The organism is Blastococcus sp. SYSU DS0552 (genome assembly GCF_054050815.1).
Genome location: NZ_JBJHAB010000002.1, coordinates 1 through 110,586 on the forward strand (window position 1 = coordinate 1; position 110,586 = coordinate 110,586).

Here is a 110,586-nt window from a genome sequence, read left to right on the forward strand (position 1 = left end):
ATATTATTATTGGATTTTGTTTTGTTGTCGGTCTTGGGTGTGGTGGGCATGGGGGGGCGGGCGCGGCCCGGCGCCGCCCCCCCCCCCCCCCCCCCCCCCCCCCCCCCCCGCACGCCCCGGCCCCGCCCGTGCCTTCCCCGGAGACCTGGATGTCCAAGCAGTTGCACCGGATCGCCCCCTTGATCCTGGTGCTCCTCGGTGTGGCCGCGATGCTGGGCGCCCGCAACCTGGGGCTCGGCGAGATGAGTGCGCCCGGCCCCGGCCTCTGGCCGTTCATCGTCGCGCTCCTGCTCACCCTCACCGGCGTGGTGCTGCTCTTCATCGACGACCCCGAGGACTACGAGCCGTGGACCGGGGGCACGCTCAAGATCGTCCTCGGGCTGGCCGGCCTCGCTGTGTTCGTCGTGCTGTTCCAGACCATCGGGTTCTTCGTCTCGGCCGTGCTCATGCTGCTCTTCTGGCTGCGGGTGTTCGCCCGGGAGCCGTGGCGCTGGGCCGTCCCCCTCGCGGTGATCGGAGCGCTGGTGTTCCACCTGCTGTTCGTCGAGGCGCTCGCCGTGCCGTTCCCCGACGGCATCGTCTTCGCACCGGTCGGGAGCTGAGCGATGGACGTCCTCGACGGCATCGGCCAGGGCTTCTCCGTCGCCCTGGACCCGGTGAACCTGCTCTACGTCTTTCTCGGCGTGCTGATCGGCACGGTCATCGGCGTGCTGCCGGGCCTCGGCCCGACGGCGACGATCGCGCTGCTGCTGCCCATCACCTACGAGATCGAGCCGGTCACCGCGGTCATCCTGCTGGCGGGCATCTACTACGGGTCGATGTACGGCGGCACGATCACCTCGGTTCTCCTGCAGCTGCCCGGTGAGGCCGCCTCGGTCGTCACCACCTTCGACGGCTACCAGATGGCCAAGCAGGGCCGGGCCGGGCCGGCCCTGGGCATCGCCGCGATCGGCTCGTGGATCGGTGGCACCGTCTCCGTCATCGGGCTGGTCCTGCTCGCGCCGCCGCTGGCCCAGCTCGCCGTCTCCTTCGGCTCCCAGGAGTACGTGGCCCTGACCGCGCTCGGCATCCTGCTGGTCACCTACCTGGGCACGCGGCACCCGGTGAAGAGCCTGTCCATGGCCGCGCTCGGCCTGCTGCTGGCCACGATCGGCCAGGACCTCGTCACCGGGACCACCCGCTTCACCTTCGGCGAGATCTCGCTCTTCGACGGGCTGGACTTCGTCGCGGTCGCGATGGGGCTCTTCGGCGTCGGCGAGATCCTCTACAACGTCGAGAAGACGGAGAAGGCCCAGTCCGTCATCGGCAAGGTCAAGAACATCTGGCCCAGCCGCAAGGACTTCCGCGACTCCTCCGGCGCGATCGCCCGCGGCTCGGTGCTGGGCTTCTTCATCGGGGTGCTGCCCGGCGGTGGCGGCGTCATCTCCTCGCTGGCCTCCTACGCGATGGAGAAGCGGCGGGCCAAGGACCCGACCCGGTTCGGCAAGGGCGCCATCGAGGGTGTCGCCGGCCCGGAGACGGCGAACAACGCCTCCTCCACCTCGGCGTTCATCCCGCTGCTCACCCTCGGCATCCCGCCCAACGTGGTGCTTGCGCTGATCTTCGGCGCGCTGCTCGTCCAGGGCATCACGCCGGGATCGCAGCTCATCACGAACAACCCCGACATCTTCTGGGGCGTCATCGCCTCGATGGCGATCGGCAACCTGATGCTGCTGATCCTCAACCTGCCGCTCGTCGGCTTCTTCGTGCAGCTGCTGCGGGTGCGCGCCGGCATCCTCGCCGCATTCGCTCTCATGGTCACGATGGCCGGCGTCTTCTCGGTCAACAACGACCCCTTCGACATGTGGGTCGTGCTGGTCTTCGGCGTCATCGGCTGGCTGATGAAGAAGACCGGGTTCGAGCCGGGCCCGCTGGTGCTGGCGTTCGTCCTCGGGTCGATCCTCGAGACGAACTTCCGCCGGTCCATGCTGCTCTCCGGCGGCGAGTGGTCGACCTTCTTCACCCGGCCGATGTCGGGCACCCTCTTCGCCCTGATGGCCCTGCTGATCATCTTCAGCACCGTCGCCGGCATCCGGCGCCGTCGGCGCAGCCGCCCGGCCACGCCGGGGGAGGAGGACCTCGCGGCGACCGGGACCACCGCCGAGACCGAGGGCAGCCCGGGCGCGGAGACCACCGACGACGCCGAGGGCGCCACGACGGGGGCGCCGCGGGACGGTGCCGGGGGCGCGGGCTCCACCGGGGCGACCGGCTCGACCGGGTCGACGGCGCAGGGCAGAGGGCCGGGGCCCGATCGTTCCTGACCGATCGCGGCGGGTACCGCCGTCAGCACCCGGTCGCCCAGCGCCGGCACCACCCCCGGGGGGGACAGTGATCGACAAGAGGGTCGGCTCGCTCGCGGCCGCCGTCGAGGGCATCGCCGACGGCGCGACCGTCCTCGTCGGCGGCTTCGGTGCCGCCGGTGTGCCGGTGGAGCTGGTGCACGCGCTCCTCGAACAGGGCGCGCGTGACCTGACCATCGTCACCAACAACGCAGGCAGCGGGGAGACCGACGTCGCCGCGCTCATCCGGGAACGCCGGGTGCGCAAGATCATCTGCTCGTACCCGCGGTCGGCCGGCTCGATCTGGTTCGAGGAGTTCTACCGGGCCGGCGACATCGAGCTGGAACTCGTCCCACAGGGCACGCTCAGCGAGCGGATGCGCGCGGCGGGCGCGGGGCTGGGCGGCTTCTTCACCCCCGCCGGCGCGGATTCGCTGCTGGCCCGCGGCAAGGAGGTCCGGATGATCGCCGGACGGCGGCAGGTCTTCGAGGAGCCGTTGCGGGGCGACGTCGCGCTGGTCAAGGCGCTGCGCGCCGACCGCTGGGGCAACCTCGTCTACAACAAGGCGGCCCGGAACTTCGGTCCGACCATGGCCACCGCGGCCGAGCTCACCGTCGTGCAGGTGCGGGAGTTCGTCGAGCTGGGGCAGCTGGACCCCGAGGCCGTCGTGACCCCGGGCATCTTCGTCGACCGGGTCGTGGAGGTGGGGGTGTGAGCATCTCCCCGCTGTCGCAGACCGAGATGGCCGCCCGGGTGGCCCGCGACATCCCCGACGGCTCCTACGTGAACCTGGGGATCGGCATGCCCACGCTCGTCGGCGACGTCGTCTCCGCCGGCAAGGAGATCGTCTTCCACAGCGAGAACGGCATCCTCGGCATGGGGCCGGCGCCGGCGCCCGGCGAGGAGGACTGGGAGCTGATCAACGCCGGCAAGGCGCCGGTCACGCTCGTCCCCGGCGGCTCCTACTTCCACCACACCGACTCGTTCATGATGATGCGCGGCGGCCACATCGACGTCACCGTGCTGGGCGCCTTCCAGGTCTCCGCGCAGGGCGACCTCGCCAACTGGGCCACCGACGACGCGCACCTCCCGCCCGCGGTCGGCGGGGCCATGGACCTCGCCGTCGGCGCCAAGCGGGTGCTGGTGCTGATGATGCACACCACGCCCGACGGCCGACCCAAGCTCCTGCCGGAGTGCACCTACCCGCTGACCGCCGCGCGCGTCGTGCACCGCGTCTACACCGAGCTCGCGGTCATCGACGTGGGGCCGGCCGGCCTCGTGGTGCGCGAGATGGTCGCCGGGCTCCCCCGCGAGGAGCTGCAGCGGCGCACCGCCGCCACCCTGCACTTCGCCGAGGAGGTCGGGGAGCTGCGGGTTTCCTGACCCCGGGCGCCCCCCGATCGGCTGACGCGGGGAGAACACTTCAAGCCCGTAGTGTTTCGCCCGTACGAGAACGGGCAGGACGCGATCATGCTCGCGCAGTGCACCGTCGTCGTGCCGACGATCGGGCGACCCTCGCTCGACGTCCTGCTCGACGCGCTGGCCGCCGCCCCCGGCCCGCGCCCGGCCGAGCTGGTCGTCGTCGACGACCGCCCCACCGGGGAGCCGCTGCACCCCGACCGCCCCGGCCTGCCGCCGGTCCGGGTCGTCCGCACCGGCGGCGGAGGCCCGGCCCGGGCCCGCAACCTCGGCTGGCGCACCGCCCGCACCGAGTGGATCGCCTTCCTCGACGACGACGTCGTGCCCGACCCCGACTGGTACCAGCGGCTCGAGGCCGATCTCGCCGACCTGCCGGCCGACGTCGCGGGCAGCCAGGGCCGGGTGCGGGTGCCCCTGCCGGAGCACCGGCGGCCCACCGACTGGGAGCGCGGCACCGCGGGGCTCGCCACCGCCAGCTGGATCACCGCCGACCTCGCCTACCGCCGCAGCGCCCTGGCCGCGGTGGGGGGCTTCGACGAGCGCTTCCCCCGTGCCTTCCGCGAGGACTCCGACCTCGCGCTGCGGGTCATGGACACCGGTGCCCGGCTCGTCCGCGGGCAGCGCTGGATCACCCACCCGGTCCGGCCCACCGACCGCTGGGTCAGCGTGCGCGTGCAGGCCGGGAACGCCGACGACGTCCTCATGCGGCGCCTGCACGGGCCCGGCTGGCGGGAGCGGGCCGACGCCGCGCTCGGTCGCCGGCCGCAGCACACGGCCGTCACCGCGGCGGCGCTGGCCGCGCTCGGCCTGGTCGCCGCCCGCCGGCCCCGGGCCGCCCTCGCCGCGGCCGCCGCCTGGGCGGCGGGCACCGCCGAGTTCGCCTGGCGGCGCATCGCCCCCGGCCCGCGGGACCGCGCCGAGGTCACCACCATGCTCGCCACCAGCGCGCTCATCCCGCCGCTGGCCACCTGGCACTGGATGCGCGGCGTCGTGCAGCACGTGGGTGTGCCGGCGTGGCGCGGGCTGCCCGACCTGGTGCTCTTCGACCGCGACGGCACCCTGGTGCACGACTTCCCCTACAACGGCGACCCGGAGTGGGTGCGGCCGGTGGACGGCGCGGCGGAGGCCCTCGATCGGTTGCGCGCCCGCGGCGTGCGGGTCGGCGTCGTGAGCAACCAGTCCGGCGTGGCCCGCGGGCTGATCACGCCCGACCAGGTGGACGCCTGCATGAAGCGGCTCGACGAGCTGCTCGGCCCCTTCGAGACGGTGCAGGTCTGCCCGCACGGGCCGGACGACGGCTGCGGCTGCCGGAAGCCGGCACCCGGCATGGTGCAGGCCGCCTGCGCCGAGCTGGGTGTGGAGCCGGCCCGGTGCGTGGTCATCGGCGACATCGGCGCCGACGTCGAGGCGGCGGCCGCGGCGGGCGCCCGCGGCATCCTGGTGCCGACCCCGGTCACCCGCGCCGAGGAGGTGGCGGCGGCGCGGCAGCGGGCGGCGACCCTGCCCGAGGCGGTCGACGACGTCCTGGCCGGGCGCTGGTGAGCCCCCCCCGCACCGTCCTGGTCGCCCGGCTCGACAACGCCGGTGACGTGCTCCTGCAGGGTCCGCTCGTCCGCGCCGTCGCGCACGGCGCCGACCGCGTCGTCTTCCTCGCCGGCCCGGCCGGTGCGGCAGCGGCGGAGCTGCTCCCGGGCGTCGACGAGGTGTGGACCTGGGCCTGCCCGTGGATCCTCGGTGATCCCCCACCGGTCGACGCCGACGACCTCGCCCGGCTCACCGACCGCGTCCGGGCGCTCGCCCCGGACGAGGCGGTGATCTCCACGTCGTTCCACCAGTCGCCGCTGCCGCTGGCGCTGGTGCTCCGCGCGGCCGGCGTCCCCCGCATCTCGGCGATCAGCGTGGACTACCCCGGCACGCTGCTCGACGTCCGCCACCGGGTCGACGACGACCTCCCCGAGCCCGAGCGGGCGCTGTCCCTCGCCCGGGCCGCGGGCTTCGAGCTGCCGGCCGGCGACGACGGCCGGCTCTCCGTGCGCCGGCCCCTGCCCCCGGTCGCGCACGCCCCCGGCTATGTCGTGCTCCACCCCGGGGCCTCGGTGCCGGCCCGCGCCTGGCCCGCGCCGCGCTGCGCCGAGGCGGTCGAGGCGCTCGCCGACGCCGGCCACCGGGTGCTGGTCACCGGCGGGCCGGGGGAGCGGGGGCTCACCGCATCCGTCGCCGGCACCCGCGGGGTCGACCTGGGCGGGGAGACCTCCCTGGCCGAGATGGCGGCGCTGCTCGACGGCGCCGCGGCGGTCGTCGTCGGCAACACCGGGCCGGCGCACCTCGCTGCCGCCGTCGGCACCCCGGTGGTCTCGCTGTTCGCCCCGGTCGTGCCCGCCGTCCGCTGGGCGCCCTACGGCGTGCCCAGCGTGCTGCTGGGCGACCAGGCGGCGCCCTGCCGCGACACCCGGGCCCGGGAGTGCCCGGTGCCCGGCCACCCCTGTCTGACCTCCGTGACCGCGTCCGACGTGGTCGCTGCCGTGGAGAAGCTGGTGAGTGCATGAAGGTCCTGGTCTGGCACGTGCACGGCTCGTGGACGACCGCGTTCGTCCAGGGCCGGCACGAGTACCTGATCCCGGTGACCCCGGGCCGCGACGGCGACGGCCTGGGCCGCGCCCGCACGTGGGACTGGCCGGCGGCGGCGCGGGAGGTCACCCCGGCGCAGCTGCGGGAGGAGCAGCCCGACGTCGTCGTGCTGCAGCGCAGGCGGGACCTCGAGCTGGTGCGCGAGTGGCTGGGGCGCGAGCCCGGCCGCGACCTGCCCGCGGTGTTCCTCGAGCACAACGCGCCCGGGCTGGAGCCCGGTGACGGACCGGTTCCGCACACCCGGCACCCGATGGCCGACCGCGGCGACATCCCGATCGCCCACGTCACCTCCTTCAACGAGCTCTTCTACGACAACGGCCGGGCGCCGACGACGGTGATCGAGCACGGCATCGTCGACCCGGGGGAGCGCTGGACCGGCGAGCTGGCCCGCGCCGCCGTCGTCACCAACGAGCCGGTGCGCCGCGGCCGCACCGTCGGCGCCGACCTGCTCCCCGGCCTCGCCGCGGTGGCGCCGGTCGACGTCTTCGGCATGGGCCTGGCCGGCCTGCACGAGACGTACGGCCTGGACCCCGAGCGGGTGGAGCTGTTCGACGACCCGCCGCAGGCGGCGATGCACGCGGAGCTGGCCCGCCGCCGGGTGTACGTGCACCCGGTGCGCTGGACCTCCCTCGGGCTCTCCCTGCTGGAGGCGATGCACCTGGGCATGCCGGTGGTCGCGCTGGCCACCACCGAGGTGGTCGAGGCCGTGCCCGCCGCGGCCGGGGTCATCTCCACCCGCCCCGAGCGGCTGTGGGCCGCCGTCCGGGAGTTCCTGCACGACGAGGACGCCGCCCGGCTGGCCGGCAAGGCCGCTCGCGCGGCGGCGCTCGAGCGCTACGGACTGGACCGCTTCCTGCGTGACTGGGACGCGCTCCTGGAGGAGGTGACCCGATGAGGATCGACCTGGTCAGCGAGCACGCCAGCCCGCTCGCCGCGATCGGCGGTGTCGACGCCGGCGGGCAGAACGTGCACGTCGCGGCGCTCGCCGCCGGGCTCGCGCAGCGCGGGCACGAGGTCACGGTGCACACCCGCCGCGACGACCCGGCGCTGCCCGAGCGGGTGACGACGGCGGACGGGTACGACGTCGTCCACGTCACCGCCGGCCCGGCCGAGGCGCTGCCCAAGGACGAGCTGCTCCCGCACATGCCGGCCTTCGCCCGGGTGCTGCGGCACGGCTGGGCGGCGCAGGCCCCCGACGTCGTGCACGCGCACTTCTGGATGAGCGGCCTGGCGTCGGTCGAGGCGTCGGCCAGCCTGCTCGCCCCGGTCCCGGTGCTGCAGACCTTCCACGCGCTCGGCTCGGTCAAGCGCCGTCACCAGGGCGACGCCGACACCTCCCCGGCCGAGCGGATCGATCTCGAGCGCGGGCTGTGTCGCGACGTCGCCCACGTGGTGGCCACCTGCTCCGACGAGGTGTTCGAGCTGCGGCGGCTCGGGCTGCCCAGCGACCGGGTCTCGATCGTGCCGTGCGGGGTGGACACCTCGGTGTTCACCCCCCGCGGCCCGGTGGCCCCGAAGGGCGAGCGGAAGCGGCTGCTGGTCCTCGGCCGGCTCGTCGAGCGCAAGGGCCAGGACGACGCCGTCCGGGCGCTGCGCGCGGTGCCCGACGCGGAGCTGGTCGTGGTCGGGGGCCCCGCGCCCGACGCCGTCGACGCCGATCCGGAGGTGCGCCGGCTGCGCGGCATCGCCGCCGAGGTGGGGGTGGCCGACCGGCTGGTCTTCGCCGGATCCGTGGCCCGCGCCGACGTCCCCGCCTGGGTGCGCTCGGCCGACGTCGTGCTCGCCGTCCCCTGGTACGAACCCTTCGGCATCACCCCGCTGGAGGCCATGGCCTGCGGGCGGCCCGTCGTCGCCACCGCCGTCGGCGGGCTGCAGGACACCGTCGCCGACGGCGTCACCGGCGACCTCGTGCCCCCGCGCGACCCCGAGCGGCTCGGCGAGGTGCTCGCCGCGCTGCTCGCCGACGACGACCGCCGCGCCGCCTACGGGGCCGCCGGGGTGAAGCGGGCCCGCGCCCGCTACCGCTGGGCCCGCGTCGTCGCCGACACCGAAACCGTCTACCGCCAGGTCCTCGCCCGGCGCCGTCCCGTGGAGGTCGCCCGATGAGCGCCAGCCCGCACTCGTTCCTCGAGAACGTCCTGGCGCAGGACTCGGCGCAAGTCCCGGCGCCGGACTCCTGCACCCACCTCACCGGCGCCGACCACGTCGCCTCGCTGCGGGAGGCGCTCCGCTCGCTGGACGCGCAGCTGCCGGTCCTCGACCGCTGGGGCCGGCTGCTCGCCGACGTGCTGTGCGGGGAGTCCCGCGGCCGGCTGCTCGCCGCGGGCAACGGCGGGAGCGCCGCGCAGGCCCAGCACCTCACCGCGGAGCTGGTGGGCCGCTATCGCGCCGACCGCCCGCCGTTCTCGGCGATCTGCCTCACCGCGGAGACGTCGTCGCTGACCGCCATCGCCAACGACTACCCGGCCGACGAGCTGTTCGCCCGCCAGGTGGAGGCCCACGGCCGCGCGGGCGACGTGCTGGTCCTGCTGTCGACGTCGGGCCGCTCGCCCAACGCGGTGGCCGCCGCACGCCGGGCCCGCGCGTGCGGCATCACCACGCTGGCGATCACCGGCCCGGCGCCCAACCCGCTGGCCGCGGCCGCCGACGAGGCGGTCTGCATCGACTCCCCGTGGACCGCCACCGTGCAGGAGTGCCACCTGGTCGCCCTGCACCTGGTCTGCGCGGCCTTCGACGCCGCCGTGCTCGCCGAGGCGCCGCGGGTTCCCGAGGGGCCCTCGTTCGAGGCGGCGAAGTGAGCGCCCGGCCGCTGGTCGTCGTCGGGGACGCGCTGCTCGACGTCGACCTCGTCGGCACCGCGTCGCGGCTGACCCCCGATGCCCCCGTGCCGGTGGTGGAGGAGATCGAGCGGCACGAGCGCCCCGGTGGCGCCGCGCTGGCGGCGGTCATCGCCGCGGCGTCGGGTGGGCGCGAGGTGGTGCTCGTGGCCCCGATGGACGCCGACGAGGACGCCGACCGGCTGCGCGCCCTGCTCGCCGGCCGGGTGCGCCTGATCGAGATCCCGGCCACCGGCGGCACCGCCGTCAAGCAGCGGGTGCGGGTCGGTGACCACTCCGTCGCCCGGCTGGACAGCGGCGCGCCGGTCGCGGTGCTCGGCGAGCTGCCGGCCGCGGCCGCCGCGGCGATCCGCGACGCCGCCGCCGTCCTCGTCGCCGACTACGGCCGGGGGACGACGGCCGACCCCGCCGTGCGCGCCGCGCTCGCCGAGGCCCGCGGCCCGGTGGTCTGGGACCCGCATCCCCGCGGCGCGGACCCGGTGCCCAACGCCCGGCTGGTCACGCCGAACGGCGCGGAGGCGGCCCGCGTCGCCGCCGACGCCGCCACCGGGACCGGGCTGGCCGCCGTGGGGGCCCGGGCCGAGGCGCTCATCCGGCAGTGGGGGGTCGGCGCGGTCGCCGTCACCCTGGGCGCCCGCGGCGCGCTGCTCTCCTACGGCTCCGGCGCCCCCATGGTGGTGCCCGCGGTCGCGGTCACCGGCGGGGACCCGTGCGGCGCCGGCGACTCCTTCGCCGCAGCGGCGGCGCTGGCCCTCGCCGACGGCGCCGTCACCGGCGAGGCCGTGGCCGCCGCGGTCGCCTTCGCCTCGGCGTTCGTCGCCCGCGGCGGGGCGACCGCCTGGGACGCCGACGAGCGGGTCGAGGCCGAGGTGGCCGCCGAGCCCGGCGCCGAGGCCGTCATCGCCCGGGTGCGGGCGGCCGGCGGCACCGTCGTCGCGACCGGCGGCTGCTTCGACCTGCTGCACCCCGGGCACGTCGCCACGCTGCGCGCCGCCCGCGGGCTGGGCGACTGCCTGGTGGTGTGCATCAACTCCGACGACTCTGTCCGCCGGCTCAAGGGGCCCACGCGGCCCCTGGTCACCGCCGCCGACCGCGCCCGCGTGCTCGAGGCGCTCGAGTTCGTCGACGCGGTGGTCGTCTTCGACGAGGACACCCCCACCCAGGTGCTCGACCGGTTGCGCCCCGACGTGTGGGCCAAGGGCGGCGACTACGCCGGTGCGGACCTGCCCGAGGCCGAGGTGCTGCGCACCTGGGGCGGCCAGGCCGTCGTCCTGCCCTACCTCGACGGCCACTCGACCACGGCCCTGGTCGAGCGCTCCCGCGTGTGAGGCCCGCCGTGCTGCCAGGCATAGGAAGCTTTACCTGTGGATCCGCCCCCGATTCCGCAGGCATGGCTTCCTATGCCCGGGTCCGGTGAGCGCCGCGCCGCCGGTCGCGGTCGTCCTGCGGCCGCTGGGGCTCGGTGACCTGCTGACCGGGGTGCCGGCGATCCGGGCGGTGCGGGCGGCCGTACCCGGGCACCGGCTGGTGCTCGCGACGACGTCGGCGCTGCGACCGCTGGCCGAGCTGATCGACGCCGTCGACGAGGTGCTGCCGGCGCGCGAGCTCGAACCGCTGGACTGGAGCGGGCCGCCGCCGGAGCTCGCCGTCGACCTGCACGGCAAGGGCCCGGCGTCGCACGTGGTCGTCGCCGACCTGCAGCCCCGGCGACTGCTCACCTTCGACAGCCCCGGTTACCCCGGGCCCACCTGGTACCCCGACGAGCACGAGGTCCGGCGCTGGTGCCGGCTGGTCGCCGAGGGGCTGGGTGTCGACGCCGACCTGGACGCGCTGGACATCGCGGTGCCCGCCGTCCCCCCGCCGGTCCGCGGCGCCGCGGTCGTGCACCCGGGGGCGGCGTTCCCGGGCCGGCGCTGGCCGCCCGAGCGCTTCGCCGCCGTCGCCCGCCACCTCGCCGACGCCGGCCACGACGTGCGGATCACCGGCGGCCCGGCGGAGACCGAGCTCGCCCGCTCGGTGGCCGCGGCGGCGGGGCTGCCGGACGCCGCGGTGCTGGCCGGCCGGACCACGTCGCTGGAGCTGGCCGCCGTGGTGGCGGCGGCCGACCTGGTCGTGTGCGGGGACACCGGCGTCGCCCACCTGGCCACCGCCTACCGGCGGCCGTCGGTGGTGCTCTTCGGCCCCGTCTCCCCGGCGCTGTGGGGTCCGCCGCCGCGGCCGCAGCACGTCGTGCTCTGGCACGGCGACGGCACCGGCGACCCCTGGGGCACCGACCTCGACCCCGCGCTGGCGACGATCACCGTGGAGGAAGTGGTCGATGCGCTGGACCGGTTGATGCCCGGTCAGGCCGAGTGGGCCCCGGAGGGGTCCGCGCAGGCCTGACGCAGCGGCTCAGCGTGCCGGGGACGGGACGTGGTTGGCGGTGTCGTCCGGAGGACGACGATGTCACGAGCGCTGGCGGAGGGCGTCGAAGAGCACGGTCTGCAGGTCGTTCTCATCGACCGCGGAGTACGCCGCGCCCCCCGTGGCCTCGGCGATCCGCTCGAGGGAGCTCAGGTCGGCGTCCGGCCCCAGGGCCACACCGATGACCTTGATCGGCCGCTGCGGATCCGCCTCGGCTTCGAGCGTGCTGAGCAGGTCCTCCAGGCTGATGCCCTCGGCGTCGTCCTCGTTCGTGCCGTCGGTGACCATGAGCACGCTGTTCACCGCGGTGGGGTCGTAGTTCTCCCGCGCCGACCGCACCGCCGCCAGGGTGGTGTCGTACAGCCCCGTCCCGCCCGGCGTGAGCCGCTCGGGGATGGTGTCCAGCTGCTCGTCGAGCACCTCGCGCTGGGTCCGGCCGTCGACGACGTCGTCCAGCTCGCGGGTGGGGACGAGCTCCGTCCAGTCCTGGTCGCCCTGCATCTCGTAGGCGAAGGCCCACAGCCCGAGGGCGTAGTCGTCGGGCACCAGGGAGAGCGTGCTCTTCGCGGCGTCGCGGGCGAGGGTCGCGCGGGTGCCGTCGCCGACCGGCGCCCGCATCGACGTCGACACGTCGAAGACCGTCAGCACCCGCGACGGGGCCGCGAGGCTGGACAGCCGGGTGAGCAGCGCCTGCACCTGCTGGGGGTCCAGCGGCAGCACCGGCGGGCTCGCCTCGGCGATGCCGCTGTCGGAACCGGCCCCGGGAGGCGCCGCGCCCTCGGGGCCGCGGAAGCCGGCGTCCCGGACGGTGGCCTGCGCGTCCTCGGACAGCAGCCGGTCGACCACGACGTCGACGGCCTGCTGCTCGGGCCCCGTCGGGGAGCCCACCCGGAGCACCGGGTAGTCGAGGACCGGCGAGCCCTCGGCGGGGTAGACGGCGGCCAGGGCGGAGTCCTCGGCGTCCTGGTGGTCGGCGTATACGACCTGCTCGCTCACCGGGACCAGCGGCGCGTCGGCGCCGCCCTCGCTCCCGGCGGTCAGCGCCTCGGCGGGGGAGAGGGCGGTGCTGCGCGCGGAGGCGAGCACCGCCTGCACCACGGCGTTGTCGGCGTCCGCGTCCGCGCCCAGGGCGGTGCGCACTGCGGCCAGCGCGGCCAGCCCCTCGGCGCTCGCGGCGAGGTCGGGCACGGCCAGCGGCCGGCCGGTGCCCAGGGCCTCGGCCCAGCCCGGGCCCGAGTCGGCCCAGCCGAGCTCGTCGACGACCGCCTCGCTGGTGGCCAGGACGACCGGGGAGACCGCCATGGAGCCGGCCGGGTCGAGGTCGCGGGAGGAGACCCGCGCCGCCCACAGCGACGAGTCGGGCACCCACACCTCCGGCAGCGCCTCCTCGTCGAGGACGCTCAGGTCGCCGGCGGTCTGCAGCGGTTCCCGGGCCGTCACCTCGGCGGTGATGCAGAGGGAGTCGTCGGGGGACTCCACCTCGCCGAGCAGGTCCCCGGCCACCTCGGACAGCTCCGGGGCCACGGTCACGCCCACGGTCACCTGCTCGTCGCAGCCGCGGCCCACGAGCCACCACACGAGTCCACCGGCGACCAGCACGAGTGCGACGCCTGCGGCGACGAGGACGGGAAGTAACGGACGGCGCGTGGCTGCGGGATCTGCGTGGCGGCCCATGCTCGCTCTCTGAGGTCGACTCGAGGTGGATGCGGCTCCACCTGAGCTCGCCTCTCCAGATTAGATGTGTCCCACGTCGCTCTGGGGTGACTCTCGTCGCACGTCCGATGACGGTGTGTCAGACCGCCTCGGCGGCGACGGCGTTCCGCTGGGCGGCGAACCAGTCGACGGTGCGCCGCAGCCCCTGCTCGGAGGTCACCTGCGGCCGCCAGCCCAGCAGCTGCTCGGCGCGGCTGGTGTCGGGGCGGCGGACCTTGGGGTCGTCGACGGGCAGGGGGATGTGGTCGATCGGGGAGTCCGAGCCGGTGAGCTGCACGATCCAGCGGGCCAGCGCCAGCATCGACAGCTCGTCGGGGTTGCCGATGTTCACCGGGCCCGGGTGCTCGGAGAACGCCAGCGCGAGGATGCCGGCGACGGTGTCGTCGACGTAGCAGATGGAGCGGGTCTGGGAGCCGTCGCCGGCCACGGTGAGCGGGCGGCCGTCCAGGGCCTGGTTGACGAAGGCGGGGATCGCCCGGCCGTCGTCGGCGCGCATCCGGGGCCCGTAGGTGTTGAAGATCCGCACGATGCCGGTGTCGGTGCCCTTCGACGTCCGGTAGGCAGTGGTCAGCGCTTCGCTGAACCGCTTGGCCTCGTCGTAGACCCCGCGCGGGCCGACCGGGTTGACGTTGCCCCAGTACTCCTCGGTCTGCGGGTGCTGCAGCGGGTCGCCGTAGACCTCGGAGGTGGAGGCCAGCACGTAGCGGGCGCCCTTGTCGTGGGCCAGGCCCAGGGTGTGCAGGGTGCCCAGGCTGCCGACCTTGAGGGTCTCGATCGGCATCTTCAGGTAGTCGATCGGGCTGGCCGGCGAGGCGAAGTGCAGTACCAGGTCCACCGGGCCGGGGACGTGCACGTAGTCGGTGACGTCGCAGCGGACCAGCCGGAACCCGGGGTGCTCCATCAGGTGTGCGACGTTCGCCGGGGAGCCGGTCAGGAAGTTGTCCAGGCAGACGACCTCCACCCCGCGCTCCAGGAGGTGCTCGCACAGGTGTGAGCCGAGGAACCCGGCACCGCCGGTGACCACCGCCCGCCGGATGGTGCGAGCCTCGCGTAGCCGTCCGTCCACCATGCCGCTGTCCTCCTGCGTTCTCGTGGGCGCGCCCGCCCGCGGACGCACCTGGCGGCGGACGTACCCGGAGATCAACTGCGCACACACTTCGAGTCCGAAGTGCTCTCTGGCGGTGGCGGCGTCTGCCGCCCGCCCCGCCGCGGGCCGGAACGCGGACGGGCCGCCGCCCTCCCGGAGGAGGACGGCGGCCCGCCGTGGAGCGAGGAGGTCTTAGTTCACTGCCTCTTCGTCCGGGATGGCGTTCGTCGGCGGGGTGGCCATCTCGCCGTCGTACTCCTCGATCGGGGCGTCACCGATGTCGGTCACCCGCACCGGCTGCACCTCCTCGGAGCCGTTGCCGACGATGCGCTCGATGGTCATGCCGCCGGTGCCCATGTGGCTGTCCTCGGAGTAGCGGAACGGCGCGAAGACCGGGCCCTCCCACTCGCCACCGGCCTGCTCGACCGCCTCGACCAGGCCCTCGCGGGTCGGGTTCTGGCCGGCCGCCTGCAGCGCCTGCGTCATCGTGTAGGCCTGCGCCATGCCGTAGATGCGGTAGTTGGTGAGCTCGCCCTCGCCACCGCACTCGTCCCAGATCCGCTGGAACTCCTGCACCCAGGGGTTGTCGGTCATGTCCACGGTCGGCAGGTAGCCGGTGGTGAGCGCGCCGTCGAGCAGGGCGGCGTCGGACACCTGGCCCTCGCTGAAGCGGTTCAGCAGGCCGCCGACCAGCGTCGGGTCCGAACCCACGTTGGAGTAGAACCACTGCGGGTCGTAGCCGAGCTGCAGCGCGGTCAGCTGCGAGAGCGCGGTGTAGCTGGGCACGTTGAAGCCGACGACGAAGTCGGCCCCGGCCGCCTGCAGCGCCGCGATCTGCGGGCCGACGTTGGTGTTGCCCGGCGTGTACCGCTCGGCCGCGACGATCTGGTCGTCGATGTACTGGCGGATGCCGGCCTCGCCGTCCTCGCCGAAGTCGTCGTCCTGGAGGAACAGGCCGACCTGCGCGTCGGGGAAGTTCTCGGCGATGTACTCGCCGATGATCTTGCCCTCGCTCATGTAGTCGGTCTGCCACCCGAACGACATCGGGTAGGTCTCCGGGTCGTCACCCCACATCAGCGAGCCCGAGGAGACGAACAGGTCGGGGACGCCCTCGTCGTTGAGGAAGTCCACGACCGCGCTGTGGGTGGGCGTGCCCAGACCGCTCATCATCGCGAAGATCTCGTCCTCCAGGACGAGCTCGTTCACGACCTGGCTGGTCTGGGTCGGGTTGTAGGCGTCGTCGCGGAAGATCCAGTCGATCTCCCGGCCGTAGACGCCGCCCTCCTCGTTGAGGCAGTTGAAGTAGGCGTCGACGCCGGTCGGGATCTCGCTGTAGCCGGGGGCGGCCACGCCGGTCAGCGGGTAGTGCGAGCCGATCTTGATCGAGGTCTCGGTGACGCCGGTGTCGGAGGCCTCGTTCTCGCCTCCGCCACCGCCGCCGGTGCCGCCACCGCTGTCATCGCTGCCGCCGCAGGCGGCGAGGGTGGAGACGACGGTCGCCGCGGCGATCGCCGTCATGAGACGTCGGGAGGATCTGGACAACAGTTCTCCTCTGGTGCGGCCCGGGCGTGGATGCCCGGGAGTCTGGGTGGGGTGGAGCAGTCGGGGTCGAGAGGTCGATCGGGTCGTGCTCACCCCCTGCTGGCGCCGTCGGCCTGGGCCTGGGCCATCGCCCGCTTGGCCTTGCGGGTCATCCAGCGGAGGCGGATGGTCCCCACGAACCCGGCCGGGACGAAGATCATCACGACGATGAGCACGACGCCGTAGACGAACGGCGCCAGCTGGGCCGCCTCGGTCTGGCTCAGGCCGAGGTCCCCGCCGAGGTTGGTGACGAACGGCGGCAGGAAGACCAGCAGGGCGGACCCGAGCAGGGCGCCGAGCAGGCTGCCCAGACCGCCGATCACGATCGCGGTGAGCAGCGCCAGCGACAGCACGATCGTGAAGCCGCTCGGCGCGGCGAGGCGGACCACGATGGCCAGCACGCCGCCGGCGAGCCCGGCCGCCGCGGCGCTGACGACGAACGCCAGCACCCGCCAGGCGCCGAGGTTGATGCCGGCCAGCTCCGCGGCCACCTCCTGGTCGCGCACCGCCCGCCAGGTGCGCCCGATGCGGCTGCGCATCAGGTTGGCGAGGAAGAAGTACGTGATCAGCAGGCAGATCGCGCCGACGTAGGCCAGCCACTTGGTGCTCGAGGCCGAGTTGCCCGACACCGTGCTGATGAAGCTGTCGAACCAGTCCGGCGCTTGCGGGGCGCGGACCCGCATGCCCTGCTCGCCACCGAAGATGTCGTGGAAGTAGATCGCCAGCCCGGGGAGCCCGACCGCCAGCGCCAGCGTCGCGCCGGCCAGGTACGGGCCGTGCAGCCGGGCTGCGGCCACCCCGACGAGCGCGCCGATCGCCGTGGCCACCACGACGGCGACCAGCAGGATCAGCGGCAGCGGGAGCGGCTCGTCGGCGTCGAGGAACAGCGCCGTGGTGTAGGCGCCGGCGGCCATGAGCGCGCCGTGCCCGAGCGAGATCTGGCCGTTGATGCCGGTGAGCACGGTCAGCCCGCCCGCGGCGATCGCGTAGTAGGTGAGCGTGGCCAGCTGCGAGTTGCGGTAGGGGCTGGTCATCTCCAGCAGCAGGACCGCGAGCACCGCCGCGCCGAGCAGCACGAGCAGGTGGCGCAGCAGCGTGGACTGCGGCAGGAAGGAGCGGCCGGTCTTCGCCGGGGCCGAGGGCGTGTCCCCGCCGGTGGTGGCCTCGACGGGCGCCTCCTCGGTGGCCTTGCCCGCCTTGCCGGGCGTGCCGCTCGTGGACGTGGAGCTCTGCAGGTCGCTCATCGTCATGCCCTCCGAGCCGTGCTGCTGCTGAACAGGCCACCAGGTCGCACGAGGAGGACGACGATGAGGATGACCAGGGCGGAGATGTTGACCAGCGCGCTGCCGCGGGGGGCGTAGCCGCTCACGTAGCTGAGCGCCAGGCCGAGGATCAGCCCGCCGACGATCGCGCCGACGGGGGAGTCGAGCCCGCCGATGATCGCGGCGACGAAGCCGAAGACGATCAGGGCGTCCATGTAGGCCGGCCAGACGAACGTGCCGCCGGCGATGAGCAGCCCGGAGAGCGAGCCGACGACCGCGGCCAGGCCCCACCCGAGGGTGAGCATGCCGCCCACCTTGACGCCGAGGAGCCGGGCGACCTCCTGGCTGAACGCCGAGGCGCGCATGGCCAGGCCGATGCGGGTGAAGCGGAAGAGAGCCACCAGCAGGCCCATGACCACCAGCACCGAGCTGATGACGTAGATGCTGGTGGGGGTCAGCGGGATGGTCGAGTCACCGATCTCCAGGCCGCGCACGCCGAACGGCGTGGGGAACGACTGGAACGACGAGCCGAAGATGATCGCGATCGCCGCCTGGATCGCGACGAAGAGGCCGAGGGTCACGATCACCGCGTTCAGCTCCGGGCCACCCTCGACGGGACGGATGATCACCCGCTCGACGATCGCGCCGAGCACGAAGCCGGAGGCGAGGGCGACGATCAGGGCGACCCAGTAGGACTGGCCGGCCTGGATCAGGGCCAGGGCGATGAAGGTCGTGGCGGCGGCCATCGAGCCCTGGGCGAAGTTGACGATGCGGGTCGAGCGCCAGATGAGCACCAGGGCGAGGGCGAAGGCCGCGTAGATCATGCCCTGGGTCAACCCGGTGAGGGTCACGTTCACGAACTGCTGCACGAAGTGTGCCTTCCTTGACCGGAGGGGGCGGGCGGGTCAGAAGCCGAGGTAGGCGTGCCGGAGGTCCTCGTCGGCCATCAGCGTGCGGGCGTCGTCGGTGACGACGACCTTGCCGAGGTTGAGGACGACGCCGACGTCGGCGACCGACAGGGCGCTGCGAGCGTTCTGCTCGACGAGCAGCACCGAGAGCCCCTCGGCGTCGACCAGCTGGCGGAGCAGCCCGAAGATCTGGGCGACGATCCGCGGGGCCAGGCCCAGGGAGGGCTCGTCGAGCAGCAGGACGCGGGGCTTGGCCAGCAGCGCGCGGCCGATGACCAGCATCTGCCGCTCACCGCCGGAGAGCGTGTGGGCGGCGTTGTTCTTGCGCTCGGCGATGCGGGGGAACAGGTCGTAGACCCGGTCGAACTCCTCCTTGCCGACCTTGCCGCGGAACAGCGCACCGACGCGCAGGTTCTCGTCGACGGTGAGCTCGGAGATGACGCCGCGGCCCTCGGGGACGTGCGCCATCCCCTTGGCGACCATCGACTCGACCGGGGCCTTGGTGATGTCCTCGCCGTCGAGGATCACGCGGCCGGAGACCGGCCGCACCAGGCCGCTGATGGTGCGCAGCAGCGTCGTCTTGCCGGCGCCGTTGGCACCGAGGACGGCGGTGATGCGCCCGGTCTCGGCGGCGAGGGAGACGCCGTCGAGGGCGCGGACCGGCCCGTACGCCGAGGTGAGCCCCTCGACCTCGAGCAGACGCGTGGCGGTGCCGGTGCCGCCGGTGGCCGACAGTGCGGTGCTGCCGTGGGTCTCAGGCATGGGGGCGTCCTCCGTCGGCGTGGTGGAGCTCGGCGGCGTCGTGCTCGGCGTCCACGGCGTCCCCGAGGTAGGCCTCGGTGACGGCGGGGTCGGCCTGCACCTCGGCCGGGGTGCCGGCGGCGATCTGCTTGCCGGAGTCGAGCACGGTGATCCGGTCGCAGACGCGCATGACGAGGTCCATGTGGTGCTCGACGAGGAGCACGCTCATCCGGCCGACGACCGAGCGGATGAGGTCGCCCAGCTCGTGCATCTCGTCCTCGGAGAGGCCGCTGGCGGGCTCGTCGAGCAGCAGCAGGTCGGGCTCGGCGACCAGCGCCCGGGCCAGGGCGACCCGCTTCTGCACCGGGTAGGGGAGCGAGCCGGGGTAGCGGCCGGCGTACTCGACGGCGTTGAGCTCGGCCAGCGCCCGCAGGGCCCGCTCGCGCAGCTGCCGCTCGTCCTTGTCCGACATCGGCAGGGCCAGCAGGGCCGAGAAGAACCCGGCACCGGCGTGGCGGTGGGCCCCGACCATCACGTTCTCCAGCACCGTCATGCCGGGGAACAGGCCCACGCCCTGCAGGGTGCGGGCGATGCCCAGGGAGGTCAGCTTGCTCGGCTTGAGCCGGCGCATCTCCTCACCGCGCCAGACGATCCGGCCCGACGTCGGGCGGACCAGGCCGCAGGCGACGTTGAACAAGGTCGTCTTGCCGGCGCCGTTGGGGCCGATGAGGCCGTGCACCTGGCCCGGCTCCACGGTCACGGAGACGTCGGTCAGGGCGAGCACGCCGCCGAAGGCGACGTTGATCCCGGTCATCTCGAGCCGGGCGGTGGGCGTCGTGTCCGGTGTTCGCTGGCTGCCAAGCGGCTGCGCCAAGGGGCCCACTGCTCCTTCGCATCGGTGAGGCACCACCCGGCTGTGGGTGGTGCCGGTCAGGTCGCGAGTACGTCCCGCTGAGACTGCCCGGCCGTGTCACCCGTCACAATGGGCGCACCGCACAGCGATCACAAGAGCGTGTTGTGCTGTGTGTCGACCTGTTGCCAGGTCGATACCGGGGCGCCATCGGCGGCCCGTGCGGCCTCGTCGAGGGCGGCCGATCCCGGCCTCGATTGGGTCACGACTCGGTTGCGCACCACACCTCGGCGCGTGTCGCCCTTCACAATGGGCGCAGCGCACATCCGCGGGCCTGTCGTGTTGTGCTGTCAGCGGTGCGTCCGGAGGAGGTGAGCGCGTGCAGCCCTTTCGCCCCGAGGTGGCGACGAGGCTCGCCGAGCTGACGCCGCGGCTGATGGAGCAGCTGGACGCGATGACCGACCGGATGGTCGACGTGCTGGTCCGCACCGAGCCCGCCTACCGCGAGCTGGTGGCGGAGTCCGAGCAGGACCTGCGCTCCTCGACGCGGTCGAACCTGGAGGGCGGGCTGCGGTCGCTGATGGCCGCGGCGTCGGGCACCGGCACCCCGCACCTGGCGTCGGCCCGGGCCGTGGGGCGCCGGCGGGCCGCCCAGGGGATCCCCCTGGAGGCGGTGCTCCGGGCCTACCGCCTCGGCGGGCAGGTGACGTGGGAGGCGCTGCTGGCGGTCTCCCGTGACGGGAGCGGGCAGCACGACACCCTCCTGCTCGAGGTCGCCGGGTCGGTGTGGCGCACCAACGACGCCGAGTGCGGCGCGCTGGCCGAGGGCTACCGCGAGGAGCAGCGGCGCCTGGAGGGGGTGGACGAGTCGGCCCGCCAGCAGGCGCTCGACGGGCTGCTGGACGGCCGGGGCAGCGACCCGGCGTTCGTGCGTTGCGCCGCCGAGATGCTGACCGTGCCGCTGGACGGGCGGCTCATGGCGGTCGTGGCGCTGCCGGGGCCCGACGGCGAGCCGGCGCTGCGCTCTCCCGGCGACACGCTGCTCAAGCGGGGGGTGCGCTCGGTCTGGGGCCTGCGCGGCGACGCGCAGGTGGGGCTCGTCGCGCTGGGCACCACCCGCCCCGGTGACCTGCTCGCCCTGCTGCGGGGGGCCGCGCACGGCCCCGTCGGGGTGTCCGACGTGGTGGAGGGGGCGGCGGCGGTCGGGGCGGCCTACCGCCTGGCCGAGACGGCCGTGCGGACCCTGCCGGCCGGGTCGAGCCGCGTGGTCAGCATCGACGACCGGCTGCCCGAGGCGCTGCTGAGCAACTCGCCCGAGATCAGGTCGCGGCTCGTGGGCCAGTCCCTCGGCGGGCTGCTGGAGCTGCCCGAGGACGAGCGCGCCGTGCTGCTGGACACGCTGGCGGCCTTCCTCGCCACCGACGGGTCACCCACGCGGGCCGCGGACGCCCTCTACTGCCACCGGAACACGGTCATGCACCGGCTGCGGCGCATCGAGTCGGTGACCGGCCGCAAGGTGACCGACCCCCGGTCCCGGCTGCTCTGGCAGCTGGCGCTGCTGGGCACCGAGCACGGGGAGCCGGCCCGCCGCTCCGCGTAGGAACGGGAGCCGTCTGCTCGACCGGTCACCCCGTGGCCTCGTCCAGAGGCTCACCGCGAGCCTGCGAGCGGTGAGGAGGACGGGGTCCTCTTACTGGAGGTAGCTCTCGACCTGCGGCTCCGGGCGGGGCTGGGCCTCGTCGGGGTCCTCGTCGTACTGCCGCTTGGCGCGGCGCTGCCGCAGCAGGTCCCAGCACTGGTCGAGGTCGGCCTCGAGCTTGCTCATGCGGGCCCGGGTGTCGTCGGTGTGCTCGCTGCTCTCGCGCAGCGCGTGCTCCTCGTCCACCAGGGCGTGGATGCGCTTCAAGATGTCCTGCTCGTCCATGCCCGGATCCGTGCCCGGGGACGCGGTCGCGAAACCGTGGCGGCCGTGTCCCCGTGCGCGGTCAGCCCTCGCCGGGCACCCAGCCCTCCACGAAGGCGGCCAGCCGGCGGTGCACCGCCCCGCCCGCGCGGCCGAGGGCGAGCAGCGCGGCCCGGTCCAGCGGCACGCGCACCGTGCGCCGGCCGCTCGTCCGGGTGGCGACGGCGTGCCCCGCGGCCACCAGCTCGGGCCAGGGGCGGGACAGCTGCTCCCGGACGCGCTCCAGCGCCGCTGCCGTGGGCCCGGCGTTGCCCTCGACCATCGCCGTCACCAAGCCCGGGTCGCTGCCGATCACCCGGGTGCCGTCGCGGAAGCTGCCGGCGGCGAGGGCCAGGGCGAGGGGACCGGCGCCGGCCGCCGCGGTGGCGAGGGCCGCGGCGAGCAGGTGCGGGACGTGGCTGATCGCGGCGACGGCGTCGTCGTGCTCGGCGGCGGTGACCGGCACGACCTCCGCGCCGACCGCGAGCGCCACCTCGGCCACCCACAGCCACCGCGGCAGCTCGGTGCCCGGCTCCAGGCAGAGCGCCCAGCGGGCCCCGGCGAACAGCTCCGGGTCGGTGGCCCCGTGCCCCGACCGCTCCGTGCCGCACATCGGGTGCCCGCCCACGAAGCGCCGGCCCAGGGTGGGCCCCAGCGCGTCGAGCACCGGCACCTTCACCGAGCCGAGGTCGGTCACCGTGGCATCGGGGTCGACCGTCAGGCCGTCCAGCGCGCTCGCCATCGCCGCCAGCGGCACGGCGAGGACGACCACGCCGGAGAGCTCCCGCGTGATGCGGACGCCGCGCGCGGCGGCGGCGTCCCGTGCGGCGGGGTCGACGTCCCAGCCGGACACGGGGCGGCCGGTGGCGACGAGCGCGGCGGCCAGCGAGCCGCCCAGCTGGCCGAGGCCGACGACGCCGACCGGGGGAGCGGGCATGGTCGGGACCGGGAACGACGGTGCCCCGCCGACGGGGGTGGCCCCGGGGCGGGCGGTATCGGCCATGATCAGAGGCTATGACGCCGACCCACCCGCTCCGTCGTCCCTGCACGCCATGACGCCCCGGTCGTTCCTGCTCACCCCCGAGCTGGCGGACTACGTGCGCGCCTCCTCCGACCCGGTGGACGAGGTGATGGCCGGCCTGATCCGGGAGACCGCGGAGATGGCCGAGCGCGGCGAGGCCCCGGCCACCATGCAGATCGCCCCCGAGCAGGGCGTGCTCATGCGGCTGCTCACCGCTGCGCTCGGCGTCCGGACGGCGATCGAGATCGGCACCTTCACCGGGTTCTCCGCGCTCTGCATCGCCCAGGGGCTGCCGGCGGACGGCTCCCTGCTGTGCCTGGACCACAGCGAGGAGTGGACGGCGGTGGCGCGGCGGCACTGGGCGCGGGCCGGGGTCGCCGACCGGATCGAGCTGCGCCTCGGCGATGCCCTGGCGACGCTGCGCGCGCTGCCGGCCGCGGAGACCTTCGACCTGGCGTTCGTCGATGCCGACAAGACCGGCTACGCCGCCTACGTCGAGGAGCTGCACCCGAGGATGACGCGCAACGGGGTGGTGCTCCTGGACAACACGCTGCGCGATGGGCGGGTGCTGGACCCGCAGGACGAGTCCGACCACGCGCTCGCCGAGCTCAACGCCGCGCTGGCCGCCGACCCCCGGTGGGAGACGGCGCTGCTGCCGCTCGCCGACGGCCTGACCGTGCTGCGGAAGCGATGAGCGAGGGCGCCGTGGCGGGACCGCCGAGCTACGCGGTCCGGGTGTCCCGCGTCGCCTCCCGGTGGGAGGTGGAGCTGCTCGCGGCCGACGCCGGTGACGAGCTGCCGGTGCTGGAGCGCGCGCTCGGCGAGCCGGGCACCGGGGGGTGGCCGCCGCCGTTCGTGCTGGTCGTCGACTCCCGGCTGTACTTCGTCGCGCTGCGGCACGGCCCCGGCGGCATGGTGCGGGCGCTGATCTCCGACGCCACGATGCTGGAGTGGGTGCTCGCCGCCGAGGTGGTGGAGCGCTACGGCATCGGCGTCGACACCGACGGCGCCTTCGACGACGACGAGACCGGCTGGCCCGGCGGCGACCTGGACCTGTTCGCCGACGACGGGCTGCCCGCCGAGGAGCTGCGACCGATCGTGACCGCCGACGACCTGTGGGCCGACGAGATGGTGGAGCGGATCGCCACCCGGTTGGGGTTCGCCGACGAGCTGGCCGCGGCGGTGCGGTCGTGACGGTGTCCGCGGTCGTCTTCGACCTGGGTGGGGTGCTCACCGAGAGCCCGATGGTCGCCTTCGCCGCCTACGAGCGGGAGGCGGGCCTGCCCGAGGGGCTGATCCGGCAGCTCAACTCGACCGACCCCGACACCAACGCCTGGGCGCGGTTCGAGCGCAACGAGCTGGACGTCGCCGGGTTCTGCGCCGCCTTCGAGGCCGAGGCCGCGGCGCTCGGCCACCGGATCGAGGCGGCGCGGGTGCTCGCGGCGCTGCAGGGGGAGCTCCGCCCGGCGATGGTCACCGCGGTGCGCCGGCTGCGCGCGGCGGGGCTGCCGCTGGCGCTGCTGTCGAACAACGTCGCGCCGATGGAGCGCACCGGTCGGCTGGGCGACCTGCTCGGGCTGTTCGACGCGATCGTGGAGTCCTCGGTCGAGGGCGTGCGCAAGCCCGAGCCGGAGATCTACCGGCGGGCGCTCGACCGGCTGTCGGAGGCGGTGGGGCGCCGCGTCGAGGCCACCGACTGCGCCTACCTGGACGATCTGGGCATCAACCTCAAGCCGGCCCGGGCCCTGGGCTTCTCGACCATCAAGGTGGTCGACCCCGACGCCGCGCTGGCCGAGCTGTCGCGGCTCGTGGGCTTCCCGCTGGAGGAGGCGTGACGGCGATCCGGCCACGGCCACAGGTGTTCCCGCGAAGCTTGTGCCCTGCCCACCCCTGTGGGCAGGGCACGAGCTTCCCGGATCCTCCCGCGGAGCGTCCGTGACCGGGCCGGAACCCTTCGACGCCGCGATGGGCCGGGCGCTGGAGCTGGCGGCCGCTGCCGAGAGCTGGGGGGACACGCCCATCGGCGCCGTCGTCCTCGGGCCGGACGGGGCGGTGCTCGCCGAGGCGGCGAACGAGCGGGAGAAGCTCGGCGACCCCACCGCGCACGCGGAGGTGCTGGCCCTGCGCGCCGCGGCGCGGGTGCACGGCGACGGCTGGCGGCTGTCGGGTTGCACCCTGGTGGTCACGCTGGAGCCGTGCACGATGTGCGCCGGGGCCAGCGTGCTGTCGCGGGTGGACCGGGTCGTCTACGGCGCGGAGGACCCGAAGGCGGGCGCCGCGGGGTCGCTCTGGGACGTCGTCCGCGACCGCCGGCTCAACCACCGGCCCGAGGTCACCGGCGGCGTGCGGGCGCAGGAGTGCGGCGCGCTGCTACGCGCCTTCTTCCGTCGTCAGCGGGGCCTGTAGTCTCTTCGGCGGTGGCGTGTCCGAGCGGCCGAAGGAGCACGCCTCGAAAGCGTGTGAGGTGCAAGCCTCCGTGGGTTCAAATCCCACCGCCACCGCCAGCTGACGACGGCGGCGCCCCGCGGGGCGCCGCCGTCGTGCTGTGTGAGCCACCTCCCACCGCTCCCAGGGAACTGGCAGCCGGGCCACAGGGCTCCTGATCCTTCCGCCTCCACTCTGTCGAAGCCGCCATTGCGGCATGCAACCTTTCGACACCGCGGAGCGACGAATGTTCTTCACCTACCTGCGGCGCGAGCTGCGCCAGCGCCGCCGGCAGTCCCTGCTCGTCGCGCTCGGGCTCGGCCTGGCGATCGCGCTGGTCATCACCGTCACCTCGGTGACCGCAGGCGTGGGCGACGCGCAGGACGAGGTCCTGGAGTCCGTCTACGGCGTCGGCACCGACATCACGGTGAGCACGCAGCCCCAGCGTCCTGACGCCGCCGCCGAGGGCGGTGGGGCGGCGGGCGGTCCGCCCACCTTCCAGTTCGACCAGGAGGGCACGGAGGCCGCCGGCGGCGGCCGCTCGTTCGACCAGGACCAGCTGCGGACCTCCGGCGCCACGATGGACGCCGCCGCGGTCGAGAGCGTGGCCAGCATCGACGGGGTGAGCGCCGTCGCGGGGACGCTGAGCATGACCAGCACCAGCTTCACGGGGGAGATCCCCGACTTCGGCAGCGGGCAGATGCCCGCCCCCGGCAGCGCGGACGACGGCTCGGCGACCGGCCCGGGCAGCGGTGGTTCCTTCAGCGTCACGAGCATCGACATCGAGGGCGTCGACCTCACCGCCGAGGCCGTCGGCCCGCTGAGCTCCACGACGCTGGACGAGGGCCGCGCGCTCACCGAGTCCGACGTCGGTATCCAGGTCGCCCTCGTGGACGCCACCTACGCGGCGGAGAACGACGTCGCCGTCGACGGGACGGTCGCTCTCGGGGGGACCGACTTCACCGTGGTGGGCATCGTCTCCTCCGCCTCGGCGTCGGCCACAACGGCGGCCGACGTCTTCGTGCCCCTGGACACCCTGCAGACGCTCGCCGAGCAGAGCGGTCAGGTGTCCACCCTCTACGTGCAGGCCACCTCGGCCGACGTGATCGACGAGGTGCGGACCGCGATCGAGACCGCCCTCCCCGATGCCACCGTCAGCACCGCCGACGACCTGGCCGGCGAGGTGTCCGGCTCGCTGTCCAGCGCCTCGGACCTCGCTCGCACGCTCGGCACCTGGCTGGCCGCCCTGGTCCTGCTCGCGGCCTTCGTGCTCGCGGTCCTCTTCACGCTCTCCGGTGTGAGCCGACGGGTCCGTGAGTTCGGCACGCTCAAGGCGCTGGGCTGGCGCAGCCGCCGCGTCGTCGGTCAGGTGATGGGGGAGTCGCTCGCCCAGGGACTGCTCGGCGGCGCCGTCGGTCTGGCGCTCGGCCTCGGCGCGGTCCTGGTGATCAACCTGGTCGCGCCGGAGCTCTCGGCCACGGTGGCCTCCTCCGGTGCCGGCGCGGGTGGCCGCCCGGGCGGCTTCGGCGGTCCTGGGCGCGAGGCGGCGGACGCCGCGTCGGCGGTCGCGGTGACTCTCTCCGCCCCGGTCACGGTGACCACCGTGCTCCTGGCCGTGGCGATCGCCGTCCTCGGTGGGCTGCTGGCGGGCGCGGTCGGTGGCTGGCGTGCCTCGCGCATGCGCCCGGCGGAGGCGTTGCGCAGTGTCGCCTGAGCCCGCTGCCCCGACCCTGCTCCTTCCCACTCCGCCGGACCCGGAGGTCCCGATGTACGTCCTGAGCCAGACCGCGAAGCGCTACACCACGAAGAACGGCACCGTCGACGCCCTGCGCGACGTCGATCTCGCGATCGGCGCCGGTGAGATGGTCGCCGTCCAGGGGCCGACGGGCGGGGGCAAGTCCACCCTCCTGCAGCTGCTGGGGGCGCTGGACCGGCCGACGTCCGGGTCGATCACCCTCGACGGGCAGGAGCTCTCGGCCCTGGACGAGGGCGGGCTCACCGCGCTGCGCGCACGCACCATCGGGTTCGTCTTCCAGGGCTTCAACCTGGTGCCGACGCTCACCGCGCAGCAGAACGTCGAGACCGGTCTCGTTCCGCTCGGCGTGCCCGCCCAGGAGCGGGCCGAGCGGGCGGCCAGGGCGCTGGCCGACGTCGGGCTGGACGACCGCGCCGGCCACCTGCCCTCGGAGCTCTCCGGCGGCCAGCAGCAGCGGGTCGCGCTCGCCCGGGCGTTGGCGAAGGAGCCGCGGGTGCTGCTCGCGGACGAGCCCACGGGCAACCTCGACGAGCAGACCCGGGACGAGATCATGGAGCTGATCGAGCACCACTGGCGGGAGCGCGGGCTGACCGTGGTGATCGTCACGCACGACTCGACGGTCGCCAAGCGGGCCCAGCGCCGGATCTGGATCAAGAAGGGCGCGGTGAGCGAGCGGACCTGACCCCCGCCGGGGCCGGGGCGGGCCGGGCCGACCCCGAGGGGGGTCAGAGCGGGACGTCGGAGTCGAGCACCAGCCGGCCGTCGTCGCCGACGGCGAAGGTGAGCCGGTGGCGCTCCCGGACACGTTCGCCGTCCGGGTAGCGGAACTCGAAATCGGCGACCGCGGTGGTCCCGCCCTCCTGCACCTCGACGTTCCTCACCCGCACGTCGCGGAAGTCGTCCCAGAAGTCCAGGTAACCCTGGTAGCTGATGCTGTTCCGCAGCGTGGGGCCGGTTCGCGCCCAGGCGGCCGCCGGATCGGTGACGACCAGCCGGTGGTACTCCCGCACGAAGTCGCGGACGTTCCGCTCGGACAGCGGATCGTCCCGGGGCCGGTCCTCGTCGTCGTCCTCGTCGTCCTCGTCCTCGTCGTCCTCGTCGGGGGGTGGGGAGGGCTGCGTCGGCTGCGTCGGCTCGGTCGTGGCCGTCGGCGACGGCTGCTCGCTGGTGGTCGCCGGTGCCGCTGAGGACGTCGCCGCGCCGCTCGCCGAGCCGGCCGGGTCCTCGTCGCCCGCCGTGGCGAGCCAGACCCCGAGGCCACCGAGCAGCACCGCGGCGAGGAGGCCGGCGGCCAGCCACGCCCCCCGCCGGCGGCGCCGGGGCGGTGCAGCCGTGGCGCCCGGTCGGTCGGTGGACGGGGGTGGGGCGGGTGTGCGTGCGGCCGCGGGGACGGGTGTGGGTGTGTGCGCAGCGGCGTCCGCGGCCGCCGCGCCGAACGCCGCCGTGCCGAACGCCCCCGCCGGGAAGACCGCCGTCCCGGCCGGGCCGGAGGACGGGCGCAGATCGGTCGGTGCGCGCAGCACCGTCGTCGGGTCGCCGTCGCGCCCGCCGGCCAGCGCGGCCAGCTCGTCGCGCACCTCGGTCATGGTCGGGCGGTCGGCCGGATGGGCGGCGAGCATCCGCTGCAGCGGCGCGGTCAGCGCACCGGCGCGGCGCGGGGGGAGGACCTGGCCGCCGGCGACCCGGTGCAGCATGGCGAGCGCGTTCTCCTCCATGCCGAACGGCGGCACGCCCTCCAGGCAGGTGTAGAGCGTGGCGCCGAGGGAGAAGACGTCGCTGGCCTCGGTCATCTCCCTGCCCTGGGCCACCTCGGGCGCCAGGAAGGCGGGCGTCCCGGTGATCTGCCCCGTTCGGGTGAGCATGACGTCGTCGCGGGCGTGCGAGATGCCGAAATCGGTGATCTTCACCAGCCCGGCGACGCGGTCCCCCCGGCCGATGAGCACGTTGGCGGGCTTCACGTCCCGGTGCACGATGCCGGCCGCGTGGGTGGCGGCCAGGGCGTCGGCGACCTGGGCGCCGATCTGCGCCACCTGGTCCTCGCGCAGCACCCCCTCTTCGCTGAGGACCGCGGCCAGGCTGCGCGAGGGCAGGTACTCCATCACCAGCCACGGCACGCCGTCCTCGAGGACGACGTCGTAGACGGAGATGGCGTGCGGATGGGTCAACCGTGCGGCGATCCGCCCCTCGCGCAGAGCCCGCTGGCGCTGGTCGTCGATCTGCCGCTCGCCGGCGCCCAGGGGGAAGACCACCTGCTTGACCGCGACCTGCCGGCCCAGCAGTTCGTCGCGGGCCAGCCACACGGTGCCCATCGCGCCGCCGCCGATCTGCGCCTCCAGGCGGTAGCGCCCGGCGACGAGGCGGCCGGGCGCGGTGCCGGGTGGGGTCATCGGTGGCGGGGCGCGCCCGGTCAGACCGTGGAGGGCACGCCGTACCGGCGTGCGTACTCCTCCTGCGCGCCCACGGGCAGGACGTCGTACAGCTCGCCCAGCTCCGTGTGCACGTCGGCGTCGAGGTCGTCGAAGATGCGCTGCCAGGTGGGCGGCTCGTCGTAGCTGCGGGTGAGCAGCAGCTCCCACGCCTGTGCCTGGCGGTCGCGCTTGCTCCGCTCGGCGGCGAACTCCGACAGGTAGCGGTCCTTCGCCGCCGTCTTCTCCGCCGCGGTGGCGCCGGCCGGCAGCGCCGCGGCGTCGCCGCCCTTGAGCACACCGACGATCGTCTCGACGACGTCCGGCCGGATCTCGTCGTGCTCGCCCATGTCCCGCGCCCTCCTCCTGTGCAGCCCGCAGGTGCGGGCCCTTCCCCGCCGACCACCCGGTCAACCGCTCTCCGGTGAGGATGCCGCACGCCGCCCCCAGGGGCCTCCCCGCGGTGTCCCGGCGAGCCGCCCGACGGCGCCCGGTACCATCGACGCCGTACCTGGAGGATTCGCCTAGTGGCCTATGGCGCTCGCTTGGAAAGCGGGTTGGGGGCAACCCCTCGGGAGTTCGAATCTCCCATCCTCCGCAGCAGGAACAGGCCCCGGTGTCCGCACCGGGGCCTGTCGCGTTCGGGGCGCGCGGCGGTGGCCGGCGACCGGTCCTCTACAGTGGTGGACGACCCCTCGCGTGGCGTCATCCTGTGAACCTCCCCAGGGCCGGAAGGCAGCAAGGATAAGCAGGCTCTGGCGGGTGCGCGGGGGGTCCTTCGCTATGCCGCCGGGGCCCCCCGGACCGCACCGCGGCCAGGTGCCCGCCCCCTGGTGCGCGCAGCCGCTGCCCATGTCCCGGTCGGGAGCCCTCCGCGTCCCGCGACCGGTCCACGGCCGTGGCCACCGGCGTGCGCCGCCGTGTCGGGGCCGGCACGTAACCTCGCCCCGTGGCTCTGGCGCTCTACCGCAAGTACCGCCCGGCGACCTTCGCCGAGGTGGTCGGGCAGGAGCACGTCACCGCGCCCCTGGTGAACGCGGTCGACGGCGGCCGGATCAACCACGCGTACCTGTTCAGCGGCCCGCGCGGGTGCGGCAAGACGTCGTCGGCGCGGATCCTGGCCCGCTCGCTCAACTGCGAGCAGGGGCCGACGTCCACGCCGTGCGGCGTGTGCGCCTCGTGCGTGGCGCTGGCGCCCGACGGGCCGGGCTCGCTGGACGTCATCGAGATCGACGCGGCCAGCCACGGTGGCGTCGACGACGCCCGCGACCTGCGCGAGCGGGCGTTCTTCGCGCCGGTGAGCAGCCGCTACAAGGTGTACATCGTCGACGAGGCGCACATGGTGACCACGCAGGGCTTCAACGCCCTGCTCAAGGTGGTCGAGGAGCCGCCGGAGTTCCTGGTCTTCGTCTTCGCGACGACGGAGCCGGAGAAGGTGCTGCCGACCATCCGGTCGCGCACCCACCACTACCCGTTCCGGCTGGTGCCGCCGACGACGCTGCGCACCCTGCTGGAGAAGACCTGCCAGGCCGAGGGCGTCACCGTCGAACCCACCGTCTTCCCGCTGGTGGTGCGGGCCGGCGGCGGCTCGGTCCGTGACTCGCTGTCGATCCTCGACCAGCTGCTGGCCGGGGCCGGGCCCGAGGGCGTCACCTACAAGGGCGCGGTCGGGCTGCTCGGCGTCACCGACGACGCGCTGCTCGACGAGACCATCGACGCGCTCGCCGCGCACGACGCCCCGGGGGTCTTCCGGGCCGTCGACCGGGTGGTCGAGGCCGGGCACGACCCCCGCCGCTTCGCCACCGACCTGCTCGACCGGCTGCGCGACCTGATCGTGCTCGACGCCGTGCCCGAGGCCGGGGGCAACGGGCTGCTCGACTGCCCGCCCGACCGGCTGGACCTGATGAACCAGCAGGCCCAGGCGCTGGGCTCGGCGACGCTGTCGCGGATGGCCGACACCGTCCACGAGGGCCTCACCGAGATGCGGGGGACGACGGCGCCGCGGCTGCTGCTGGAACTGGTCTGCGCGCGGATGCTGCTCCCGGCCACCGACGGATCGGCCGCCGCGACGCTGCAGCGCCTGGAGCGGCTCGAGCGCCGGATGTCCATCGCCGGCGAGCACGCCGGGCGGCCGAGGGAGGAGATCGGCTCCCGCGAGGGCGCGCCGGTCGAGGCGGCACCGGCCCCCGAGCCGGACCGGGCCGCCCCGTCCGGCCCGCGACGGGAGTTCGTCCGCAGGTCGCAGGCGCCGGCCGAGCCGGCCGCCCCGGCGCGGCCGGAGGTCCGGGCGGCGCCGCCCGCTGCCGAGCAGCGGCCCGCGCCGGCCGCTCCCGCGCCGGCCGCTCCCGCGCCGGCCGCGCAGCCGACCGCTCCGGCACCGGCTGCGCAGCCGGCCGCTCCGGCAGCGGCCGCCCGGCCGACCCCTGCCGCTCCGGCCGCGGACGGCTGGCCCGAGACCGCGCGACCGGGTGGGGGCGCCCGTCCGGCGGCTGCCGACGACTGGCCGGAGACCGCCCAGCCGGGTAGCCGTCCCCGCACCGCGCCGTCCGCGGCTCCGCCGTCCACGCCCCCGCCGTCCGCACCTCCGGCCGGCGGGGACCCCGCCCGTCGCCCGCGGGTGACGGCGGAGGAACCGGACATCCCGCTGCCGCCGGAGCCCACCGACGACGAGGACTGGCCGCACCCGGCCCAGCCCGGCGCCGTCCGGGCCGCGGCCGCCCGGGTGGAGCAGCCGCGTCCGCCGGCGTCCCCGCCGCGGGCCGCCGCCGAGTCCGCGCCCGCCCCCCGGGGCGGGGAGCCGACGCCGGTCGTGTCGGCCAACCCCGAGGAGCCGGCCGGCGACGGGGAGCTGACCACCACCGACGTCCGCCGGGTGTGGCCGGAGCTGCGCGCCGTGGTGAAGAAGCACAAGCGCACCACCGAGGCGCTGCTGCAGAGCGCCCAGGTGCACCAGCTCGCCAACGGCGTCCTCACGCTCTCGACCGCCTCGCCGGCCCTGGCCCGGCGGCTCGGCGACGACCTGAACAAGGACGTGGTGCGCGACGCGCTCAACGAGCTGCTCGGCGTCCGCTGGCGGGTGGACGTCGTCGTGGAGGGCGCCGGCCCCGCCGCCGGCGGGCCCCCCGTGGCGCCGGCGGCGGCCCGCGAGGCGGCACGGGCGGCGGAGGTGGCCGAGGCGCGGGAGCTCATGGCCGAGCGGGCGGCGGAGAGCTCCGCCGGCGGCGACCGCGAGCCCGAGCCCGTCGTCGACCAGGAGCAGGCGGCCCTGCAGCTCCTCCGCGCCCAGCTGGGCGCCCGACCGGTCGACAGCTGAGGAAGGCCCCCCTGCCCCGCCTCGCAGGCTCGCGACGGGTTCCGGCAGGGGGTCGACCAGCTCCTCGACGCAGGCGGCACGGGCGGCGCGCCGTCCCCTGTCGCACGCGCGGCCTACTCTCATGGCATGTTCCCCGGAGGCCAGCAGCCCGACCTGTCGCAGCTCATGAAGCAGGCGCAGCAGATGCAGCAGCAGCTCGCCGCCGCCCAGCAGGAGCTGGCGGCCACCGAGGTCACCGGCACCGCCGGCGGCGGCCTGGTCTCGGCGACGATGACCGGCGACGGCGACCTCACCGCGGTCACCATCGCGCCGGACGCCGTCGACCCCGACGACCTGGAGACCCTGCAGGACCTCGTCGTCGCGGCCGTCCGCGACGCCAAGCGCGCCGCCGACGAGCTGACCGCCAGCCGCATGGGGCCGCTGGCCGGCGGCCTGGGCGGCGGCATGGGGCTGCCCGGCCTCTGATCGGGCGCGCCCGCCCGATCCACTTCGCAGCAGAGGAGCACCGTGTACGAGGGTGCCGTCCAGGACCTGATCGACGAGCTCGGTCGCCTGCCCGGCGTCGGGCCCAAGAGCGCCCAGCGCATCGCCTTCCACCTGCTGTCGTCCGAGTCGGCCGACGTCAGCCGCCTGGTGGCCGCCCTGACCCGGGTGCAGGAGTCCGTCCGCTTCTGCGTGACCTGCTACAACGTCGCCGAGGCGGACCAGTGCCGCATCTGCCGCGACCCGCGCCGGTCCGACGACGTCCTGTGCGTGGTCGAGGAACCCAAGGACGTCGTCGCGATCGAGCGCACCCGCGAGTTCCGCGGCCGGTACCACGTGCTCGGCGGGGCGATCAGCCCGATCGACGGCGTCGGCCCGGACGACCTGCGGGTCAAGGAGCTCATGACGCGGCTGATGGACGGCGCGGTCACGGAGCTGATCATCGCCACCGACCCGAACCTCGAGGGCGAGGCGACCGCGGCCTACCTGGCGCGGCTGGTCGGCCCGATGGGGCTCGCCGTGTCGCGGCTGGCCAGCGGCCTGCCGGTGGGCGGTGACCTCGAGTACGCCGACGAGGTGACCCTCGGCCGGGCCTTCGAGGGACGCCGCCGCATCGACGCCTGAGGCCGGCGCCCGGGCCGGGCGACGGGCGGGCAGCCGGCGGGGGGCCGGCGGGTGAACGGCGGGAAAAGTCACGAGATGGTGTCGATGGGCGTCCGAGCCGCGCCGCCACCGACCCCGGCGTCCTAGGGTCGGGCTCCGCCTGGTGGACGTCCTGCACGTCCTCGGCTGCCCCGTCCGGAGCTCGTCCGGCCCGAGAGGGCCGAGAAGGCAGGTCTTCCGCGATGTCCCGTCGCTCCACCCGTGCGCTCGCCGCGTCAGCGGCAGCCCTCACGGCAGTCACGTTGTCGGCCTGCGCGTCCAGCGACCGGGAGGGCGGTGGAGGCGAGGGCAGCGGCGAGGAGCAGTCCGGCGGCACGCTCGTCTTCGGGGCCGCCGGCGACCCGGCGATGTTCGACCCCGCCTTCGCCAGCGACGGCGAGACCTTCCGCATCGCCCGCCAGATCCACGAGGGGCTGCTCACCAACGAGCCCGGCACGACCGAGCTCGTGCCGGCGCTCGCCGAGGACTGGGAGGTCAGCGAGGACGGCCTCGAGTACACCTTCAACCTGCGCGAGGACGTCCAGTTCCACGACGGGACGGACTTCAACGCCGAGGCGGTGTGCTTCAACTTCGACCGCTGGCACAACTTCGAGGGCCTGGCCCAGAGCCCGAGCGCCACGTACTACTACCAGGCGGTGTTCGGCGGCTTCGCCGACAGCGACAACCCCGGCATCTACGAGGGCTGCGAGGCGGTCGACGAGAACACCGCCGTCATCTCGTTCAACCAGGTGACCAGCAAGATCCCCGCCGCGCTCTCGCTGCCCGCCTTCTCCATCCAGAGCCCGACGGCCCTGCAGGAGTACGACGCCGACAACCTGTCCGGCAGCGAGGACGCGATCAGCTACACCGAGTACGCCCTCGAGCACCCGACCGGCACCGGCCCCTTCCGGTTCGAGAACTGGGACCGCGGCAACGGTGAGGTCACCATCGTCCGCAACGAGGACTACTGGGGCGAGCCGGCCCTGCTCGACCGGATCATCTTCCGCACCATCCCGGAGGGGAACACCCGCCGGCAGGAGCTGGAGTCCGGCGCGATCGACGGCTACGACTTCGTGGCCCCGGCGGACTACCAGCGCCTCGAGGACGCCGGCTTCCAGGTGCTGGTGCGCGATCCGTTCAACATCCTGTACCTCGGCATCAACCACGGGAACGTCGAGGGCACGCAGGCGAACCCGGCCCTGCAGGACATCCGGGTCCGCCAGGCGCTGGCCCACGCCATCGACCGCCAGACGATCGTGAACTCGCTGCTCCCCGAGGGCGCCGAGGTGGCCACGAACTTCATGCCGCCGACGGTCGACGGCTGGGCCGAGGACGTGCCGACCTACGAGTACGACCCCGAGCGGGCGCGCCAGCTGCTCGAGGAGGCCGGCGCCGTCGGCACGACGCTGCGGTTCTACTACCCGACCGACGTCAGCCGGCCGTACCTGCCGGACCCGGCGGCGATGTTCCAGGTCATCAGCGAGGACCTGCAGGAGGTCGGCTTCCAGGTGCAGCCCACCGCCCTCCAGTGGAACCCGGACTACCTGCAGGCGGTGCAGACCGGCCAGGCCGACGTCCACCTGCTCGGCTGGACCGGTGACTACAACGACGCCTACAACTTCATCGGCACCTTCTTCGCCGAGGACCAGAACAACCAGGCGTCCGCGGAGTTCGGCGCGTTCAGCGCTCCGGAGATCTTCGCCGCGCTGGCCGAGGCCGACTCCGAGCCCGACCCGGCGAACCGGACGGAGCTGTACCAGGAGGCCAACCGGCTGATCAAGGAGTTCCTGCCGGCGGTGCCGATCTCGCACTCGCCCCCGGCGCTCGTCGTCGCCGACGACGTCCAGGGCCTCGAGCCCAGCCCGCTGACGGCCGAGGACTTCTCGACGGTGTCGATCGACGACTGAGGAAGGAACCCCCTCGCCCCCACCGCGCGCAGGCTCGCGGCGGGCCCCCGCACGGGGGCCGCCGCGAGCCTGTCGGGCGGATCCGCTCAGTGAGAGGGTGACGCGAGCTCGTGCTCCGATTCATCGTCCGGCGGCTCCTCCAGCTGATCCCGATCCTGCTGGGCCTGTCGGTGCTGCTCTTCGCCTGGCTGCGCGCCCTCCCCGGGGGGCCGGCCCAGGCCGCGCTGGGGGAGCGCGCCACCCCGGAGGCGATCGCCCGGTACAACGAGCTGTTCGGGCTCGACGAGCCGATCTACGTCCAGTACTTCCGCTTCCTGGGGCGAGCGGTCACCCTCGACTTCGGCAACTCCACGCAGTACGGCCGGCCGGTCACCGAGGTGTTCCTCGAGCGGTTCCCCGGCACGATCGAGCTCACCGTCTTCGCGATGATCTTCGCCATCGGCGTGGGCATCCCGCTGGGCTACCTCGCGGCCCGCCGGTACGGGAGCTTCTTCGACTCCGCCTCCGTCATCGGCTCGCTGATCGGCGTGGCGATCCCGGTCTTCTTCCTCGCCTACCTGCTCCGGCTGCTGTTCGCCGTGGAGCTCGGCTGGCTGCCCGGGTCGGGGCGCCAGGACGTCCGGATGGACGCCACCCGGATCACCAACTTCTACGTCCTGGACGGGCTGATGACCCGGGAGTGGGACGCCGCCTGGGACGCCGTGCTGCACCTGGTCCTGCCGGCCATCGCCCTGGGCACCATCCCCCTGGCGATCATCGTGCGGATCACCCGGGCCTCCGTCCTCGACGTCGTCAACGAGGACTACGTGCGGACGGCGAACGCCAAGGGCCTGGCGACGGCGACCGTGCGCCGCCGGCACGTCGTCCGCAACGCCCTGCTGCCGGTGTCGACGACGATCGGGCTGCAGACCGGCCTGCTCCTGTCGGGCGCAGTGCTGACCGAGACGGTCTTCGCCTTCGGCGGGGTGGGCCTCACCCTCCGGGACGCGATCACCTACCGGGACTTCGCCGTCCTCCAGGGCTTCATCCTCATGCTGGCGGTGGTGTACGTGCTGGTGAACCTGCTGGTCGACATCTCGTACGGCCTGCTCGACCCGCGGGTGCGCGTCCGATGACGCCTGCGGAATCGGACGAGGAGCGCAGCCGATGACGGCTCTCGGTGAGGTCAAGCGCGAGCGCATCGACGCCCTCGCCGCCCGGGCTGGCCGGCTCCCGGAGGGCGACGGCGGCCTGTCGCTCACCCGCAGCGCGTTCCGGCGGCTCCGCCGCGACCCGGTGGCGATCGCCGGCGCGGTCATCGTCCTGGTCTTCCTCGTCGTGGCGGCGTTCGCGCCGTTGCTCGCCCCCAGGGACCCGGTCACCCAGTACCTGCTGTCGGAGATCCGGCCCGGTGAGATCCCCGGCGCGCGCGAGGGCTTCCCCCTCGGTGTGGACAACCTCGGGCGCGACCTGCTCTCCCGGCTGATCTACGGCGCCCGGCAGTCGCTCCTCATCGGCGTGGTCTCCACCGTGCTGGGCCTGGTGGTCGGCATGGCCCTGGGCGTGCTGGCCGGCGCCTTCGGCGGCTGGGTCGACACCGTGGTCATGCGGTTCGTCGACATCATCCTGTCGATCCCCGGCCTGCTCATGGCGATCACCGTCTCGGTGCTGCTGGGCCAGAACCAGTACGCGCTGATGATCGCGATCGCGGTCGTCCAGGTGCCGGTGTTCGCCCGGCTGCTGCGCGGCTCGATGCTCGCCCAGCGCGGCAGCGACTACGCCGTCGCCGCGCAGGCGCTCGGGGTGAAGAAGACGCGGATCGTGTTCGGGCACGTGCTGCCCAACTCGCTGTCGCCGGTGATCGTCCAGGCCACGCTCTCCCTGGCGACGGCGATCATCGAGGCCGCCGCGCTCTCCTACCTGGGCCTCGGCGACCCGGACATCGCCCGGCCCGAGTGGGGCGCGATGCTGGCCAACGCCCAGGACTTCCTGTCCATCCGGCCGGCGCTCGCCGTGTGGCCGGCGCTGTGCATCATCGTCGTCGCGCTCGGGTTCACGCTGCTCGGGGAACGCCTGCGCGAGGCCCTCGACCCGAAGTTCCGGAGGTGAGCAGCCTGCAGGCACCGGTGCTCGAGGTGGAGGACCTCGCCGTCCGGTTCACCCGCCGCGGCGAGGCCCCGACCCTCGCCGTCGACGGCGTCAGCTTCTCCGTCGCCCCCGGCGAGACGATCGGTCTGGTGGGGGAGTCCGGCTGCGGCAAGTCGGTCACCTCGCTGGCGATCATGGGGCTGCTGCCCCGGCGCGGCGTGCAGGTGTCCGGCTCGGTCCGGCTGGACGGGCAGGAGCTGGTCGGCGCCGACGACCGGACGCTGCGCCGGCTGCGCGGGGCCGACATGGCCATGGTGTTCCAGGACCCGTTGTCCTCGCTGAACCCCACCGTGCCCATCGGCACCCAGGTGACCGAGGTGCTGCTGGAGCACCGGGACATGGACCGCGGGCAGGCCGCCGACGAGGCGATCGTGCTGCTGGACAAGGTCGGCATCCCCGACCCGCGGCGCCGGCTGAAGGAGTACCCGCACCAGCTCTCCGGCGGCATGCGCCAGCGCGCGCTGATCGCCATGGCGCTGGCGTGCTCGCCGCGGCTGCTGATCGCCGACGAGCCGACGACGGCGCTCGACGTCACCATCCAGGCGCAGATCCTGGAGCTGCTGCGCGAGCTCGTCGTCGACACCGGGACGGCGCTGGTGATGATCACCCACGACCTCGGCGTCGTCGCCGGGCTCTGCGACCGGGTGCACGTCATGTACGCGGGGAAGATCATCGAGACCGCCGACCGGCACGACCTCTTCGCCCGGCCCCGCCAGCCCTACACCGGCGGGCTGCTGGCCTCGGTGCCGCGGCTGGACTCCGCCCGCGGGGCACCGCTCACGCCGATCCGCGGCTCGGCCGCCGACGCCATCCCGTGGGCGGAGGGGTGTGCCTTCGCGCCGCGCTGCGACAACGCCCGCGACGACTGCCTGACCGAGGTCTCCGGCAGCACCGTGCCGCTGGAGTACGACGGCCCCGGTCGCGAGCTGCGCTGCCGGCACCCGATCGAGTACCCGCCGTCCCCGACCGCCGGGGCGACCGCTTCCGGAGCCGCCCGATGACCGCCGTCCCGACCGCTCCCGGCCAGGACGAGCTGCTGCGCGTCGAGGGCCTCGAGGTGCACTTCCCGATCAAGCAGGGGATCTTCTTCGACCGCACCGTCGGGCACGTGCGGGCCGTCGACGGCGTCGACCTCGTCGTCCCGCGCGGGGCCACCTACGGGCTGGTGGGGGAGTCCGGCTGCGGCAAGTCGACGCTGGGCCGGGCGATCCTGCGGCTGGTCGAGCCCACCGCCGGGCGGGTGCTCTTCGACGGCACCGACGTCGCCGCGCTCAAGGGTGAGCCGCTGCGGCGGATGCGCCAGCGGATGCAGATGGTCTTCCAGGACCCCCTGGGCAGCCTCGACCCGCGGCAGAACGTGGAGTCGCTGCTGTCCGAGCCGCTGCGCGCGCACGGCATCGGCGGCGGCAAGGAGGGGATCGCGCAGCGGATCCGCACGCTGCTCGACGCCGTCGGCCTGCCCTCGGCGGCGCTGCGCCGCTACCCGCACGAGTTCTCCGGCGGCCAGCGGCAGCGGATCGGCATCGCCCGCGCCGTGGCCCTGGAGCCGGACCTGCTGATCGCCGACGAGCCGGTGTCCGCCCTGGACGTGTCGGTGCAGGCACAGGTGCTCAACCTGCTGGAGGAGCTGCAGGAGCGGCTCGGCCTGACCTACCTGGTCATCGCGCACGACCTCGCGGTGGTGCGGCACATCAGCGACGTCGTCGGCGTGATGTACCTGGGCTCCCTGGTGGAGCAGGCGCCGGCCGACGACCTCTACGAGCAGCCGCTGCACCCCTACACGCGTGCGCTGATGAGCGCCGTCCCCGTGCCCGACCCGGAGGTCGAGGAATCCCGGGAGCGGATCCTGCTGGCGGGTGACCTGCCGTCGCCGGCGAACCCGCCCAGCGGCTGCCGGTTCCACACCCGCTGCCCGTGGCGGCAGGAGACGCGGTGCGACGACGAGGTGCCCGCGCTGCGCGAGCTGGCGCCCGGTCGGCTGGTCAGCTGCCACTGGGCGGAGGAGATCCGCGACGGCGTGCTGCGGCCGCGGTCGCCGGAGGAGGCGCTGCACGCAGCCGCGGCCGCCCGTCCGGGGCCGGCCCGTCGCGGCGACGACGACCCCACCCCCTTCCTCGGGCGGGACGAGCCGCTGCCCCGTCAGGAGCAGGGCTGACCCTGCCGCCCCGGGCATAGGAAGCTCTGCGTGCGTTCTCGCACCCGGATACGCACGAAAAGCTTCCTATGCCTCAGTCGGTGACGACGACGTCGTTGCCGCGGCGGACCGCCCGGCGCACGCGTAGCCGGACCACCGACCCCAGCAGCCGCACCAGCTGGGTGTAGACCGGCGTCGGCCCGTGGTAGCCGAGGAAACCGCGCGGCCCCTGCACCATCTCGCCGGTGCGCACGTCGTAGCGGCTGCCGTGCCACGGGCAGACCAGGCACCCGTGGGCGTCGACGCTGCCCTGGGCGAGGTCGGCCAGCTGGTGGCGGCACCGCCGGGAGACGGCGAAGTACTCGTCGTCCCCCCGGTTGCCCACGGCCCAGCCGCCGGCGCGGCGGACCGCTCCGGGCGGCAGATCGGCGGCGGGGACGGAGTCGGGCTCGGGCACGCGGGGCTCCTCGGCACGGCGGGTCGGCGGCGGAGGAGCCGTACCCACGGCGGTCGGGCCGGACCCCTCGGCCGTCGGTAGGGTCGTCCGGGTTCCCCTTCACCCGTCCAGGAGGTCTCCGTGCGCCGGCTGTGCGTCGTCCTGGGGGTGCTCGCCGTCCTCCTGCTCACCGGCGGGCCGGCGTACGCGGTGCCGCCGTTCCGGCTGCCCGACCAGGTCGTCGACGAGGTCGGCGTCCTCCAGGGTGGCACCGGGCGGGTGCAGGACGTCGTCGACGACCTGCGCGCCGACACCCGGACCGACCTCTACGTGGTGTTCGTGTCCAGCTTCGACGGCGCGGACCAGGAGGAGTGGGCCCAGGCCACGGCCGAGCTGACCCAGCTCGGCGAGGAGGACGCGCTGCTGGCCGTCGCCGTCGACGACGGGCAGTACGGCACGGTGCGGCCGGCCGACTTCCCGGTCACCGGCGCCGAGTTCGACTCGCTGACCGACGAGCGGGTCGCCCCGGAGTTCGGCGAGGGCGACTGGGCCGGCGGCGTGGCGGCGTTCGCGGATCTGCTGCGCGACGGCGGCGCGGCCGCGGAGGAGCCGACCGGGTCCGCCGACGGCGGCTCCGGCGGGGTGGGGCCGCTGCTGGTGCTCGGCGGCCTCGCGGTCGTCGGGGGCGGCGCCTACCTGCTCAGCCGCTCGCGCCGGAACCGGAGCGGCACCGCTCTGCCGCCCGGTCGGCGGCGGGAGCCCGATCCGTACGAGGGCGTGCCCACCGACCAGCTCCAGGGCCGTGCCAGCGAGGCGCTGCTGGACCTCGACGAGGCCGTGAAGACCTCGCAGCTGGACCTCGACTTCGCCCGGTCGCAGTACGGCGAGGACGCCGTCGCCGGCTTCGACGCCGCGCTGGCGCAGTCCAGGAAGGAGCTCTCCCGGGCCTTCACGCTGCGCCAGGAGCTCGACGACGACATCCCGGAGGACGAGCCCACCACCCGCCGGATGCTGGCCGAGATCCTGGCGCTCACCGGCGCCGCCGGCGCCCGGCTCGACGAGCAGAGCGAGGCCTTCCAGCGGCTGCGCGACCTCGAGCACAACGCGCCGCAGGTGCTGGACGCGCTGGAGCCGCGGCTGGCCGGGCTGGGCGACCGGATCCCGCAGGAGGAGCAGCGGCTGGCCGCGCTCCGGAGCCGGTACGCGGCGACCGCATCCGCTCCCGTGGCGGACAACGTGGAGCAGGCCCGGGCGCGGCTGGCCGCCGCCGAGCAGGAGGTCCGGGAGGCGCGGGCGGCGCTGGCCGAGGGGCGCAGCGGCGACGCCGTCGGCGACATCCGCGCGGCCGAGGACGCCGCGGCGCAGACGGGCACGCTGCTGGACGCCGTCGGCCGGCTCGCCGCCGACCTCGACGCCGCCGCCGGCCGGGTCGCGGCCGCCCGCGCGGAGACCGAGAAGGACCTGGCCGAGGCCCGGGCGCTGGTCGCCGCCGGGGACCGCACGGGCCTGGAGCCGCAGATCGCCCGCGCCGAGTCGGCGCTCGCGGCCTGCGATGCCGCCCTGCACCCGGCCGACGGCACCCCGGGTGACCCGCTGGCCGCGCTCCGGCAGCTCGAGGACGCCGACACCGCGCTCGAGGAGGCGCTCGCGGCGGCCCGCGACGCGCAGACCCAGGCCCGCCGGGCCGCGGCGGCGCTGGAGCAGTCGCTGCTCAACGCGCGCTCGGCGGTCGCCGCGGCCACGGACTTCATCGACACCCGCCGTGGGGCGGTCGGTCCCCAGGCGCGCACCCGGCTCGCCGAGGCGCGGCGGCACCTGGAGGCAGCCGTCGACCTGGGCGGGACCGACCCGGTGAGCGCGCTGCGGGAGGCCCACCAGGCGGGCATGCTGGCCCAGCACGCCCTCGACCTGGCGCAGGACGACGTCGACCGGTGGAACTCCGGGTACGGACCCGGCGGGTTCGGCGGCGGCTACGGGGGCGGGTACCGCCGCGGTGGCGTGGACCTCGGCAGCCTCGTGCTGGGCGGCATCCTGCTGGGCGGCGGACGCGGCCACGGCGGCGGGTTCGGCGGCGGCTTCGGTGGTGGGGGCTTCGGCGGCGGCGGGTTCGGCGGCCGCGGCGGGGGCGGGTCGTTCGGCGGCGGCGGTCTCGGTGGGGGCGGCTCGTTCGGCGGCGGCGGCCGCGGCGGGGGCGGGACGTTCTAGCCCCGAACTGTCGTACTCCGGTGGGACGGTGACCTCCCCCACAACCGGAGGAGGCAACCATGCCCACGCGAGACACCCCCTGGCCGGCCGGGACGCCGTGCTGGGTGGACTACGGTGCCGCCGACCTGGCGGCGGCGAAGGAGTTCTACGCCGCGATGCTCGGCTGGGAGTACACCGGCGGCGAGCCCGAGTTCGGCGGCTACCTGGACGCCCAGAAGGACGGGCGGGCGGTGGCCGGCCTCGGACCGCAGACGGACGGGGGCGCCCCGCCCCGCTGGACCACGTACTTCGCGACGGACGACGCGGCCGCCACGGTCACCCGGATCCGGGAGGCCGGTGGCACGGTCGTGGTGGAGCCGATGGCGGTCGGGCCGATGGGCACGATGGTCATCGCCCTCGACCCGCAGGGCCACCCGTTCGGCCTGTGGCAGGCCGGCGAGCACCCCGGCGTGCAGCGGTACAACGAACCGGGCTCGCTGGTGTGGAACGAGGCGGCGGTCGACGACCCGGCGGCGGCCCGGGAGTTCTACACCGCCGTCTTCGGGTTCCGGTTCGAGGAGATCCCGGGCGCGGAGGGCTACACGACCTTCGCCACCGGTGGTGACCCGCTGGGCGGGCTCGGCGGCGTGGTCCCCGGTGCGCCCAAGGGCTGGTCAACCTGCTTCGCGGTGGCCTCGACCGACGCCGCGGTCGCCGCGGTGACCGCCGCGGGCGGGAAGGTGCTCCTCCCGGCCGAGGACACCGAGTACGGCCGCTTCGCGGTCGTCGCGGACCCGTGGGGCGCGTCGTTCTCCGTCATGCAGGTGCCGGCCGGCTGAGCTCCGCCCGGCGGCCGGTGCGAACGGGGCGCACCGGCGGCGCCGGGCTCAGCCCGGCAGCTGCCCGTACGCGTGCTCGGGCCGGAACCGAACGACCAGCCGCCGGTCGGCGACCATCGCCGCCCGGTACTCGTCCCAGTTCTCGTGCTCGCCGGAGACGCCGCGGTAGTAGGCGATCAGCTCCTCGACGGTGGGGTCGTGCGGCTCCTGCGCGACCGGGGTGAGCTCGGCGGTGCCCTCGACGGCGACCCAGGTCCAGAAGTCCTTCGACGCCACGTGCAACGTCACCCGCGGGTCGCGCTGCAGGTTGCGGGTCTTCGCGCGGTCGGCGGTCACCGAGACGCGGATCAGGCCGTCGTCCCAGGCGTAGCCGACGTTGGACAGCTGCGGTCGGCCGTCGCGCTTGATCGTGGCGAGCACGCCCCAGCGCTGCTCGGCGACGAACTGCAGCAGCCGAGGGTCCGGCCGGGCGGGGTCGCTCATGCCCAAAGCCTGCCTCAGCGGACCCGGCCGCGCGGCCGGAGCGCGACCGGGGGTAGCGGCGGCGCCTCCAGCCGGTCGCCGTCGTAACCGACGACGGTGCCGAAGCGCCGCGACTCGGCGTTCCACTGCTCGGCGTACTCGGCGACCTCCTCGCCCGAGCGGCCGATGAAGTTCCACCACATCACCAGGCGTTCCTCGAACGGCTCACCGCCGAGCAGCAGCAACCGGGACGCCGCCCCTGCCCGCACCCGCAGCGCCGTGCGACCGGTGCCCAGGTACAGCATCGCGCCGGGCTCGAGGACGACGTCGTCCACCGTGACCGACCCCGCTGACGCCAGGAGCCCGTACTCGAAGTCGGCCTCCAGCGGGAGGTCCACGTCGGCGCCGGCGGCGAGCTCCAGGTCGACGCCGACCAGCGGGGTGTAGGCCCGCCCCGGCGACGTCACCCCGCCGAAGCCGCCCATGAGCACCGTGGCGGTGAGCCCGTCGGAGCTGAAGCCGGGCAGGACGCCGTGGTGCTCGAAGTGCGGGGCGACCTCACGGTCGGCCTCCAGCAGGGCCACCCACAGCTGGGCCCCGTGCAGGTACCGCGGGTGGGTCGCCGGCGACTGCTCGGAGTGGGCGATCCCGTGCCCGGCCGTCATCAGCGCCAGCTCCCCGGGGCGGAACCGCACGTCGCTGCCGAGCGAGTCGCGGTGGTGCACCTCGCCGTCGAGCAGCCACGACACGGTCTGCAGCCCGGTGTGCGGGTGCGGCGGCACCTGCATGCCGGGGGACGAGGTGATGTCGTCGGGGCCGTAGTGGTCGACGAAGACCCAGGCGCCGACCATCCGCCGGCCGAGCGTGGGCAGGAGGCGGCGCACGCGGGTGCTCTCGCCGAGCAGCACCTCCTTGCCCGGCAGCAGGTCCAGGGCGGGGCCGGCGGTGGTGCCCGCCAGCCCGCCCAGCCCGCGAGCGGGCGGGCGCGGTTCCAGGTTGCTCATCGTCGACGACTCCCTCTGCCGGGATCCCGTGATCCCGGCGGTTCCGGGGGCTCGATGTGCCGAGATCCCGTGATCTCGGCACGGTGTCGCGGGGCGGGAGCCCCGCCGTCAGTCAGTCTCGCCCCGGACGGCGCGGTGCGGAACGGGTCCCTCGATGCGCTGCGCCGGGATCGAGCCGAGCCGGCCGGCGGAGAAGTCGGCGAACGCGTCGGCCACCTCCTGCCGGGTGTTCATCACGAACGGCCCGTACATGGCGATCGGCTCGTTGATCGGCCGCCCGCCGAGGACCACCACGTCCAGGGCCGGCGTCCGCGATTCCTGGTTCACCGCCCCGCGCACGGTCACGGTGTCCCCGGGGCCGAGCACCGCGAGCTGGCCGGTGCGCACCGGGGCGCCGTCGATCCCCACGGAGCCGGCGCCGGAGAGCACGTAGACCAGCGCGTTGAAGTCCGGCCGCCAAGGCAGGTCCAGCGTCGCGCCGGGGGAGACGGTCGCGTGCACCATCGCCATCGGGGTGTACGTCGAACCGGGGCCGGTGTGCCCGCCCACCTCGCCGGCGATCACCCGCAGCAGGGCGCCGGCGTCCGGGCTGGCGAGCAGGACCGACTCCTTCGCGCGCAGGTCCTGGTAGCGCGGCTCGACCCACTTCTGCGCCCGCGGCAGGTTCACCCACAGCTGCAGGCCGTGGAACAGGCCACCGCTGACCACCAGCTGCTCCGGCGGGCGCTCGATGTGCAGGACGCCGCCACCGGCGGTCATCCACTGGGTGTCGCCGTTGCTGATCGTGCCGCCGCCGCCGTGGGAATCGGCGTGCTCGAAGGTGCCGTCGAGGAGGTAGGTGACGGTCTCGAAGCCGCGGTGGGGGTGCCAGCTGGTGCCCTTCGGCTCGCCGGGGGCGTACTCCACCTCGCCCATCTGGTCCATGTGCAGGAAGGGGTCCAGCGCGCGCAGGTCGACGCCGGCGAAGGCGCGGCGCACGGGGAAGCCCTCGCCCTCGAAGCCCGACGGGGCGGTCGTCACCGACCGGGTGCGGCGGCGCACCGTGCGGGGGGCGGGGATCGGGATCCGCGGCAGGGTGGTGGTGTCCTCGACGGTCACGGCAGGCATGCCGGCCTCCTTGATTGAGGGCTCAACTAGCGGCGAGCGTAACCCCGGGCGAGGGCGTTGTCTTCCCCTCCTTCCGGGCGAGATCTGCACAGTGGCCCATCGGTGGCGGCTGAGAGGGGTCGGTGTGCAGATCTCGTTCCGGCAGTGGCGCAAAGGATGCTTTGCAAAGACATCTTTGCACTCGTAGCCTGTCTCCGTGATTGAGGAGCCCCCGCCGCTGGAGCCGGCCGTCCAGGTGACCGACGTGCGCGCCCTGCGGGCACTGGCGCACCCGCTGCGCAGCCGGCTGCTCGGCCGGCTCCGGGTGCACGGGCCGGCGACGGCGAGCGGCCTGGCGCGGGCCGTGGGGGAGAGCAGCGGATCGACCAGCTACCACCTGCGCCAGCTGGCGGCCTACGGCTTCGTGGAGGAGGTCGAGGGCCAGGGAACAGCGCGCGAGCGGTGGTGGCGGGCCCGGCACCGGATGACGAGCTGGCAGGCCGGGGAGCTCGTCCCGCAGGAGGGCGGGGCCGAGGTGCAGGACGAGATGAGCCGGCTGCAGATCGACCAGCACGCCCGCGTGCTCGACGCCTGGTTCGAGCAGAAGGAGCAGCTCGACCCCGGCTGGACCGACGCCGCCACGCTGAACGACTACGGGCTCCGGCTGAGCCCCGACCAGGCGCGGGAGCTGATCGGCGAGCTGCACGCCACGCTCCGGCGCTGGATGGCCGAGCACCCTGGCGACGCGCCGCCGGCGGAGGGCACCGAGCAGGTCTGCGTGCTGCTCGACCTGGTCCCGCTGCGGGAGTGGCCGACGTGAGCGCGCCGCAGACCGTCCGCTCCGCCACCCGGCGGCTGGTCGGGCTGACCGCCCTGCGCTGGCTACCGGTCGGGCTCACGACGCCGATCACCGTCCTGCTCGCGCAGGCGCGGGGGCTCACGCTCGCCGAGATCGGCGTGCTGTTCACCGTGCACGGGGTGCTGGTCGTGGCCCTGGAGCTCCCCACCGGCGGGCTGGCCGACGTGCTCGGCCGCCGTCCCGTCATCGTGGCCGGCGCCGTCCTGCACATCGCCTCGTGCCTGCTGATCGCGACGGCGACGTCGTTCGCCGGGTTCCTGGCCGGGGTCGTCGCCCTCGGGGTGGGCCGCGTGCTGGACTCCGGCCCGCTCGAGGCGTGGTACGTGGACACGGTGCACCGGCTGGAGCCGGGCGCCGACGTCGCCCCGGGCCTGGCCCAGCACTCGGCGGCCGACGGGGCGAGCCTCGCCGTCGGCGCGGTCGTCGGCGGGTTCCTCCCGGTGCTGCTCGGCGGGGGCGGTGCCGAGGGGCTCGCGCTCTCCTACCTGGGGGCCGCCGTCCTCGACGTCGCGTTCGTCGGCGCGGTGCTGTGGCTGCTGACCGAGCACCGGCCACCGCGCGAGGGGAGCGTCCTCGGCGCGCTGGCCGCCGGGGTGCGTGCGGTGCCGGCGACCGTGGGGGAGTCGGTGCGGGTGTCGGTGGGCGACCGCACCCTGCGGCGGGTCCTGGCGCTGACCGCCGTCACCGGCGCCGGGCTGGTCGTGTGCGAGCTGCTGGGCCCGGTCCGGTTCGCCGAGCTGACCGGCGGCCGGGACGGCGGCGCCGCGGTGTACGGCGTGGTCCTGGCGATCTCGTTCGCAGCCTCCGCGGTGGGGGCGGTGCTCGCGCCGGCCCTGCGGCGGCTGCTCCGCGGCTCCACGCCGGCCGCCTGCGCCGCGCTGTTCGCCGTCGGGGGCCTGTCGCTCGCCCTGGTCGCGGGGCCCGACACGCTGGTGCCGGCCGCCGCCGGCTTCGCCCTGTACTACCTCTCGCACGGCTCCGTCTGGCCGCTGCTCGCCGCAGTCCTGCACACGCGGGCCCACGCCGCGCACCGGGCCACCGCCGTCTCGGCGATGTCGCTGGCGCTGGCGCTCGGCGGGATCGCCGGCAACCTCACCGTTCCGCCGCTGGCCGCCGCGACGAGCACCGGGACCGGTTTCCTGGTCGTCGCCGGCGTCGTGGCGCTCGGCCTCCTCGGCTGCCTGCGGCTGCCCCGGTCGACCGTCGCGGGCACCACCGTGGCCCCCGGGGAGGCGACCGTCGGATACTGAGGGCCCATGACTTCTGCGAGCAGCCGATGAGCGCGCCCCTCAACCTGGTCAACCTCGAGCGGGTGCACAAGGCCCACGGCACCACCGTGGTGCTCGACGACGTCTCCCTCGGCGTCGCCGCCGGCGAACGGATCGGGATCGTCGGCCGCAACGGCGGCGGCAAGAGCACGCTGCTGTCGCTGATCACCGGCGCCGACGACCCGGACTCCGGCCGGGTCACCCGCCGCGGGGACATCGCGATGGGGGTGCTCGACCAGTCCGGCACCCTCCCGCCGGGGGCGACGGTGCGCGACGTCGTGCTGCCGTCGTCGATGTTCGCCGCCGAGCACGAATGGGCCGGCGACCCGGCCGTCCGCTCGGTGCTCACCGGCCTCGAGCTCGACCGGCTGGGCCTCGACGCGCCGGTCGCCCCCATGTCCGGTGGCGAGCGCCGGCGGGTGGCGCTGGCCGCCCAGCTCATCCGGCCGCTGGACCTGCTGGTGCTCGACGAGCCCACCAACCACCTCGACGTCGAGGGGGTGGCCTGGCTCGCCGAGTACGTGAAGCAGCGCACCGGTGGCCTGGTCGTGGTCACCCACGACCGGTGGTTCCTCGACGAGGTCTGCACGACCACGTGGGAGGTCGCCGACGCGAACGTGCACTCCTACGACGGCGGCTACTCGGCGTACACGCTGGCGCGGGCGGAGCGGGCGCGGATCGCCTCGGTCACCGAGGAGCGCCGGCTGAACCTGGTCCGCAAGGAGCTGGCCTGGCTGCGGCGCGGCCCGCCGGCCCGCACCAGCAAGCCGCGGTTCCGCATCGAGGCGGCCCAGGCGCTCATCGCCGACGAGCCGCCGCCGCGGGACTCGATGGCGCTGCAGGGCTTCGCCGCCCGGCGCCTGGGCAAGACCGTCTACGACGTGGAGGACGTCGACTACGCCGTCCCCACCGAGGACGGTCCACGCACCCTCTTCAAGGATCTGACCTGGCACGTCGGCCCGGGCGACCGGATCGGCATCGTCGGGGTCAACGGCGCGGGCAAGACGTCGCTGCTCAGGCTCCTCGTGGGCGAGACCGAGCCCGACGCCGGGCGCGTGGTGGTCGGCCAGACGGTGGCGCCGGCGTACCTGTCGCAGCACGTCACCGAGCTGCCGCGCACGCTGCGGGTGGTGGAGGCGGTGCAGGAGGTGGCCCGCGTCGCCCGGATCGGCAACCAGGAAATCTCCGCCTCGTCGCTCGCCGAGCGGTTCGGCTTCATGGCGAACCGGCAGTGGACGCCGGTCGGCGACCTCTCCGGCGGCGAGCGGCGGCGGCTGCAGCTGCTGCGCCTGCTGATGGCCGAGCCGAACGTGCTGATCCTCGACGAGCCCACCAACGACCTGGACATCGACACCCTGACGGCGCTGGAGGACCTGCTCGACAGCTTCCCCGGCACCGTGCTGGTGGTCAGCCACGACCGCTACTTCGTCGACCGGGTGTGCGACAAGGTCGTGGCGCTGCTCGGCGACGGGTCGCTGGCCGAGCTGCCCGGCGGGGTCGAGGAGTACCTGCGCCGCCGCGCGGCCGGCGGCGCCCCGCTCACCACGGCGGCCGGGGACGACGGCGCCCGTCCGGTGGGCGCCCCGTCGACGTCGGCCCCGGCGGTGTCGGCGGCCGAGGCCCGGGCGGCGAAGAAGGAGGCCGCCAAGCTGGAGCGGCGGATGCTCAAGCTGGACGCCGACGAGAAGAAGCTGCACGAGCAGCTGGCCGCGGCCGCCGCGGACTACGCCAAGGCCGCCGAGCTGGACACCCAGCTCAAGGCGGTGCAGGCCGAGAAGGAGCAGGTCGAGGAGGCCTGGCTGGTCGCCTCGGAGCTCGCTGAGGGCTGAGCATCGCGCGGCCGGCCCGCTCCGGCGTCCTGGCTCAGCACACGGGGTCCTGGCTCACCGTCGACAGTGAGCCAGGACCCCTGTTGATCAGGTCACCTGATCAACATCAGGCGGCGGCCGCTTCGGCGCGGTTCCGCTGGAGCAGCCGCAGCCCGACCAGGAACGCCGGCACCGCGCCGAGCAGCATCAGCCCGGCAACGAGCAGCAGGAAGCGGTCGCCGCCTCCGCCGTCGTCGCCGAGCGGGCCCGCATCGCCCGGGAGGTGCACGACTCGGTCGCCCACTCGGTGAGCGTCATGGTGCTCCAGATGGGCGGCCTGCGCCGGCTGCTGCCCGACCACCCCGAGGCGCAGGACGTGCTGCTCGGGCTGGAGTGGCTGGGGCGCGAGGCGGTCGAGGAGATGCGGCGCGTCGTCGGCATCCTGCGGGAACAGGCGGGTGGCGACCCCGCGCCGCAGCCCTCGCTGTCCCGGCTGGACGAGGTGCTCGACGAGCTGCGCGCCGGAGGGATGCCGGTCGAGCTGACCGTGACCGGGCAACCGGTGGAGCTGCCGCAGCTGGTCGACGTCTCGGCCGTCCGCGTGGTGCAGGAGGCGCTGTCCAACGTCGTCCGGCACGCGGGGGCCGCGGCCACCTGCGTGCGGGTCGACTGGGCCGGCGACCGGGTGGGCGTCACCGTCACCGACGACGGGCGCCCCACCGTGCCGGCGCCCCGCGTCGGCGGCGGCCCCGCGGCGGGAGGGCACGGCCAGCTGCACATGCGCGAGCGGGTGGCGGTGGCCGGCGGCACGCTCGAGGTCGGGCCGGTGCGCGGCGGTGGCTACCGGGTCCGGGCCACCTTCCCGGTGCCCGTCGCGGTGACCGCGTGACGATCCGCGTGGTGCTCGTCGACGACCAGGCGATGGTGCGCACCGGGTTGCGGATGGTGCTCGCCGCCGAGCCCGACATCGAGGTCGTCGGGGAGGCCGCCGACGGCGCCGAGGGCGTCCGCGCGGTCACCCGGCTGCGGCCCGACGTCGTCCTGCTCGACGTCCGCATGCCCGGCATGGACGGGCTCGAGGCGGCCCGCCGCATCCTCGGCGCCGACCTGCCCACCCGCGTCGTCGTGCTCACCACCTTCGACGAGGACGAGTACGTGGCCGCCGCGCTGCGTGCCGGTGTCAGCGGCTTCCTGCTCAAGGTCGCCCCGCCCGAGGACCTGGTCGCCGCCGTGCGCACCGTCGCCGCCGGGCAGGGGTTGCTCGACCCGGCGGTGACGCTGCGGGTGATCGAGTCCTTCGCCGCGGCGCCCGCACCCGACCCGGCCCGGGCGAACGCGCTGCGCACGCTGACCGACCGGGAGACCGACGTCCTGGCGCTCGTCGCGGCCGGGCTCTCCAACGCCGAGATCGCTGCCCGCCTGCACCTCGGCGAGGCGACGGTCAAGACGCACGTCAGCCGGCTGCTGCTCAAGCTCGGGTTGCGCGACCGGGTGCAGGCCGTGGCGTTCGCCTACGAGAGCGGGCTGGTCACGCCGGGCGGATGAGCCGGTCCCGCCGATAAACTGCGGCTCACCGCCGGCCGTCCTCCGACGTCAGTGGTGTCCGAGCAGCCCCTGACTCCCGGAGACCCGTGCTCGCGCTCCTGCTCCTCCACCTGGTCGCCGCGGTGGCCGCACCCGTGCTGGTGCGCTGGTGGGGCCGGCAGGCGTTCCTCGCCCTCGCGCTCGTACCGGCGGCGGGGTTCGGCTGGGTGCTCGCGCAGCTGGGGCGGGTCACCGACGGCGGTGAGGTCACCGAGACCGTCCCGTGGGTGCCCACCCTGCGCCTCGACATCGCCCTGCGGCTGGACGCCCTGGCGCTGGTGTTCGCGCTGCTGGTCACCGGGGTGGGCGCGCTGGTCATGCTCTACTGCGCCCGCTACTTCGAGCCCCGGGACGAGGGGACGGGGCGGTTCGCCGGCACGCTCACCGCCTTCGCCGGCTCCATGCTGGGCCTGGTGGTGGCCGACGACCTGCTGCTGCTCTACGTGTTCTGGGAGCTCACCACCGTCTTCTCCTACCTGCTCATCGGTGGCTCGGGGACGAAGCTCGCCGCGCGCCGGGCGGCCGGCCAGGCGCTGATCCTCACCACCGCGGGCGGGCTGGCGATGTTGGTCGGGCTGATCATGCTCGGCGAGACCAGCGGCAGCTACCTGCTCTCGGAGGTCGTCGCCGACCCGGGGAGCGGCCCGCTGCTGGTGGCCGGGACGATGCTGGTCGTCGTCGGCGCGGTGACCAAGTCGGCGATGATCCCGTTCCACTTCTGGCTGCCCGCCGCGATGGAGGCGCCCACCCCGGTCAGCGCCTACCTGCACGCGGCCGCGATGGTGAAGGCCGGGATCTACCTGGTGGCCCGGCTGGCGCCCGGGTTCGCCGAGGTGCCCGGCTGGCGCCCGGTGGTGCTGGGGCTGGGTCTGGCCACCATGCTCGTCGGCGGCTACCGGTCGCTGCGGCAGAACGACCTCAAGCTGCTGCTCGCCTTCGGCACGGTGAGCCAGCTGGGCTTCCTCATGACGCTCGTGGGCGCGGGCAGCCGCGAGCTGGCGGCCGCGGGCCTGGCGATGACCCTGGCGCACGCGCTGTTCAAGTCGACGCTCTTCCTCACCGTCGGGGTCGTCGACCACGCCACCGGCACCCGCGACCTGCGCCGGCTGTCCGGGCTGGGCCGGCGGCTGCCCGTGGTGGCGGTCATCGGCACGCTGGCCGCGCTGAGCATGGCCGGCGTCCCGCCGCTGCTCGGCTTCGTGGGCAAGGAGGCGGCGTTCAGCGCGCTGTGGGACGGCGGGCTGCCCGACCGCACGGCGGCCGTCGTCGTCCTCGTCGGCCTGGTCCTCGGCTCGGTGCTCACCGCGGCCTACACCTTCCGCTTCCTCTGGGGCGCCTTCGCCCGCAAGCCCGGGCTGCCGGCCACCGCCCCCGCGGAGCTGGTCCACCCGCCCACCCCGCTGTTCCTGCTGGCCCCCGCCCTGCTGGCGCTGACCGGGCTGGCCGCCGGGCCGGCCAGCCCGTTGCTGGAGCCGCTGGTCGCCGGGTACGCCGACGGGCTGCCGCTGGTGGCCGAGGAGGCCGAGAAGCTGGCGCTGTGGCACGGCTGGCAGCCGGCGCTGGCGCTGTCGGCCCTCACCCTGCTCGGCGGCGCGGCTCTGTTCGCCGCGCGCTCGGCGGTGTTCCGCTTCCAGCAGCGGCGGGCCGTGGGCGCATCGGCCGACGAGGGCTACTGGAACACCATGCAGACGCTGGACCGGCTCGCCGTGCTGGTCACCGGCACCACCCAGCGGGGCTCGCTGCCGGCCTACCTCGGCACCATCCTCGTCGTCGTCCTCGCCCTCCCCGGCTCCGTGCTGCTGTTCCGGGCGCCGTGGCCGGGGGAGTGGCGGGCCTGGGACACCCCCATCCAGGCGCTGGTCGGGGCGGTGGTGCTGCTCGCGGCCGCCATGGCGGTGCAGATCCACCAGCGGCTGTCGGCGGTGCTGGCCGTGGGCGTCACCGGCTACGGCCTCGCCGTCCTCTTCGCCCTGCAGGGCGCCCCCGACCTCGCGCTCACCCAGTTCCTCGTGGAGACGCTGACCCTGGTGGTCTTCGTGCTCGTGCTGCGCAAGCTGCCCAAGGACATCTCCGAGCGGCACCGCCCCGGCGAGCGCGCGGTCCGCGGTGGGATCGCCGTGGGCGTGGGGCTGCTCATGGGAGCGGTCGGGGCGGTGACGCTCAGCGCCCGCGACGCCACACCGGTGTCGGTCGACTACCCGGAGGCCGCCTACGAGCTCGGCGGTGGGCAGAACGTCGTCAACGTGACCCTCGTCGACATCCGTGCCTGGGACACCCTCGGCGAGATCTCGTTGCTGGTCGTGGCCGCCACCGGTGTGGCCAGCCTGGTCTTCCTCCGGCGGCGCACCGGTGTCGTGCAGCGGCTGGACCCGGTGCGGGCGGCGCGGGACGCCCGGCGGTCGCGGCGGGCACCCCGCCGGCAGTGGCTCTCGGCGACGGTGGCGCTCGCCCCCGAGCGGCGGTCGGTGGTGCTCGAGGTGATCACCCGGGTCCTGTTCCACACGATCGTCGTGTTCTCCATCTACCTGCTGTTCAGCGGGCACAACCAGCCCGGTGGTGGCTTCGCCGGGGGGCTGGTCGCCGGGCTGGCGCTCGTGCTGCGCTACCTGGCCGGCGGCCGCTACGAGCTGGGCGAGGCGGCGCCGGTCGATCCCGGTCTGCTGCTGGGCGCCGGCCTGCTGTTCGCCGGTGGCACCGGCGCCATGGGGCTGGTGCTCGGCGCCGAGGTGCTGGAGACGGCGATCCTCGAGACGACGCTGCCGGTGCTCGGCGACGTCAAGCTGGTCACCTCGCTCTTCTTCGACATGGGGGTGTACCTGATCGTGGTGGGGCTGGTGCTCGACGTGCTGCGCAGCCTCGGGGCCGAGCTGGACCGCCAGGCCGACGAGCGGGACCCGATCGACGGCGCCCCCGGTGAGGTGGTCCTCCGATGACCCCCACCGTCGTGCTGCCGGTGATCGTCGCGGGTCTCTACGCGGCCGGCGTCTACCTGCTGCTCGACCGCAGCCTGACCCGCGTGCTGCTCGGCTTCCTCCTGCTGGGCAATGCGACCAACCTGCTGCTGCTCTCCAGCGGTGGTCCGGCGGGGCTGGCGCCGATCGTGGGGATCGCCGAGCCGGAGGAGATGAGCGACCCGCTCCCGCAGGCGCTCGTCCTCACCGCGATCGTGATCACCTTCGGCATCGCCGCCTTCCTGCTCGCGCTCATCTACCGCTCCTGGCGGCTGGTGCGCCAGGAGGTCGTCGGCGTCGACGAGGAGGACCGGCGGGTGGCCGCCCGGTCCGGCACGGACGCCGACGAGATCGACCCCGACGACCTCGCGCCGGAGGACCGGCCGGCCGCGCACGCCGACAGCCTGCATGGCGAGGGGGACGACGTGGAGGAGCTGCTCCGGCGGCACTACGCCGGGATCCCGTCCGACGACGTGGATCTGCCGGCCACCCGGCGGCGGCGCCGGTGACCGGCGTCCTCACGCCCCTGCCGGTGCTGCTGCCGCTGCTCGGCGCGGCGGCGGCCCTGCTGGTCGGCGGCGGCCGCCCGCGGGCGCAGCGCACGCTCAGCATCCTGGTGCTCAGCACGGTCCTCGCCGTGTCGGTCGCGCTGCTCGTCCTCGCCGACGAGCAGGGCGCCGTGGCCGTCTCGCTGGGCGGGTGGGAGGTGCCGCTGGGCATCGTGCTGGTCGTCGACCGGCTGTCGGCCCTGATGCTCGTGGTCGCCTCGACCGTGGGCCTGGGCGTGCTCGTCTTCGCGGTCGGCCAGGGTGCGGCCGACGGCGACGAGGAGGCGCCGGTGTCGATCTTCCACCCGACGTTCCTGGTGCTCATGGCGGGCGTGGCCAACGCGTTCCTCGCCGGCGACCTGTTCAACCTCTACGTCGGCTTCGAGATCCTGCTGACCGCCAGCTACGTCCTGCTGACCCTGGGCGGATCGGCACCGCGGATCCGCGCCGGCGTCACCTACATCGTCGTCAGCCTGCTGAGCTCGCTGCTGTTCCTCGCCGCCATCGCCCTGGTCTACGCCTCCACCGGCACCGTCAACATGGCGCAGCTCGCCGGCCGGCTGGGGGAGCTGCCGGAGGGGACCCAGCTGCTCATCCACTCGCTGCTGCTGATCGCCTTCTCGATCAAGGCGGCGGTGTTCCCGCTGTCGGCCTGGCTGCCGGACAGCTACCCGACCGCGCCGGCCCCGGTCACCGCCGTCTTCGCCGGGCTGCTCACCAAGGTCGGCGTCTACGCGATCATCCGCACGCAGACCCTGCTCTTCCCGGGCGGCGGGCTGGACACGGTGCTCATGTGGGCCGCGCTGGCCACGATGCTGATCGGCATCCTCGGTGCGGTGGCACAGGCCGACATCCGGCGGATCCTGTCGTTCACGCTGGTCAGCCACATCGGCTACATGGTGTTCGGCATCGCGCTGGCCTCCCGGGCCGGGCTCGCGGGCGCCGTCTTCTACGTCGTCCACCACATCGCCATCCAGACCACGCTGTTCCTCGTCGCCGGGCTGGTCGAGCGGCAGGGCGGGGCGACCGCCGTCGACCGGCTCGGCGGCCTGGCGAAGGCATCGCCGCTGCTCGCCGTCCTCTTCTTCGTCCCCGCCATGAACCTCGCCGGGATCCCGCCGTTCTCCGGGTTCATCGGGAAGCTCGGGCTGCTGGAGGCGGGCGTGGCCGACGGCGGGTGGCTGCCGCTGGTCCTCGTGGCCGCCGGCGTGGTCGCCAGCCTGCTCACGCTCGTGGCGATCTCGCGGGTGTGGAGCCGGGCCTTCTGGCGGCCGCGGGCCCAGGAGCCGTCCGCGGACACCGACGAGGCCGCGGCGGCCGACGCCGGGCCGGAGCTCTCCCCGGAGCCGCTGCCCCAGCCCCCGACACCGGAGCCCGGTGAGGCGCAGGCCGACGGCCCCGGCCCGACCGACGAGGTCGAACCCACGCCGGTGCCCGCGTCCGCGTCCGTGGCGTCCGGGGGGGTCGGTCGCGCCGCCGCCCGGCGCGCGGCGTGGCAGCGGCACACGGCGGTGGCGACGGCGACCACGCCGGCCACCGACGGGCTCGGGGAGGACCCGGAGCGCGCCCGGCCGGACCAGCTGCTGCCGCGGGTCATGCTCGCCTCGACCGCGGCGATGGTCACCGTGACGGTCGCGCTCACCGCGCTCGCCGGTCCGCTGTACGCGGTGGCCGACCGCGCGGCCGGCGATCTGCGCGACCGCGCGCCCTACGTCCAGGCGGTCTTCGGCGCGGAGGAGGCCCCGTGACCGGCGCCCCGGACCAGGCCGGCCGCGGGGGCCTGGTCTACCAGCTGCGGCACCAGCTGCCCCTGCTGGTCTGGCTGGTGCTGGTCTGGAACCTGCTGTGGGGCACGTGGTCGTGGGCCAACCTGCTGTCCGGGGTGGTCCTGGCCCTCGCCGTGACCCTGCTGCTGCCCCTGCCGCCGGTGGAGGGCGGCCTGACCGTGCGCCCGGTGCCGGTGCTCGCCTTCGTCGGCACCTTCGTCGTCGACCTCGTGACCTCCGGGGCGGAGGTGGCGTGGCAGACCATCCGCCCGCGGGGGATCAGCCGGAGCGCAATCATCCGGGTGCAGCTGCGCACGGACTCCGACCTGCTGCTCACCATCATCTCGGAGGCGCTGACCCTCGTGCCCGGTTCGATGGTCATCGACATGGATCGGGAGCAGCGGACGCTGGCGGTGCACATCCTCCACGTGGAGGACGAGCGCGACATCGAGCGGCAGCGGAGGTCGGTGCTCACCATGGAGGAGCGGGTGGTGCGCGCCTTCGGCTCCGCCGCCGAGGTGACCGCCGTGACCACCGGCGCAGGCTCCCTCGGCATCGGCGACGGGCGGCGGACGCCGTGACCGCCGTCTACTGGGCCACCTACCTGATGCTGGGCACCGGGGCGCTGCTGGCGCTGGTGCGGCTGGCGATGGGGCCCTCCCTGCTCGACCGGGTGGTCGCGACCGACACCCTGCTGGTGATCATCGCCGCCGGGCTGGCCGTGCACGCGACGCTGGATCGGGACCCCACGGTCGTGCCGGTGCTCGTGGTGGTGTCGCTGCTGGCGTTCGTCGGCTCGGTCTCGGTGGCCCGCTACGTCGGCGGCATGCTCATCCACTCGAACCTGGGCACCCAGGGGCTCGACGTGGACGACCGGCCTCCGGGCGGGGAGGAGGCGCGGTGAACGGGATCGAGACCGCGGGCGACGTGATCGCCGTCGTCCTGGTGCTGCTGGGCGCGTTCCTGTGCCTGACCGCCGGGCTCGGGCTGCTCCGCTTCCCCGACGTGCTCGCCCGGATGCACGCCGGCACGAAGCCGCAGGTGCTGGGCGTGCTGCTGATCATGATCGGCGGCGCGATCCGGCTGCAGGGCTGGTCGGCGACGTGGATGCTCCTGCTGGTCGCCGTCTTCCAGATGCTCACGGCACCGGTGAGCGCGCACATGATCAGCCGCGTCGCCTACCGGCGCCGGCACGTGCGGCGCGACCTGCTGCTGGTCGACGAGCTGCACACCGAGCGGCGGCCGGACCGGGTGTACCGCGGCGACGAGCCGGCCGACGCCCCGCCGGAGGAGCCGGGGCGGGCGCTGGCCGAGAGCCGCCGCGAGGAGCGGGAGGACGGGGCGCGCTGAGCGGCGCGCCCCGTCAGGTCCCGTTCCGGGCCCCGCCCGAGCCTGCGAGGGATGGGGGGAAAGGGAACCTTCAGCAGCGCTGGGCGCGGTTGACCGCGGAGACGACGGCCCGCAGCGAGGCGGTGACGATGTTCGGGTCGATCCCGACGCCCCACAGCACCCGCTCCCCGACGGCGCACTCGACGTAGGCGGCGGCGCGCGCGTCGCCCCCGGCGGACATGGCGTGCTCGGCGTAGTCGAGCACGCGGACGTCGACGTCCAGGCTCTTCAGCGCGTCGACGAACGCCGCGATCGGGCCGTTGCCGCGGCCTTCGACGGTCACCGGTACGCCGGAGTCGACCAGCTCCACGACCATCTCGTCGAGCTGCCCGTCCCCGGAGGCGGTGTGCCGGTGCCCGCTGAGGGAGAACCGGCCCCACGGCGCGGCCGGGTCGGGCAGGTACTCGTTGCTGAAGGCGGTCCACATCTGCTGGGCGGTGACCTCGCCGCCCTCGTCGTCGGTGTGCCGCTGGATGACCGCGCTGAACTCGATCTGCAGCCGGCGCGGCAGGTCCAGGTGGTTCTCGGTCTTCATGATGTAGGCGACGCCGCCCTTGCCGGACTGGCTGTTCACCCGGATCACGGCCTCGTAGCTGCGGCCGACGTCCTTGGGGTCGATCGGCAGGTACGGCACCGCCCACGTCTGCTGCCCGACGGGGACGCCGGCGGCCTGCGCGTCGGCCTCCAGGGCCTTGAAGCCCTTGTTGATGGCGTCCTGGTGGGAGCCGGAGAAGGCGGTGTAGACCAGGTCGCCGCCGTAGGGGTGGCGCTCGTGCACGCCGAGCTGGTTGCAGTACTCGACGGTGCGGCGGATCTCGTCGATGTCGGAGAAGTCGATCTGCGGGTCGATGCCCTGGCTGAACAGGTTCAGCCCCAGGGTGACCAGATCGACGTTGCCGGTGCGCTCGCCGTTGCCGAACAGGCAGCCCTCGATGCGGTCGGCGCCGGCCCGGTAGCCGAGCTCGGCGGCGGCGACGGCGGTGCCGCGGTCGTTGTGCGGGTGCAGGCTGAGGACCACGGAGTCGCGCCGGCCCAGGTTGCGGTGCATCCACTCGACCTGGTCGGCGTACACGGTGGGCTCGGCCATCTCGACCGTGGCCGGCAGGTTGAGGATCGTCGGCCGCTCGGGCGTGGGCTCCCAGACATCGGTGACGGCGTTGCAGATCTCGACGGCGAAGTCGAGCTCGGTGCCGGTGAAGGACTCGGGCGAGTACTCGAACCGGATGTCCGTGTCGCCCATCTGCTCGGCCAGCTTGCGGACCACCTGCGCGCCGTGGACGGCGATGTCGACGATCCCGGCCCGGTCGGAGCCGAAGACGACCCGTCGCTGCAGGGTGGACGTGGAGTTGTAGAGGTGCACGATCGCCTGCTTCGCGCCCTGCAGGGACTCGAAGGTGCGCTCGATCAGCTCGTCGCGGGCCTGGGTGAGCACCTGGATCGTCACGTCGTCGGGGACCACGTCGTCCTCGATCAGCTGGCGGACGAAGTCGTAGTCGGTCTGGCTCGCCGCCGGGAAGCCGACCTCGATCTCCTTGTAGCCCATGCGGACCAGCAGCTCGAACATGCGGCGCTTGCGGTCGGGCGTCATCGGGTCGATCAGCGCCTGGTTGCCGTCGCGCAGGTCGACGGCGCACCAGCGCGGCGCCTGCGTCGTCACGGTGTCCGGCCAGGTGCGGTCGGGCAGCGCCACCGGGGTGAAGGGGACGTACCGGTGGATCGGCATGCCGGACGGCTGCTGGGGGTTGCGGACGTGCGGGTGGGTCTCGCTCATGGGGGAGGGCTCCTGGTGCGGGCTGCGTGCGCGGAGTGCGCACGGCTCCGGGGGCGGTCAGCGGACGCCGGGGACGCCGGAACCCCGCGGCGAGGAAGCCGACCTAGGAGAGGGCCTCGCCGCGGCGGGTAAGCAGGAGGCTGCCGCGCACGCGCCCACGGTAGCAGCGGGTCAGCCCACGTCGCAGGGAGGACGGCGCGTCGCGGCCGCCGGGGACGGCCTCGCGGATCAGTCCACGTCGCAGCGGCAAGGGCAGTCATCGACGTGGAACGGCCGAAGGCCGTCGTCGCCCTCCGCGCAGGCCGGCGGGCACGTGCAGGCGAAGTCGGTCAGCCTCGGCAGCTCACCGGCGAGCCGCCTGCGCTCCAGGTCCTCGCGCCGTCGCTGCGCCGCCTCCGCTCGTCGGGCGGCGCGGCGTTCGGCGGGGGAGTCGCCGGCCCGGGGCGGCTGGTGGTCGTCGGGTACTCCCCGGAGCCGCCGCTCACCGTCTCGCGCGCTGCGTGAGAGGTCGAAGGTGTACCAGGGCTGCGGTCGGCTGTACCGCTCGGAGCCGTGCCACCACCCCTCGTCCGAGTGACGCGGATCGAGGTGCGCGGGGAAGCGCCGTCCCCCGTGGTCCCGGATGGCACGGTCGGACATCGGCAGCACCTCCGCGCCGTCCGCACCGATGAGCGCCAGCCGGAGCCGTGCCACGGCGAGGACGCCGAGCAGTGCCCCGACCGGCAGGTCACGTGCGCCCGCCTCGGCCGCGGCCAGCGTGGACTTCGCGACCCCCGTAGCAGCGGCCATCTCGCGCTGGGAGAGGTCCGCCACCCGGCGGGCGCGGCGGAGCATCCCCGCCAGCAGCTCCGCCCGATCACCCTCGTCCACGCCGGGGATCGTGGCCCGCGCCGGCGGCCCGCGGCAGATGCTCCTGTGGAAGCTAGTGCCCTGCCCACAGGGGTGGGCAGGGCACTAGTTCCGCGGAACTCACCTGGTGCCGTCCGCACGTGCGGGGCGCAGCCGCAGGCGGTGGTCAGAACTCCTTGCGCAGGCGCAGCCGCAGGGGCCGGCCGTCGGGGTCGACCAGCAGCCGGTAGACCGGTGTCGCCCACAGCCGGGTGTGCCAGGGCAGCTCCTCCGGGCGGTGCGGGCGGAGCCGACCGGGTGGACTTGGCCCGCGGCGACCCCCCTCGTGCCACTCGGCCAGGGCGCCCGCCCGCTCCTCGAGCGTGGCGACGAAGCGCGCCGGGTCCACCAGCAGGTCGTCGTCGCTGCCGTCCTCGGCCAGGTCCAGGTGCTCGCGCGCCAGCTCCAGCCGCAGGTCCCGCGCGAAGGTCCGCGCGCCGTCCCCGATCCCCGCTGGGTCCCGCGGCTCGCGGGTGTCGAGCGTGGTGTCGAGGACGGCGGTGGAGAGCTCGCTGTCGTGCGTCCAGGAGCGCCGGTTGAAGTTGTCGCTGCCGATGCTGGCCCACACGTCGTCGACGACGCACACCTTGGCGTGCACGTACACCGGCGTCCCGGCGTGGTTCTCCACGTCGAAGACGTGCACCCGGTCCTGGCCTCCCGCCCGGACGCACAGGTCGATCGCCTGCCGGCGGCCCACGGTCTGGGGAGTCGCCGAGAACGCGCCCTCCTGGTCGGGGATGCGGGGCACGACCACCACCAGGTGGAGGTCGGGGTTGTCCCGGAGGGCGTCGGCGAACAGCTGGGCGACCTCGGAGGACCACAGGTACTGGTCCTCGAGGTAGACCAGCCGCCGCGCCCGCTTCACCGCCTTCGAGTAGCCGCGGGCGATCGAGCGCTCGCCCTCGGGGGCGAAGTCGTAGCGCGGCAGGATCTTGGGGTAGGTGCGCAGGATCTGCACCAGGTGCGGGCCGGCCGGTGGGGGCGGCGGCAGCTCGGGCGGCAGCGGAGCGGGGTCCAGCCGGGCCCCGCGGAACCGGCCGACGACGTAGGCGATCGGGTTGCCCTGCACGGGGCTGGTCGGGTCGTCCCACCGCTCGCGGAAGCTGGTCTCGAGCACGGCGACCGCCGGGCCGCGGATCTCCGCCTGCACGTCGTGCCACGGCGGGGTCGGCCCGTAGCCGGAGGCCATGTCCACCGCCTGGGGGTCCCCCTCGTGCCGCGCGTCGTCGCGGCGGCTGTGGCACAGGTCGATGCCCCCGGCGAACGCGACGTCGCGGGACGGGTCCGCGGGGCACCGGATGATCACCACCTTCTGGTGGTGGCTGCCGAACCGGCGCACGCGCTGGTCGAGCACGACCCGGCCGCCGTCGGCCTCGATCTCCCGGTCCAGCGACCGGTTCTGCTCCTTGCTGTAGGAGAGCGCGTCCGTGTGCGAGCGCCACACCAGGCCGCGCACGTCGACGCCGCGGTGCGCGGCCGCGCTGAACAGCTCGTCGACGGCGGGCCCGTCGGGGCGCAGCCGCTCGTCGGGGTCGCCCCGCCAGTCGGTGAACCAGACGCGGTCGCCCTCGCCCAGCTGCTCGACCACCTCGACGAGCCGGTCGAAGTACGCCGCGCCGTGGACGAGCGGCCGGACCAGGTTGCCCTCGGTCCAGGCCGGCACGGCGGCACCGCGGTTGTGGCGCTCCTCCGAGGTGAGCAACCACCGGTGCGGATCGTCCACCCGGCGATCACATCGGTCGGGCGCACGAGATGCAACCGCTCGGCCCGTGGACCGCGTCGGTAGCCTTCTGACCCGTGGCCCTCGTCGTCCAGAAGTACGGCGGCTCGTCCGTCGCCTCCGCCGAGCACATGAAGCGCGTCGCGGAGCGGATCGTCGCTGCCAAGAAGAACGGCGACGACGTCGTCGTCGTGGTCTCCGCGATGGGCGACACGACCGACGAGCTGCTGGACCTGGCCAGCCAGATCACCGATACCCCGCCCGGCCGCGAGCTGGACATGCTGCTGACCGCCGGCGAGCGGATCTCCATGGCACTGCTGGCCATCGCGATCTCCGAGCACGGCTACGAGGCGCGGTCGTTCACCGGCTCGCAGGCCGGCGTGATCACCACGTCCAGCCACGGCAAGGCGCGCATCATCGACGTCACGCCCGGCCGCCTGAAGTCGGCGCTCGACGAGGGCTCGGTCGTCATCGTCGCCGGGTTCCAGGGCGTCAGCCAGGACACCAAGGACATCACCACCCTCGGCCGCGGCGGCTCGGACACCACCGCCGTCGCCGTCGCCGCGGCGCTGAACGCCGACGTCTGCGAGATCTACACCGACGTCGACGGCGTCTTCACCGCCGACCCGCGCATCGTCCCCAACGCCAAGCGGCTGGACACCATCACCTACGAGGAGATGCTCGAGCTCGCCGCCTCCGGGGCGAAGGTGCTCATGCTGCGCTGCGTCGAGTACGCCCGCCGCTACGGCATCCCCGTGCACGTCCGCAGCTCCTACTCACAGCTCCCCGGCACCACCGTGACCGGCTCGATGGAGGACCTCACCGTGGAACAGGCGATCATCTCCGGCGTCGCGCACGACCGCTCCGAGGGCAAGATCACCGTGTTCGGCGTGCCGGACCGGCCGGGTGAGGCGGCGCAGATCTTCCGCGTGCTCGCCGACGCCGAGGTCAACATCGACATGATCGTGCAGAACGTGTCGGCCGAGGCCAGCAAGCTCGCCGACATCTCCTTCACGCTGCCCAAGAGCGACGGCCCGGCCGCGCTGGCCGCCCTGGAACGGGTCAAGCACACCGTCGGCTACACCGACGTCAGCTTCGACCAGCACATCGGCAAGGTGAGCCTGGTCGGCGCCGGCATGCGCTCGCACCCGGGTGTCTCCGCCAAGTTCTTCGGCGCGCTGGCCGACGCCGGGGTCAACCTGGAGCTGATCAGCACCTCGGAGATCCGCATCTCCGTGGTGTGCCGCGACACCGACGTCGACCTCGCCGTCCGCGCGGTGCACGATGCGTTCGACCTGGGCACCGAGGACGCCCAGGCCGTGGTCTACGGAGGGACCGGACGATGAGTGGCTTCACCCCCGGCGGCCTGCGGGTCGGCATCGTGGGCGCGACCGGTCAGGTGGGCCGCGTCGTGCGCGACATCCTGGCCGAGCGGAACTTCCCGCTGGCCGAGCTCCGCTTCTTCGCCTCGGCGCGGTCGGCCGGCAGCACCCTGCCCTGGGCCGGTGGCGAGATCACCGTCGAGGACGCCGCGACCGCCGACCCGACCGGGCTGGACATCGCGATCTTCTCCGCCGGCGCGACCACCTCCCGCGCCCAGGCGCCGCGGTTCGCCGCGGCCGGCGTGACCGTCATCGACAACAGCTCGGCGTTCCGCCGCGACCCGGAGATCCCGCTGGTCGTCAGCGAGGTCAACCCCGGCGACATCGCGAAGGCGCACGGCCGGATCATCGCCAACCCGAACTGCACGACCATGGCCGCGATGCCGGTGCTCAAGCCGCTGCACGACGAGGCCGGCCTGGTCCGCATCGTCGCCAGCACCTACCAGGCGGTCTCCGGCAGCGGGGTCGCCGGCGTGGAGGAGCTGCACGGGCAGGCGAGGGCCGTCGTCGACAAGGCCGACGAGCTCACCCACGACGGGACCGCCGTGGCCTTCCCCGACCCGGTGAAGTACGTCGCGCCGATCGCCTTCAACGTGCTGCCGATGGCCGGCTCGGTCGTGGACGACGGCTCGTTCGAGACCGACGAGGAGCAGAAGCTCCGCAACGAGAGCCGCAAGATCCTCGGCATCCCGGACCTCCGCGTCTCGGGCACCTGCGTGCGGGTGCCGGTGTTCACGGGGCACTCGCTCTCGCTCAACGTGGAGTTCGCGCGTGAGCTGACCGTCGAGCGGGCCACCGAGCTGCTGCAGGCGGCGCCCGGGGTGGAGCTCTCCGACGTCCCCAACCCGCTGCAGGCCGCCGGCCGCGACCCCAGCTACGTGGGCCGCATCCGGCAGGACCAGAGCGTGGACGGCGGCCGCGGGCTGGTGCTCTTCGTCAGCAACGACAACCTGCGCAAGGGCGCCGCCCTCAACACCGTCCAGATCGCGGAGCTCATCGCCGCCTCCCGCTGACCCTGGTCGGGCTCCTCCGCGGAGGAGCCCGACCAGGCGGCAGGATGGTCCCGTGAACTCCGCGGGCCTGCCTGCCTCCCCGCAGCACGCCTGGCCGGGGCCGGACCTCTACACGCTGCGCGGGATGCTCGAGCTGGACCTGGCGCTCGAGCGCGGGGTGACGGTGGACGCCGCCCACGCCCTGCTGAGCGACGCCGTCGTCCACGCGTTCGGGCCGCGGTGGTACGAGTGGTTGACCGACGCGCTGGCCGCCGAGGGGCGGGACCCGGCGGAGCCGTCCGCGCTCCTCACCGACGACCCCCTGGCCGAGCGGGTGCTGGCGGCGCTCCGGGCCCGGATGCTCGCCGACGAGGAGGCGCCGGACCCGCCGGACGAGGAGTTCGGCTGGTACGCCTACGCCCCCGGCGACCCGCGGGGGAGCCGGGGGCGGCTCCGCCGGGCGGTCCTGCGGCGGAGGGAGAGCGCCCGTCTGGCACTGCTCGCTCCACCGCGCCCCCGCGTGGCCGGCCGGCGGCGCCGGGACCGCTAGGGCCGCACGTGGCGCAGGGCGAAGGAGAGCGCGACCTCGACCTGCCGGATCGTCTCCTCGATGACCAGCGACCCGTGGCCGGCGTCGAACCGGTAGACCTCGTGCGGCTTGCCCAGCCGCTCCAGCTCGCCCAGGTAGTTGTCGATCTGCCGGATCGGGCAGCGCGGGTCGTTCGCGCCGGCCACCACCAGCACCGGCGCGGCGACGGCGTCCACGTAGGTGATCGGCGAGGAGCGCACGTAGACGTCGCGCACCTCCTCCGGTGACCCGCCGAACAGCGCCCGGTCGTAGGCCCGCAGGCCCTCCATCTCGTCCTCGTACGCCGCGAGGTAGTCGGCCACCGGCACCTCGGCGATCCCGGCCGCCCAGCGCTCCGGCTGGGTGCCCAGCCCCAGCAGGGTGAGGAACCCGCCCCACGAGCCCCCGGTGAGGAGCGCGCGGGCCGGGTCGACGACGCCCTCGGCCACCAGCGCGTCGTAGACCGCCCCGATGTCCTCGAGCTCGGTGAGCCCCGGGCGCCCCGTGAGCGCGTCGCGCCAGGCCGAGCCGTAGCCCGTGGAGCCGCGGTAGTTCACGTGCACGACCGCGTAGCCGGCGTCGACGTAGGCCGCCCGGCGGGCGCGGTAGGAGTCGTCGTCGGCCGCCTCCGGGCCGCCGTGCACCAGGAACGCCGTCGCGAACGGGCCCTCGCCGGCCGGGCGCACCAGCAAGGCGTGCACGTCGCCGCCCGGGCCGGGGACCCAGCGGTCCTCGACCGGGTAGGCGGCGGGCGGCTCCTCGTCGGACACCGAGAGGACGACGGGGCCGTCGGCGCGGCGGATGACCGGCGGCCGCTCGGAGTTCGACCACGCCAACTCGACCGTGCCGTCGGGGCGGGCGGTGGCGCCGCGGACGACGCCGGGCGGGGTGTCGAGCTTCTCCAGCGCGCCCGAGGCCAGGTCGTAGCGGTACAGCTCGCTGCGGGCGGCGTGGTCGTGGCCCACCAGCAGCGCGGAGCCGTCGGGGTACCAGCCGGCGGTCACGTCGCCGGGCAGGTCGAGCACGATCTCCGTCTCGGTGTCGGGGGCGACGTCCCAGACCAGCAGCTCCTCGCGACCGCGCCGCTCGTGGCCGACCAGCAGCCGGCGGTCACCGGGGAGCGGGGCGAACTCCAGCGCGTGCAGCCCGCGTCCCTCGCCGTCCCACTTCTCCGCGACCACCGAGTCGTCGGCCGTGCGGAGCACCCGCAGCGCGGGGTAGCGCGGGTCGCCGTGCTCGGAGTGCGAGATGACCAGCAGCTCGTCGTCGCGGGTCAGCGCGTCCACCGAGGCAGGGTCGGGGTGCCGGTAGACCACCCGCGGCGTGCCTCCGGTGGGCGCCAGCCACAGCTCGCTGCCGTCGTCGGTGCTGCGGCCGATCGCCACCAGGTCCCGGCCGATCTCCAGCCCCGCCGGGTAGGCGGGCCCCACCTCGGGGACGGCGACGGTGTCCTCGCCGCCGGTGAACGGCTGGGTCATCCAGACGCCGAACTCGTCGCCGTCGGTGTCGGCGAACCACCAGATCGTGTCGCCGTCACGGTCCAGCGTCGCGATCAGCGTGCCGTTGGGCCGGTCGGTCACCTGGCGGTGGGTGCCGGTCTCCCGGTCCCAGGCGTACTGCTCGACGACGCCGCTGACGTCGGAGCTGTAGAGGTTGCGGTGCGGTGCCTCCTCGGCCCAGTCCGGCAGCGACACCCGGGGTGCGCGGAACCGGGCCTGCCAGCGGGCGGTGACCTCGGGGGGAAGGGCGGGGACGGTCTGCTCGGCGGTCACGCCACCATCTTCGCAGCGCCCCGGGAACGACCGGTGCCCCGGGAACGACTCAGGGGCCGCCTTGCGGCGGCCCCTGAGCGGAGGGTCGGGGTGACAGGATTTGAACCTGCGGCCTCGTCGTCCCGAACGACGCGCGCTACCAAGCTGCGCCACACCCCGAGGTGCGTCGACGAGTCTAACGCTCCTCTGCGCGCGCCCCGGCGGCGGGTCAGGACGGCCGTGCGGTGAGGGTCAGCAGCGTCGCCTCGGGCGGGCAGGCGAACCGCACCGGGGCGTAGGGGCTGGTGCCCAGGCCGGCCGACACGTGCAGCCAGGTGCCGGCCGGGTGGTCCGGCGTGGGGGCCGCCCAGCGGTGCAGCCAGCGCACCCGGTGGCGGTCGATGCCGCAGTTGGTGACCAGCGCCCCGTAGAACGGCACCCGCAGCTGGCCGCCGTGCGTGTGACCGCACAGCAGCAGGTCGTAGCCGTCCGCGGCGAAGCGGTCGAGCACCCGCGGCTCGGGGGAGTGGGCCAGCCCGATCCGCACGTCGGCGCTCCGATCGGCCGGCCCGGCGACCAGGTCGTAGCGGTCCCGCTTCAGGTGGGAATCGTCGACGCCGGCGAAGACGATCCGCCGCCCGCCCACGGTGAGCTCACCGGCGGCGTTGGTGAGGTCCAGCCAGCCGCGCTCGCGCATGCCGTCGCGCAGATCGCGCCAGGGCAGCTCGTCGCCGTGCACCCGCTTGTGGTCGCGCTTGAAGTACTTGAGCGGGTTCTTCGGGCGCGGGGCGTAGTAGTCGTTGCTGGCCAGCACGAAGGCGCCGGGCCGGTCCAGCAGCGGGTCCAGCGCGCGCAGCGTCGGCGGCACCGCGTCGAACCCCGCGAGGTTGTCCCCGGTGTTGATCACCAGGTCGGGCTCGAGGGCGGCGAGGCCCGCGACCCACTCCTGCTTGCTCCGCTGCCCGGAGGTCATGTGCAGGTCCGACAGCTGCAGGATCGTCAGCGGCGCCGAGCCCGGGGCCAGCACGGGCACGTCGAACCGGCGCAGCGTCCAGCGCCTGCGTTCGTAGAGGCTCGCGTAGGCGGTCACGGCCGCGCCCGAGGCGACGGCGGCGGTGGGGACGGCGGTGTACCAGCGCACCCGCCGAGCCTACGGGCGCACCCCGGCGCGGCGTCGTGCGAGGCTGGACCCGTGCCCGACCTCAAGGAACAGCTGCGCGCCGACCTGACCACCGCCATGAAGGCCCGTGACGAGCTGCGCACCGCCACGCTGCGCATGGTGCTCGCCGCCGTCAGCGCCGAGGAGGTGTCGGGCAAGGAGGCCCGCGAGCTCACCGACGACGAGGTGCAGGCCGTGCTCCGCCGCGAGGCGAAGAAGCGCCGCGAGGCGGCCGAGGCGTTCGGCTCGGCCGGTCGCGCCGAGCAGGCCGCCCGCGAGCAGGCCGAGGGCGAGATCCTCGCGGACTACCTGCCGGCTCAGCTGGACGACGCCGACCTGGCCGCGATCGTCGCCGACGTCATCTCCCGGACCGGCGCCTCCGGCATGAAGGACATGGGGAAGGTCATGGGCGCGGCGAACGGCGTGGTCGCCGGCCGGGCCGAGGGCTCGCGGGTCGCCGCCGAGGTCCGTCGCCAGCTCGGCTGAGCCCCGCGCGACGGGAACGACGAAGGGCCGGACCTCTCGGTCCGGCCCTTCGTCGTCGCTCCGGTCAGTTCGTCGGGAGGTCCCCGGTCGGCTCCGGTGCGGTCGTGCCGGCGTCGGCCGGCGGCGGCACCTGGGGCTCCACCTGGGGCTCCACCGGCGGGGGTGCCGGCGTCTCGGGCTGGGTCTCCGGCTGCACGGGCGGCGGGGAGGTGGTGCCGCCCGTGGTGCCCGTCGTGCTCGACCGGTCCGCCGAGCGGCTCGACGTGTTGCCGGACCGGGAGACGCCGGCCCCCTGCGGGGCGGCGTCGACGCCGCGGCCGGCGTACTGGGGATCGGCGGGCGGGAACTCGGCCGCCGGCTGGTTGGTCAGGATCGGTGCCATCGCGGCCCGCCAGATGCCGGCCGGGAGACCGCCGCCGTAGCTGCCGACGTCGTTGGTGTCCCGCGGGCGGAACACCATGACGCTGGCCGTGTACTCCGGCGTCGAGCCGACGAAGGACACCGAGTCCCGCTCGTTCACCGTGCCGGTCTTGCCGGCGATCTGGTGACCGGGGATGTGGGCCCGGGCGCCGGTCTGCAGCCGGTTCCCCGGCTCGACGTCCTTGATCATCATCTGGTTCAGCGTGTCGGCGATCCCGGGCTCGATGACCTGCTCGCAGTCGTCGCCCTTCACCACCGGCTCGCCGTCCTCGCCGGTGAGCGGCTCGCCGTTCGGGGTGGTGATCGACAGCACCGGGGTGGGCGTGCACTTGACCCCGCGGGCGGCGATCGTCGCGTAGGCGTTGGCCAGGTCGAGCGGGCTCACGCCGTCGGTGCCGTAGGCGAAGGACGGGCGGTTCTCGTCGATGATCTGCTGCGCCGGCGTCTGCGTGACCGAGTAGTCGAAGGTCATGCCCAGCCGCTCGGCCATCCGCACCGCCGGCTCGATCGAGCCCAGTGCGTCCTCCAGCGCGAGGAAGTAGGTGTTGGAGGACATGTAGAGCGCCTGCGTCATGGTCAGCGTGCGCGGGTACGAGCTGCCCACGTTGCCGATCGAGTAGGGCTCGATGCGCTGGGTCTCGGGGTCGTAGCTCTCGTAGACCTTCGACCGGTAGGGCTCGCTCGTGGTGATCGTGTGGCTGGCCGGGAGACCCATCTCCAGGGCGGCCGCGGCGACGAAGGTCTTGAAGGTCGACCCGGAGCCCTTGGTGGGGACGGTCGCGAAGTTCACCGACTCGCACTCGGGGCCGTCGCAGCCGTAGCGGCGGTTGACGCTCATCGCCAGCACGTGCCCGGTGCCGGGCTGGACGACGTCGTAGACGCCCACGGTGTCGGCGCCCATCGCCACGGTGTCCAGCACGGCCTGGTCACCGGCGGCCTGCATGTCCGGCCGCAGCGTCGTCTGGATGGTCAGCCCGCCCTTGTCCAGTTGGGCCTTCGTCAGACCGAGCTCCTGGATGAGGTACTGCCGGGTGAAGTCGCAGAAGAAGCCGCCGATCGCGGCGTCGATGCAGCCGTTCGGGGGCGCCTGACCCGGCGCCACCTCCACCGGGGTGGGGGTGATCTCGGCCAGCTGCTCCGCGCTGACGTGACCCAGGTCGTGCATGCGCTGCAGCACCTGGTTACGCCGGATCTGGGCGTTCTCCGGGTTGTTGATCGGCTCGTCGTAGAACGGCTTCTGCACCAGCCCGGCGAGCATGGCCGCCTGCGGGAGGGTGAGGTCGGCGGCGTTCACGCTGAAGTAGCGCTGGGCGGCGGCCTGGATGCCGTAGGCGCCCTGCCCGAAGTACACGATGTTCAGGTACCGGGTGAGGATCTCGTCCTTGGAGTAGGTGTCCTCCAGGGCGAGGGCCAGGCGGGCCTCTCGCAGCTTGCGGCCCACGGTCTGGGCGTCGGCGGCGTCCCGGTCCTCCGGCGTGGTGGCCGTCTGCAGCAGGGTCTGCTTCACCAGCTGCTGGGTCAGGGTGGAGCCGCCCTCCTGGACCTCGCCGGCGGCGACGTTCTTCACCAGCGCCCGCATCGTGCCCTGCACGTCCAGGCCGTTGTGGTCGTAGAACCGGGAGTCCTCGATGTCGACGAGCGCCTGCTTCATGACGTCGGCGATCTGGTCGGAGGTGACCGGCGTCCGGTTGTGCTCGTAGAAGTTCGTGATCAGCTGCCCGTCGGCGGCGAGCACCCGGGTGACGCCGGCCGGCGTCTTGTCGGTCAGCTCCACCGGCAAGGCGTCGAGCAGCGACACGGAGTTGCGTGCCGCCAGGCCGGTGCCCCCGATCCAGGGCAGCATGAGTCCGGCCAGCAGTGCGCCGGCGACGACGATCGTCGCGGCGAGCTTGGCGAGCAGACGGGTCCGGACACGCGCGTTCTCCGACATCGCGGCCAGGGTACGTCGCCCGGACGGGTGAGCGGAGCGCTCAGCCGCGGCGCGCGGGCAGGACGCGCGTCCGCGGCGTGCCGGTCGGCGTGTCGTGGTCGGGGCCGGTGAGGGCGTCGGCCATCATCCGCAGCCCGTCGAGGTCGTGGACGTCCCCGGCGGCGGCCGGCACCGTGCGCAGCGCGACGTCGGGGTGGGCGCTGGTGAAGCGGTCGGCCAGGTGCTGCTCCCGGCTCGCGAGCTGCATCCGGTCCGCGTGCACCCGCAGCGCCGCGGCCGCGAGCGCCGCGCCCTCGTCACCGCTCTCGGCGACCTCCTCGGCGGCGCCCTCCGCGCGGGTCGCCGACAGCGCCGTGGTGGCCGGGGGGTGCGTCCGGTTGACGACCAGTCCGGCCAGCGGCATCCCCTCGGCCGAGAGCCGGTCGACGAAGTAGGACGCCTCGCGCAACGCGTCGGGCTCCGGCGCGGCGACCACCACGAACGACGTGCCGGGGCGGCGCAGCAGCTCGAACGTCGCCGTCGCGCGCTCGCGGAACCCGCCGAACATGGTGTCCAGGGCCGCGACGAAGGCGGAGATGTCGCGCAGCAGCTGGCCACCGAGGATCTTGCTGACGATCCGGCTGAACAGCAGGAACCCGGCGCTGGCGAACTTGAAGCCGGCCCGGCTCGGCGCCATCAGCAGCCGGATCATCGTGCCGTCGAGGAACCGGCCCATCCGGTTGGGGGCGTCGAGGAAGTCCAGCGCCGACCGCGACGGCGGGGTGTCGACGATGATCAGGTCCCACCGGTCGCTGGCCCGCAGCTGCCCGAGCTTCTCCATCGCCATGTACTCCTGCGTGCCGGCGAACGACGAGGAGAGCGCCTGGTAGAAGGGGTTGTCGAGGATCTGCTGCGCGCGCTCGGGCGTGGAGTGAGCGGTGACGATGTCGTCGAACGTCCGCTTCATGTCCAGCATCATCGCGTGCAGCTCACCGGTCGCCCCCGGGACGTCCACCCGCCGCGGTTCGTTGTCCAGCTCGGTCAGCCCCAGGGACTGGGCCAGCCGCCGGGCCGGGTCGATGGTGAGGACGACGACGGTGCGCCCGGCCTCCGCCGCGGCCAGCGCCAGCGCCGCGGACGTCGTCGTCTTGCCCACCCCGCCTGCGCCGCAGCAGACGACGATGCGGGTCTGCCGGTCGGCGATCAGCGCGCCCAGGTCCATCGCCGGGGCCTGCCGGGGCGCCCGGGTGCGCGGCGCGGTGGCCGTGCCGGCGGCCATCAGGCGGCCACCTCCGTGCGCAGGTGCTCCTCGAGCCGCCCCGCCAGCTCGAACAGGCAGCCCAGGTCCATCGGGCCGGGCAGCAGCGGGATCTCGAGGCTGGGGCGGTCCAGCTCCGCGACCTGGGCCCGCAGGGCGTCCTGCGCCGCCCAGCGGCGGGCGTGCTCCACGACCTCGGCGACCAGCGCCTCGGCCAGTTGCTCGGCGCCCGGCAGGTGCGCGGCGTCCAGCGTGGGTGCGAGCTCGGCGCCGGTCAGCTCGCCGGCCGCCGCGCGGGACAGCGCGGCCGGTGGCAGCACCGGCTCGGTCGCCATGTTCACGATCACCGAGCCGATCGGCAGCCCGGCCGCCTCGAGCTCCGCGATGGCGTCCGCCGTCTCCTGCACCGGCATGTCCTCCAGGATCGTCACCAGGTGGACCGCCGTCTGCGGGGAGCGCAGCACCGCCATGACGCCGTCGCTCTGGGTCTTGATCGGGCCGGAGCGGGCCAGCTGCGACATCTCCCCGGTGACGCCGAGGAAGCGGGTGATCCGGCCGGTGGGCGGCGCGTCGACGACGACGGCGTCGTAGACCAGCCTGCCGTCCCGCCGCCGGGTGACCGCCTCCTTGATCTTGCCCGTGATCAGCACGTCGCGGAGGCCCGGCGCGATGGCGGTGGCGAAGTCGATGGCGCCCATCTTCCGCAGCGCCCGGCCGGCCCGGCGGAGGTTGTAGAACATGTCGAGGTAGTCGAGGAGCGCCTCCTCGACGTCGATGGCCAGCGCCTTGACCTCGCCCCCGCCGCGGGCGACGGCGACCCGGCGCTCCTCGTAGGGCAGCGGCGGGGTGTCGAACAGCTGGGCGATGCCCTGCCGGCCCTCGGTCTCCACCAGCAGCACCGAGCGCCCGTCGGCGGCGAGCGCCAGGGCCAGGGCGGCGGCGACGGTGGTCTTGCCCGTCCCTCCCTTGCCGGTGACCACGTGCAGGCGCGGGGCGGCGGGATCTGGGCTCACCTGTCCCAGCGTAGGAGCAGGCGACCGGGACGGCCTGCCCGTGCCAGGTGGCGTGACGGGCATCGCGTCCGGCGGCTGCGCTAGCGTCGCGGTCATGAGCGAAACCGCCCGCCAGAAGTGGGAGTACGCGACCATCCCGCTGCTCATCCACAACACCAAGGCGATCCTCGACTCCTGGGGCGTCGACGGGTGGGAGCTGGTGACCGTGCTCCCCGGGCCCGGTGGGCCCGAGCAGCCGGTCGCCTACCTCAAGCGGCCGGTATGACGGCCCCGGCTCCGGGCTGGCACGCCCGGCTCGCCGAGCTGGGCATCCGGCTGCCCCCGGTGGCCGCTCCCGTCGCCGCCTACGTGCCGGCCGTGCGCACCGGCTCCCTGGTGTTCACCTCGGGGCAGCTGCCGTTCGTCGACGGCGGCCTGCGCCGCACCGGCAAGGTCGGCGGGTCGGTCGACGTGGAGGCCGCCGCGGCCGACGCGAAGGTCTGCGCGCTGAACGCGCTGGCCGCGATCGACGACCTCGTGGGGCTGGACGCGGTGGCGCGCATCGTCCGCGTCGTGGGCTACGTGGCCAGCGTCGAGGGCTTCACCGGGCAGCCCCGGGTGGTCAACGGCGCCAGCGAGCTGCTCGGCCGGATCTTCGGCGACGCCGGTCAGCACGCCCGCAGCGCCGTGGGGGTGGCCGAGCTGCCGATGGGTGCCCCCGTGGAGGTCGAGCTCACCGTCGAGCTGCGATGACACCGCGATCCTCCGGATCGCACCGCGGTCAGGTGCCATCCCCCGTTGCGCTGAGCGTGTCCCGGTCCCTCGCCGGGAGGTCCTCCGGACCCCCGCTGCTCGGAACCGACGACTGCGTCGTGCGGCATGCCTGAGCCGAAGCAGGCCGCGACGGTGCTGCTGCTGCGGGACGGCGCGCCCGGGCTCGAGGTGTACCTGCTGCGCCGCACGAAGGGCATGCCCTTCGCCGGTGGCATGACCGCCTACCCGGGCGGCGGCGTCGACCCCCGGGACGGCGACACCGAGATCGGGTGGGCCGGGCCCGCGCCCGCGCAGTGGGCGACCGCCTTCGGCTGCGACGAGCGGACCGCCCGGGAGCTCGTGTGCGCCGCGGTGCGCGAGACGTTCGAGGAGGCCGGCGTCCTGCTCGCCGGGCTGCCCGACGGGACCGTCGTTCCGGACGTCTCGGGGGAGGACTGGGAGGACCAGCGCCAGGCCCTGCTCAGCCGCGAGCTGTCGCTGGCCGGGCTCCTGGCCGATCGGGGGCTGGTGCTCCGGTCGGACCTGCTGCGGCCGTTCGCGCACTGGATCACCCCACCGGTCGAGCCGCGGCGCTACGACACCAAGTTCTTCGCCGCCGCGCTGCCGGTCGGGCAGGAGGCGCGCGACGTCTCGGGGGAGGCGGACGAGGCCGCGTGGCTGGCGCCCGCCGCCGCGCTCGCCGAGCTGGAGGCCGGCACCCGCCCGATGCTGCCGCCGACGTCGCACACGCTCGGCCAGCTGGTGGCCTTCCCCGACGTCGCGGCCGCGCTGTCCGGCTCGCCGCCGGAGCCCCTGCAGCCGATCAGCCCGCGCTTCGAGGAGACGCCCGACGGCCGCTGGGCGGTGCTGCCCGACGGCACCCGCATCCGGCTGGCCGTGCCGCTCCCCTCGTGAAGCGGTGAACGCGAGAGGCCCGGAACCGGTGCGGTTCCGGGCCTCTCGCGTTCAGGCGTGCGTCAGCGCGCGCGGCGGCGCAGGCGCTCCTCGTCGAGGACGACGACGGACTTGCCCTGCAGCTGGATCCAGCCGCGGTGCACGAAGTCCGCCAGCGCCTTGTTGACCGTCTCGCGGGAGGCGCCGACCAGCTGGGCGAGCTCCTCCTGGGTGAGGTCGTGCTTCACGCGCAGGCCGTCGGTGTCGCGGCTGCCGAAGCGGTCGGCCATCTGCAGCAGCGCCTTGGCCACGCGGCCGGGGACGTCGGTGAAGATGAGATCGGCGACCGAGTCGTTGGTGCGGCGCAGGCGCCGGGCCAGCACGCGGAGCAGCTGCTCGCCGATCTCCGGGTGTGCCTCGATCCAGGGCAGCAGCACCGACTGCGGCATCCGGGCCAGCTTCACGTCGGTGACGGCGGTGGCGGTCGCGGTACGCGGACCGGGGTCGAAGACCGACAGCTCACCGAACTGGTCGGAAGGTCCCATGACCGCGAGCACGTTCTCCCGGCCGTCGGGCGACCGGCGGGAGAGCTTGATCTTGCCGGTCATGACGATGTAGAGGCTGTCGCCGGGCTCGCCCTCGTTGAAGACCACCCGGCCCCGGGGGAGGGTGATCGTCTCGAGGCGACTGATGACGGGGTCCACCGCGTCCTCGGAGAGCCCCTGGAAGAGCCCCGACTGAGCCAGCACCTCGTCCACTGCACGTCCTCTCGCACTGTCCTCGGACGCAGGGGTGCCCGCGTCCGGAGCGAGTCTAGGCGGCTGTGCGGTCAATCACCCGTTCGGTGGGCGGCCGCGTCCCCCCATGGAGCGAGTGGCCTCCCTGCAGGGGCCCGCCGCGAGCGTGCGAGCGGTGGGGGGCAGGGAGGCCCTTCCTCAGACCAGCGGGGGGTTCTGCGAGCGCCGGACGCGGTGGCGGCGACGGCGCCAGCGGAACAGCGCCCGCCGGATGCCCGAGGTGGCGAGCGTGTCGACCTCGCCGGGCGTCGCGGTGTCGAGGAACTCGCTGACCTCGCGGGGGGACGCCGGGCGGCGGAGGGGTTCCTCGACCCGCTCCATCACCAGCAGGAACGCGATCAGCAGCGGTGGGAACAGGATGACACTGAGGGCGACCATCCCGACCTCCTCTGCGTCGTCGGCGGAACGGGGGAAGTGGTCCGTCCTCGATCATGGCACGCCGGGAGAGGGTCAGCGGCTCGGCATACCCTCGACCGCGTGTCCGCACCCGCGTCCTCACCGGCCTACGCACGCCCCATCCGGGCCCGTCGCCCCACCGCAGCCGCACTGACCGGGGCGTCGCCGTACGACCCGGCGGAGACGCCGCTGGCCCGCACCCGTCGGGCCCGTCGCATGGCCCGCGAGCTGGCCGTGATCCATCCCGACGCCCACTGCGAGCTGGACTTCACCAACGCCTTCGAGCTGCTGGTCGCCACGGTGCTGTCCGCGCAGACCACCGACAAGATGGTCAACAAGGTGACGCCCACGCTCTTCGCGCGGTACCCCGACGCGGTCGCCCTCGCCGGCGCCGACCGGGAAGAGCTGGAGACCATCCTCAAGCCCACCGGCTTCTTCCGGGCCAAGGCGAACTCGGTGCTGGGGCTGAGCCAGGCCCTGGTCGAGCGCTTCGACGGCGAGGTGCCCGCCCGGATGGCCGACCTGGTGACCCTGCCGGGCGTCGGGCGCAAGACGGCGAACGTCGTGCTGGGCAACGCCTTCGGTGTCCCGGGGCTCACCGTCGACACCCACTTCGGCCGGCTGGTGCGCCGGTTCGGCTGGACCGCGGAGGAGGACCCGGTCAAGGTCGAGGCGGAGATCGCGCAGCTGGTGCCGAAGAAGGAGTGGACCGACTTCAGCCACCGGGTGATCTTCCACGGCCGGCGCGTGTGCCACGCGAAGAAGGCGGCGTGCGGCGCCTGCGGCCTGGCGCAGTGGTGCCCCTCGTTCGGCATCGGCCCGGTCGACCCCGAGGTGGCGCTGAAGCTCGTGAAGACCCCCTCCGCCTCGGACACCGAGTGATGCGCCGTCTCTCGCTGACCGCCGTCGCGCTGCTCGCCGTCAGCGGCTGCACCTCCGGGCAGGGCGGAACGGCTGCGGCGCCGCCGTCGGCGTCCCCCGCCGAGGCGCTGACCGCGTGCCCGGAGCAGCCCGCGGCCGAGGCCGCCGGCCCCGAACGGCTGCCCGCACTCTCCTTCGACTGCCCCGGCGGCGGGTCCCTCGACCTGGGCCGGGCCCCGGGAGCCCCCATGGTGGTCAACCTGTGGGGCAGTTGGTGCCCGCCCTGCCGCGAGGAGATGCCGATCCTGCAGGAGTTCGCCGCGCTCGCGGGCGACGAGGTGCGCATGGTGGGCGTGATCAGCAAGGACGGGCTGCCGCAGGCGGCGTCCTTCGCCGAGGACGCCGGCGTCACCTTCCCCAGCGCCTACGACGGCGACGGCGAGCTGATGGCGGAGCTCGGGCTCAACGTGCTGCCGTTCACCTACTTCGTCGACGCCGGCGGCGCGCTGGTGCACACCGAGGCCGGCGCGGTCGCCTCGGTGGACGAGCTCCGCGGCCTCGTCGCGGACCACCTCGGGGTGCAGCTGTGACCGCCGGGGCGGCCACCGACGGCCTGCCCGAGTACCTGCTCCGGCTGCTGGAGCGGGCCGACGACCTCCCGCTGCGCCACCGCATGCCGCAGGCCACCGCCACCGCCCGCCGCTCGGCGGTCCTCGTCCTCTTCGGCGAGGGCCCGGCCGGGCCTGACATCCTGCTGATCGAGAAGTCCGCACACCTGCGCAGCCACGCCGGGCAGCCCGCCTTCCCGGGCGGCGGCGTCGACCCGGGCGACGACTTCCCGGTGGGCACGGCGCTGCGCGAGGCCCACGAGGAGGCCGGGATCGACCCCGACGGCGTCCGGGTCCTCGCCACCCTGCAGGAGCTGTTCCTGCCGCCGTCGAACCGGCTCGTCGTGCCGGTCGTGGGCTGGTGGGACGACCCGCGCGACGTCACGGTCGGCGACCCGCACGAGGTGGCGCGGGTCGCCCGGGTGCCGCTGGCCGACCTCGTCGACCCGGCCAACCGCTACCGCGTCCGGCACCCGGCGGGCTTCGTCGGGCCGGCGTTCGGCGTGGCCGACATGGAGGTGTGGGGCTTCACCGCCGGCCTGCTCGACGCGATCCTCGAAGCCGCCGGGCTGGCGCAGCCGTGGGACGCCACCGACGTGCGGCCGATCCGCCCGGAGCGGCTGCGCCCGTACACGCTGCCGGGCTCGGGGGACGACGACCCCGCCGGCGACTCCGCCGCGCCGACCGTCGCCGATCCCGCGCCCGGCGTCGCCCCGGCGCGTACGGTTCGGCCCCGATGAGCGGTGAAAGGACCACCTCCTCCCCGTCCCTCGCCGGCTCGGGGCGGGGCCCGGGAGGCGGCCAGGGCATCGGCGGGAAGGTCGTGGCGGTCGTCGCGGTGCTGGTCCTGCTGGTGACCGGCTGCGGTGGCGCCGGGGGGCAGGAGGTGACCGCGGCGCCGGTCGCCGAGGGGCTCGGTGAGGTGACGATCGCCGACGACGGCGTCCAGGAGGTCACCCTCCAGACGCAGGGCGACTACGTGTTCACCCCCGACCGGTTCACCGTGTCGCCGGGGCGGGTGCGGCTGACCCTGGTGAACGTCGCCGAGCAGATGCCGCACAACCTCGAGTTCACCGACGAGGAGCTGCCCGAGCCGATCGACGCCGGGATCTCGATGCTCGCCGCGGGCGAGGAGAAGACGATCGAGTTCGAGGTGTCGACGCCGGGGGAGTACCCGTTCTCCTGCACCTTCCACCTCCAGCTGGGGCAGGTGGGCACGATGACGGTCAGCGGGTAGCGGTGTCCCTGGTCGACCTCCTGCTCATCATGCTGGCGCTGCTGTTCGCGCTGTCCGGGTTCCGGCAGGGCCTCCTGGTCTCGGCCACCTCGATCGTCGGCTTCCTGGCCGGGGCGGTCCTCGGGGCCCAGCTGGCGGGGCCGGTGGCCGACCGGATCGACGGCTCCAGCGTCAGCCGGGTCTTCGCCGCGCTGGTGGTGGTGCTCGCCGGCGCGCTGCTGGGCCAGATCCTGGCCGGGGCCGCGGGCCGGGCGCTGCGGTCCCGCGTCACGTGGGAGCCGGCCAAGATGGTCGACTCCGTGGCCGGCGCGGTCGTCTCGGCGGCGGCGGTCCTGCTGGTCGCCTGGATGGTCGCCTCACCGCTGGCGAGCTCGCCGTTCCCCGAGGTGGCCGGCCAGGTCCGCCAGTCGGCGCTGGTGCAGGCCGTGGACCGGGCGGTCCCCGACGAGGTCCGCACCGTCTACGAGGACCTGCGGGAGGCGATCGACCGGCGGGGGCTGCCCGACGTCCTCGACCCGCTCACCCCCACCCAGGCGCGCGACGTCCCGGCGCCCGACCCGGCGCTGCAGGAGAGCGCGGTGGTCGCCTCGGTGCAGGGGTCCGTGGTGCGGATCCGTGGGGTGGCACCGTCCTGCTCCCGGCAGATCGACGGGTCCGGTTTCGTCTACGCGCCGGAGCGGGTGATGACCAACGCCCACGTGCTGGCCGGCGTCACCGCGCCGGTGGTCGTCGCCGAGGGCAGGGAGTACGACGCGATCCCGGTCGTGGTCGACGAGGAGATCGACGTCGCGGTCCTCGCGGTGCCGGGGCTGCCGCAGGTGCCGCTGTCGTTCACCCCGCAGCCGGCCGATTCGGGCGACGACGCGATCATCATGGGCTACCCGGGAGGTGGACCGCTGTACGTCGGTGCCGCCCGCGTGCGGGACCGCGGCGAGATCAGCGGCCCCGACTTCCGCAACACGCAGACCGTCGTCCGCGACGTCTACGCCCTGTACGGACAGGTGCGCGCCGGCAACTCCGGTGGCCCCCTGTTCGCCCCCGACGGCAGCGTCCTCGGAGTCGTGTTCGCCTCGGCGATCGACGACCCGCAGACCGGCTACGCGCTCACCGGACCGGAGGTCGCCGCGGCCGCCGATGCGGGCAGCGTCGCGCGCACCGAGGTGGCGACGGGCTCCTGCGAGTAAGAGGACCCCGCTGCCCCCCGCACCTCGCTCCGCTCGGCGCGGGTCCCTGCAGCGGGGCCGGTTCCATCCGCTCGCCGCGGGCCGCTCCGCTGCGCTACGCGGCCCAGTCGGCGATGGCCCGGGTGACCTCGTCGGGGGCCTCCTCCTGTGGGAAGTGGCCGACCCGGGGCAGCTCCCGCCACTCGTAGGCCCCCGCCACGTAGCGGCCGGACCCGCGCGCCGTACCCGGCAGCACGTACGGGTCCAGCGCACCGTGCAGCTGCAGGGTGGGCGCCGTGATCGGGGCCGCCATCCGCCGGGCGTACCGGAGACCGTCGGGCCGCAGCTGGGACCGGCCGGCCCAGCGGTAGTACTCCATGGCCCCGTACGCGGCCTGCGGGATGCGCGCCGCCGCGCGGTAGCGGTCCACGGCCGCCGCGAACTCCGCGGTGCGCGCCCACTCCGGCCCGGCCCAGCGCTGCATCAGGTCGGCCACCGGGTCGTCGTCGACCCGGGTCAGCCGCCGTTCGGGCAGCCGGGGCACCTGGAAACCGAGCGCGTGGCGCATCGCCCGGCGCTGCCGGCGGTCGGCCATACCGGCCCGCAGCAGCCGGGGGTGGGCCATCGACACCACGACCAGCCGGCGGACCACCCGCGGGTGCAGCGCGGCCGCCGTCCAGCCCAGCAGGCCGCCCCAGTCGTGGCCGACGACGACCGCATCGCGTTCCCCGAGCGCCCGCACCAGCGCCGCGACGTCGGCGGAGAGGGTCGGCAGGTCGTACCCGCGAGGTGGCTTGTCGCTGGCCCCGTAGCCGCGCAGGTCCGGCGCGACGACCCGGAACCCCGCCCCGGCCAGGGCCGTGAGCTGGGCGCGCCAGGTCCACCAGAACTGCGGGAAACCGTGGAGCAGCAGCACGAGCGGCCCGTCACCGGCCTCCGCCGTGTGCAGCCGCACCCCGTTCGCGGAGATGTCGCGGTGGGTCCAGGGCCCCGGCAGCAGCACGCTGACGGCGTCGGGACGGCCGTCCGGCGGGACGGTCACCGAGTCAGACCCGGTAGGTCTCGTTGCCGCGCAGCTCCACCTTGCCGCCGTTCACCACGGGGACGTCGCGGTGGCGCGCGCCGGGCGCCTCGCGGTGCATCACCTCGGGCAGCTCGCGCAGCGACTCGATCGTCCGCTCGGGCTTCTCGATCTTCTTGATCAGCCGCTTGCCGATCAGTGCGAGCACGCCGGCGACGAGCAGCAGCACGACCCAGACGATGAGGTAGGACAGCCAGCGGGGCACGCCCAGCGCGGTGAGCCCCTCGGCGAGGGCGATGAAGAGGAAGAACATCGAGAAGCCGGCGACGACGCCCGCCGCGCCGAACATCCCGCCGCCGATGGCGCCCTTCTTCGCGGACGTGCCGATCTCGGCCTTGGCCAGCTCGATCTCACCGCGCACCAGCGTCGAGACGTCGGCCATCGCGCTCTGCACCAGCGTGCCGATCGAGGGCTCGGCCGCCGCGCTGCTCCCGTCGGTTCGGGTCGTCGACACACTGTGGGCCACGGGTGGCTCCTCCTTCGGTGGAACTGCTGGTCGGGACGATCGTGCCCCATGGCCAGCGGGACCGCGTCCCGGTGCCTGCAGACGCGGTGGGGCGGGAGGGCATAGGAGGCTCTACCTGCGTGCCCGGGGTCCGAGGCGCAGGTAGAGCTTCCTATGCCTGGGAGGTCAGCCCTCCGCGGGAGTGGCGGGCAGCTTCTCCTTGATCATGTTCATCACCGACGAGTCGGTCAGCGTGGTGACGTCGCCCAGCTCGCGGTTCTCGGCGATGTCGCGCAGCAGCCGGCGCATGATCTTCCCGGACCGGGTCTTGGGCAGCTCCTGCACCACCATGATCTGCCGCGGCTTGGCGATCGGGCCGATGTCCTTGGCGACGTGCGTCTTGAGTTGCTGGACCAGCTCGTCGCCGGAGTCCTCGGCGTTCCCCCGGAGGATGACGAACGCGACGATGCCCTGGCCGGTGGTCGGGTCGCTGGCCCCGACGACGGCGGCCTCGGCGACCGTCGGGTGGCCGACCAGCGAGGACTCGACCTCGGTGGTGGAGATGCGGTGGCCCGACACGTTCATCACGTCGTCGACCCGGCCGAGCAGCCAGATGTTGCCCTCGGCGTCCTTCTTCGCGCCGTCACCGGCGAAGTAGACGTTCTTCCCGAAGCGTGACCAGTAGGTGTCGACGTACCGGTCGTCGTCCCCCCAGATCGTGCGCAGCATCGACGGCCACGGCTCGGTGAGCACGAGCAGCCCGGTGGAGTCGTCGGTGAGCTCGTTGCCCTCGTCGTCGACGACCTTGGCGGAGATGCCCGGGAACGGGTGCTGGGCGGAGCCGGGGGTGAGGGTGGTGACGCCGGGCAGGGGCGTGAGCATGTGCGCCCCGGTCTCGGTCTGCCACCAGGTGTCCATGATCGGGCAGCGGCCGCCGCCGATGTGCTCGTGGTACCAGAGCCAGGCCTCGGGGTTGATCGGCTCGCCGACCGAGCCGAGCAGCCGCAGGGAGGTCAGGTCGAAGCCGGCCGGGACCTCCTCGCCCCACTTCATGAACGTGCGGATGACCGTGGGCGCCGTGTAGAGGATCGTGACGCCGTACTTCTGGATCAGCTCGAACCAGCGGCCGCGGTGCGGGGTCTCGGGTGTGCCCTCGTACATCACCGAGGTGGCGCGGTTGGCCAGCGGCCCGTAGACGATGTAGCTGTGGCCGGTGACCCAGCCGACGTCGGCCGCGGTCCAGAAGACGTCGGTGTCGGGCTTGAGATCGAACGTGGCCCAGTGGGTGTAGGCGACCTGGGTGAGGTAGCCGCCGGACGTGTGCAGGATGCCCTTCGGCTTCGCCGTCGTCCCCGACGTGTACATGATGTACAGCGGGTGCTCGGCGTCGAAGAACTCGCAGCTGTGCTCGGCCGACTGCCGGTCCACGACGTCGTGCCACCAGAGGTCGCGGTCGTCGTGCCAGTCGACGTCCTGCTCGGTGCGCTTGACGACGAGCACGTGCCGCACGCCCTCGGTGCGGTTCACCGCCTCGTCGACGGCGGGCTTGAGGGCGCTGGGGGCCCCGCGGCGGTAGCCGCCGTCGGCGGTGATGACCACCTGCGCGCCGGCGTCGGTGATCCGGCTGGCCAGCGCGTCGGCCGAGAAGCCGCCGAAGACCACCATGTGCACCGCGCCGATCCGGGCGCAGGCGAGCATCGAGATGATCGCCTCGGGGATCATCGGCAGGTAGATGGCGACCCGGTCGCCGGCCCGCACACCGAGCTCGGTCAGGGCGTTGGCGGCCCGGCAGACCTCGTCCTTGAGCTGGGCGTAGGTGATCGTCCGGGTGTCGCCCGGCTCGCCCTCCCAGTGGTAGGCCACCTGCTCGCCGTGGCCGTCCTCCACGTGCCGGTCCACGCAGTTGTAGGCCACGTTGAGCCGGCCGCCGACGAACCACTTCGCGAACGGCGGGTTGCTCCAGTCGAGCACGGTGTCCCACTCCTGGTCCCAGCTCAGCCGTCGCGCCGCGGACTCCCAGAACGCCAGCCGGTCGCGGGCGGCCTCCTCGTACACCTCGGGGCCCACGTTGGCCTGGGCGGCCAGGGCCTCGGGCGGCGCGAAGGTCCGGCCGTCCAGCTGGGGCGTCTCGCTCATGTGGTCCTCCCGGGTCCGGTGCCGCGGTGGGCCCGCGGCCGTGCAACGTGTGCCACGACACACCGTATGGCGGACAGTGCTCCGGCGTCTGCCCCACGCGAGCCCCCGAGCGACGACCGGCCACACTGGGCCGGTGAGCGGTCGCCAGGCGCAGGTCGCGGCCCGGATCCCGGGTGCGGCGGCGCTCGGCCTGGTGCCCCCGGAGGGCGCCCCGGTCGTTCCGGCGACCGCGTTCGCCGACCGGGTGTGGCTGACCGACCTGCTCGCCGGCCGGGCCCGCGGCGGCAGCCGCCGGGTGCACGCCACGGTGTGGTGGTACTCGGCCTCCGCCGTCCTCCTGGCGCCGCTGCTGGCCGGGCTCGCGGTCGGGCGTCCGCTCTCCGGCCGCCTCCCCGACGTCGCCGTCGCCCTGAGCCCGGGCGGTCTCCCGCTCGCCGCCGTCTCCTCGCGGGGGGACGACGACCCGGCGGCGGGGCTCCGCGAGTCGCTCGACGACGTCGTCCCCGCCCTGGCGGACGTCGCCGGGATGCGCGAGCGGCCGCTCTGGGCGATCGCCACCGACTCGCTGGCCAACGGGCTGCTGGGCCTCGGCCGCGCGCTGGGCGACGTCCCGGCGGTGACCGCGCTGGCCGCGCCGCTGGCCCGGGCGGTCGGCGCGCCGCTGCCGGCTCCCCGCTACGTCGACGTCGGCGGTGCGCGGTTCACCGCCCGGGTGTCCTGCTGCCTGGTGGACCGGCTGCCGCCCGGTGCGAGGTGCCTGTCCTGCCCCCGCCGCCCCCCGGCGGAACGGCAGGTGCTCCTCGAGGACGCGGCCACCCGGCTGCCGGGCTGATCCGTCGCTGTCGGTGCCGCGACGACGTCGCACCGCGAGGCTTCGCGCGAGATGATCGACGGAGGCGACGAGAGCGGAGGTCAGCGATGCCCGTGATGCCCGCCGCGTTCCTCGGCCACGGCAACCCGATGAACGCGCTGGAGAGCAACCGCTACACGGAGGCCTGGCGGGCCTTCGGGCGGTCGGTGCCCCGGCCCCGGGCCATCCTGGTGATCTCCGCCCACTGGTACGTGCAGGCGACCGCGCTCACCGCGATGCCGCGGCCGCGCACCATCCACGACTTCTTCGGCTTCCCGCGGGAGCTGTTCGACGTCCGGTACGAGCCCCCGGGCCTGCCGGAGCTGTACGACGAGGTGGCCGACATCGTGCACCCGACCTGGGTGGGGGCCGACCTCGACAGCTGGGGTATCGACCACGGCGCGTGGTCGGTGCTGGCACACGCCTTCCCCGACGCCGACGTCCCGGTGGTGCAGCTGTCGATCAACGCACTCAAGTCCTTCGACTACCACCTCCAGCTCGGGGCGGCGCTGGCGCCGCTGCGCGAGGACGGGGTGCTGGTCATCGGCAGCGGCAACGTCGTCCACAACCTCGGCGGGGTTAGCCGCGCGCTGCCGGACGCCGGGTTCGACTGGGCGCAGCGGTTCGACGAGGCGGCGAAGGAGTGCATGCTGACCGACCCCACCGACGTCGGCCGTCTCGACGGGCACCGCGACTTCGACCTCGCCGTCCCGACGCCGGACCACTTCCTGCCGCTGCTCTACGTGGCCGGCATGGCGGGCGCGACCGACGCGCCGGTGGACGTGCTGGTCGACGGCTACGCCTACGGCTCGCTGTCGATGACCGCCTACACCGTCGGCATGGACGCCCCGGAGGCGGCGGGGTCGGGCGTCGCCGCGGCGCTGCCCGACGGCCCGCCCCCGGACGGCGCCAACATCTGAAGGACCACCGACCAGGCATAGGAAGCTATGCATGCGTTTCCGGCGCGAGAACGTACGCATAGCCTCCTATGCCCAGTGGGTCGCTATGCGGTGCGGGGCTCCTCGTCGGCGGGGCGGTGCAGATCGGTGATCCGGGGGAAGGGGCGCGTCGAGAAGACCGCCTCGACCGGCACGCCGAAGAACTCGGCGATCCGCAGGGCCAGGTGCAGGCTCGGGTTGTACTCGCCGCGCTCCAGGTAGCCGACGGTCTGGTAGTGGACGCCGAGGGCGTCGGCGAGCTCCCGCCGGGTCACCTGCTGCTCGGCGCGCAGCAGCGCGATCCGGTTGTGGACGGCGTCGCCGGAACGGTCGCCGGCGGGGCGATCAGGAGCCACGGATCAGCGCACCCACTGCAGGGTGGCCTCCCGGGCCGCCTGCACCTGCGACCCGGACTGCCGGCGTGCCATCCGGCGCAGCACCCGGGGGGTGACCAGCGCGCCGAACACGGCCCAGGCGGCCAGGACCACGACGGTGAGGCCGGTGCGCCACGAGTCGCCGAGCTCGAGGGTCGCCGCCGCGTCGGGGAGGAACGCCGAGCGCAACCCCAGGCCGATCCAGTAGATCGGGAAGACCTGCGCCACGGCCTGCACCCACCCCCACATCAGCGTGATCGGGAAGAAGATCCCCGAGATCGCCGTGAGGACCAGTACCGGCAGCATGCCCCAGCTGCCCACCTTCTGCGTGCTCGGCACGACCGCTCCCAGGATCATGCCCAGCGGCAGCGTGGCCAGCAGCCCGAGCACGACCACCCAGGCGACGGTGAGCCACCCCGACGCGCCGCCGTGCATCAGCCCGTCGAAGAGCAGGAAACTCGGCACCAGCACGGTCAGCAGCGACGGGAACAGCGAGAGGGAGTGGTAGGTCAGCTGCCCGGTCACGTACCCCGGCATGCCGTGGGGGAGCGCCTTGTGCCGCAGCAACGTGCCGTCCTCGCGCTCCATGGCCAGCGCGAAGGCCGGGCCGATCACCACACCGAAGGCCAGGAGCGCGCCGAGGATGCTGGGCAGCGCGTACGTCGGGTACATCAGCCCGGTGCCCTCGAGCTCGTTGTCCCGGTTGAACCAGAGGTAGAGCAAGGTGCCGACGGCGGTGAACAGGTAGAAGCCCTGGTCCTGCGGGCTGCGCAGGCTCAGGACGAACTCCGTCCAGCCCCGCTGGAGCCCCAGACCGATCGCGTGCCGGGTGGCGTTCATCGGGTGACCTCCTCCAGGACCGGGTCGGCCGGGCGGCCGGACTCGAAGCGCTGCACCATCGCCAGGTAGGTGTCCTCGAGGCTGGCGCGGCGGACCTCGAGGTCGGTGAGCCGGTCGCCGTGCTCCTCGAACAGCCGGCGGACGAAGGGGACGACGTCGTCGGTGGGGTGCACGTAGCGTTCCGCGCCGCAGGCCCAGCGCACCTCCGCCGTGCCGGCGACCTGGCGGGTGAGCTCGTCGGCGCTGCCGGCGGCGACGATCCGGCCGTGGGCCAGGATGAGGATCCGGTCGGCCAGCTTCTCCGCCTCGGCCAGGTCGTGGGTGGTGAGCAGGATGCTCGTGCCCTCCAGGTCGGAGAGCCGGTGCACCAGCTCGTGGAAGTCCCGCCGCGCCTGCGGGTCGAAGCCGGCCGTGGGTTCGTCGAGGAAGAGCAGCTCGGGCCGGCCGATGATGCCGACGGCCACGTCGAGCCGCCGGCGCTGGCCGCCGGAGAGGGTGCCGATCTTGCGGTCGGCGTGCTCGTCGAGGCCGACGGTGGCGATGAGCTCGTCGACGTCGTAGGGGCGCCGGCGCTCGGGTGTCGAGTAGGGCGTGAAGTAGCCGCCGAGCTGGGTGAGCAGCCGGCGCGGCGTCCAGCGAGCGTGGTCGCGCCAGGACTGCAGCACCACGCCCACCCGGGCCCGCCACGCGTCGCCCGCGGTGGCCGGGTTCTCCCCCAGCACCCGGACCTCCCCGGCCGAGGGCAGCCGGAAGCCCTCCAGGATCTCGATCGTCGTGGTCTTGCCGGCCCCGTTGGGGCCGAGCAGGCAGACGACCTCGCCGGGGTGGACCTCGAGGTCGACGCCGGAGAGGACTTCCTGCTCGCCGTAGGTCATCCGTAGCCCGCTGGTCCGGACGACCGGTTCACCTGCCGTGTCCCGCTGAGGACCCATACCGCCACACCCCTGTGCGCTCGTCGGTGCGGCCGATAGTAGGAGTACTACATCGAGAGCACAAGTGCATACGGAACCGCGGTGACCCTCACGGCGCGTAGCGGCTCACGTGTGCGACGTAGCGACCCCCCGCGTGGACGAACGGATCCGCCACCGCGCCCGGAGCGCGCTCAGCGGGCATCCTGCGGAGGCCGACGTCGCGCTGGCCACCTGCGGCGGTGAGTTCGACGACGCTGCGGGGACCAGCACGGAGAACACCGTGGTGTTCGCGACGGTGGCCGACGGCTCCTAGGTGGCAGCGGTGAGCCCGGCCACCTCGCCGACGACCCAGACCGCCGGGGGGCGGACTGCGTGCGCGGTGAGGGTGGCCGGGAGGTCGGCCAGGGTGGTGCGCAGCGACCGCTGGGTGGGGGTGGAGCCGTCGGTCACGACCGCGACCGGGGTGTCGGGTGCGCGGCCGTGCTCGACGAGGGCGGCGGCGATGGCGGGGGCGGTGTCGACGCCCATGAGGACGACGAGGGTGCCGCGCAGTGCGCCGAGAGCAGCCCAGTCGACCAGTGACTGGGGGTGGCCGGGGGGCAGGTGGCCGGAGACGACGACGAATTCGTGGGTGAGGCCGCGGTGGGTGACCGGGATGCCGGCGAGGGCGGGGACGGCGACGGCGCTGGTGATGCCCGGCACGACCTCGACGGGGATGCCGGCGTCGGTGCAGGCCTGGACCTCTTCGAAGCCGCGGCCGAAGACGAAGGGGTCGCCGCCCTTGAGGCGGACGACGCGGCGGCCGGCGCGGGCGTGGGTGATCAGCAGGTCGTTGATGGTCTCCTGGGCCATCGAGCGGCCGCGCGGCAGTTTGGAGGCGTCGACGACCTCGACCTCGGGGGGGAGTGAGGCGAGCAGTGGCTGGGGGCCGAGGTGGTCGGCGACGACGACGTCGGCGGTGGCCAGCGCCTGCCGGCCGCGCACGGTGATCAGCCCCGGGTCACCCGGGCCGCCACCCACCAGCACCACGCTTCCCGCGGGGGTCGGGCGTGCGGCGCGGTCGCGGATGCTGCCGTCGGTCAGCCCGGCGACGATCGCGTCCCGCACCCCGATCGCCCGCTGGGGGTCCCCGCCGCCGTGCACACCCACCACCAGGTCGCCCTGCCGGCCGATCGCCGGGGTCCAGACGCTGGAGGCGGCGCGGTCGTCGGCGCGGGCGCAGAAGATGCGGGCGCGCTCGGCCTCCTCGGCCACCGCCGCGTTGACCGCCGGGTCGTCGGTGGCGGCGACGGCGTACCAGGAGCCGTCGAGGTCCCCGGGCCGGTAGGGCCGCCGGTGCCACGTCGTCCTGCCGGCTGCGGCCAGCGACTCGAGCGCCGGGGTCACCTCCGGGCTCACCACCGTGACGCGGGCCCGGGCCTCCAACAGGCCGGCGACGCGCCGGTGGGCGACCCGGCCGCCGCCCACGACGACGACCGGCCGGTCACGCAGCCGCAGGCCGACCGGGTAGACCGTGCCCGATCCGGGGGGCACCGGGGTGGCGTTCAGCGGACCTCCTCGGGGGCGCGGGTGGTGGTCTCCTCCGCGGAGCCGGGGGGACGTGTCCGGGACAGGATCCCAGCGAGGGTCGCGGCGAACGCGCGCGAGGTCCCCGGATCGCGCACCGCGACCCGGAGGTGGTCGGGCGTCAGGCCGGGGAAGGAGTCACCGCGGCGGACCGCCCACCCGGCGTCACGCAGCTCCGCCCGCACCCGCGCGCCGTCGGGCACGCGCAGGAGGACGAACGAGGAGCGGGGGTCGGCGACCACCTCGGCCGGTGCCGGCAGCGCGGTGAGCAGCGCCTCGCGGTGGCCGGCGAGCTCGACGGCCGCGACGCCGGCCTCGGCGCGCGCGGCCGGGGTGGTGCAGGCGACCAGCGCGGCCAGCGCCGGGGTGGAGACCGGCCACTGCGGCTGCTGGTCGGCCAGCGCCGCGACGAGCTCCGGGGGGCCGAGCGCGTAGCCGACGCGCAGCCCGGCGAGCCCCCAGGTCTTGGTCAGGCTGCGCACCACGAGCAGCCCCGGGAGGTCGCTGCGCCCGGCCAGCGACTCGGGCTCGCCGGGCACCGTGTCGGCGAACGCCTCGTCGACGACGAGCACCCGCCCGGGCCGGGCCAGGGCCGCGAGGTGCTCGGCCGGGTGCAGCACCGACGTCGGGTTGGTGGGGTTGCCCAGCACTACCAGGTCGGCGTCGTCGGGGACGGCCGCGGGGTCGAGCCGGTAGCCGTCGGACGCGGCGAGGAGCAGCCGGGTCACCGGGTGCCCCGCGGCCCGCAGGGCGGCCTCCGGCTCGGTGAAGGACGGGTGGACGAGGACGGCCTTCCGCGGTCGCAGCGCGCGGGCGAGCAGCACGAAGACCTCGGCGGCACCGGCGGCCAGCAGCACCTCGTCCGGGTCGCGGCCGTGGGCGGCCGCGACCGCAGCCCGGGCCGGCGCGGCGTCGGGGTAGGCGGCGCTGCCGTCGACCGCCTCGCGCAGCACGACCCGGAGCCACTCCGGGGGCGTGCCGGCGCGCACGTTGACGGCGAGGTCGATCAGGCCGGGTGCCAGCTCGGCGTCCCCGTGGTGTCGCAGATCCGTCACGTCTCCTCTTCGCGGTCGTGGTCGGACCGCCATGAGACCACGGGCGTGTAACAGCCGTGTGGCGGCACTTGACGAATCGGAAAGCGACGAGCACGCTTTCCGACATGGAAAGCGACCGGGCCGACGCCCGTGACCAGCTGGCCGCCCTGCAGGCCGACCGGGCGGCCCTGGCCGCGCGCATCACCCAGCCCTGGTGGTGGGACGTCGCGCTCGGGCTGCTGTTCGCCGGGTTCATCAGCAGCTACTCCTTCCGCAGCATCTGGGTGATCGTGGCGGCACTGGTGCTCTACCTGGCCGGCGTCCGGGGGCTGATCGCCGTCTACCGGCGGATCACCGGGGTCTGGTGGGACGCCAGCAAGGTGGGGCCGGTGCAGGAGCGCGTCCGGCGGGCGCTGCGCCGGTGGTCGGCCGGCTACCTCGCCCTGCTGGCCCTGGGTGGCGCAGCGGAGTTCCTGCTCGACGTGCGGGGCGCGATGGTCGTGGTTGGCGTCCTGCTGGGCGTCGCGGTCGCGCTGAGCTCCAGGTGGGTGACCAGGATCTACGTCGCCGGGTTGCGGGCCGAGCGGTGACCGCCGTCGACCCTCGGTTCGACCCGGTGGTGCACGCACCGCCGCGGCTGCAGGTGTGCGGGCTGCTCGCCGTCGTCGACACCATGGACTTCGCGACGGTGCGCGAGCAGGTCGGCGTCAGCGACTCGGTGCTCTCCAAGCACGTCAAGCAGCTGGAGGAGGCCGGGTACGTGACGGTCCGCAAGGCCACCCGCGCGTCCCGGGTGCGCACCAGCCTGGCGCTGACCCCGGCCGGCCGGGCGGCCTTCGACGCCCACGTCGCCGAGCTGCGGCGGATCACCGGCGGCTGAGTTCGGCCGCGGGGTGGCGCCGGGAGCGATCGAGCCCGCTGGACCCCGGTGGTGCGCACGACGGGCAGGTGGAGCCGGGTAGCCGGACGTCCAGCCGCGTCACGGCGCGGCTGGACGTCCGGTGGTGCGGCTCGACCCGCAGGCCGGCGCGGGGTGGTGCACCCGACCTCCCGCCCGGAGCGCCCACGTCGCCGAGCTGCGGCGGATCACCGGCGGCTGACCCCTCGCACGTGTCCCGCGGCACACCGGCAGAGTGTGCGCCGGCGGCGGCGCGGGGGAGAGGGGGACAGGTGCGGGGCGGACGGGGTGCGACGCTGCTCGACGCGGCCGCCGTCGTCGGCGGAGCCGTCGCGCTCGGCCTGCTGCTGGGCCTGGCCGGCCTGCCGTCGCCCGCGCTGTTCGGCGGCCTGGTCGCCGGGCTGGTCCGCGCGCTGGCCGTACCTGCACCGGCACGGGTTCCCGAGCGGCTCGGGACCGCCGGGCAGGCGGTCGTCGGCGTCTCCATGGGCGCCCTGGTCGACCTCGGCACGCTGCGGGCGGTGGCCGCCGACTGGCTCCCGGTCCTCCTGGTCACCGTCGGGACGCTCGTGCTGAGCCTGCTGGCCGGGCTCGCCCTGCGGCTGCACCGGGGGATCAGCCCGGTCACGGGGGCGTTCGCCATGATCGCCGGTGGCGCCTCCGGCATCGTGGTGATGGCCCGCGATCTGGGAGCCGACGAGCGGATGGTCGCGGTGCTCCAGTACCTGCGGGTGCTGCTCATCGTCCTGCTCATGCCGGTGGTCGCCACCACCGCCTACGGCGCCACCGCGGGAGCCGGGCTCACCCCCGGCGACGCCGGGGGGCCGGGCTGGCCCGCCGGGCTGGCGTTCACCGCCTCCTGCTCGCTCGTGGGGCTGGTCGGGGGCCGGCTGCTCCGGGTCCCCGTCGCCGCGCTGCTGGGACCGCTGGTCGCCGCCGCGGTCGCCGACCTGACCGGCCTCTCCGGTGGTGCGGGGGTGCCCGCCCTCGTCGAGAGCGCGGCCTTCCTCGTGATCGGCCTGCAGGTCGGCATCAGCTTCACCCGCGGGAGCCTGCGTGCCATCGGCCGCGCCCTGCCGCTGGCGCTGGCGATCATGCTGGCCCTGGTGCTGGCGTGCGCCGGGCTGGGCGGGCTGCTGGCCGCCGCCACTGGGGCCACCGCGCTCGAGGGCTACCTGGCCACCACGCCCGGTGGGCTCTACGCGGTGCTGGCCACCGCCCGGGACTCGGGCGCCGACACCACCTTCGTCCTCGCCGTCCAGGTGATCCGGCTGTTCGTCATGCTCTTCAGCGCCCCACTGGTGGCGCGCCGGCTCCGGCGCAGACCCCCGGGCTGAGCGACCCGGCCACCGGGCTGCCGGGGGGCGGGGGACCTGACGGGCGGGCCGGACGCGCCTACCCTCGTGGACCGGCGCACGAGCGGGAGGAGAGGGACCTGTCCGAGGAGAACGCGGCCACGACCGGGGCCGACGCCGACGACGCGGTGCTGCTGTTCGTCGGCGGTCCGCTCGACGGCCGGGTGCAGATCCGGGAGGCCCGGCACGGTGACCCGCTGCCGACGGTGACCCACGTCCACCTCCACGGCGGGCCGAAGGTCGTGCACCGCTACGACCTGGAGCCGATCGGCGACGGCCTCGGCGTCTACAACCTGCGGCCGCCGGTGCGGCGGCCCGCGCGGGACGAGTCGGTCGCGGACTGACCCCCGCCTCACCAGCCCTGCACGCGGCGGGCCTCGGCCACGACGCGGTCGAAGCGGCTGCGGTCCAGCGCGGCGCCCTCCCGGCGGACCGTCCCGGGATCGAGCACCAGCAGCCGGTCCAGCCGCACCTCGCTCGCCCGCCCTCGCGGGTCCCAGGCGCCGGTGCCGATGTCGGTCCACGACCGGCCGTGCCGGGCCTCGTCGGCGGCGTCCCGGTCGTGGTCGCGGCTGGCCAGCATCAGACCGAGGAGGTCCTCGCCCCGCCGGCCGATGATCAGCACCGGTCGGTCCTTGCCCCGGCCGTCGTCCTCCTCGAAGGGCACCCAGGCCCAGACGATCTCCCCGGGATCGGGACGGTCGTCGTCGAACGGCCGGTACTCCACGTCCGGTGCGCCGGCCGGCCGCGGGCTCCCCGGCGGCGCGGGCCGCCCGCGGGCGGGGGAACGGCTGCTGCGCAGCAGGTGCAGCACGCGGCCCGCGGTGTGCGCCGCCGTCCGCCCGAGCCGCCGGAACCTGGCCATGACCGCACCGTACGGAGGGGTGGCCGCGACGGCATCGTGCGCCCCGGCGAGGACACAGGAGCATCACCGTGTGTCACACGTGACACATCGGCACCATCTGGTCACCGTGGGGGTTGGCGGTGTCGATACGGGGGCACGATGGGCGCACGGGAGCGTGGCGGCGCCCCCGGGAGAAGGGGGGCTCATGACTTCGGCCGAACCGGCGCGCCCGGCGCTCCCACGCGCACGGGAGGTGCAGGCGAGCGTGCTCGCCGCCTTCCAGTTGGTGGAGGACGCCCGCTACCTGGGCTCCAGTCGCAGACGCCGCCGCCTTCGGGTGCGCGCCGTGGCCGAGCGGGCCGTCGCCGACCGGAAGCTCGCCCGCGACCTGCGCGCCGGCTGAGCACCCGGGGGGAGTGCCTCCTCAGGTGAGGCAGAACTCGTTGCCCTGCGGGTCGGCCATCGTCACCCATGCGAACGGGCCCTGCTAGCCGCGCCACAGCTCCGTGGCACCCAGCCCGGCGAGCCGGGCCACCTCCTCCTCCCGCCGCTCGGGCCCGACCCGGACGTCGAGGTGCAGCCGGTTCTTGACGGCCTTCGGCTCGGGGACGAGCTGGAACAGCACGCGCGGGCGGCCCGGCTCCGTCGAGGTGATCGCGGCGCCCGCCTTCCACACCAGTGCGCCACGGTGCGTGGTGGTGTCCGACCCGGCGGCGGCGCCGGTCTCGACCAGCCCCGTCCAGAGGCTCGCCCCGAGCTTGCGAGGGGTGAGGAGGACGGGGTGTTTCCTCAGTCGGCGAGCTCATGCGGGGCGGACGAGTCGACCACGACCTGCACGTCGAAGGACATGGCCGCAGGTTAGGGCGCCGCACCGACAGAACCCGCCGGCGTCAGAGCTCCAGCGCCAGGTCCGCCCGGATCACCGCGTCGTCGGTGGGGATGGTGGTGTCCCGGCAGTGCTCGCGCATCACCTCGCCGAACGGCGCGAAGGCCGAGCGGTCCACCCGCTGCTCCGGGTCCCACAGGCCCGAGCGCATGACCGACTTCGGGCACTGGAAGTAGGCGCGCTCCACCTGGACCACCAGCACCGACAGCGGTGCCCGGCCGAACTCGGTGAGGTCGAGATCCAGCGACCCGGGGTCCACCAGCGACGTCGTCCCGTAGACCCGCAGCGTCTCGTCGAAGCCGGGGACGAAGAACATCAGCGCGGCCCTCGGGTTGGCCACCAGGTTGCGCAGGCTGTCGACCCGGTTGTTGCCGCTCCGGTCCGGCAGCGCCAGCCGGTGCTCGTCGAGCACGTGCACGAAGCCGGGCCCGCCGCCCCGCGGGGAGACGTCGGGCCAGCCGTCGGGCGAGGCGGTGGCCAGCGTGGCGAACGGGCTCAGCGCGATGAAGTCGCGGCAGTAGCCGTCCAGCGCGCCGATCACCTTGTTCAGCACCCGTGGAGACGCCTCCCGGTACCCGGCGAGCACGACGGCGTCGGAGGGCGGGGCGGCGGGCGTCTCGGGGTGCACGCCCCGACGGTATCGGCCCGTGCGGCTAGCGTGGCGACCCGTGCCCGAGGTCTGGAGTTCCCCCGTCCGATACGTCGAGTGCGATCAGCAGGGCGTCGTCTTCAACGCCCACTACCTGACGTGGGCCGACGAGGCGTCCAACGGGTGGTGGGCCGCGCAGGGGTTCGCGTGGGACGAGCTGGTCGCCCGCGGCATCGACCCGGTGGTCAAGGCCAGCGCGCTCGAGTGGACGTCGTCGGCCCGCTGGGGCGACACCGTCGCCGTGGACGCCGAGACGGAGAAGGTCGGCCGCACCAGCGTGTCGGTGCGGTTCACCGTGCGCGTGGGCGACCGGGTCTGCTGCGTGGTCCGCACCACCTACGTCTCCGTCACCGACGGCCGCGCCACCCCCTGGCCGGACGACGTGCGGGCACGGCTCAGCGAGGGCTGAACCCCGCGCCCGGCGGCAGCATCGGCAGGTCGGCGGGCGGTCCTGCCTCGATCAGCCGCCACAGCGCGTCGGTGTCGGCGTGCTCGGCGACCAGGTCGCCGAGCCGGTCCAGCCGGGCCTCCCGCACCGCCGCGAAGTCGGTGTCCGGCGCGGGCACGAACCGGCGGCCGGTGATCCGGGCGACCTCGGCGAGGAAGGCCCGGCGGAAGCCGTCGTTCTCCAGCGCGCCGTGCCAGGTCGTCCCGAAGACCGATCCCGCGCGGGCCCCGTCGAGGAACGGCTCGGCGTCGCCGTCGACGGTCACGACCCCGTGGTGGATCTCGTAGCCGTGCACCGTCTCGCCCAGCGCGGACCCCACCGGGTGGGCCAGCGTCTTCTCCCGGGCGAAGCGGACGGCGGCGGGCAGCAGGCCCAGCCCGGTCACGGTGCCCGCCCGGGACTCCACCTCGTCGGTGATCGACCGGGCCAGCATCTGGTGGCCCCCGCAGATGCCGAGCACCGGAGTCCCCTCCGCCGCCCGGCGCAGCACGGCGTCGGCGAGCCCGGTCGCGCGCAGCCAGGCCAGGTCGGCGACGGTCGCGCGCGTCCCGGGCAGCACGACCAGATCGGCGTCGGCGAGCTCCTCGGGCCGGGTCGCGTACCGAACGAGCACACCGGGCTCGGCGGCCAGCGCGTCGAGGTCGGTGAAGTTCGACAGCCGGGGCAGCCGGGCGACCGAGACGCGCAGGACGTCGTCGCCGACCGGTGGCGAGGCGGCGGACGCGGCGGGCACGTTCAGCGAGTCCTCGACGTCCAGCTCCAGGCCGGAGAGCCAGGGCAGGACGCCGAGCGTCGGCCGCCCGGTGAGCGCGGTCAGCTGGTCCAGCCCGGGCCGCAGCAGCCGCACGTCGCCGCGGAACTTGTTCACCAGGAACCCGGCGACCAGCCGCTGGTCCGACGCCGGCATCAGCGCCACGGTGCCGTGCAGGGCGGCGAAGACGCCGCCCCGGTCGATGTCGCCCACGACGACCACGGGCAGGCCGGCGGCGGTGGCCAGGCCCATGTTGGCGATGTCGTCGGGCCGCAGGTTGATCTCGGTGGGGGAGCCGGCGCCCTCGCAGACGACGACGTCGTACCGCGACCGCAGGTCCGCGAGCGACTCGAGCACCTGCTCGAGCAGCGCCGCCTTCATCGGCCGGTACGACAGCGCGGTCACGTCGGCCACGGGCCGGCCGAGCACGACCACCTGGCTGGAGTTCTCCCCGCCCGGCTTGAGCAGCACCGGGTTCATGGCCGCCTCCGGCTCGACCCGCGCCGCCGCCGCCTGCATCACCTGGGCGCGGCCGATCTCGGCCCCGTCGAGGGTGACCATGGAGTTGTTGCTCATGTTCTGCGCCTTGAACGGCGCCACCGACACGCCCTGGCGCACCAGCCAGCGGCAGATGCCGGCGGTGACCACCGACTTGCCGGCGTCCGAGGTCGTGCCGGCGACGAGCAGCCCTCCGCTCACGCCGCCTCGCGCGGGGCGTCCCAGCCGGCCTTCTCCTGCCCGGAGAGGTCGGCGATCGCCAGCATGATCCGGTCGGTCACCTTGCGGCGGGCGCGGTTGCGGTTCGCCTGGCCGGCCAGCTCGGGGAAGGTCAGCGGCTCGCCGAAGGTGATCGCGATGCGGTGCGGGCGCGGCCAGCGCGCGCCCACCGGCTGCACCTTGTCGGTGCCGCGCACCGCGACCGGGACGACGGGGCAGTCGGCGGTGAGCGCGAGCCAGGCGACCCCGGTCTTGCCGCGGGCCAGCCGGCCGTCCTTGGACCGGGTGCCCTCCGGGTAGAGGCCGAAGGCGGTGCCGCCCCGCAGGATGCCCAGTGCGGTGTCGAGGGCGGCCTGCGCGGCCCGGTGGGTCTCCCGCTCGACCGGGTGGGCACCCAGCGCGGTGAACAGCGTGCGGGTGAGCCACCCGCCGAATCCCCGGCCCGTGAAGTACTCGGCCTTGGCCAGATAGGCCACCCGGCGTGGAGCGGCCAGCGGGATGGCGATGCTGTCGATGAAGGAGAGGTGGTTGCTGGCGAGGATGACCGGCCGGTCGAGCGGCACGTTCTCGCGTCCGGTGATCTGCGGCCGGCACATGAGGAAGAACAGCGGGCGCAGCACGAACCGGGCCAGGACGTAGAACATCGCAGGCTCTCCCTCCTCGGCGGCCCGGGGGCCGCGACCCCGGACACCACGGGCTGCCCGCGATCCTGCCGGAACCCGCCCGGCGGCGGGACGGCGGCTCCGGCGAGGGCCGCCGGGCGGCTACCCCGGGGGGCAGGCGTCGCGGAGAATGACGCGCACGTCCTCGGGCAGCCGGCCGTGCCCCGTGGCCGAGGCGGTGATGGCCTGGGCCACGTCCCGGACCTTCCGGTGGGTGTGGCTGGAGATGTGCGACAGCAGGTCGAACGCCACCTGCTCGGCGCAGCCGGTGAGCAGCATGAGGATGCCCTTGGCCTGCTCGATGACCGCCCGGCTGGTCATGGCCGCCCGGAGCTGCTCGACCTCGGCCCGGAGGGGCTCGGTGCCGGTGGCCCCGGGCGCCGGTGGCCGGGAGCCGGTGAGGTCGACGCAGATGCCCTCCACCGCGCGCACGCCGCCCGCGTCGTCCCGGTCGGGTTCACCGACCAGCAGCACCGGTCGCGGTGGGCGTGCCGGGTGCACGACGCGGGTCTCGACGGCGAACGGCCGGCCGGCCCCGCAGGCCGAGAGGGCGGCGAGCACCCGCCCCCCGTCGTCGGGGTGCTGGACGCCGATCAGCGCCTCGGTGCAGGGCGTGGTGGCCGTGATGTCCAGGCCGAGCAGGTCGTGCATCTCCGGCGACCACCACCAGCTCCCGGTGTGCCGGTCGAACCGGTAGCGGCCGGCGATCGCCGGCACCGGGGCGGGGTGCCGGGTGATGGTGCGGCGCGGTTCCCGGTCCCGGGCGAGCGGCGGGCGGGTGCGGGCGGGTGCCGGTGACGACATGGTCGACCTCCTGGCCGGAGACGTGCCGGTGCGGGCAGGCCCCCGGGCGCCGGCTGCTCGACACCCGGGTGCCCCGGCCCCGCGGGGGCCGGGCCTCCCGATGCCTGGACGGTACGTCGATGCGCCGGTCCCCGCACCGGTTCGCGGGCCCGGGGACCGCCGGTTGCAGCTCAGACCACGGTGAGCGGGCGCGGCGGCGAGGCGGCGGGGCCGGTGCGGCGCACCGCCGAGTCGAGCCGGGCCAGCACGCCGACGGCGGCCCGCAGCCGCTCCGGGGGCAGGGTGAAGGGCAGGCGGAGGTGGTCGTCGAAGGCGTGACCGGTGCCGAACGCCCGCCCCTCGGCGAGCAGCAGCCCGAGCTCGGCGGCGGCCGAGGTCAGCTCGGCGGAGCTGGTCCCGGGCGGCAGCCGGCACCAGGCGGAGAGGCCGCCGGCGGGCACCGGCGCGCTCCAGTCGGGCAGCTGCCGGGCCAGCTCGGCCAGGAGGACGTCGCGCCGCTCCCGGAGCTGCACCCGCCGGTGCCCGAGGACCTCGTCGAGCTGCTGCACCAGGACGGTGGCGGCCAGCTGGTCGAGCACCCCGACCGACAGCTGCCGCCTGATCAGCGCCTCGCCCAGCCGGGCGGCGAGGCTCGCCTCCGTCCGCAGCCAGCCGATGCGCAGGCCGCCCCACACCGCCTTGGAGAGGCCGCCGACGGTCACCACCGCGGCGTCGGGGACCCCGGCGGCGTACGGCGGCGCGGCCGGGCCGTCCAGCTGCAGGCCCGTGGCCACCTCGTCGACCAGCGTCACGATCCCGTGCTGCCAGAGCGTGGCGGCCAGCCGCCGGCGCCCGGTCGCCGACAGTCCGGCGCCGGTGGGGTTGTGGCAGTCGGGCATCAGGTAGGCCAGCCGGGGGCTGCTCTGCCGGGCGACCAGCTGGGCCGTCCCGACCAGCGCGTCGGGCTCGGCCGGATCGACCACCGCGGGCACGCAGCGCCCGCCGGCCGCCGCGACCAGGCCCACCGCGCCGGGGTACGTCGGGTGCTCGACGAGCACCCGGTCGCCGGGCTCCAGCAGCGTCCCCAGGACGAGCGCGGCCGCATCGCCGACGCCCGCGGTGATCACCACCTGGTCGGCGTCGGTGGCCAGCCCGCGGGAGGTGAACCACCCGGCGACCGCCGCGCGCAGGCCGGGCAGCCCGCTGGGCGCGTAGCCGTGGGCGGGCAGGTGCGCCGGCAGCTCGCCGAACGCCCGCTCGTAGGCCGGCAGCAGCTGGGGGGCCGCCTCCGGTGCGGCGTGCGCCAGGTCGAGCACCCCGGGGGTGGTGCTCGGCGGTGACCAGCCGGTCCGGACGTCGGGGAGCGCGGTCACGGTGCCCGATCCGTGCCGAGTCCGGGCGAACCCCTCCTCGCGGAGCACCCGGTAGGCCGACGCCACGGTGACGCGGCTGACGTCCAGCTCGGCGGCGAGCTCCCGTTCGGCGGGGAGCCGGGTGCCGACGGGCAGCGAGCCGGCGGTCAGCAGCTCCCGGACCCGCCGGGCGACCCCGGCGTACCGCGGAGCGGGCAACCCGTCGGGCGGCCCGATGAGAGTGGCGAGCTCGCGAGCGCCGGTGGACTTATCTGCTCCGGGTGGCATGCGGGCCACCATGCCGGATTGGCCTGGAATGTGCCAGCAACGACCGTGCCACTGTGCTCGGCATGGATGCAGGTGGTGTCGTCGCGATGGTGCTCGTTCTCTTGGGGCTGGGGTACCTGTCGGTGTCCACGCTCCTCGTCACGGTGCGGGGTGGCCGCGGGCCGGGGGACCCGCCGGCCAGCCATCCCCGGGTCGACCCGGCCGGCTTCCCGGTGCCGCCACGCCCGCGTGACGTCGCGCACCGGCGCCGTCAGCCGCGGAGCCGGCGCGCCAGCACCGCCGCGACCGCCGCCGCGGTCCACACCGCGCGGGAGAGGGTCACGGCCCGGGAGATGTCCGCGGTTCCCGGCGGCCGGCCGTCGCCCAGCGCCGGCCGGTCCTCCACCCGGCTGCCGTAGACGTTGCGCCCGCCCAGCCGCAGGCCGAGGGCGCCGGCGAGCGAGGCCTCGCAGCGCCCCGAGTTGGGGCTGGGGTGCGCGGCGCCGTCGCGGCGCCAGACGCGCAGCGCTCCGGCCGCGGACCCGCCCACCAGGGGGGCGCACCCGACCGTCAGGGCCGCGGTCAGCCGGGCGGGCGCCCAGTTGGCGACGTCGTCGGCCCGGGCGGCGGCCCAGCCGAAGCGGCCGTACCGCGCCGACCGGTGGCCCACCATCGCGTCGAGGGTGTTCACCGCCCGGTAGCCCAGCAACCCCGGCAGCCCGGCCACCGCACCCCAGAACAGCGGGGCGACGGCGGCGTCGGAGGTGTTCTCCGCCACCGACTCCACCGTCGCACGCGCGAGCTCCGCCGCCGCCAGCCCGCTCGGGTCGCGCCCCGCCAGGCCGGGCAGCGTGGCCCGGGCGGTGGGGAGGTCGTCGGCGGCCAGGACCACGTGCATCCGCCCGGCCACCCGGGCCAGCGACGTGCCGCCCAGCACCGTCCACGTCGCGGCCGCCGTCGCCGCCGTGCGCAGCGCCGGGCGGGAGCGGGTGACGCGATCGGCCGCCACCCCGAGCGCGGTGGCGCCGCCCACGAGCACGGCCCAGTGGCCGGCACCCGCGGCGCGGGAGTCCCGCCACACCCGGCGCTCCAGCGCGGCGGCGGCGCGCCCGAAACCGGCCACCGGATGCCCCCGCCGTGGATCGGCGAGCGCGAGGTCGGCCAGCGCGCCGAGCGCCAGCCCCAGCGCGGTCGCGGCATCGGGGCTGGGGCGCACCGCGCCATCGTGCCAAGGCCCCGGCGGGCGCCCGCCCGCGGTAGTCCTCCCTAGGATCGCCGCATGCGCCTGTTCGGCCGTTACGACGGCGTCGCCCGGCCGATCGTCACCTACGGCAGCAACCCGGTGCTGCACCGCAGGTGCACCGAGGTGACCGTCTTCGACGACGCGCTGCGGCGGCTGGTGCTCGACATGTTCGCCAGCATGGAGGCCGCCGACGGTGTCGGGCTGGCCGCCAACCAGATCGGCGTGGACGCGCGGGTCTTCGTCATCGACTGCCCGGACGCCGACGGGGAGGACGTCGTCGGCTACGTCGTCAACCCCGCCCTGACCGTCCTCCAGCCGGTCGGGGACGAGCCGGCCGAGGAGATCACCGAGGAGGGCTGCCTGTCGGTGCCCGGCCCCTACGCCGAGCTGCCGCGGGCCTTCCGGGCGCGGGTCGACGGCGTCGACCTGCACGGGGACCCGGTGGCCATCGAGGCGACCGGCATGGCCGCCCGCTGCCTGCAGCACGAGGTCGACCACCTCGACGGCATCGTGTACGTCGACCGGCTCCCGGCGGAACAGCGGGAACGGCTGCTGGCCGAGGCGGCCGGTCCCGGTGGTGAGCTCCCCGCCTGACCGCGGTGCGGAAAACCGGGTGAGCCCGCCGGGCGGATGACCGATGATCGTCCGTCGGCACCCGCACCACCACGAGACGAGGCACCACCGGTGACACCCCTGACCGAGGCCGAGATCCGGCGCTCGTTCGTCAACTGCTCCCGCGGCGAGGCGAAGACCCTCACCCTGCCCGCGGACTTCGGCGAGCTGGACTGGAGCGAGCAGGTCGTGCTCGGCTGGCGCGGCCCGAAGGTGCCGCTGCGCGGGTACCTGGTGGCGCAGGTCGACGACGAGACCGTCGGCATCGCCGTCCGGGCCGCGGAGAGCCGCATGTCCAGCCGGACGACGGCGATGTGCCTGCTCTGCCAGACCGCGCAGCCGGGCGACGGCGTCTCCCTGTTCACCGCCCGGCGCACCGGGGACGCCGGGCGCAACGGCAACACCGTGGGCACCTACATCTGCGCGGACCTGCGGTGCTCCGTGCGGGTGCGGACCGAGATCCCGCCGTGGCTGCAGGAGCGCGACCCCGACGAGGTCGTCGCCGAGCGGTCCTGGGAGCTGGAGGAGCGGGTGCGCGGCTTCCTCGAGTCGGTGCGCCGCCCGTAGTCGCCGGGCACGCCCGCGGGTGGGTGTGCCCGCGGCGGGGTAGTCAGCCGCCCATGGCGCTCCCGCGGATCCTCGTCCTCGTGCTGGCCGGCGGCGCCGGAGGCCGCCTCGAGCTGCTGACGGAACGGCGGGCGAAGCCGGCCGTGCCCTTCGCCGGGGTCTACCGGCTCATCGACTTCCCGCTGAGCAACTGCCAGAACTCGCAGATCCCCGACGTCTGGGTGTCCATCCAGTTCCACCCCACGTCGCTGCACGACCACCTGTCCAACGGCCGCCCCTGGGACCTCGACCGGACGGTCGGCGGGCTGCTCACCCTTCCCCCGTACAAGGGCACCGAGCGCGGCGGGTGGAACACCGGCACCGCGGACTCCCTGTGGCGGCACGCCGACCTGATCCGGGACTTCGACGCGGACGCGCTGGTCGTCGTCAGCGCCGACGCCGTCTACAAGCTCGACTACCGCGAGGTGGCCGAGGCGCACCTGGGCTCCGGTGCGGAGGTGACGATGGTGACCACCGAGGTGGCCCCGGACGACGCGTCGCGCTACGGGATCGTCGAGGTCGGGGAGGGCGACCGGGTGAGCGGGTACGCGTACAAGCCCGACGAGCCGGCGACGACGACGGCGACCAACGAGGTGTTCGTCTTCTCCCCGGCCCCCACGCTGGACCGGCTGGAGGCGCTGAGCGACCAGGTCGGGGAGGAGGGGCTGGAGGACCTCGGCACCCACCTGCTGCCGGCGATGACGGCCGACGGGCTGGCACGCGCCTTCCCCCTCCAGGGCTACTGGCGCGACGTCGGCACCATCCCGGCCTACTGGGAGGCGCACCGGGAGTTCATCGCCGCGGAGCCGCCGCTGGACCTCGACGCGCCGCGGTGGCCGGTGCACACCCGCGGTGGGCGGCACAGCGCCGCGCGCGTGCTCAGCGAGGCGCACGTCGAGGACAGCCTGATCTCCGGCGGCACCCGCGTCGGCGGGGAGGTCCGCGGCTCGGTCCTCTCGCCGGGCGTGGTGATCGAGGCCGGGGCCACCGTCGTCGACTCGGTGCTCCTCCCCGGTGTCCGGGTGCGCTCGGGGGCGACGGTGACCCGGTCGGTGCTCGACGACGGCGTCGACGTCGGGCGGGGGGCGTCGATCGGCGGGGACGGCGAGATCACCCTGGTGGGCCGGGCGGCGCGGGTCGCCGACGGCAGCGAGCTGGCCGCGGGCGCCCGCTTCCCCGAACCGGAGGGCTGAGCCCCGCGGGAAGCTGCCGCCGTGCGGGCGCGTTGGCGGGAGCATGCGTCAGCCGAGCGAGTTCGACCTGCACTCGGAGTTCCTCCGCGCCGACCTCCTGCTGAACATGGGGCAGGCCGACGCGGCCGTCCGCATCCTGCGGCCGGTCGTCGACGCCGAGCCGCGCAACGAGGCGGTGCTGGAGCTGCTGGCGCGGGCCTACTACGGCTCGGCGCAGCTGCGGTCGGCCGAGGAGGCGCTCGCCCGCCTGGTGGAGCTGGCGCCGAGCAACGGCTGGGCCCGCCGGGCCCTGGCGCGCACGCTGGAGCGGCAGAGCCGGCGGGACGAGGCGGCCGTGCACCACCGGGTGGCCGACGCCTTCGGCGCCGCCTGACCGCGCCCGGGGCGGACCGGGCGTTCTGGGACGATGACCGCGGGGCCGTCGTGGCCCCCGTCCGCCCGGGCAGCGCCGTCCCGGTCCCGATCCGAGCCGCCGCTCGTCCAGGAGTCCTCATGCCCCGCCGCACCGTTCCCGGCACCCTGCTCGCCCTGGCCCTCGCCGCCGTCCTGACCGCCTGCGGCGGGGACGACGGGACCGGCTCGTCGACCGGCGACCCCGCGGTGGTGATCGCCGAGGAGATCACCACCGACCTCACGCAGGCGCCTGACGTGCCCGCCTCGGACGCGCCCGCGCCGACCGAGCTCGCCGTCGAGGACGTGGTGGTCGGGCAAGGGGTGGAGGCCACCGAGGGCGCCGCCGTCGCGGTGAAGTACGTGGGCGCGTTCTACGAGACCGGCGAGGAGTTCGACTCCTCCTGGAGCCGCGGAGCGGACGAGACGCTGCCGGTCACCCTGGGCGCGGGCCAGGTGATCCCGGGCTTCGACCAGGGGATCACCGGCATGCATGTCGGTGGCCGGCGGGTCATCGTCATCCCCAGCGAGCTGGGCTACGGCGAGCAGGACCGCGGACCCATCCCGGGCGGCTCGACGCTGGTCTTCGTGGTCGACCTGGTGGAGCTCGCTGCCTGACACGACCGTGCCGTTCGGCGTGCAGGGCGTGACGCCACGCCGCGTCGGGCCGGCGCGTCGCCGTCGGCCGCATCGGTCCGGTCGGCGGCGGGCACCGGGTCCTGCATGAGCATCCTCGGGAAGCTGATGGGAACGGCGCAGAGCGCGACGCGGGGCGGCCGCGGCATGGGCCGCAGGACGTCGGCGAGCAGGGGCGCCGGGCGTGGCCGCTCCGCCTCCTCCGGCGGTGGGATCGGGCGCCTCGTGCAGGGATTCCTCCGCCGTCGCTGAGCGGGGACGACGGCCCGGCCGCGCGGCCGGGCCGTCCTCACTCGCAGATCTCCAGCCGGGTCACCGAGCCGTTGTGCGGGGTGATCGCGGGCATCGCGTCGGGCCCCAGCCCGGCCGCCACGGCCTGCACCGCGCGGATCGTGTCCCCGTGGGTCACCAGCGCGACCACGTCGGCCGGGGGCTCGGCGCACAGCTGCGTGAGGTAGGCCGCCACCCGCGCGTGCAGCTCGGCCAGGCTCTCGCCGCCCTCGGCTGACCAGCGGGCGTCGGACCAGTCGACGACGTCCCACAGCTCCCGGGACGGCCGGCCCTCCAGGACGCCGTAGCCCTGCTCGCGCAGCGCCGGGGTGGTGCTGAAGGGCAGCCCGGTGGCGCGGGCGCAGTACTCGGCGGTCTGCACGGCGCGGAGCAGGTCGCTGGAGAGCAGCGCGCCCGGCCGCAGGCCGGCGAGCTCGGCGGCGGCCGCCTCGGCCTGCGTGTGACCCAGCGGCGTCAGGGGCACGTGGGCCACCTGCCCCTGCATGCGGCCGGCGGCGTTCCACTCGCTCTGCCCGTGGCGCACGAGCAGCAGGGTGACGGGTCGGGCCATGGCAAGGAGGCAGCGTAGGGCAGGGGTTCGCGGGCCCGCACGCCGCGCCTCGTACCGTCGTGGCCGTGAGCATCCCCGTCCGCCCCGGCGCGGCCCGTCCCGCAGCCCGTCCGGGTGACCCGGACCCCCTGGCGCCCCTCCTCGACCTGCCGGGCGTGCGCGACGCCGCCGACGCGGCCCGTGCCGGGATCGACCGGCTGCTGAGGCACAAGGTGTTGCGCCGGGAGTCCGCGGGCGTGAGCACCGAGTCGGCGCTGCGCGGGGCGCGCGCGTCCGCGGCGCTGGCGGGCGTCGACGTGCCGCTCGCCGAGCTGCGGGCGGGCGGGGTGGACGACCCGGTGGTGCAGGGCGCGCTGCGGGTCTCGGCGGCGCTCGGCTCGATGGTCGAGACCTGGCCGCGGGCGCCCGGGCAGGTCATCGCCCGCCTGCACGTGCTGGCCGCCGCCGATCTCGCCGACCGGGCCGACCTCGGTCGGCCCGCCGCGCACGCCGGCCCCCGGCTGGCGGGCCTGTTCTCCCTGGCCACCGGCACCACGACCGTGCCCGCCGTCCTCGTGGCTGCCCTCGTGCACGGCGAGCTGGCCGCCCTCGCCCCCTTCGGCGTCGCCGACGGCGTCGTCGCCCGGGGGGCCGCCCGGCTGACCGGCATCGCCAGGGGGCTGGACCCCAAGGCGGTGTCGGTACCCGAGGTGGGCTTCACCGAGCTGGGCCGGGAGGCCTACGCCGAGGCGCTCGCCGGCTACGTGACGGGCACCCCCGAGGGCGTGGCCGCGTGGCTCGTGCACTGCTGCCGCGCCACCGAGCACGGGGCCCTGGAAGGCCTGGCCATCTGCGAGAGCCTGCTCCGCGGCTGAGACTGGGGGCATGCGCACTCTCGACGTCCAGGGGCTGGGCCCCGTCAGCCGCATCGGTCTGGGCACCTGGCAGTTCGGGTCCCGCGAGTGGGGGTACGGCGACACCTACGCCGACCGGGCCGCCCGCGACATCGTGCGGCGGGCACGCGAACTCGGCATCACCCTGTTCGACACCGCCGAGATCTACGGCTTCGGGCGGAGCGAGCGGATCCTCGGCGAGGCGCTGGGGGAGGAGCGGGACCAGGTCGTCGTCGCCAGCAAGATCTTCCCGGTGGCGCCGTTCCCCCGGGTGGTGCGGCAGCGCTGGACCGGCAGCGCCCGTCGCCTGGGCCTGGACCGCATCCCTCTCTACCAGGTGCACCAGCCCAACCCGGTGGTGCCCGACACGGTGACCATGCCGGGCCTGCGGGCGCTGCTCGACGAGGGGCGGATCGGCGCCGTCGGCGTCTCCAACTACTCGCTGGACCGCTGGCGGGCCGCCGACGCGGCGCTCGGTGCGCCGGTGATCGCCAACCAGGTGCAGTTCTCGCTGGCGCACGCCGGTCCGCTGGCGGACCTGGTGCCCTTCGCCGAGCGCGAGGACCGGCTGGTCATCGCCTACAGCCCGCTGGCCCAGGGCCTCCTTGGCGGGAAGTACTCGGCCGACCACCGGCCCGGGGGCGTGCGCGCGGCCAACCCCCTGTTCCGCACCGAGAACCTGCGCCGGGTCGAGCCGCTGCTCGACGTGCTGCGCGAGGTGTCCGACGCGCACGACGCGACCCCCGCCCAGGTCGCGCTGGCGTGGCTCGTCGCGCAGCCGCGCGTGGTGGTGATCCCCGGCGCCTCGAGCGTCGAGCAGCTGGAGTTCAACGCAGCCGCCGACCAGCTGGAGCTGGCCGACGACGAGGTGGCGGCGCTGACCGCGGCCGCGCGCGCGTTCACCCCGGTGTCCGGCGTGCGCACCCTCGTCGACGGGCTCCGGGAGCGGTTCGGTCGCTGAGCGTCAGGCGCCGCGGCGGCGCCGGCGCGGCGCCGGGCCGGGAGCCGGCAGCCCGGCGCGCAGCGCCCGGTGCCGGGCGTACCAGGCCAGCCCGACGACGGCGGCGCCGACGCCCATGGCGGCGCCGGTGACCACCGGCGCCGGCGGCACCGAGAAGCGGGAGCGCATGCTCACCGGGCGCTCGAACCGCAGCACCGGCCAGCCGTGCTGCAGCGCGGCCTTGCGCAGCCCGCGGTCGGGGTTGACGGCGGTGGGGTGCCCCACGACCGAGAGCATCGGCAGGTCGGTGATCGAGTCGCTGTAGGCGTAGCAGTCGGCCAGGTCGAACCCGCCCTCGGCGGCCAGCCGGCGGATCGCCTCGGCCTTGTGCTCGCCGTACGCGTAGAACTCGATCTCGCCGGTGTACCGGCCGTCCTCGACGACCATCCGGGTGGCGACGACGCGGTCGACGCCGAGCATCTCGCCGATGGGCTCGACCATCTCCGCCCCGCTGCTGGAGACGATGACGATCTCCCGGCCGGCGGCGCGGTGCTCCTCGATGAGGTCGGCGGCCTCGGCGTAGACCAGCGGGTCGACGATCTCGTGCAGGGTCTCCCGGACGATCTCGTGCACCGTGGCCACGTCCCAGCCGGTGACCATCGCGGTGAGCTGGGTGCGCAGCCGCTCCATCTGCTGGGCGTCGGCGCCGGCGAGGGAGAAGACGAACTGGGCGTAGGCCGTCTTCAGCACGGCGCGCCGGTTGATCAGCCCACCGTGGAAGAACGGCCGGCCGAAGGCCAGCGTGCTGGACTTGGCGATGACCGTCTTGTCGAGGTCGAAGAACGCCGCGGCGCGGGACACGTCAGTCACGGTAGCTGGATCGGCAGGTAGGGCACCGAGATGCACGGTGTCCACACCCGATGGGGTCATCCACAATTCCCCTGCCGTTCTGGCGCCGTCCTCCTGGCGTCCGGTGGGGTAGCCCCGTGCCCGTCCCGATGCCGTCCCGACCGCTCCGTCCCCTCGTCGTCAGCACCGACGAGGAGCTGCTCGACGAGCTGCTCCGCCTGGTCGCCGCCGCCGGCGCCGAGGCGGAGGTGGCCACCGGCGGCCCGGCGCTGCGCCGTGCCCACCGCGAGGCGCCGCTGGTGCTGGTCGGCGCCGAGGAGCTGAGCGGCGGGGCGCTGCGCGGGCTGCCCCGCCGGCCGGGCGTGGTGGTGGTCTCCGGCGGGGAGCTGCCCGCCGCCGGGTGGGCCGTGGCCGTCGAGGTGGGGGCCGAGCGGGTGGCGGTGCTCCCGGCGGACGAGGCCTGGCTGCTCACCCGCTGCGCCAGCGCCGCCCGGGCGCCGGCCGAACGGGGTGGGTTGATCGCGGTGGGCGGTGCCTGCGGCGGGGCGGGCGCGAGCACGGTGGCCGCCGCGGTCGCCCTGGCCGCCCCCGGGGGCGCGGTGCTGGTCGACGCCGACGCCTGGGGCGGTGGGCTGGACCTGCTGCTCGGCGCCGAGCTCGCCCAGGGGCTGCGCTGGCCGGAGCTGACCGGCCTGCGCGGCGGCGTGGCCGGCCAGGCGCTGCTGGCCGCGCTGCCCGAGGTCGCCGGCGTCCACCTGGTCTCGGCCGACCGGGGCGGCGCGACGCCGGTGCCCGGTGAGGCGCTGGCCGCGGTGGTGGACGCCGGCCGCGGCACCGGGCGCCCGGTCGTCGTGGACCTGCCGCGCCCCGGCCCCGACGGCATCGGGCGCGGGCCGCAGGAGGTGCTGGCCGACGCCGACCTCGCGCTGCTCGTGGTGCCGGCCCGGCTGCGCGCCGCCACGGCCGCCCGCGAGCTCGTCGCGGCCGACGGCTCGCCGTGGTCCCCGGCGCAGCTGGTGGTGCGCACCGGGCCCGGCGGGCTGGCGCCCGGAGACGTGGCCGAGGTGGTGGGGCGGCCGGTGCTCGCCGAGCTGCCGCACGACCGGGGGGCGGTCGCCCGCGCCGAGCGCGGCCAGCTCCCCGGTGCGCACCCCCGGTCCCCGCTGGCCGCCGTCGCCCGGCGGGTGCTCGCGGCGCTGCCCGAGGCGGCCGGCCGGTGAGCGAGCCCTCGCTGCTGGACCGGGTGCGCGCCCGGCTCGCCGTGGCCGACGGTGTCCCCTCGCGGGCAGGCGTGGCCGCCGTGGTGCGCGACGAGGCCGGGGGGCTCCTGGGTGACCGGGACGTCCTGCTCGCCGCGCGCGACGCCGTGGACGAACTGGCCGGCGCCGGCCCGCTGGAGCCGCTGCTGCGACTGCCCGGGGTCACCGACGTCCTGGTCAACGGGCCCGAGGAGGTCTGGCTGGACCGCGGGGCCGGCCTGGAGCCGGCGGCCGGGATCCGGTTCCCCGACGACGACGCGGTGCGCCGGCTGGCCGTGCGACTGGCCGCGTCGGCCGGGCGGCGACTCGACGACGCCTGCCCCTGGGTCGACGTCGGCCTCCCCGGCGGCACCCGGTTGCACGCGGTCCTCCCGCCGGTCTCCGGCGGCGGCACGTGCCTGTCGCTGCGGGTGCTGCGCCGGTGCTCGCAGGCACTGGCCGACCTCGAGGCGCTGGGCGCGCTGCCCGGCGAGAGCGGGGCGCTGGTCCGCGCGGTGGTGGCGCGGCGGCTGGCGTTCCTGGTCACCGGGGGCACCGGCTCGGGGAAGACGACCCTGCTCTCCGCGCTGCTGGGTGAGGTGCACCCGGCCGAGCGGCTGGTGCTGTGCGAGGACGCCGCCGAGCTGACGCCGCCGCACCCGCACGTGGTCCGCCTGCTCACCCGGCCGCCGAACGTCGAGGGCGCGGGCGCGGTCGGCCTGCGCGACCTCGTCCGGCAGGCGCTGCGCATGCGCCCCGACCGGCTGGTCGTCGGGGAGGTGCGGGGCCCCGAGGTGGTCGACCTGCTGGCCGCGCTGAACACCGGTCACGACGGCGGGTGCGGCACCCTGCACGCCAACCGGTCGACCGAGGTGCCCGCCCGGCTGGAGGCGCTGGGCGTGGCCGCCGGGCTGGGGCGCGCCGCGGTGCACAGCCAGGCCGCGGCCGCGCTCGACGTGGTGGTGCACCTGCGCCGGGCGCCCGGGGGACGCCGGGTGGAGGAGATCGGGCTGCTGCGCCGGGACGGTGAGCTCGTGGTGGTGGAGCCGGGCTGGCGGGCCGACGGCGGCCCGTGCCCGGCCGGCGAGGCGCTGCGGCGGCTGCTGGCGGGCCCGTGACCGCAGCGCTGCTGGCCGCCGCGGGCGCGGCGCTCCTCTGGCCGGACGGCCGCGCGGTGGTCCGCCGCCGGCTGCTGCGGGTGACGCCGGCCGCTACCGGGGGCCCGTCTCGGTTGCCGCCGCTGCCGCTCACCGCCGCGGTGGTCGCCGGCGGGGCCGGCGCGCTGCTCG

114 protein-coding genes, 3 tRNA genes and 1 other RNA gene (1 of these 118 only partly in view) are annotated in these 110,586 nt (G+C 74.8%); 73 read left to right on the plus strand and 45 right to left on the minus strand.

Annotation, left to right across the window (positions count from 1 at the left end; all coding sequences use genetic code 11):
* Positions 1-149: 149 nt before the first annotated feature.
* The 11 genes from ACI8AG_RS02115 to ACI8AG_RS02165 all read left to right on the plus strand — a co-directional run bounded on the left by ACI8AG_RS02115 (position 150) and on the right by ACI8AG_RS02165 (position 11,584).
* Positions 150-602 carry a tripartite tricarboxylate transporter TctB family protein gene (locus tag ACI8AG_RS02115; protein ID WP_456591057.1) on the plus strand — a complete coding sequence of 151 codons (453 nt, stop codon included), beginning with the start codon at positions 150-152 and terminating at the stop codon, positions 600-602.
* Between the two features lie 3 nt (positions 603-605).
* Entirely contained in the window at positions 606-2,300 is a 1,695-nt protein-coding gene (locus ACI8AG_RS02120; protein WP_456591058.1) for a tripartite tricarboxylate transporter permease, read from the plus strand.
* 67 nt (positions 2,301-2,367) lie between these two features.
* Complete coding sequence (locus tag ACI8AG_RS02125) at positions 2,368-3,033, plus strand: 3-oxoacid CoA-transferase subunit A (RefSeq protein WP_456595734.1); 666 nt, start codon at positions 2,368-2,370, stop codon at positions 3,031-3,033.
* Positions 3,030-3,701 carry a 3-oxoacid CoA-transferase subunit B gene (locus ACI8AG_RS02130; protein WP_456595735.1) on the plus strand — a complete coding sequence of 224 codons (672 nt, stop codon included), beginning with the start codon at positions 3,030-3,032 and terminating at the stop codon, positions 3,699-3,701. The genes ACI8AG_RS02125 and ACI8AG_RS02130 overlap by 4 nt, the downstream gene beginning before the upstream one ends.
* A 51-nt stretch (positions 3,702-3,752) precedes the next feature.
* Positions 3,753-5,279, plus strand: coding sequence for an HAD-IIIA family hydrolase (locus ACI8AG_RS02135; protein ID WP_456595736.1), 1,527 nt, complete (start codon positions 3,753-3,755; stop codon positions 5,277-5,279).
* Positions 5,276-6,283 (plus strand): glycosyltransferase family 9 protein, encoded by a 1,008-nt coding sequence (locus tag ACI8AG_RS02140; protein WP_456595737.1) that lies wholly within the window; start codon positions 5,276-5,278, stop codon positions 6,281-6,283. Before ACI8AG_RS02135 ends, ACI8AG_RS02140 begins: the two co-directional genes overlap by 4 nt.
* A complete protein-coding gene (locus tag ACI8AG_RS02145; protein ID WP_456595738.1) occupies positions 6,280-7,260 on the plus strand; it encodes a glycosyltransferase in 981 nt (326 codons plus the stop codon). The genes ACI8AG_RS02140 and ACI8AG_RS02145 overlap by 4 nt, the downstream gene beginning before the upstream one ends.
* The gene (locus ACI8AG_RS02150; RefSeq protein ID WP_456591064.1) at positions 7,257-8,471 is read left to right on the plus strand and encodes a glycosyltransferase; all 1,215 of its coding nucleotides are present in this window, start codon (positions 7,257-7,259) and stop codon (positions 8,469-8,471) included. The genes ACI8AG_RS02145 and ACI8AG_RS02150 overlap by 4 nt, the downstream gene beginning before the upstream one ends.
* Positions 8,468-9,163: a D-sedoheptulose-7-phosphate isomerase gene (locus ACI8AG_RS02155; protein ID WP_456595739.1), complete on the plus strand. Its 696-nt coding sequence runs from the start codon at positions 8,468-8,470 to the stop codon at positions 9,161-9,163. The genes ACI8AG_RS02150 and ACI8AG_RS02155 overlap by 4 nt, the downstream gene beginning before the upstream one ends.
* The gene (gene rfaE2, locus ACI8AG_RS02160) at positions 9,160-10,530 is read left to right on the plus strand and encodes a D-glycero-beta-D-manno-heptose 1-phosphate adenylyltransferase (protein ID WP_456595740.1); all 1,371 of its coding nucleotides are present in this window, start codon (positions 9,160-9,162) and stop codon (positions 10,528-10,530) included. The genes ACI8AG_RS02155 and rfaE2 overlap by 4 nt, the downstream gene beginning before the upstream one ends.
* Before the next feature lie 85 nt (positions 10,531-10,615).
* Complete coding sequence (locus tag ACI8AG_RS02165; protein ID WP_456595741.1) at positions 10,616-11,584, plus strand: glycosyltransferase family 9 protein; 969 nt, start codon at positions 10,616-10,618, stop codon at positions 11,582-11,584.
* 63 nt (positions 11,585-11,647) lie between these two features.
* Here the strand turns inward: ACI8AG_RS02165 and ACI8AG_RS02170 are convergent, their stop codons facing one another.
* The 7 genes from ACI8AG_RS02170 to ACI8AG_RS02200 all read right to left on the minus strand — a co-directional run bounded on the left by ACI8AG_RS02170 (position 11,648) and on the right by ACI8AG_RS02200 (position 19,780).
* Positions 11,648-13,279 carry a substrate-binding domain-containing protein gene (locus ACI8AG_RS02170; RefSeq protein WP_456595742.1) on the minus strand — a complete coding sequence of 544 codons (1,632 nt, stop codon included), beginning with the start codon at positions 13,277-13,279 and terminating at the stop codon, positions 11,648-11,650.
* 118 nt (positions 13,280-13,397) lie between these two features.
* Positions 13,398-14,387: a UDP-glucuronic acid decarboxylase family protein gene (locus tag ACI8AG_RS02175; RefSeq protein ID WP_456595743.1), complete on the minus strand. Its 990-nt coding sequence runs from the start codon at positions 14,385-14,387 to the stop codon at positions 13,398-13,400.
* Between the two features lie 210 nt (positions 14,388-14,597).
* Positions 14,598-15,947 carry an ABC transporter substrate-binding protein gene (locus ACI8AG_RS02180; protein WP_456595744.1) on the minus strand — a complete coding sequence of 450 codons (1,350 nt, stop codon included), beginning with the start codon at positions 15,945-15,947 and terminating at the stop codon, positions 14,598-14,600.
* An 89-nt stretch (positions 15,948-16,036) separates the two neighbouring features.
* The gene (locus tag ACI8AG_RS02185; protein ID WP_456595745.1) at positions 16,037-17,230 is read right to left on the minus strand and encodes a branched-chain amino acid ABC transporter permease; all 1,194 of its coding nucleotides are present in this window, start codon (positions 17,228-17,230) and stop codon (positions 16,037-16,039) included.
* Positions 17,231-17,232: 2 nt separating this feature from the next.
* Entirely contained in the window at positions 17,233-18,117 is an 885-nt protein-coding gene (locus tag ACI8AG_RS02190) for a branched-chain amino acid ABC transporter permease (RefSeq protein WP_456591072.1), read from the minus strand.
* Positions 18,118-18,153: 36 nt separating this feature from the next.
* Positions 18,154-18,918 (minus strand): ABC transporter ATP-binding protein, encoded by a 765-nt coding sequence (locus ACI8AG_RS02195; RefSeq protein ID WP_456595746.1) that lies wholly within the window; start codon positions 18,916-18,918, stop codon positions 18,154-18,156.
* Positions 18,911-19,780, minus strand: coding sequence for an ABC transporter ATP-binding protein (locus ACI8AG_RS02200; RefSeq protein ID WP_456595747.1), 870 nt, complete (start codon positions 19,778-19,780; stop codon positions 18,911-18,913). Before ACI8AG_RS02200 ends, ACI8AG_RS02195 begins: the two co-directional genes overlap by 8 nt.
* Positions 19,781-20,126: 346 nt before the next feature.
* Here ACI8AG_RS02200 and ACI8AG_RS02205 point away from each other — a divergent pair, with 346 nt between their 5' ends.
* Positions 20,127-21,347: a PucR family transcriptional regulator gene (locus ACI8AG_RS02205; RefSeq protein WP_456595748.1), complete on the plus strand. Its 1,221-nt coding sequence runs from the start codon at positions 20,127-20,129 to the stop codon at positions 21,345-21,347.
* A gap of 90 nt (positions 21,348-21,437) precedes the next feature.
* On the opposite strand, the gene ACI8AG_RS02210 is transcribed toward ACI8AG_RS02205, so the two are convergent.
* Positions 21,438-21,671, minus strand: coding sequence for a DUF2630 family protein (locus ACI8AG_RS02210; RefSeq protein ID WP_456591076.1), 234 nt, complete (start codon positions 21,669-21,671; stop codon positions 21,438-21,440).
* A gap of 61 nt (positions 21,672-21,732) precedes the next feature.
* Entirely contained in the window at positions 21,733-22,692 is a 960-nt protein-coding gene (locus tag ACI8AG_RS02215; protein ID WP_456595749.1) for a prephenate dehydrogenase, read from the minus strand.
* Between ACI8AG_RS02215 and ACI8AG_RS02220 the strand changes: the two genes are divergently transcribed.
* The 7 genes from ACI8AG_RS02220 (at position 22,691) to ACI8AG_RS02250 (ending at position 27,572) form a co-directional block, all read left to right on the plus strand.
* Entirely contained in the window at positions 22,691-23,404 is a 714-nt protein-coding gene (locus tag ACI8AG_RS02220) for an O-methyltransferase (protein ID WP_456595750.1), read from the plus strand. The genes ACI8AG_RS02215 and ACI8AG_RS02220 overlap by 2 nt on opposite strands.
* Before the next feature lie 11 nt (positions 23,405-23,415).
* On the plus strand, positions 23,416-23,904 hold the full coding sequence (locus ACI8AG_RS02225; RefSeq protein WP_456591079.1) for a tRNA adenosine deaminase-associated protein: 489 nt from the start codon (positions 23,416-23,418) through the stop codon (positions 23,902-23,904).
* On the plus strand, positions 23,901-24,545 hold the full coding sequence (locus ACI8AG_RS02230) for an HAD-IA family hydrolase (protein WP_456595751.1): 645 nt from the start codon (positions 23,901-23,903) through the stop codon (positions 24,543-24,545). The genes ACI8AG_RS02225 and ACI8AG_RS02230 overlap by 4 nt, the downstream gene beginning before the upstream one ends.
* A gap of 100 nt (positions 24,546-24,645) precedes the next feature.
* A complete protein-coding gene (locus ACI8AG_RS02235; protein WP_456591081.1) occupies positions 24,646-25,116 on the plus strand; it encodes a nucleoside deaminase in 471 nt (156 codons plus the stop codon).
* A 10-nt stretch (positions 25,117-25,126) separates the two neighbouring features.
* Positions 25,127-25,214, plus strand: a tRNA-Ser gene (locus ACI8AG_RS02240).
* 137 nt (positions 25,215-25,351) lie between these two features.
* On the plus strand, positions 25,352-26,848 hold the full coding sequence (locus ACI8AG_RS02245; RefSeq protein WP_456595752.1) for an ABC transporter permease: 1,497 nt from the start codon (positions 25,352-25,354) through the stop codon (positions 26,846-26,848).
* Positions 26,849-26,900: 52 nt separating this feature from the next.
* Entirely contained in the window at positions 26,901-27,572 is a 672-nt protein-coding gene (locus ACI8AG_RS02250; protein WP_456591083.1) for an ABC transporter ATP-binding protein, read from the plus strand.
* A 43-nt stretch (positions 27,573-27,615) separates the two neighbouring features.
* Here the strand turns inward: ACI8AG_RS02250 and ACI8AG_RS02255 are convergent, their stop codons facing one another.
* Positions 27,616-29,277: a serine/threonine-protein kinase gene (locus ACI8AG_RS02255; RefSeq protein WP_456595753.1), complete on the minus strand. Its 1,662-nt coding sequence runs from the start codon at positions 29,275-29,277 to the stop codon at positions 27,616-27,618.
* Between the two features lie 20 nt (positions 29,278-29,297).
* Entirely contained in the window at positions 29,298-29,645 is a 348-nt protein-coding gene (locus ACI8AG_RS02260; RefSeq protein ID WP_456591085.1) for a hypothetical protein, read from the minus strand.
* Between the two features lie 163 nt (positions 29,646-29,808).
* On the opposite strand from ACI8AG_RS02260, the gene ACI8AG_RS02265 reads away from it, so the two are divergent.
* The 10 genes from ACI8AG_RS02265 to ACI8AG_RS02310 all read left to right on the plus strand — a co-directional run bounded on the left by ACI8AG_RS02265 (position 29,809) and on the right by ACI8AG_RS02310 (position 39,922).
* Positions 29,809-29,893 (plus strand) — tRNA-Ser (locus tag ACI8AG_RS02265).
* Between the two features lie 88 nt (positions 29,894-29,981).
* Positions 29,982-30,077: signal recognition particle sRNA small type (gene ffs, locus ACI8AG_RS02270), an RNA gene on the plus strand.
* Between the two features lie 167 nt (positions 30,078-30,244).
* On the plus strand, positions 30,245-32,608 hold the full coding sequence (locus tag ACI8AG_RS02275; protein WP_456595754.1) for a DNA polymerase III subunit gamma and tau: 2,364 nt from the start codon (positions 30,245-30,247) through the stop codon (positions 32,606-32,608).
* A 126-nt stretch (positions 32,609-32,734) separates the two neighbouring features.
* On the plus strand, positions 32,735-33,073 hold the full coding sequence (locus ACI8AG_RS02280) for a YbaB/EbfC family nucleoid-associated protein (protein WP_456591087.1): 339 nt from the start codon (positions 32,735-32,737) through the stop codon (positions 33,071-33,073).
* A gap of 42 nt (positions 33,074-33,115) precedes the next feature.
* Positions 33,116-33,715, plus strand: coding sequence for a recombination mediator RecR (gene recR, locus ACI8AG_RS02285; protein ID WP_456595755.1), 600 nt, complete (start codon positions 33,116-33,118; stop codon positions 33,713-33,715).
* A 221-nt stretch (positions 33,716-33,936) separates the two neighbouring features.
* Positions 33,937-35,640 carry an ABC transporter substrate-binding protein gene (locus ACI8AG_RS02290; protein ID WP_456591088.1) on the plus strand — a complete coding sequence of 568 codons (1,704 nt, stop codon included), beginning with the start codon at positions 33,937-33,939 and terminating at the stop codon, positions 35,638-35,640.
* A gap of 110 nt (positions 35,641-35,750) precedes the next feature.
* Positions 35,751-36,755, plus strand: coding sequence for an ABC transporter permease (locus tag ACI8AG_RS02295; protein WP_456595756.1), 1,005 nt, complete (start codon positions 35,751-35,753; stop codon positions 36,753-36,755).
* A gap of 31 nt (positions 36,756-36,786) precedes the next feature.
* Positions 36,787-37,728: an ABC transporter permease gene (locus ACI8AG_RS02300; protein WP_456595757.1), complete on the plus strand. Its 942-nt coding sequence runs from the start codon at positions 36,787-36,789 to the stop codon at positions 37,726-37,728.
* Positions 37,725-38,768 (plus strand): ABC transporter ATP-binding protein, encoded by a 1,044-nt coding sequence (locus ACI8AG_RS02305; RefSeq protein WP_456595758.1) that lies wholly within the window; start codon positions 37,725-37,727, stop codon positions 38,766-38,768. Before ACI8AG_RS02300 ends, ACI8AG_RS02305 begins: the two co-directional genes overlap by 4 nt.
* A complete protein-coding gene (locus ACI8AG_RS02310; RefSeq protein WP_456595759.1) occupies positions 38,765-39,922 on the plus strand; it encodes an ABC transporter ATP-binding protein in 1,158 nt (385 codons plus the stop codon). Before ACI8AG_RS02305 ends, ACI8AG_RS02310 begins: the two co-directional genes overlap by 4 nt.
* A 73-nt stretch (positions 39,923-39,995) precedes the next feature.
* On the opposite strand, the gene ACI8AG_RS02315 is transcribed toward ACI8AG_RS02310, so the two are convergent.
* On the minus strand, positions 39,996-40,358 hold the full coding sequence (locus tag ACI8AG_RS02315; protein ID WP_456595760.1) for a Rieske (2Fe-2S) protein: 363 nt from the start codon (positions 40,356-40,358) through the stop codon (positions 39,996-39,998).
* A 120-nt stretch (positions 40,359-40,478) separates the two neighbouring features.
* Between ACI8AG_RS02315 and ACI8AG_RS02320 the strand changes: the two genes are divergently transcribed.
* Positions 40,479-42,542: a TPM domain-containing protein gene (locus tag ACI8AG_RS02320; protein WP_456595761.1), complete on the plus strand. Its 2,064-nt coding sequence runs from the start codon at positions 40,479-40,481 to the stop codon at positions 42,540-42,542.
* 59 nt (positions 42,543-42,601) lie between these two features.
* Positions 42,602-43,360, plus strand: a complete 759-nt coding sequence (locus tag ACI8AG_RS02325) for a VOC family protein (RefSeq protein ID WP_456595762.1) — start codon at positions 42,602-42,604, stop codon at positions 43,358-43,360.
* A 48-nt stretch (positions 43,361-43,408) separates the two neighbouring features.
* Here ACI8AG_RS02325 and ACI8AG_RS02330 read toward each other — a convergent pair whose 3' ends face one another.
* The 3 genes from ACI8AG_RS02330 to ACI8AG_RS02340 all read right to left on the minus strand — a co-directional run bounded on the left by ACI8AG_RS02330 (position 43,409) and on the right by ACI8AG_RS02340 (position 45,933).
* The gene (locus ACI8AG_RS02330) at positions 43,409-43,843 is read right to left on the minus strand and encodes a PPOX class F420-dependent oxidoreductase (RefSeq protein ID WP_456595763.1); all 435 of its coding nucleotides are present in this window, start codon (positions 43,841-43,843) and stop codon (positions 43,409-43,411) included.
* A gap of 14 nt (positions 43,844-43,857) precedes the next feature.
* A complete protein-coding gene (locus ACI8AG_RS02335) occupies positions 43,858-44,826 on the minus strand; it encodes a pirin family protein (protein WP_456595764.1) in 969 nt (322 codons plus the stop codon).
* A gap of 108 nt (positions 44,827-44,934) precedes the next feature.
* Positions 44,935-45,933, minus strand: coding sequence for a pirin family protein (locus ACI8AG_RS02340; RefSeq protein WP_456595765.1), 999 nt, complete (start codon positions 45,931-45,933; stop codon positions 44,935-44,937).
* Between the two features lie 196 nt (positions 45,934-46,129).
* On the opposite strand from ACI8AG_RS02340, the gene ACI8AG_RS02345 reads away from it, so the two are divergent.
* From ACI8AG_RS02345 to ACI8AG_RS02355, 3 genes are read left to right on the plus strand one after another with little or no spacing between them, the layout of a single operon-like run.
* The gene (locus ACI8AG_RS02345; protein WP_456595766.1) at positions 46,130-46,732 is read left to right on the plus strand and encodes a helix-turn-helix domain-containing protein; all 603 of its coding nucleotides are present in this window, start codon (positions 46,130-46,132) and stop codon (positions 46,730-46,732) included.
* Positions 46,729-48,021, plus strand: coding sequence for an MFS transporter (locus ACI8AG_RS02350; protein WP_456595767.1), 1,293 nt, complete (start codon positions 46,729-46,731; stop codon positions 48,019-48,021). The genes ACI8AG_RS02345 and ACI8AG_RS02350 overlap by 4 nt, the downstream gene beginning before the upstream one ends.
* Before the next feature lie 26 nt (positions 48,022-48,047).
* The gene (locus tag ACI8AG_RS02355) at positions 48,048-49,868 is read left to right on the plus strand and encodes an ABC-F family ATP-binding cassette domain-containing protein (protein WP_456595768.1); all 1,821 of its coding nucleotides are present in this window, start codon (positions 48,048-48,050) and stop codon (positions 49,866-49,868) included.
* A 106-nt stretch (positions 49,869-49,974) separates the two neighbouring features.
* Here the strand turns inward: ACI8AG_RS02355 and ACI8AG_RS02360 are convergent, their stop codons facing one another.
* On the minus strand, positions 49,975-50,151 hold the full coding sequence (locus tag ACI8AG_RS02360; protein WP_456595769.1) for a hypothetical protein: 177 nt from the start codon (positions 50,149-50,151) through the stop codon (positions 49,975-49,977).
* Between ACI8AG_RS02360 and ACI8AG_RS02365 the strand changes: the two genes are divergently transcribed.
* From ACI8AG_RS02365 to mnhG, 8 genes are all read left to right on the plus strand, one after another.
* The gene (locus ACI8AG_RS02365) at positions 50,131-50,736 is read left to right on the plus strand and encodes a sensor histidine kinase (protein ID WP_456595770.1); all 606 of its coding nucleotides are present in this window, start codon (positions 50,131-50,133) and stop codon (positions 50,734-50,736) included. The genes ACI8AG_RS02360 and ACI8AG_RS02365 overlap by 21 nt on opposite strands.
* Positions 50,733-51,392, plus strand: a complete 660-nt coding sequence (locus ACI8AG_RS02370) for a response regulator (protein WP_456595771.1) — start codon at positions 50,733-50,735, stop codon at positions 51,390-51,392. The genes ACI8AG_RS02365 and ACI8AG_RS02370 overlap by 4 nt, the downstream gene beginning before the upstream one ends.
* Before the next feature lie 86 nt (positions 51,393-51,478).
* Positions 51,479-54,364, plus strand: coding sequence for a Na+/H+ antiporter subunit A (locus ACI8AG_RS02375; RefSeq protein ID WP_456595772.1), 2,886 nt, complete (start codon positions 51,479-51,481; stop codon positions 54,362-54,364).
* Positions 54,361-54,891 (plus strand): Na(+)/H(+) antiporter subunit C, encoded by a 531-nt coding sequence (locus ACI8AG_RS02380; protein ID WP_456588224.1) that lies wholly within the window; start codon positions 54,361-54,363, stop codon positions 54,889-54,891. Before ACI8AG_RS02375 ends, ACI8AG_RS02380 begins: the two co-directional genes overlap by 4 nt.
* Complete coding sequence (locus tag ACI8AG_RS02385; RefSeq protein WP_456588223.1) at positions 54,888-56,678, plus strand: Na+/H+ antiporter subunit D; 1,791 nt, start codon at positions 54,888-54,890, stop codon at positions 56,676-56,678. Before ACI8AG_RS02380 ends, ACI8AG_RS02385 begins: the two co-directional genes overlap by 4 nt.
* Positions 56,675-57,277 carry a Na+/H+ antiporter subunit E gene (locus tag ACI8AG_RS02390; protein WP_456588222.1) on the plus strand — a complete coding sequence of 201 codons (603 nt, stop codon included), beginning with the start codon at positions 56,675-56,677 and terminating at the stop codon, positions 57,275-57,277. Before ACI8AG_RS02385 ends, ACI8AG_RS02390 begins: the two co-directional genes overlap by 4 nt.
* Complete coding sequence (locus tag ACI8AG_RS02395; RefSeq protein WP_456595773.1) at positions 57,274-57,600, plus strand: monovalent cation/H+ antiporter complex subunit F; 327 nt, start codon at positions 57,274-57,276, stop codon at positions 57,598-57,600. Before ACI8AG_RS02390 ends, ACI8AG_RS02395 begins: the two co-directional genes overlap by 4 nt.
* On the plus strand, positions 57,597-58,046 hold the full coding sequence (gene mnhG, locus ACI8AG_RS02400) for a monovalent cation/H(+) antiporter subunit G (RefSeq protein ID WP_456588220.1): 450 nt from the start codon (positions 57,597-57,599) through the stop codon (positions 58,044-58,046). Before ACI8AG_RS02395 ends, mnhG begins: the two co-directional genes overlap by 4 nt.
* Positions 58,047-58,116: 70 nt before the next feature.
* Here mnhG and leuA read toward each other — a convergent pair whose 3' ends face one another.
* From leuA to ACI8AG_RS02415, 3 genes are all read right to left on the minus strand, one after another.
* Positions 58,117-59,856, minus strand: a complete 1,740-nt coding sequence (leuA, locus tag ACI8AG_RS02405) for a 2-isopropylmalate synthase (RefSeq protein WP_456595774.1) — start codon at positions 59,854-59,856, stop codon at positions 58,117-58,119.
* A gap of 228 nt (positions 59,857-60,084) precedes the next feature.
* Entirely contained in the window at positions 60,085-60,726 is a 642-nt protein-coding gene (locus tag ACI8AG_RS02410; protein ID WP_456595775.1) for a helix-turn-helix domain-containing protein, read from the minus strand.
* A gap of 145 nt (positions 60,727-60,871) precedes the next feature.
* Positions 60,872-62,467 carry a phospholipase D family protein gene (locus ACI8AG_RS02415; RefSeq protein WP_456595776.1) on the minus strand — a complete coding sequence of 532 codons (1,596 nt, stop codon included), beginning with the start codon at positions 62,465-62,467 and terminating at the stop codon, positions 60,872-60,874.
* A 74-nt stretch (positions 62,468-62,541) separates the two neighbouring features.
* Between ACI8AG_RS02415 and ACI8AG_RS02420 the strand changes: the two genes are divergently transcribed.
* Genes ACI8AG_RS02420 through ACI8AG_RS02430 form a run of 3 tightly spaced genes read left to right on the plus strand, consistent with a single transcriptional unit; the run spans position 62,542 to position 65,388 of the window.
* A complete protein-coding gene (locus ACI8AG_RS02420; protein ID WP_456588216.1) occupies positions 62,542-63,810 on the plus strand; it encodes an aspartate kinase in 1,269 nt (422 codons plus the stop codon).
* A complete protein-coding gene (locus tag ACI8AG_RS02425; protein ID WP_456595777.1) occupies positions 63,807-64,859 on the plus strand; it encodes an aspartate-semialdehyde dehydrogenase in 1,053 nt (350 codons plus the stop codon). The genes ACI8AG_RS02420 and ACI8AG_RS02425 overlap by 4 nt, the downstream gene beginning before the upstream one ends.
* A 52-nt stretch (positions 64,860-64,911) precedes the next feature.
* Positions 64,912-65,388: a hypothetical protein gene (locus tag ACI8AG_RS02430; protein ID WP_456595778.1), complete on the plus strand. Its 477-nt coding sequence runs from the start codon at positions 64,912-64,914 to the stop codon at positions 65,386-65,388.
* Here the strand turns inward: ACI8AG_RS02430 and ACI8AG_RS02435 are convergent.
* From ACI8AG_RS02435 to ACI8AG_RS02445, 3 genes are all read right to left on the minus strand, one after another.
* Entirely contained in the window at positions 65,385-67,178 is a 1,794-nt protein-coding gene (locus tag ACI8AG_RS02435; protein WP_456595779.1) for a prolyl oligopeptidase family serine peptidase, read from the minus strand. The genes ACI8AG_RS02430 and ACI8AG_RS02435 overlap by 4 nt on opposite strands.
* An 85-nt stretch (positions 67,179-67,263) precedes the next feature.
* A tRNA-Pro gene (locus tag ACI8AG_RS02440) sits at positions 67,264-67,337 on the minus strand.
* Positions 67,338-67,386: 49 nt separating this feature from the next.
* Complete coding sequence (locus ACI8AG_RS02445; RefSeq protein WP_456595780.1) at positions 67,387-68,298, minus strand: metallophosphoesterase; 912 nt, start codon at positions 68,296-68,298, stop codon at positions 67,387-67,389.
* A 51-nt stretch (positions 68,299-68,349) separates the two neighbouring features.
* Between ACI8AG_RS02445 and ACI8AG_RS02450 the strand changes: the two genes are divergently transcribed.
* The gene (locus ACI8AG_RS02450) at positions 68,350-68,802 is read left to right on the plus strand and encodes a GatB/YqeY domain-containing protein (RefSeq protein WP_456595781.1); all 453 of its coding nucleotides are present in this window, start codon (positions 68,350-68,352) and stop codon (positions 68,800-68,802) included.
* 64 nt (positions 68,803-68,866) lie between these two features.
* Here ACI8AG_RS02450 and ACI8AG_RS02455 read toward each other — a convergent pair whose 3' ends face one another.
* From ACI8AG_RS02455 to ACI8AG_RS02465, 3 genes are read right to left on the minus strand one after another with little or no spacing between them, the layout of a single operon-like run.
* The gene (locus ACI8AG_RS02455; RefSeq protein ID WP_456595782.1) at positions 68,867-71,152 is read right to left on the minus strand and encodes a transglycosylase domain-containing protein; all 2,286 of its coding nucleotides are present in this window, start codon (positions 71,150-71,152) and stop codon (positions 68,867-68,869) included.
* A gap of 40 nt (positions 71,153-71,192) precedes the next feature.
* Entirely contained in the window at positions 71,193-72,410 is a 1,218-nt protein-coding gene (locus ACI8AG_RS02460; protein ID WP_456595783.1) for an ArsA family ATPase, read from the minus strand.
* A complete protein-coding gene (locus ACI8AG_RS02465; RefSeq protein ID WP_456595784.1) occupies positions 72,410-73,402 on the minus strand; it encodes an ArsA-related P-loop ATPase in 993 nt (330 codons plus the stop codon). The genes ACI8AG_RS02460 and ACI8AG_RS02465 overlap by 1 nt, the downstream gene beginning before the upstream one ends.
* A gap of 94 nt (positions 73,403-73,496) precedes the next feature.
* Between ACI8AG_RS02465 and ACI8AG_RS02470 the strand changes: the two genes are divergently transcribed.
* The 3 genes from ACI8AG_RS02470 (at position 73,497) to ACI8AG_RS02480 (ending at position 75,049) form a co-directional block, all read left to right on the plus strand.
* Positions 73,497-73,667, plus strand: coding sequence for a hypothetical protein (locus ACI8AG_RS02470; protein ID WP_456588207.1), 171 nt, complete (start codon positions 73,497-73,499; stop codon positions 73,665-73,667).
* Complete coding sequence (locus tag ACI8AG_RS02475) at positions 73,664-74,134, plus strand: RidA family protein (protein WP_456595785.1); 471 nt, start codon at positions 73,664-73,666, stop codon at positions 74,132-74,134. Before ACI8AG_RS02470 ends, ACI8AG_RS02475 begins: the two co-directional genes overlap by 4 nt.
* Before the next feature lie 126 nt (positions 74,135-74,260).
* The gene (locus tag ACI8AG_RS02480) at positions 74,261-75,049 is read left to right on the plus strand and encodes an NUDIX hydrolase (RefSeq protein ID WP_456595786.1); all 789 of its coding nucleotides are present in this window, start codon (positions 74,261-74,263) and stop codon (positions 75,047-75,049) included.
* Positions 75,050-75,111: 62 nt separating this feature from the next.
* On the opposite strand, the gene ACI8AG_RS02485 is transcribed toward ACI8AG_RS02480, so the two are convergent.
* A complete protein-coding gene (locus ACI8AG_RS02485; RefSeq protein ID WP_091929288.1) occupies positions 75,112-75,786 on the minus strand; it encodes a Crp/Fnr family transcriptional regulator in 675 nt (224 codons plus the stop codon).
* A gap of 177 nt (positions 75,787-75,963) precedes the next feature.
* Entirely contained in the window at positions 75,964-76,203 is a 240-nt protein-coding gene (locus tag ACI8AG_RS02490; protein ID WP_456588204.1) for a hypothetical protein, read from the minus strand.
* Between the two features lie 99 nt (positions 76,204-76,302).
* Here ACI8AG_RS02490 and nth point away from each other — a divergent pair, with 99 nt between their 5' ends.
* From nth to ACI8AG_RS02515, 5 genes are read left to right on the plus strand one after another with little or no spacing between them, the layout of a single operon-like run.
* Positions 76,303-77,103, plus strand: coding sequence for an endonuclease III (nth, locus tag ACI8AG_RS02495; protein WP_456595787.1), 801 nt, complete (start codon positions 76,303-76,305; stop codon positions 77,101-77,103).
* A complete protein-coding gene (locus ACI8AG_RS02500; protein WP_456595788.1) occupies positions 77,103-77,672 on the plus strand; it encodes a TlpA family protein disulfide reductase in 570 nt (189 codons plus the stop codon). Before nth ends, ACI8AG_RS02500 begins: the two co-directional genes overlap by 1 nt.
* Entirely contained in the window at positions 77,669-78,430 is a 762-nt protein-coding gene (locus ACI8AG_RS02505; RefSeq protein WP_456595789.1) for an NUDIX hydrolase, read from the plus strand. Before ACI8AG_RS02500 ends, ACI8AG_RS02505 begins: the two co-directional genes overlap by 4 nt.
* Positions 78,427-78,927 carry a plastocyanin/azurin family copper-binding protein gene (locus ACI8AG_RS02510; RefSeq protein ID WP_456595790.1) on the plus strand — a complete coding sequence of 167 codons (501 nt, stop codon included), beginning with the start codon at positions 78,427-78,429 and terminating at the stop codon, positions 78,925-78,927. The genes ACI8AG_RS02505 and ACI8AG_RS02510 overlap by 4 nt, the downstream gene beginning before the upstream one ends.
* Before the next feature lie 2 nt (positions 78,928-78,929).
* Positions 78,930-80,111 carry a MarP family serine protease gene (locus tag ACI8AG_RS02515; protein WP_456595791.1) on the plus strand — a complete coding sequence of 394 codons (1,182 nt, stop codon included), beginning with the start codon at positions 78,930-78,932 and terminating at the stop codon, positions 80,109-80,111.
* A 94-nt stretch (positions 80,112-80,205) separates the two neighbouring features.
* Here the strand turns inward: ACI8AG_RS02515 and ACI8AG_RS02520 are convergent, their stop codons facing one another.
* From ACI8AG_RS02520 to acs, 3 genes are all read right to left on the minus strand, one after another.
* Positions 80,206-81,132, minus strand: coding sequence for an alpha/beta fold hydrolase (locus ACI8AG_RS02520; RefSeq protein ID WP_456595792.1), 927 nt, complete (start codon positions 81,130-81,132; stop codon positions 80,206-80,208).
* A 4-nt stretch (positions 81,133-81,136) separates the two neighbouring features.
* Positions 81,137-81,637 (minus strand): phage holin family protein, encoded by a 501-nt coding sequence (locus ACI8AG_RS02525; RefSeq protein ID WP_456588197.1) that lies wholly within the window; start codon positions 81,635-81,637, stop codon positions 81,137-81,139.
* A gap of 165 nt (positions 81,638-81,802) precedes the next feature.
* Positions 81,803-83,752: an acetate--CoA ligase gene (gene acs / locus ACI8AG_RS02530; RefSeq protein ID WP_456595793.1), complete on the minus strand. Its 1,950-nt coding sequence runs from the start codon at positions 83,750-83,752 to the stop codon at positions 81,803-81,805.
* A gap of 133 nt (positions 83,753-83,885) precedes the next feature.
* Here acs and ACI8AG_RS02535 point away from each other — a divergent pair, with 133 nt between their 5' ends.
* Positions 83,886-84,584, plus strand: coding sequence for a (2Fe-2S)-binding protein (locus tag ACI8AG_RS02535; protein WP_456595794.1), 699 nt, complete (start codon positions 83,886-83,888; stop codon positions 84,582-84,584).
* A gap of 86 nt (positions 84,585-84,670) precedes the next feature.
* Positions 84,671-85,522 carry a 4,5-DOPA-extradiol-dioxygenase gene (gene ygiD, locus ACI8AG_RS02540; protein ID WP_456588194.1) on the plus strand — a complete coding sequence of 284 codons (852 nt, stop codon included), beginning with the start codon at positions 84,671-84,673 and terminating at the stop codon, positions 85,520-85,522.
* A gap of 83 nt (positions 85,523-85,605) precedes the next feature.
* Here ygiD and ACI8AG_RS02545 read toward each other — a convergent pair whose 3' ends face one another.
* Genes ACI8AG_RS02545 through ACI8AG_RS02555 form a run of 3 tightly spaced genes read right to left on the minus strand, consistent with a single transcriptional unit; the run spans position 85,606 to position 87,629 of the window.
* Positions 85,606-85,896 (minus strand): helix-turn-helix transcriptional regulator, encoded by a 291-nt coding sequence (locus ACI8AG_RS02545; RefSeq protein WP_456595795.1) that lies wholly within the window; start codon positions 85,894-85,896, stop codon positions 85,606-85,608.
* Between the two features lie 3 nt (positions 85,897-85,899).
* Positions 85,900-86,754, minus strand: a complete 855-nt coding sequence (locus ACI8AG_RS02550; protein ID WP_456588192.1) for an ABC transporter permease — start codon at positions 86,752-86,754, stop codon at positions 85,900-85,902.
* Entirely contained in the window at positions 86,751-87,629 is an 879-nt protein-coding gene (locus ACI8AG_RS02555) for an ABC transporter ATP-binding protein (RefSeq protein WP_456588191.1), read from the minus strand. Before ACI8AG_RS02555 ends, ACI8AG_RS02550 begins: the two co-directional genes overlap by 4 nt.
* Before the next feature lie 190 nt (positions 87,630-87,819).
* Between ACI8AG_RS02555 and ACI8AG_RS02560 the strand changes: the two genes are divergently transcribed.
* Entirely contained in the window at positions 87,820-87,978 is a 159-nt protein-coding gene (locus ACI8AG_RS02560; RefSeq protein WP_456588190.1) for a hypothetical protein, read from the plus strand.
* Here ACI8AG_RS02560 and cobA read toward each other — a convergent pair.
* Both cobA and cobC read right to left on the minus strand, forming a co-directional pair.
* Positions 87,975-89,198, minus strand: coding sequence for a uroporphyrinogen-III C-methyltransferase (cobA, locus tag ACI8AG_RS02565; RefSeq protein ID WP_456595796.1), 1,224 nt, complete (start codon positions 89,196-89,198; stop codon positions 87,975-87,977). The two genes, ACI8AG_RS02560 and cobA, sit on opposite strands and share 4 nt — an antisense overlap.
* Positions 89,199-89,209: 11 nt before the next feature.
* Positions 89,210-90,319 (minus strand): Rv2231c family pyridoxal phosphate-dependent protein CobC, encoded by a 1,110-nt coding sequence (gene cobC, locus ACI8AG_RS02570; RefSeq protein WP_456595797.1) that lies wholly within the window; start codon positions 90,317-90,319, stop codon positions 89,210-89,212.
* Positions 90,320-90,390: 71 nt separating this feature from the next.
* Here cobC and ACI8AG_RS02575 point away from each other — a divergent pair, with 71 nt between their 5' ends.
* From ACI8AG_RS02575 to ACI8AG_RS02590, 4 genes are all read left to right on the plus strand, one after another.
* Entirely contained in the window at positions 90,391-90,855 is a 465-nt protein-coding gene (locus ACI8AG_RS02575) for a hypothetical protein (protein ID WP_456595798.1), read from the plus strand.
* Entirely contained in the window at positions 90,852-91,145 is a 294-nt protein-coding gene (locus tag ACI8AG_RS02580; RefSeq protein WP_456595799.1) for a winged helix-turn-helix domain-containing protein, read from the plus strand. Before ACI8AG_RS02575 ends, ACI8AG_RS02580 begins: the two co-directional genes overlap by 4 nt.
* 290 nt (positions 91,146-91,435) lie before the next feature.
* Positions 91,436-92,500: an AbrB family transcriptional regulator gene (locus ACI8AG_RS02585; protein ID WP_456588185.1), complete on the plus strand. Its 1,065-nt coding sequence runs from the start codon at positions 91,436-91,438 to the stop codon at positions 92,498-92,500.
* Between the two features lie 146 nt (positions 92,501-92,646).
* Entirely contained in the window at positions 92,647-92,862 is a 216-nt protein-coding gene (locus tag ACI8AG_RS02590) for a hypothetical protein (protein WP_456588184.1), read from the plus strand.
* A gap of 8 nt (positions 92,863-92,870) precedes the next feature.
* On the opposite strand, the gene ACI8AG_RS02595 is transcribed toward ACI8AG_RS02590, so the two are convergent.
* Positions 92,871-93,383 (minus strand): type II toxin-antitoxin system PemK/MazF family toxin, encoded by a 513-nt coding sequence (locus ACI8AG_RS02595; protein WP_456595800.1) that lies wholly within the window; start codon positions 93,381-93,383, stop codon positions 92,871-92,873.
* 184 nt (positions 93,384-93,567) lie between these two features.
* Between ACI8AG_RS02595 and ACI8AG_RS02600 the strand changes: the two genes are divergently transcribed.
* Entirely contained in the window at positions 93,568-93,765 is a 198-nt protein-coding gene (locus ACI8AG_RS02600; protein WP_456588182.1) for a hypothetical protein, read from the plus strand.
* A gap of 84 nt (positions 93,766-93,849) precedes the next feature.
* On the opposite strand, the gene ACI8AG_RS02605 is transcribed toward ACI8AG_RS02600, so the two are convergent.
* Both ACI8AG_RS02605 and ACI8AG_RS02610 read right to left on the minus strand, forming a co-directional pair.
* Entirely contained in the window at positions 93,850-94,038 is a 189-nt protein-coding gene (locus tag ACI8AG_RS02605) for a VOC family protein (protein WP_456595801.1), read from the minus strand.
* Positions 94,039-94,252: 214 nt separating this feature from the next.
* Positions 94,253-94,876 carry an MSMEG_1061 family FMN-dependent PPOX-type flavoprotein gene (locus tag ACI8AG_RS02610; RefSeq protein ID WP_456595802.1) on the minus strand — a complete coding sequence of 208 codons (624 nt, stop codon included), beginning with the start codon at positions 94,874-94,876 and terminating at the stop codon, positions 94,253-94,255.
* Between the two features lie 40 nt (positions 94,877-94,916).
* Here ACI8AG_RS02610 and ACI8AG_RS02615 point away from each other — a divergent pair, with 40 nt between their 5' ends.
* The gene (locus ACI8AG_RS02615; RefSeq protein ID WP_456595803.1) at positions 94,917-95,306 is read left to right on the plus strand and encodes an acyl-CoA thioesterase; all 390 of its coding nucleotides are present in this window, start codon (positions 94,917-94,919) and stop codon (positions 95,304-95,306) included.
* On the opposite strand, the gene ACI8AG_RS02620 is transcribed toward ACI8AG_RS02615, so the two are convergent.
* The 5 genes from ACI8AG_RS02620 to ACI8AG_RS02640 form a co-directional block, all read right to left on the minus strand.
* Positions 95,293-96,795 carry a cobyric acid synthase gene (locus ACI8AG_RS02620; protein WP_456595804.1) on the minus strand — a complete coding sequence of 501 codons (1,503 nt, stop codon included), beginning with the start codon at positions 96,793-96,795 and terminating at the stop codon, positions 95,293-95,295. The genes ACI8AG_RS02615 and ACI8AG_RS02620 overlap by 14 nt on opposite strands.
* The gene (locus ACI8AG_RS02625; RefSeq protein ID WP_456595805.1) at positions 96,792-97,457 is read right to left on the minus strand and encodes a lysophospholipid acyltransferase family protein; all 666 of its coding nucleotides are present in this window, start codon (positions 97,455-97,457) and stop codon (positions 96,792-96,794) included. The genes ACI8AG_RS02620 and ACI8AG_RS02625 overlap by 4 nt, the downstream gene beginning before the upstream one ends.
* A gap of 120 nt (positions 97,458-97,577) precedes the next feature.
* Entirely contained in the window at positions 97,578-98,279 is a 702-nt protein-coding gene (locus tag ACI8AG_RS02630; protein ID WP_456595806.1) for an ANTAR domain-containing protein, read from the minus strand.
* 170 nt (positions 98,280-98,449) lie between these two features.
* Complete coding sequence (yczR, locus tag ACI8AG_RS02635; RefSeq protein ID WP_456595807.1) at positions 98,450-99,898, minus strand: MocR-like transcription factor YczR; 1,449 nt, start codon at positions 99,896-99,898, stop codon at positions 98,450-98,452.
* A gap of 250 nt (positions 99,899-100,148) precedes the next feature.
* Complete coding sequence (locus ACI8AG_RS02640; RefSeq protein ID WP_456595808.1) at positions 100,149-101,093, minus strand: cobalamin biosynthesis protein; 945 nt, start codon at positions 101,091-101,093, stop codon at positions 100,149-100,151.
* 63 nt (positions 101,094-101,156) lie between these two features.
* Here ACI8AG_RS02640 and def point away from each other — a divergent pair, with 63 nt between their 5' ends.
* The 5 genes from def (at position 101,157) to ACI8AG_RS02665 (ending at position 104,539) form a co-directional block, all read left to right on the plus strand.
* Positions 101,157-101,714, plus strand: coding sequence for a peptide deformylase (gene def, locus ACI8AG_RS02645; protein ID WP_456595809.1), 558 nt, complete (start codon positions 101,157-101,159; stop codon positions 101,712-101,714).
* Positions 101,715-101,804: 90 nt separating this feature from the next.
* A complete protein-coding gene (locus ACI8AG_RS02650) occupies positions 101,805-102,299 on the plus strand; it encodes an FBP domain-containing protein (protein ID WP_456595810.1) in 495 nt (164 codons plus the stop codon).
* Positions 102,300-102,352: 53 nt separating this feature from the next.
* Positions 102,353-103,531: a glucose-1-phosphate adenylyltransferase family protein gene (locus tag ACI8AG_RS02655; protein ID WP_456595811.1), complete on the plus strand. Its 1,179-nt coding sequence runs from the start codon at positions 102,353-102,355 to the stop codon at positions 103,529-103,531.
* A gap of 43 nt (positions 103,532-103,574) precedes the next feature.
* Positions 103,575-103,904, plus strand: coding sequence for a tetratricopeptide repeat protein (locus ACI8AG_RS02660; RefSeq protein WP_456595812.1), 330 nt, complete (start codon positions 103,575-103,577; stop codon positions 103,902-103,904).
* Between the two features lie 119 nt (positions 103,905-104,023).
* Positions 104,024-104,539 carry an FKBP-type peptidyl-prolyl cis-trans isomerase gene (locus ACI8AG_RS02665; protein WP_456595813.1) on the plus strand — a complete coding sequence of 172 codons (516 nt, stop codon included), beginning with the start codon at positions 104,024-104,026 and terminating at the stop codon, positions 104,537-104,539.
* 307 nt (positions 104,540-104,846) lie between these two features.
* On the opposite strand, the gene ACI8AG_RS02670 is transcribed toward ACI8AG_RS02665, so the two are convergent.
* Positions 104,847-105,398: a histidine phosphatase family protein gene (locus ACI8AG_RS02670; RefSeq protein ID WP_456595814.1), complete on the minus strand. Its 552-nt coding sequence runs from the start codon at positions 105,396-105,398 to the stop codon at positions 104,847-104,849.
* Between the two features lie 65 nt (positions 105,399-105,463).
* Between ACI8AG_RS02670 and ACI8AG_RS02675 the strand changes: the two genes are divergently transcribed.
* Positions 105,464-106,252: an oxidoreductase gene (locus ACI8AG_RS02675; RefSeq protein WP_456588167.1), complete on the plus strand. Its 789-nt coding sequence runs from the start codon at positions 105,464-105,466 to the stop codon at positions 106,250-106,252.
* Positions 106,253-106,262: 10 nt separating this feature from the next.
* Positions 106,263-107,231, plus strand: coding sequence for an aldo/keto reductase (locus ACI8AG_RS02680; protein ID WP_456595815.1), 969 nt, complete (start codon positions 106,263-106,265; stop codon positions 107,229-107,231).
* A 3-nt stretch (positions 107,232-107,234) separates the two neighbouring features.
* Here ACI8AG_RS02680 and ACI8AG_RS02685 read toward each other — a convergent pair whose 3' ends face one another.
* Complete coding sequence (locus ACI8AG_RS02685) at positions 107,235-108,071, minus strand: HAD family hydrolase (RefSeq protein ID WP_456595816.1); 837 nt, start codon at positions 108,069-108,071, stop codon at positions 107,235-107,237.
* Positions 108,072-108,196: 125 nt separating this feature from the next.
* Here ACI8AG_RS02685 and ssd point away from each other — a divergent pair, with 125 nt between their 5' ends.
* The 3 genes in view from ssd to ACI8AG_RS02700 are tightly spaced (each overlapping or abutting the next) and all read left to right on the plus strand, a layout consistent with a single transcriptional unit that may run on beyond the window.
* Positions 108,197-109,279, plus strand: a complete 1,083-nt coding sequence (gene ssd, locus ACI8AG_RS02690) for a septum site-determining protein Ssd (protein ID WP_456595817.1) — start codon at positions 108,197-108,199, stop codon at positions 109,277-109,279.
* Entirely contained in the window at positions 109,276-110,415 is a 1,140-nt protein-coding gene (locus ACI8AG_RS02695) for a TadA family conjugal transfer-associated ATPase (protein WP_456595818.1), read from the plus strand. Before ssd ends, ACI8AG_RS02695 begins: the two co-directional genes overlap by 4 nt.
* Positions 110,412-110,586 carry the beginning of a type II secretion system F family protein gene (locus ACI8AG_RS02700; protein WP_456595819.1) on the plus strand. Its footprint extends 617 nt past the window's final position, so only the first 175 of its 792 coding nucleotides appear in the window; the start codon lies at positions 110,412-110,414; the stop codon falls past the right edge of the window. The genes ACI8AG_RS02695 and ACI8AG_RS02700 overlap by 4 nt, the downstream gene beginning before the upstream one ends.

Bases quoted from the DNA above. Each gene is read 5' to 3' on its own strand.
- ACI8AG_RS02330 (WP_456595763.1), bottom strand. From the start codon at position 43,843: ATGAGCGACCCCGCCCGGCCGGACCCTCGGCTGCTGCAGTTCGTCGCC.
- ACI8AG_RS02185 (WP_456595745.1), bottom strand. From the start codon at position 17,230: ATGAGCGACCTGCAGAGCTCCACGTCCACGAGCGGCACGCCCGGCAAG.
- ACI8AG_RS02455 (WP_456595782.1), bottom strand. From the start codon at position 71,152: ATGTCGGAGAACGCGCGTGTCCGGACCCGTCTGCTCGCCAAGCTCGCC.
- ACI8AG_RS02255 (WP_456595753.1), bottom strand. From the start codon at position 29,277: ATGACCCCACCCGGCACCGCGCCCGGCCGCCTCGTCGCCGGGCGCTAC.
- ACI8AG_RS02175 (WP_456595743.1), bottom strand. From the start codon at position 14,387: ATGGTGGACGGACGGCTACGCGAGGCTCGCACCATCCGGCGGGCGGTG.
- ACI8AG_RS02310 (WP_456595759.1), top strand. From the start codon at position 38,765: ATGACCGCCGTCCCGACCGCTCCCGGCCAGGACGAGCTGCTGCGCGTC.
- ACI8AG_RS02115 (WP_456591057.1), top strand. From the start codon at position 150: ATGTCCAAGCAGTTGCACCGGATCGCCCCCTTGATCCTGGTGCTCCTC.
- ACI8AG_RS02340 (WP_456595765.1), bottom strand. From the start codon at position 45,933: ATGCCTGCCGTGACCGTCGAGGACACCACCACCCTGCCGCGGATCCCG.
- ACI8AG_RS02355 (WP_456595768.1), top strand. From the start codon at position 48,048: ATGAGCGCGCCCCTCAACCTGGTCAACCTCGAGCGGGTGCACAAGGCC.
- ACI8AG_RS02555 (WP_456588191.1), bottom strand. From the start codon at position 87,629: ATGACCTACGGCGAGCAGGAAGTCCTCTCCGGCGTCGACCTCGAGGTC.
- ACI8AG_RS02550 (WP_456588192.1), bottom strand. From the start codon at position 86,754: ATGAACGCCACCCGGCACGCGATCGGTCTGGGGCTCCAGCGGGGCTGG.
- ACI8AG_RS02335 (WP_456595764.1), bottom strand. From the start codon at position 44,826: ATGAGCAACCTGGAACCGCGCCCGCCCGCTCGCGGGCTGGGCGGGCTG.
- ACI8AG_RS02150 (WP_456591064.1), top strand. From the start codon at position 7,257: ATGAGGATCGACCTGGTCAGCGAGCACGCCAGCCCGCTCGCCGCGATC.
- acs (WP_456595793.1), bottom strand. From the start codon at position 83,752: ATGAGCGAGACGCCCCAGCTGGACGGCCGGACCTTCGCGCCGCCCGAG.
- ACI8AG_RS02460 (WP_456595783.1), bottom strand. From the start codon at position 72,410: ATGGCCGCCGGCACGGCCACCGCGCCGCGCACCCGGGCGCCCCGGCAG.
- ygiD (WP_456588194.1), top strand. From the start codon at position 84,671: ATGCCCGTGATGCCCGCCGCGTTCCTCGGCCACGGCAACCCGATGAAC.
- ACI8AG_RS02625 (WP_456595805.1), bottom strand. From the start codon at position 97,457: ATGTTCTACGTCCTGGCCCGGTTCGTGCTGCGCCCGCTGTTCTTCCTC.
- ACI8AG_RS02170 (WP_456595742.1), bottom strand. From the start codon at position 13,279: ATGGGCCGCCACGCAGATCCCGCAGCCACGCGCCGTCCGTTACTTCCC.
- ACI8AG_RS02600 (WP_456588182.1), top strand. From the start codon at position 93,568: ATGACTTCGGCCGAACCGGCGCGCCCGGCGCTCCCACGCGCACGGGAG.
- ACI8AG_RS02155 (WP_456595739.1), top strand. From the start codon at position 8,468: ATGAGCGCCAGCCCGCACTCGTTCCTCGAGAACGTCCTGGCGCAGGAC.
- ACI8AG_RS02220 (WP_456595750.1), top strand. From the start codon at position 22,691: ATGATCAGAGGCTATGACGCCGACCCACCCGCTCCGTCGTCCCTGCAC.
- ACI8AG_RS02300 (WP_456595757.1), top strand. From the start codon at position 36,787: ATGACGGCTCTCGGTGAGGTCAAGCGCGAGCGCATCGACGCCCTCGCC.
- ACI8AG_RS02680 (WP_456595815.1), top strand. From the start codon at position 106,263: ATGCGCACTCTCGACGTCCAGGGGCTGGGCCCCGTCAGCCGCATCGGT.
- ACI8AG_RS02470 (WP_456588207.1), top strand. From the start codon at position 73,497: ATGAGCGAAACCGCCCGCCAGAAGTGGGAGTACGCGACCATCCCGCTG.
- ACI8AG_RS02210 (WP_456591076.1), bottom strand. From the start codon at position 21,671: ATGGACGAGCAGGACATCTTGAAGCGCATCCACGCCCTGGTGGACGAG.
- ACI8AG_RS02510 (WP_456595790.1), top strand. From the start codon at position 78,427: ATGAGCGGTGAAAGGACCACCTCCTCCCCGTCCCTCGCCGGCTCGGGG.
- ACI8AG_RS02250 (WP_456591083.1), top strand. From the start codon at position 26,901: ATGTACGTCCTGAGCCAGACCGCGAAGCGCTACACCACGAAGAACGGC.
- ACI8AG_RS02575 (WP_456595798.1), top strand. From the start codon at position 90,391: ATGGAAAGCGACCGGGCCGACGCCCGTGACCAGCTGGCCGCCCTGCAG.
- ACI8AG_RS02245 (WP_456595752.1), top strand. From the start codon at position 25,352: ATGCAACCTTTCGACACCGCGGAGCGACGAATGTTCTTCACCTACCTG.
- ACI8AG_RS02120 (WP_456591058.1), top strand. From the start codon at position 606: ATGGACGTCCTCGACGGCATCGGCCAGGGCTTCTCCGTCGCCCTGGAC.
- ACI8AG_RS02145 (WP_456595738.1), top strand. From the start codon at position 6,280: ATGAAGGTCCTGGTCTGGCACGTGCACGGCTCGTGGACGACCGCGTTC.
- ACI8AG_RS02325 (WP_456595762.1), top strand. From the start codon at position 42,602: ATGCCCACGCGAGACACCCCCTGGCCGGCCGGGACGCCGTGCTGGGTG.
- ACI8AG_RS02280 (WP_456591087.1), top strand. From the start codon at position 32,735: ATGTTCCCCGGAGGCCAGCAGCCCGACCTGTCGCAGCTCATGAAGCAG.
- cobC (WP_456595797.1), bottom strand. From the start codon at position 90,319: ATGGCGGTCCGACCACGACCGCGAAGAGGAGACGTGACGGATCTGCGA.
- ACI8AG_RS02475 (WP_456595785.1), top strand. From the start codon at position 73,664: ATGACGGCCCCGGCTCCGGGCTGGCACGCCCGGCTCGCCGAGCTGGGC.
- ACI8AG_RS02630 (WP_456595806.1), bottom strand. From the start codon at position 98,279: ATGTCGTCACCGGCACCCGCCCGCACCCGCCCGCCGCTCGCCCGGGAC.
- ACI8AG_RS02380 (WP_456588224.1), top strand. From the start codon at position 54,361: ATGACCCCCACCGTCGTGCTGCCGGTGATCGTCGCGGGTCTCTACGCG.
- ACI8AG_RS02195 (WP_456595746.1), bottom strand. From the start codon at position 18,918: ATGCCTGAGACCCACGGCAGCACCGCACTGTCGGCCACCGGCGGCACC.
- ACI8AG_RS02595 (WP_456595800.1), bottom strand. From the start codon at position 93,383: ATGGCCAGGTTCCGGCGGCTCGGGCGGACGGCGGCGCACACCGCGGGC.
- yczR (WP_456595807.1), bottom strand. From the start codon at position 99,898: ATGCCACCCGGAGCAGATAAGTCCACCGGCGCTCGCGAGCTCGCCACT.
- ACI8AG_RS02670 (WP_456595814.1), bottom strand. From the start codon at position 105,398: ATGGCCCGACCCGTCACCCTGCTGCTCGTGCGCCACGGGCAGAGCGAG.
- ACI8AG_RS02665 (WP_456595813.1), top strand. From the start codon at position 104,024: ATGCCCCGCCGCACCGTTCCCGGCACCCTGCTCGCCCTGGCCCTCGCC.
- ACI8AG_RS02500 (WP_456595788.1), top strand. From the start codon at position 77,103: ATGCGCCGTCTCTCGCTGACCGCCGTCGCGCTGCTCGCCGTCAGCGGC.
- ACI8AG_RS02480 (WP_456595786.1), top strand. From the start codon at position 74,261: ATGCCTGAGCCGAAGCAGGCCGCGACGGTGCTGCTGCTGCGGGACGGC.
- ACI8AG_RS02290 (WP_456591088.1), top strand. From the start codon at position 33,937: ATGTCCCGTCGCTCCACCCGTGCGCTCGCCGCGTCAGCGGCAGCCCTC.
- ACI8AG_RS02215 (WP_456595749.1), bottom strand. From the start codon at position 22,692: ATGGCCGATACCGCCCGCCCCGGGGCCACCCCCGTCGGCGGGGCACCG.
- ACI8AG_RS02655 (WP_456595811.1), top strand. From the start codon at position 102,353: ATGGCGCTCCCGCGGATCCTCGTCCTCGTGCTGGCCGGCGGCGCCGGA.
- ACI8AG_RS02660 (WP_456595812.1), top strand. From the start codon at position 103,575: ATGCGTCAGCCGAGCGAGTTCGACCTGCACTCGGAGTTCCTCCGCGCC.
- def (WP_456595809.1), top strand. From the start codon at position 101,157: ATGCGCCTGTTCGGCCGTTACGACGGCGTCGCCCGGCCGATCGTCACC.
- ACI8AG_RS02490 (WP_456588204.1), bottom strand. From the start codon at position 76,203: ATGGTCGCCCTCAGTGTCATCCTGTTCCCACCGCTGCTGATCGCGTTC.
- ACI8AG_RS02260 (WP_456591085.1), bottom strand. From the start codon at position 29,645: ATGGGCGAGCACGACGAGATCCGGCCGGACGTCGTCGAGACGATCGTC.
- leuA (WP_456595774.1), bottom strand. From the start codon at position 59,856: ATGAGCGAGACCCACCCGCACGTCCGCAACCCCCAGCAGCCGTCCGGC.
- ACI8AG_RS02425 (WP_456595777.1), top strand. From the start codon at position 63,807: ATGAGTGGCTTCACCCCCGGCGGCCTGCGGGTCGGCATCGTGGGCGCG.